Raw genomic sequence first — 112,630 nt, 5'->3', positions numbered from 1 at the left:
GTCATCCACCTGCTCGCCGAGCTGATCGAGAACGCCACCGCCTACTCCCCGCCGACGACGGAGGTCACCGTCAAGGTCGAGACCGTCGCCAACGGGCTCGCGGTGGAGGTCGTCGACCGCGGCATCGGGCTCGCGCCCGAGGAGCTGGACGCGCTCAACCGGCGCCTCGCGAACGCCGTCGAGTTCGACCTCGTCGACACCGAGCGGCTCGGGCTGTTCGTCGTCGCGCGGCTCGCGGCCCGGCACGACATCAGGGTCTCCCTGCAGCCCTCGGCCTACGGGGGCACCACCGCGATCGTGCTGGTCCCGCACGCCCTGGTCGTCATGGACGAGCAGTGGCAGGCGATCGGCGGCGGCGCCGCGGTGACGCAGCCCGCCGCGTCCGGGACGGGGGCGCCGCGGCTCGGCCGCCCGGTCCGGCCCGCGCTGCCCGGCCCGGCCGCGGGCCCGCAGCACGGCGGGCCGCCCGGCGCGCCGCCGCCGGTGGCGTTCAACCCGCCGGACTCCTACGACGCCCAGGTCTCCTACAACGCCGAGGTGGCCTACGACGCCGAGGTGGCCTACGACGCGCAGGTCTCCTACGACGCGCAGGTGTCCTACGACCCGCCGGGCATCGCGGAAGGGAGGGTCTCCTTCGATCCGCCGGTCTCCTACGACCCGCCGGGGCACACCAATGGCCGGACCCGGCCGCCGGCCGGTGATCCGGAACCCGCCAGGGCAGAGGACAGCGAGGTCACCGGCCGCCTTCCGCGCCGCGTGCGGCAGCGCAACCTCGCCCCTCAGCTGCGCAAACGCTCGCAGGCCACGGCCCCCGAGGCGGCCGAGCGGCCGGACGACGACTTCGAGGAGCCGAGTCCGGAGCTGAGCCGCGATCTGATGGCCTCGCTACAGTCTGGTTGGCTGCGCGGCAGGGTCGCCGACGACGAACCGGGCGATCTCGATCCACGCGACGAATGGGGGGAATCATGACGCGGCAGGGCCACGCCTCCGGCGAGCTCGACTGGCTGCTCGACGATCTGGTGCAACGGGTCGGCGAGGTCCGCCAGGCCGTCCTGCTGTCCCGCGACGGGCTGGTCATGGGCGCCTCGGGGGACGTCACCCGCAAGGACGCCGAGTTCCTCGCGGCGCTGTCGTCGGGCTTCCACAGCCTCGCCAACGGCGCCCGCGAGCACTTCCAGGCCAAGCAGGTCCGGCAGACCGTGGTGGAGCTGGACGACCAGCTGTTCTTCGTGATGCCGGCGGGCAACGGCAGCTGCCTGGCGGTGCTCAGCGACGCCGGCGGCAACGCCGGGCTGGTCGCCTACGAGACCACCATGCTGATCAAGCGGGTGCGGCGGGCGCTGTCGGCGTCGCCGCGCGCCGCCGAGTCCCAGGACACGTCGCTGCAGCCGGGTGCGTCGGGCTGAGCGACCGTGGAGACTCCGAGAGAGCGCTGGATCGGGCGGGACGCCGGCCCCGTCGTGCGGCCGTACGCGATGACCCGCGGCCGCACCCGCCCCCGCGGGCTCGTCGTCGACCTGGTGACGATCCTGGTCGCGACCGGCCGCACCCCGGGCGACCGGGTGTGGCTGTCCCGCGAGCAGCGGCGGCTGCTGGAGCTGTGCCGGCAGCCGTCGACCCCGGCCGACCTGGCCTCGGAGACCGACCTGCCGTTCCGGGTGGTGCAGATCCTCCTGGAGGACCTGCACCAGTACGGCCTGATCGAAGAGGTCCGGCAGGCGGCGGAGCCGTCCGAACGTCCCGACCCCCGCATCCTGATGAGAGTGCTCGATGAACTTCGCCGCCTCTAACCCGTCCGCGACGCCGTACGCGCCGGGCGACGACGTCCCCCTGCACACCCTGAAGGTGCTGGTGGCCGGCGGTTTCGGCGTGGGCAAGACGACCCTGGTCGGCGCGGTCAGCGAGATCCGGCCGCTGCGCACCGAGGAGACCCTCACCGACGCCTCGATCGGGGTGGACGACCTCGGCGGCGTGGAGGGCAAGTCCACCACGACCGTCGCGATGGACTTCGGCCGGCTGACGTTCTCCGGCGGCGTCCGGCTCTACCTGTTCGGGACGCCCGGCCAGGAGCGGTTCTGGTTCATGTGGGACCAGATCGCCTTCGGCGCGGTCGGTGCGATCGTGCTGGTCGACACGCGGCGCCTCAGCACGAGCTTCGCGTCCATCGACTTCTTCGAGCAGCGGCAGATCCCGTTCGTGGTCGCCGCGAACCAGTTCGACGGCGCCCGCCGCTACAGCGTCGACGAGATCCGCGACGCGCTCGACGTCGACCCGGACGTGCCCGTCCTGATGTGCGACGTGCGGAGCCGGGAAGTGGCGCGGGGCGTGCTGGTCGCGCTGGTCGAGCACGCGCTCCACACGGCGCAGAACTGACCGGGCGGGCTAGCCGGCCGCCATCCGGGCGACGATGAGGGACGCGAGGGCGGCGTAGGCGGCGGAGTCGTCCATCCCCGTCCGCGCCTTGATCTCGCCGCGGTGGATGGACTCCATCACCTGGCCCGCGACGGCGCCGACGAACGCCGCGTCCGCGTCCCCGGACGCCTCCCGGACCAGCCCCTGCACGCGCTCCACGGCGTACCCGGTGTTCTGCTTGTAGATCTCGCGGGCCGGGGCGAACGCGTCCAGGTCGGCGAAGAAGGCGGGCGAGGCGGGCGCCAGTTCCTCCGAGATCGCCCGCAGATAGACGCCGACCCGCTCCCCCGGCTCGGCGTCCGCGTCGAGCGCGGCCTCAACGCGCCCGGTCGCCCGGCGGAAGAACGCGCGCACCACCGCCGCGATGATCTGCTCGCGGCTCGCGGCGACCGAGTACAGCGTGCTCTTGGAGCAGCGCAGCAGGGCGGCGAGGTCGGCGACGCTCAGCTCGGCGAACCCGCGGTCGAGGAAGACGTCCATGAGCCGCCCGATCAGCGCCTCCCGCCGCCGCGCCGCCCGCGTGACGCGCTCGTCCACCCGGTCCATGCCGCGACAGTACCGCACACAGTTCGTGGGTACTCGTTTTGGTACCGTGAGGTGGCCGAAAGGAGCCGCCCATGCCCGCCACCCGCCATCTGCCGACCCCCGAGTCCGCGGACCTGCTCGCGCTCGCCCGCGACATCGCGAACAAGGAGCTGTCGCCCCGCGCCGCCGGCGACGAGCGCACCGGCACGTTCCCGCGCGAGGTGTTCGCGACCCTCGGCCGGGCGGGCCTGCTGACCCTCCCCTACCCGGAGGAGTTCGGCGGCGGCGACCAGTCGTACGAGATCTACCTGCAGGTCCTGGAGGAGATCGGCGCGGTGTGGGCGAGCGTCGGCGTGGGCGTCAGCGTGCACGCCCTCTCCTGCTTCCCGCTGTTCTCCTACGGCACCGGCGAGCAGCGCGCGAAGTGGCTCCCCGACATGCTCTCCGGCGAGAGGCTCGGCGCGTACTGCCTCTCCGAGGCGCACGCCGGCTCCGACCCCGCCGCGATGCGCGCCAAGGCCGTCCGGGACGGCGACTCCTACGTCCTCAACGGCGCCAAGGCGTGGACGACGCACGGCGGCAAGGCCGACTTCTACACCGTCATGGCCCGCACGTCCGACGACGGCGCCCGCGGCATCTCCTGCTTCCACGTCCCCGCCGGGACGCCCGGCCTGGAGTTCGACGAGCCCGAGGACAAGATGGGCCTGATGGGCTCGACCACGGCGACGGTCCGCCTGGAGAACGCCCGCGTCCCCGCCGGGAACCTGATCGGCGACGAGGGCCAGGGCCTGTCCATCGCCCTCGCGGGCCTGGACGCGGGCCGCCTCGGCATCGCCGCCGTCGCCACCGGCCTCGCCCAGGGCGCCCTCGACCACGCCGTCGCCTACGCCAAGCAGCGCGAGGCGTTCGGCAAGACGATCATCGATCACCAGGGTCTCGCGTTCGTCCTCGCCGACATGGCCGCCGCGGTCGAGTCGGCCCGCGCCACCTACCTGTCGGCGGCCCGCCTGAAGGACGCGGGCCGCCCCTACGGCCGCGAGGCGTCCATCGCCAAGCTGGTCGCCACCGACAACGCCATGAAGGTCACCACCGACGCCGTCCAGGTCCTCGGCGGCGCCGGCTACACCCGCGACTTCCCGGTGGAGCGCTACATGCGCGAGGCCAAGGTGATGCAGATCTTCGAGGGCACCAACCAGATTCAGCGCCTCGTCATCTCCCGCCACCTCGCCCGCTGACCCCGCGCGGATGGCACGCGAGTCCGTCCTGCCGCGGGACGAGCGGCGGCGGGTGCGGGTCGGGATGCGGCTGTGGGAGCTGGCTTCGCGGGCCGCGCCGACGCTCGGCCTCCGGGAGGCGGCGATGCCGTTCATGGAGGACCTGCACGCCGTCATCGGGCACCACACGCAACTCGGCGTGCTGACTGCGTGTGGCGGCGAAGGCGCCAGTCGACACGACCGTGCACGGGCTCGGCGCCGTCCTCTACGCGTTCGCGACGAATCCGGACCAGTGGCGGCGCCTGCGCGAGCAACCGCATCTGGCCTGGACGGCGTTCGACGAGGCCGTCCGGTGGCAGTCGCCCGTCCAGACGTTCTTCCGGACGGCGGTCGGCGACCGCGAGATCGCGGGGACCGTCATGTCGGGTTCGGCATGGGCATCCGCCGGTGCGCCGGGCAGCACGTCGCGCGCCTGGAGTCGGAGGCCCTTCTCACCGCTCTGGCCCGCCGCGTCGAACACATCGAACTCGCCGGGACCCCGGTGCGGCACCACAACAACACGCTGCGGGCCTGGAAGAGCCTCCCGCTGCGCCTCTCCTAGAGCCGGACGTACTCGTAGTCGAACGGCCGGCCGTTGATGCCGTTGCGGGGCGGGGCGATCCAGGCGGCGATCTTGCCGCGCTCGTGCACGGGCCGCATCAGCGACCGGATGTGGGTCTTGTCGACCTCGGTCGGCAGCCAGGCGCCCTTGCGCCGCTCCCACTCGCCGGCGGTGAGCATCTCGCCGTCCGGGGCGGTCTCGATGCCCTTGAACGCGCCGACCTTCCGGTTGAAGGCGACGCTCGGCAGGTAGAGGCGCTGCGGGAGGCCCGCGTCGGAGAGGATCCGGTTCCACCGGTTGACGCCGCTCTGGCAGTCGGAGATGTACTCGCGGCGCAGGTCGGTGTTGAGGCCGGTGAGCGCGGCCACCTCGGTCTGCCCGATGGCGCCGTCGACGAGGGCGTCCACCATGATGGCGTCGTCGGTGAGGCGGTGGCCGTCCTTGCGGCGGCCCTCCATCCAGCGGCCCTTGAGGCCGGCCGTGTAGTAGTTGGCGACGTTGCTGGACGTCTCGGAGCCGAACAGGTCGAGCGACACCGAGTAGTGGAAGTTCAGGTACTTCTGGATGACGTTCAGCGAGATCGCGCCGTGCGCGGTGACGTCGTCGGTGTCGTGCTCCTTCATGAGCTGGACGGTCCGCTCCACGACGCGGTCGATGCCGGTGGTGCCGACCATCATGTGGTGGGCCTCTTCCTTGAGCATGAACTCGCAGGTCCGCGACAGCGGGTCGAAGCCGGACTCCTTCAGCGTGCCGAGCTGGTACTTGCCGTCCCGGTCGGTGAAGTAGGTGAACATGAAGAACGACAGCCAGTCGGGAGTCTCCTCGTTGAACGCGCCGAGGATGCGCGGCGACTCCTCGCTGCCGGAGTTGCGGTGCAGGAGCTCCTCGGCCTCCTCCCGGCCCTCGCGTCCGAAGTAGGCGTGCAGGAGGTAGACCATCGCCCACAGGTGGCGGCCCTCTTCGACGTTCACCTGGAACAGGTTGCGCAGGTCGTAGAGGCTGGGCGCGGTCGCGCCGAGGTTGCGCTGCTGCTCGACGGACGCCGGCTCCGTGTCGCCCTGGATAACGATCAGGCGCTGCAGATCGGCGCGGTATTCGCCGGGGACCTTCTGCCAGGCGGGCTCGCCCTTGTGCGCGCCGAACCCGATGCGCCGGTCGCCGTCGCGTTCGGAGAGGAAGATGCCCCACCGGTAGTCCTTCATGGAGACATGCCCGAAGTGCGCCCAGCCTTCGCGGCCGACGTTCACCGCCGTGCGCAGGTAGACGTCCTGCGTCGGCAGGGTGGGGCCCATCGACTCCCACCAGTTCAGGAAGTTCGGCTGCCACGACTCCAGCGCCCGCTGGAGGCGCCGGTCCTCGTGCAGGTCGACGTTGTTCGGGATCTTCTCGCCGTAGTCGGCCGTGGTCGGCATGGGGTCAGACTCGCTTTCGGTCGAAGTCGGCGCGGCGTCCGGTGCCGTAGCGGCGCAGCGCGCCGTCCGGTCCGGACGCGTTCGGGCGGGTGAAGATCCAGTTCTGCCAGGCGGTGAGCCGTCCGAAGATCTTGGTCTCCAGGGTCTCCGGGCCGGCGAAGCGGTAGTTGGCCTCCAGGCCGGTCAGCGCGTCGGGGCTGAAGCTGCCGCGCTCCTCGATCGCGATGCGGACCTCCTCGTCCCAGTCGATGTCGTCGGGCGCGAAGGTGACCAGGCCGAGGCGCTCGGCGTCCGCCGCCTCCAGGGGCTTGCCGGACGCGTCGCGGACGGCGGTGAGCGCGTCGGCGTCACCGAGGAAGCGGGTCTCCAGGCGGGTGAGCCCGTTGCCCATCGGGAGCGGGCCGAGGTTCATCGCGTCCACGGTGACCGCGGCGGGGTCGGCGTCCGGGTCGACGTCCTCGAAGACGCCGTCGAGCTGGTAGGTGCGGTCGGCGGCGAGCGCGACCTCCAGGAGCGAGCCCGCGAAGCAACTGCCCGGCTCGATCAGGGCGATGAGGCTGCGGCTGGTGACGTCCAGGCGCTTCAGCGTCCGCTTCAGGTAGTGGACGATCTCGTTGGCGAGCCAGTCGCCGGCGTTGTCGAGCAGCAGCCGGTCATGGGCGAGGACGTGCTCGGCGCGCCCGGTCGTGCGGAACACCCAGGTGCCGAGCTCCAGCTCGTTGGTGCGCAGGTCGAGGATGAGGTCGTCCAGCTCGCGGGTCATGGCGAGCGTCCAGAAGGACTCGCGGTGGAAGTCCTCAGGAGGCGCGTCGGGCCCGGCGATCGTGATCTCGGCGGCGCCGGAGTCGCGGTCCAGCTTCGCCGTCACGTGCCGGTAGGCGATGGACGTGTCAGTGCGCTCCTTGGCGAGCGGGGTCAGTGCGACGCCCTCCGCGCCGGCCGGGCGGGACGAGCGGGCCGCCAGCTCCCCGGCGCGTTCCGCGACCGTCGCGTCCCAGGCCGTGCGGGGGACCGCCTCGTCCACCAGCCGCCACGCGACGGCCTTCTTGCCGCCGAGCCCCTCGGCCTTGGTGGAGAAGTAGTCGGCGCGGTCGCGGCGGACGTGCCGCTTGTCCGACACGCGGGTGAGGCCGCCGGTGCCCGGCAGGACGCCGAGCAGCGGCAGCTCCGGCAGCGACACCGCCGAGGACCGGTCGTCCACCAGCATGATGTGCTCGCAGGCGAGGGCCAGCTCGTAGCCGCCGCCGGACGCGGTGCCGTTGACCGCCGCCAGGTAGGTCTGGCCGGAGTTCGCGGTCGCGTCCTCGATGCCGTTGCGGGTCTCGTTGGTGAACTTGCAGAAGTTCACCTTCCACGAGTGCGGGGACGCGGCCAGCATCCGGATGTTGGCGCCCGCGCAGAAGATCTTCTCCCTGCCGCTGGTGACCACCACCGTGCGGACGCCCGGATGCTCGAACCGGAGCCGCTGGACGGCGTCGTAAAGCTCGATGTCCACGCCGAGGTCGTAGGAGTTGAGTTTCAGCTCATAGCCGGGGACCAGGCCGCCCTGCTCGTCCACTGCCATCGTGAGGGTGGCGACGGGTCCGTTGACGTCCAGCCTCCAGTGCCGGTACCGGGACGGGTCCACGCGGAACTCCACGTGCGGGGTGGTCATCGAATACCTCCGCGGAAACCCCCGCCTTCAGGCGGGGGAGGAATCGGACCCCTGCGGAGCAGGACGGGAATAGGCGATTCGCCGCCAGGCGAACCGCCGTCCACCACGCAAGAGCAGAACTTAACCGATCTCGCTGTAATATGTGAGCCATGGCGCTGGAGGAACGCACCCGCGCCTGGTACACCCAGCAGCGCCGCATGTCCTACGTCGACACCTCGGCCGCGCTGACACAGTGGAAGCGCACCGGGGAACTGGCGTTCCTGAACGAGGTGTCGTCGGTGCCGCTGCAGCAGGCGCTGCGGCACCTGCAGGCCGCGTTCGCGGCGTTCTTCGACAAACGTGCCCGCTACCCGCGTTTCAAGTCGCGTAGGAAGTCGCGTGCCTCGGCCGAGTACACCCGGTCGGCGTTCAATTTCCGCGACGGTGAGCTCACGCTGGCCAAGATGACGGGACCGCTGGACATCGTGTGGTCGCGTCCGCTGCCCGAGGGGGCCGAGCCGTCCACGGTGACGGTGTCCAAGGACGCGGCCGGGCGGTGGTTCTGCTCGATCCTGTGCCAGGACACCATCATGGGTCTGGACCCGTCCGAGCGGGCCGTCGGTGTGGACGCCGGGGTCACCTCGCTGGTGACCCTGTCGACGGGGGAGAAGGTCGCCCGGATCCACGCGCGGATCACCGACCGGCGCCGTGACTTCCTGCACAAGCTGTCGACTCGGCTCGTCCACGAGAACCAAGTGGTCGTGATCGAGGACCTGAACGTTCGCAACATGGTGCAGAACCACAACCTCGCCCGCGCGATCTCGGACGCGGCGTGGCGGCAACTGCGGACGATGCTGGAGTACAAGGCCGACTGGTACGGCCGCGACCTGGTGGTGATCGACCGGTGGTTCCCCTCCACCAGGACGTGCTCGCAGTGCGCGACCATCACCGGGAAGATGCCCCTCAACGTGAGGGAGTGGGAGTGCGGCGGCTGCGGTGCCCGGCATGACCGGGACGTCAACGCCGCGCGCAACATTGTGGCCGCCGGGCTGGCGGTGTCGGCCTGTGGAGCCGGTGTCAGACCTCAACGGGAGTCCTCCCGGACGGGGCAGTCGGCGACGAAACAGGAAGCCCACGGGGCGACCCGTGGAACCCCCCGCCTCTAGGCGGGGGAGGAGGTCAAGAGGTGTCCTTCCGCCCCCCATGCTCCACAGATTTCGTTTAAGACGTCAAGAGTTTGTAGCGTATTGGTGCGCGGGCCGTCCCGGGGGCGGGCCGGCCGGCGCCCGTTCAGGGCGTGTCGAGCAGGGTCGCCGCCAGCTCGCGGACGGCGAAGCGGCGCAGCTTGCCGGTGGGGGTCGTCGGGAGCTTGTCCACGATCAGCACCTCGCGGGGGCGCTTGAACGACGCGAGCCCCGCCCGGCAGAAGCCGATCAGCTCCGCCGGCTCGGCGGCCGCGCCCTCCTTGAGGACGACGGCGGCGACCGGCTTGTCCAGGCCGTCGGCGTCCGGCAGCCCGACGACCGCGGCCATCGCCACCGCCGGATGCTCCAGCAGCCGGGCCTCGACCTCGGACGGCGACACCCAGATCCCGCCCGCCTTCAGCATGTCGCCGGTGCGGCCGAGGCAGGTGTAGTAGCCGTCCTCGTCCCGCACGTAGGTGTCGCCGGTGCGCAGCCACTCCCCCTGGAACACCTTCCGGGTCGTGTCGGTGCGGCACCAGTAGCCCGTCGCGATCGACTCGCCCTTCACCAGCAGGGAGCCCGGCGTGCCCGGCTCGACGTCGGCGCCGTCCGCGTCCACGATCCGCAGCTCGTAGCCGGGGACCGCGGTACCGGTCGTTCCCGGGCGGACCTCACCCGGACGGTTCGACAGGAAGATGTGCAGGCACTCCGTCGAGCCGATCCCGTCGATGATCTCCACGCCGTACCTGGCGGTGAAGCGGCGGCACAGCTCGGCGGGCAGCGGCTCGCCCGCCGACACCGCCAGCCGGACGGACGCGAACGCCTCGACCGGCACGTCCGCGTTCAGGATCGCGGCGAAGAACGTGGGCACGGCGAAGAACAGCGTCGGCCGGTACTCGACCAGCCGTTCGGCCACCGAGGCGGGCGTCGGCCGGTCCGGGTCCAGGATCGCGGTCGCGCCCACCGACAGCGGGAAGAACAGCGAGTTGCCGATCCCGTAGGCGAAGAACAGCTTGGCGACCGAGTAGCAGCGGTCCTCCGGGGTGATCCCGAGGACCTGGCGGCCGTAGGTCTCCACGACGTGCCGGATGTTGGCGTGCCGGTGCATCGCGCCCTTCGGCTTGCCGGTCGTCCCCGACGTGTAGAGCCACAGCGCGCTGGAGTCGGCCGAGGTCGGGTAGGGCCCGGCCGGCTTCCCGCCGCGCTCGCGCCCGGCCCGGACGAGGTCGTCGAAGGGACTCACCCGCACTCCGGGCGGCGCCTGGAGCCCGGCGTCTCCCTCCACCGCGACGTGCCGGACGCCCGGCGCGTGCGCGAGCGCCGCCTCCGCCGCCACCGCGAAACGGCCGCTGACCAGCAGCACCCTGGCCCGCGCGTCGTTGAGCAGCGCGGCCAGCTCCGCTCCGGTCAGCATCGTCGACACCGGGACCGGGACGGCGCCGAGCCGCATCGCGCCGAGGATCGCGGCGGCCATCAGCGGGCCGTCGGCCATGAACAGGACCACGCGCTCCTCGGCCCGCGTCCCCCAGGACTCCAGCCCGGCGGCGATGTGCCCGGCGAGGTCGGCCAGCTCGGCGTAGGTGAGGTCGCCGCCGGGCCCGCTGAGCGCCGTCCGGCCGGCGGTATCCGGCCGGCGGGCCGCCCGCAGAAGGTGGTCGGAGGCGTTGAACGTGTCGGGCGCGGCCGGTGCGGTCGCCGTGTCAGCAGTCGCCGTTTCAGCGGTCATGGGGGTCTCCAGTCGCCGGGAACCGTGGCACCAATGCTCTACATAGACGAAACGCTAGTCAATAGATCTGTGGAATGATGGCCGGTCGGGAGGAACGCGTGCGGGGTACCGCGCGGTACGCCCGCGGTACCGCGCCGTACTCGCGCGATACTGGACAGCGTTCCACGAACGGCCGCGCCCCAGAAGGGCTCGGAAGGAGAAGCCCATGGCCCGATCCGGCGAGGACGCGGCGCACCCCCGGCCGGAGTTCCGGCGCCGTCGCGAACTCGGCGCGGCGAGCGCCCGGTCGCTGCTGCTGACCGTGCTCGGCGAGTTCGTGCTGCCCGGCCGCGAGCCGGTCTGGACGGCGGCGTTCCTGCGGGCGCTCGGGCTGCTCGGCGTCGAGGAGAAGGCCGTCCGGCAGGCGCTCGCGCGCAGCGCCGCCGAGGGCTGGCTCGCCGGGGAGCGGCACGGCCGCCGCACCGCCTGGCGGCTCACCCCGGCCGGGGAGCGGCTGCTCACCGACGGCACCGGCCGCATCTACGGCTTCGGCGGCCCGGTCGGCGACTGGGACGGGCGGTGGCTGCTGGTCCTCGCGACCGTCCCGGAGACCAACCGCAGGCTCCGCCACCTGCTGCGGACGCGGCTCGCCTGGAACGGGCTCGGCAACCTGTCCCCCGGCGTGTGGGTGAGCCCGCACCCCGGACGCGAGCCGCAGGTGCGGGGCGTCCTCGCCGAGATCGGCGTCGCCGGCACCTCCACCCTGTTCACCGGGCGGCTCGGCGACCTGGCCGAGGCGCGCCGGGTGGCCCGGCAGGCGTGGGACCTCGACGAGATCGAACTCTCCTACGAGGACTTCCTGGAGGCCGCCGGCGCGCTGCGCCCCGCCGACGATCCGGGCACGTTCGCCGCGCACACGCGGCTCGTCCAGGCATGGCGGCGGTTCCCGTTCCTCGACCCGGGGCTGCCGGCGGAGCTGCTGCCGGACGACTGGAGCGGCTCCCAGGCGTTCACGCTGTTCCACGAGCGCCACGACATCTGGCGTCCCGTCGCCGACCGCCAGTGGAAGGCGATGAGCGGCGACTAGCCGGGCGGGGTGAGCTTCAGCAGGTTGACGGTGCCCTCGGCGACCACGCGGTCCTTCTCGTCGGTGATCGTCGACTGCCAGGTCACGTGGTCGTCCACCCGGTCGACCGGGTGTGCGCGGGCGACCAGGCGCCCGCCGCGCACGGCGCGGATGAACCGGGTGTGGTTGCTGATCCCGACGACCTGGTTGCCGAGCCCGACGGTGAGGGCCGCGCCCATGCTGCACACCGTCTCGGTGATGGCGCAGTACACGCCGCCGTGGACGATCCCGTACGCCTGCATGAGCTTGTCGGTGACCTCCAGCTCGGCCACGACCTCCTGCTCGGACGCCTCGGTCACCACCAGCCCGAGCGTCTGGTCCAGCGGGCCCGCGTAACCGGCGAATTCAACCGTCATGCCCGGAAGCTATCCAGCCGCCGAATCCGCCGTCAACGGCGCGCCGCGCGTGCGGGAGGGCGCGGTGGCGGAGGCACGCGTGTAGAGAGCGCGCTGCCGGGAAGTCGGAGAAGGGTCGGTGCCGCGCGTTGGGAGGTCCTGGGATGGGCAGCTTGGTCGGACGGAACCTGCTCGCCGGAGCCGAACCGGACGTCGCCGCCGGCTCCGGCCATGCCGATCACCCGCCCCGGATGGGGTTCTTCACCGACACCTCGGTGTGCATCGGCTGCAAGGCGTGCGAGGTGGCCTGCAAGGAGTGGAACGCCATCCCGGAGGACGGCCTCGACTTCACCGGCATGTCCTACGACAACACCCAGGGCCTCGGCGCCGACACCTGGCGGCACGTCGCGTTCATCGAGCAGAACAAGCCCATGGGGAACGCCGAGCCCGGCGTCGACCACGGCGGCTCCCCCGGCGCGGCCTCCGGCGGAGGCGGCACCGACCTCCGCTGGCTGATGGCGTCGGACGTGTGCAAGCACTGCACGCACGCCGCCTGCCTGGACGTCTGCCCGACCGGCTCGCTGTTCCGCACCGAGTTCGGCACGGTCGTCGTCCAGCAGGACATCTGCAACGGCTGCGGCTACTGCGTCCCCGCCTGCCCGTACGGGGTCATCGACCAGCGCAAGGAGGACGGCCGGGTCTGGAAGTGCACGCTGTGCTACGACCGGCTCGGGGCGGGCCTGGAACCGGCCTGCGCCAAGGCGTGCCCCACCGACTCCATCCAGTACGGGCCGCTGGAGGAGCTGCGCGAGCGCGCCGCGATGCGGGTCGAGCAGCTCCACGACATCGGCGTCGAGGACGCCCGCCTCTACGGCCACGACCCGGACGACGGCGTCGGCGGCGACGGCGCGTTCTTCCTGCTCCTGGACGAACCGGAGGTCTACGGGCTGCCGCCGGACCCGGTCGTCACCACGCGCGACCTGCCGTCCATGTGGCGGAACGCCGGTCTCGCCGCCGCGGCGCTGATCGGCGGGCTCGCCACCGTCTTCGCCGCCCACGGCGGCATGCGCGGCGGCCGGGGAGGAGCGCGATGAGCGAGTCGGAGGTGCGCAGGGAGGGCATCGCCGGGGCGCGGCCCGACCGCGAGGCGCTGGTCGGCCGGGGCCTGCGGCCGGGGAAGGGCGGACGGCGCGGCGGGCGGCGCGGCGGGCGCGGCGAGAAGGCGATGGTGCCGGACGCCGAGTTCACCTCCTACTACGGCCTGCCCATCCTGAACCCGCCGGTGTGGAAGGCGGCCGACGTCGCCGCCTACCTGTTCCTCGGCGGCCTGGCCGGGGCGGGCTCGATGCTGGCCGCGGGCGCGCAGCTGACCGGGCGGCCCGCCGCCGCGCGGGCGCTGAAGATCTCCTCGCTGGCCGCCATCGCCGGGTCCACGGCCGCGCTGATCCACGACCTCGGCCGGCCGGCCCGGTTCTACAACATGCTGCGGGTCATGAAGCCGACCTCGCCGATGAGCATGGGCTCCTGGATCCTGGCCGCCTACGGGCCCGCCGCCGGCGGCGCCGCCGTCCTCGACGTGGCGGGACGCTTCCCGCATCTCGGCAGGGCCGCCACCGCCGCGGCCGCCGCGCTCGGCCCCGCCGTCACGGTCTACACCGCCGTGCTGATCGCCGACACGGCGGTGCCCGCCTGGCACGAGGGCAGGCGCGAGCTGCCGTTCGTCTTCGCCGGCTCGGCCACGACCGCCGCGGCCGGGATGGCGCTGCTCGCCGCTCCCGTCCGCGAGACCGGGCCGATGCGGACCGCCGCCGTGTCCGGCGCGGCCGTGGAGCTGGCGGCGGCCAAGCTGCTGGAGTGGCGGGCCGGGCTGGCCGCCGAGCCGTACACGAAGGGCAGGGCGGGCCGCTTCATGCGCGCGGGCGAGATCCTGTCGGGCGCGGGCACCGCCGGGAGCGTGCTGCTCGCCGGGCGGAGCCGCGCCGGCGCGGCGCTCAGCGGCGCGGCGCTCCTGGCCGGCTCGACCTGCACGCGTTTCGGCATCTTCTACGCCGGGATCCAGTCGGCCGAGGACCCCAAGTACACCGTCGCCCCCCAGCGGGAACGCGTGACCGAGCGCGGCACGAGGGCCACCAGCTGACTTCTGCCGGGTTTCTGCAAGTTCATTGAAATCTTGCGCAAGCTCTTGACGGGACTGCAAGAAGAGAGCATTCTCACGGTGCTCGCGGACGGCCGTCCCCCCACCCCTCCAGGCGCCCCGCTGTCAGGAGTTCGCCGCCATGCAACGCGCAAGAATCCCCCGCCGCCGGTCCCTGCTCGCCGCCGGTGCGCTCGTCCTCGGCGGGCTCGCGCCCGCCGCCGCCCTGCTCCCCGGCTCCCCCGCCCGCGCCGCCGTGCCGCTGAACGGCGGCGACGTCACCGCCAACCTCTGGGAATGGAACTGGCCGTCGGTCGCGGCGGCCTGCACCGACCACCTCGGGCCGGCCGGGTACGGGGCCGTCCAGGTCGCCCCGCCCGCCGAGTCGGTCAGCCTCGCCGCCACCAGCGACGGCGCGCACCCGTGGTGGGAGGTGTACCAGCCCGTCTCCTACGGCCTCACCAGCCGGCTCGGGACCCGCGCCCAGTTCGCCGCCATGGTCGCGGCCTGCCACAACGCGGGCGTCCGCGTGTACGTGGACGCGGTCGTCAACCACATGGCGGGCCACAACAACACGGTCAGCACCACCTACGGCGGGTCGGCGTTCGATCCCGCCGGGTTCGCCTACCCGGCCGTCCCGTACGGCTACGGCGACTTCCACCATCCGGGCGACGGGTACTGCGACGACGAGGACGGCGGCATCGACGACTGGAACAACACGTCCGAGGTGCAGAACTGCGAACTGGTGTCGCTGTCGGACCTCAAGACCCAGTCGGACTACGTCCGCGGAAAGATCACCGGATACCTGAACGACCTCATCGGCCTCGGCGTCGACGGGTTCCGGATCGACGCCGCCAAGCACATCGCGCAGAGCGACTTCGCCGCCATCAGGGGTGCGCTCCACACCACGACCGCCGAGGGCAGGGCGCCCTACATCGCGCAGGAGGTCGTCCCAGGAGCGAGCACCGCCGGACTGAAGCCGTCCGCGTTCACCGGGAACGGCGACGTGCTCGGCTTCTCCTACGCGCAGGGGCTGAAGACCCAGTTCCAGAACGGAACGCTGTCGAACCTGTCGGGCATCCCGTCGTGGTCACTGGACGCCGCCGGCGCCCAGACGTTCACCATGGTCACCAACCACGACACCGAGCGGAACGGGTCGACGCTCAGCTACAAGAACGGCTCCGACTACGTGCTGGCCAACTACTTCCTGCTGGCCTACCCCTACGGGAAGCCGTCGGTGTTCGACGGGTTCGCCTGGTCGTCCGCCGGGCAGTCGCCGCCGGCGGACTCCGGCGGGTTCGTCACGGGCACCGACTGCTCCAACGGCTGGCAGTGCCTCACGCAGTCGACCGGGATGAAGGGCATGGTCGGCTGGCACAACGCGACCGCGTCCGCCACGACGGTGTCCGGCTTCACCGCGACGGCGGGCGACGTCATCGGGTTCAGCCGCGGCTCGAAGGGCTGGATCGGGCTGAACGACTCGTCCAGCGCGTCCACCGCCACCTACCGGACCGGCCTCGCGGACGGCGTCTACTGCGACGTCATCACCGGCGGCCTCGGGGAGAACGGGTGCGCGGGCACCTCCGTCCCGGTCACCGGCGGCACCGCGACCGTGACCATCCCCGCGCACGACGCGGTCGCGATCCACGTGAACGCCAGGACGGGCGCGACACCCACCGCGACACCGACCGCGACACCCACCTCGTCGCCCACGACCGTCTCGGACGTGTTCAACGTCCACGCCACGACGACCTGGGGGACGAGCGTCTACATCGTCGGCGACATCCCGGCACTCGGCTCCTGGGACACGTCCAAGGCCGTCAAGCTCTCCCCCGACCACTACCCGACCTGGAACGGCACGGTGGCACTGCCCGTCGGCACAAGGATCGAGTACAAGTACATCAAGAAGACCGACGCGGGCGCCGTGACGTGGGAGAGCGGCGCGAACCGCGGCTACACCACCGGGACGTCCGCGCACACCGCGAGCGACACCTGGAGATGACCGCTCCCGGATGAAACCGGGGCCGGCCTCGTCGTGTGCGGAGGCCGGCCCCGCTCAGCCGTCGGCGGTCCGCTTCGCCGGGCGCCAGAAGACCGCCAGCAGGAGCGCGGCCCCGATGCCGCCGGCCAGTGCCGTGACGGCGAGGCCCGTCCATCCGGCCAGGTCGTCGGAGAGCCCGAGCGCGCGGTCGGCCGACACGGCGCCGCCGCCGAGGGCGCCCAGCGCGCACGCCACCATGATGATCATCAGGACGTACTCGTAGCCCTGGCCCGGCCGGAAGATGAAGAAGCCGTTGCGCAGGTGGGCGATGACGAACGCGACCGTCATCGTGCCGACCGCGCCGGCCGCGGCGAGCGGCGTGAGCAGGCCGAGCAGCAGCAGGACCCCGGCGCCCAGTTCGGTGCCGGTGGCCATCAGCGCGTGCAGGCGGCCGGGCCGCAGGCCCATCGACTCGAACCAGCCCGCCGTCCCCGGGATCCGGCCTCCGCCCCACGCGTGGTTCCAGCCGTGCGCGAGCAGCGTCCCGCCCACGGACAGCCGCAGCACCAGGGACGCGATATCGGCGCCCACCGCCTCAACAGCCATTCACGGCCCCTTCTCTCACCGGTGTTCCGCCAACGTACAAGGCGATCGCGCACCCCGGCGTCCGGCCGTCCCACCGCATAGATCGCCGGACGTGGGGCACGTCACAGAGGTCAGACTCCAGATCGCGTCACGGCCGGGGGTGTCCGGAGCGTCTACCTCTCGGGGGCTGTCAGCGCGGAGGTCGAGGAGGCGGCATGGATAGCGTGGCCAGAAAGTACAACCTGACGATGCTGTACGCCGCGTACGAGGCGTTCCGCCGCGACGCGGCCCGGCTGGAGGCCGCGACCGGTCCCGCCGATCCGGGCGTCGCGAGCACGTGGCCCCTGTTCACCCACTTCTGGCGGATCCAGGACAACGCGGAGAAGCGCGCCCTGTGGACGGTGATGTACGCCGAGGCCGCCGGTGAGCGGGAGCACGGCCGCGGGCGCGTCGGCGTCGTCCTCGAGTCCCTCGCCGTGCGGGCGCTGCGGGTCGTCCCGCTGATCGACGCCGTGGACGCCGCCCTGGAGCACCGCGACCGCCCCGCGTTCACCCGGCACGCGCGCGAGCTGCGCACGTCCCTGGACGTCGTCCTGGACTTCAAGGAGGCGAACGTCCTGCCGCTGATCCAGGAGACCCTGACGCCCTTCGAATGGGGGACGTTCGACGTCGAGTTCCGCCGCGAGCTGGGGCTGCGGGGGCTCGGGACGTTCCTGCCGTGGCTGCTCGACGACGCCTCCGAGTCCACCCGCGGCGCGGTGCTGCGGCTGCTGCCGCCGCCGGTCCGGCTGTTCTACAAGGCCGCCCGGCGCCCGCGCCACCGGCGCCGCGGCCACCCGGCCGTGCCCGCCTGCTGACCGTCCCGCCCGCCCGGCGCCCCCGGGCCGCCTGTGATCAGGCGCACATCGCCCGGGGTGTCACAAACGTCCGCACTCGTTCCGTCTTATGCGCAGAAGCGCGACGGAGGGATGTGCTGACGATGGCGGGGACGACACCCCAGGCGCGGGGCGGGGCGGCGGCCGCGAACGCCCCGCTGCTGAGCGGGGCGCGGGCACTGGACGAGCGGTTCGGCACCACCGGCTTCGCCCGCAGGGCGCTGCGCAAGGCGTTTCCGGACCACTGGAGCTTCCTGCTCGGCGAGATCGCGATGTACTCGTTCGTGATCATCCTGCTGACCGGGGTGTACCTGACGCTGTTCTTCAAGCCGAGCATGCACGAGGTCGTCTACGACGGCTCCTACACGCGGCTGCAGGGCGTCGAGATGAGCGAGGCGTACGCCTCCACGCTGCGGATCAGCTTCGATGTGCGGGGCGGGCTGCTCGTCCGGCAGCTGCACCACTGGTCGACGCTCGTCTTCATGGCGGCGATCCTCGTCCACATGCTGCGGAACTTCTTCACCGGAGCGTTCCGCAAGCCGCGCGAGCTGAACTGGCTGATCGGCGTCGCCATGCTCGTCCTCGTCATGTTCAACGGCCTGTTCGGGTACTCGCTGCCCGACGACCTGCTGTCCGGCACCGGCCTGCGCATCCTGGAGGGCGTCACCGCGGGGATCCCGCTGGTCGGCTCCTACGCGGTGATGTTCCTGTTCGGCGGAGAGTTCCCCGGGACCGACATCATCCCGCGGCTCTACATCGTCCACGTGCTGCTGGTCCCGGGCATCCTCGCGGCGCTGATCCCGCTGCACGCCATCGTGCTGACCTGGCGGCAGACCCACACCCAGTTCCCCGGCAAGGGCAGCACGAACACGACCGTCCGCGGCTACCCGTTCTTCCCGGTGTTCATCGGCAAGACCACGGCGTTCTTCCTGTGGGTCCTCGGCATCACCACGCTGCTGGCCGCGTTCGTCCAGATCAACCCGATCTGGCTGTACGGCCCGTACGACCCGGGCGCGATCAGCTCCGGCTCGCAGCCCGACTGGTACATGGGCTGGCTGGAGGGCGCCCTGCGGATCATGCCGGCCTGGGAGATCACCGCGTGGGGCCACACCGTCCCGCTGAACGTGCTCGTCCCGGCGCTGGGCGTGCCGGGGGTCCTGTTCACCGGCCTCGCCGCCTACCCGTTCCTGGAACGCTGGGTGACCGGCGACGACCGGATCCACCACCTGCTCGACCGGCCCCGCGACGTCCCCGCGCGCACCGGCATCGGCATCGGCGGCGTGGTCTTCTACGGGACGCTGTGGCTCGCGGGCGGCAACGACGTCCTCGCCGACAAGTTCCACATCCCGCTGTTCTGGACGACCTGGTTCTTCCGCTTCCTGATCATCCTCGGGCCGGTGCTCGGCTACATCATCGCCTACCGGATCTGCGTCGGCCTGCAGCGCCGCGACCTCGGGCTGGTCGCGCACGGGCTGGAGACCGGCATCATCCGGCAGTCCCCCGGCGGCGGGTACAGCGAGGTCGAGCGGCACCTGCCGGACGAGGCGATCGCCGCGATCACCGACCCGCGCCCCGCGCCCGCCGTCGACCTGGACGTCCCGCCGCCGGCCGGCGACGTCGTCAGCCCGCGGGGCCGGACCGCGGCCGGCCGCCTGCGCGCCGCGCTCAACCGCCGGTTCCGCGCCGACCTGGCCACCGTCCCGGAACGCCCGCCGCTCGACTCCGGCGGCGAACAACCCGCCGCCGGCGAGCGGGCCGGCGGCGAGCGGGCCGGCGGCGAGCGGGCCGTGGGCGGGAAGCCGTCCTCCTGAGACGCGGCGCGCGGCCGGTCAGTGCTCGAAGAGGTGCTCGATCACGGGGGCGGCGGCGGCCACGGGGTCGTCGCCCAGATCGGCCGGCAGCGCGCCGCTCAGCCACAGGTGCGCGAAGCCGTGCACGATCGACCAGGCGGCGAGGCGGCCCGTCCGGCCGCCGTCCGGGCCGTCCGGCGACGCCTGCCGGACGCCCGCGGCGAGGACGGCGCCCGCGCGGGCGCGGGCCGCGTCCAGGGCGGGGTCGCCGGCCCGGTAGAGGCCGGGGCTGAACATGACCTCGAAGTGCGCCCGGTGCTCCACGGCGAAGCGGACGTAGGCGAGGCCGACCGCGTGCAGGTCGTCGCCGGCGGCTTCGAGGGCGTCCGCGAACAGCGCGTACCCCTCGGCGGCGACGGCGGTCAGCAGGCCCGCCTTGTCGCCGAAGTGGTGGGCGGGCGCCGCGTGCGACACCCCGGCGCGCCGCGCCAGCTCGCGCAGGCTCCACCCGGCCGGCCCCGACTCGGCGATCGCCGCGACGGCCGCCCGCATGATCGTCCGCCGCAGGTCCCCGTGGTGGTAGCCGTCCCCGCCCGTCCCCGGAGTGCTCACCCCGGAATCCTACGGGCCGGGCCGCTCAGTCGTTCTCCTTGGCGAACTCGCGGAGGCGGGGCAGGTCCACGACGATGATCCTGCGCCAGCCGGTGCGGATCAGGCCCGCGCCGCGCAGGCCGTTGAGGGCGCGCGCGACGGTCTCCCGGGACGCGTCCATCCAGCTGCCGAGCTCCTCCTGGGACAGCGGCGGGCCGATCTCGATCGAGCCGTCCGGCGCCGGCGGGGCGTGCTGGGCCGACAGCTCCGCGAGCTGCGCCAGCAGCCCGGCGAGGCGCTGCGGGCCGCGGCTGGTGACGTGCGCGGTGAGCCGCCGGCCCGATTCGTCCATGCGCTCGACGAAGGTCCCGGTGACGAGCATCCACACGTCCGGGTGCCCCTCCAGGAACCCGGTGAAGCGGGCGGCGGGCACCACCAGCGCGCGGATCGGCGACAGCGCGGTGACGGTCGCGGCGCGCGGCCGCCCGCCGAGCGCCGCGCTCTCGGCGATCAGGTCGCCGGGGCCGCGGACGGCCAGCACCACGTCGTGGCCGTCCTCGGTGGACGAGGTGACCTTCGCCCAGCCGCGCTCGATGATGATCACGTGGTCGGACTCGTCGCCCTGGTAGACCAGCGGCGCCTTCACCGGGAACTGCCGGGGGCGCGCCGCGTCGCGCAGCGCGGACCGCTGCGCGGAGTCGAGCGCGGCCCAGAACCCCGGCCGCGGGGAGGACGCCGCGTACGCTGCCACCAGCCGTCTCCTTCGCCCGCCATTTCGCCCGCCATCGTGCTCGCCCACGGTTACTGCCCACGGTCATCCGAACTGTAAACCGGAGGGCGGCCCCTTGTGCACCGCGAGAACCCGGAGGTCACGTCGCATCCCGGCGCGCCGCCGGAGGCCGGCCGGGCCGAGATCGGCCTCCAGTGAAGGCGTCCGTCAGGCGCCGGGCGGCGGCTGCGACTCGATCGTCAGGGCCTCGTGGTCGAAGCTCAGATGGCCGGCGATCTTGGCGGCGTCCTCCAGCGGCTCCTCGTAGGACCAGGCGGCGTCCTCGGCGCCTTCGAGCGACCAGTACTCCGCCTCGCCCTTGTACGGGCAGACGGTGCGCTTCTGGCTCCGGGTCAGCAGTTCCCGGCGGACGTCCTCCGCCGGGATGTAGTACCGGTTCGGCAGGCCGGTCTCCGACAGCACGATCGGGTGCTCGGTCTCCGCGACGACCTCCCCGTCCCGCAGTACCCGCACGTGCCGGCGCGCGCGCCGCGCGTCGACGCGGTGGAACGGGTCGCGCAGGTGCCCGTGGACCTCCTCGTCCTCGTCGTACCAGGCGTCCATCGGCGCCCAGTAGAAGGCCATGTGGCCGCGCAGCCAGGCCGCCTCGGGCTTCGGCTCCGGGTACCCCCACACCGCGTTCTCCGCCGCGCGGTCGCCGACCCGGATCGTCCAGTACGCCGCGTCGCCCTTGAACGGGCAGTGCGTGGTGTGGTCGGTCCGCTCCAGCAGGTCGGTCCGCACGTCCTCCTCCGGGACGTACAGGGCGGGCAGCAGCCCCGTCTCGTGCAGGAACTGCCCGCGCTCGGTGTCCAGGACGATCTCCCCCGCGAACCAGGCGTGCACCCGGCGCGGGAACCGGTGCATGAACAGCCGGTGCTTCGGCCCGTCGATGGTGAAGTTGACCTGGTCACCGGGCGAGCCGGCGAGCGGTCCCGGCGGCATGGTCAAGGACATGGCGACTCCTCGCATTCGGGTCGACACAGGCGTGTCGTCACACCCCGGACGGCATCGTCTCCAGTTCACCACGGCGGGCCGCCTCCAGGTGCAGCGGCTCGAGCGCCGAGGTGGTCCGGAACCAGCACAGCGCGTCGTAGCGGTCGGCGAGCCTCGTCGGCACGTACTGGCGCCGGTCGCGGTCCGGGTCGTACACGACGCCGATCGCGCGGTGCCCGAGCGTCCGGGTGAGGAAGGGCGGCTTGTCCGGCTCGGGCGGCACGATGAACATCCCGCGGTGCAGCTCCGACTCCGCCAGCACCTCCTCCAGCGACCCGGCGGCCGGCGGCGGGACCTGCATGACCTCCATCGGACCGCCCCAGCGCGGCGCCGCGACGACCTCGCCGGGCCCGCCCGCGAACCCGATCGCCACGACCCGGTCGCGGCCCTGCCGCTCCCGCGCCAGCTGGCCGAGGTTGACCATGCCGGCGGCGGCCATGTCGGTCGCCCGCGCGTCGCCGACATGGGTGTTGTGCGCCCACACCACGGCCTTCCCGCCGCCGCGCTCGGCCCCGTGGAACTCCATGAGCCGGTCGAGGGTGTCGGCCATGTGGACGTCCCGGACGTTCCACGACTCCGGCCCGCCGCCGATCATGGCGCGGTAGTACCGCTCGGCGTTCGCCGCCACCTCGGCGTTCTGCCGGGCGTCGAACGCGTCCGCCGGATCCCGGGAGCCCGCGGGCGGCGCGACCCGGCGCAGCCTGGTGAGCAGCGCCAGGACCTCGTCGGCGCAGCCGTCCGGGACCAGCGCGGTGTTCCACCCGTAGGCCTGCGGGTCCTCGCCGTGCGGCTCGAAGCAGCGGTACGCCTCGAGCGCCGTCTCCAGGTACTCCGGACGGTGCTCCGCCAGATGGTCGACGACCGCGCGGAGCGACTCCCACAGGCTGTAGACGTCCAGGCCGTAGAAGCCGGCCCGCCCGCCGGGCGGCAGGCCCGCGTTGCGGTCGCGCAGCCACCGGCAGAACTTCACGGTCTCCTCGTTGGCCCACATCCACGTCGGCCAGCGCTCGTAGGCGTCCAGGACGTCCCGCGGGTCCGCGGGCGAGCCCGGGGCGAGGGTCACCGCGCGGCCGACCCGCCGGCAGTCCGGGTAGTCGCCCTCGACCGCGACGAACGCGAAGCCGCGCTCGGCGATCAGCCGCCGGGTCAGCGCGGCCCGCCACGCGTAGTACTCGTGCGTCCCGTGGCTGGCCTCGCCGATCAGCACGCAGCGGGCGTCCCCGATCCGGTCCAGGAGCGGGTCGAGGTCCTCCTCGTACTCCAGCGGCAGCGCCGCCCCCTGCACGTCGTCGGATTCGGGCCCCTCATGGCCCACCGCGGGGCTCACCGCGATCCCCTCCGCTCCCCCTTCGGCCCGGCGCCCCGCTCGGTGGCGCGGCGGGGGCGGTGGTCCTCGTCCAACTGCAGCATGGCGTTGGCGCGCTCGCCGGCCTCCTGGTCGCTGGCGGCGCCCTGGTCCTCCAGCTGCTTGCGGAGCCTGCGGCGCTCGGCGTCGTACTTGTGGCTTCCCGGTCGTGGCATGCCGACGTCCCCCTTCTCGTCGTCCTCCCCGCGTTCCCCCGATCCGGGGATCGATGCAGACAAATCCGGCATTTCCTGGCACGCCGTCCGGACTACGGCCGCTCGTCCCGGTGCAGGCCGGTGGCGCGGGCGCGGTAGGCGGTGGGGGTCTGGCCGTAGGCGGCGCGGAACGCCCGGCTGAAGGCGGCGGCGTCCGGGAGGCCCCAGCGGTTCGCGATCGCGCCGATCCGCTGCGTGCCGAGGAAAGGGTCGCCCAGCTCGCGGCGGCAGTGCTCCAGCCGGCGGGCGCGGACGTACCGGGCGACGGTCGTCCCGGCCGGCTGGAACACCCGGTACAGCTGCCGGACGGAGATGTGGTGCGCGGCGGCGATCGCGGCCGGGCACAGCGCCGGGTCGTGCAGCCGGTCCTCGATCCACTCCTGGATCGCGCGCAGCATCTCCGCGTGCTGCGGAGACGCGGCGGGCGGCGCGCCCAGCCACTCCCCGGCCGCGCCGGTCACCAGTTCGACGACCGCGCCGCCGAGGTGGCGGGCGTAGGGCTCGCCGGCCGCCTCGTCCGTCCCGTCCAGGTCCTGCGCGGTGCTCTCGGCGAGGGCGCCGAGGAAGGAGGAGACCACCCGGCCGGTGCGGGCGCTCGCGCCGAGCAGCGTGCCGCCGAACGCGGCCAGCCGCTCCGCCGGCAGCGGCACGGCGCCGTGCGGGATCACGACCGTGAAGATGTGGTGGGCGTCGAACCAGATGTCGACCGGTCGGGTGAGGTCGTAGAACACCACGTCCCCGACCCCGGCCTCGGCATGGCGGCCGTTCTGCCGGAGCACGCACGAGCCGGACAGGACGAGGCCGAGCTTGTAGCACTCGCGGGTGTCGCGGGCGATCTGCCGGGCGCTGCGCCGCACCGCGTGCGCGGGCGCGTGCACGTCGCCGGTCTCGACCGGGCCGAGCGTGCGGCCCGACAGCCGGGCGGGGAACCCGCCGGGCCGCCGCGGCCGGACGTGGAACGGCCCGAACGCCGAGCCGATCAGGTGCCGCCAGTAGTCGGCCTGGTCGCGGGCAGGGTGGTCCGAGGTGTCAACGAGCGTGGGCATGACGCTCCTCCGGTCGGCGGACGGGGTCTCGGACGCCACCCGCAAGGCTTCTACGCCCGGCCGGCGAGGTCAATGAGCGAGTCGGCACGACGCTCCCGGCGGGCTTCGGCACTCGCCGCCAAGGGCCCGGCAGGCAGCGCCAAGGGCCCGGCAGGCAGCGGCAAGACCGCCGGGCCCGGCGCGGCCTATACATGACGCGGACGCACTCACCCGCCGCGTCCGCACTCCCTGGGAGCCCCGCCAACCGGACGACCCCGGACGACCCCGGACGACCCCCGAGAGGAACCCCCATGCCGGACGACCACCAGCACCCCCGCGCCGAGCAGGAGCGGGACGGCATCAGCCGCAAGAACTTCATCGTGGCCGCGGGCCTCGGCGCGATCGCGCTGCCGGCGGCGGTGTCCGCCGCGGCGACGCCCGCGCAGGCGCGGACCGCGCCCGCCCGTCCCGCCTCCGCACCGCTCACCCCGACGCCCGCGTGCGACGACGGTGACGACGACCCGACCCCGCCGCAGATGGAGGGCCCCTACTTCAAGCCCGGCTCGCCGGAGCGCGCGTCCCTGGTGACGCCCGGAATGCCCGGCACCCCGCTCACCGTCACGGGCATCGTCTACTCCCTGTCGTGCCGTCCGGTGAGCCGCGCGCTCCTCGACTTCTGGCAAGCCGACTATTACGGCAATTACGACAACTATGGCTACACGCTACGCGGGCATCAATACACGGACACAATGGGACGATTCGCTCTGACGACGATCGTGCCCGGCCTCTACCCGGGCCGCACCCGGCACATCCACGTCAAGGTCCAGGCCCCCTACCGGCAGGTCCTGACGACGCAGCTCTACTTCCCGAACGAGCCCCGGAACTCCTCCGACATGCTGTTCGACCCCGAACTGCTGATGGACGTCCAGTCCGGGCCGAACGGGCGCGCGGCGACGTTCGACTTCGTCCTGCAGGTGCCATAGCCGGTCCCCGGCCCGGCCTCGAGCCGGGCCGGGCGACCGTATGTCGCGTTCGCCCGAAAGCCTGCGGGAATGCGACCGAGACGTAACGTGAAACGGCCACGAAACGCCAAAGAAAAGGATAGTCTCCCACCGATCACTCTTGGTCGAGTAATGAAATCTGGGAGCACACGCCGCATGAGCGCTGCCAACCGGGCACAGGTCATCACACGGTGGGGGGCCATCGCCTTCATGGCGGCCGCGGTCCTGACCGCCACCGCCGGCGGCTTCGCCCAATCCTATGCCGGTCTCTACCACTGGGCCCTGGAACACGGCCTGCGGGGCTGGAAGGCCGAATCGTTCCCCCTGCTGGTCGACCTGTTCATCATCGTCGGGGAGCTCGGGCTCTTCCTGCTGGCCATCGACGCCTTCGTGATAAAGCGCCGCGCCCTCATGAGCTGGCTCGACTTCTGCCTGCCGCTCACCATCGCCCTCGCCGGCTGGACGGCGAGCCTCATCTTCAACGTCGGCCACGTCGGCCACAAGACCTTCTCCTACCAGGCGACCGCCGCCGTCCCGCCGATCGTGTCGATGCTCGGCCTGTTCGTCCTGCTGCGGACCCTGCACCGCTACGTGTCGCAGAACGCGGAAGAGGAGGAGGCCCCGCCGGAGCCGCAGCCGCGCGCCATCGCCGGCCCCGTCACGCTGAACCAGATCACGCTGATGCCGTTCCGCAACACCGGGCCGTTCCCGCAGATCCAGGTCCCCGGCCACTCCGGCAAGGCGCTCGAGCCCGGGACGTCGGCGGCGCAGCCGGCGGGCGAGGCCGGCACCAAGACCGACACCGCGCCGAGGACCGCGCCCGCCCAGGCCGCCGCGCCCCCGGCACCGGCACCGGCCCCCGCACCGGCCGCCGAGCCCCCGGCGCCGGAGCCCGAGCCGCAGCCGGAGCTGGCCGTCGTCAGCGCCGCCGCCGCGGCCGGGAGCATGAACGGGCACGGCACCTACGGCGCGACGACCCGGGCGCCGGTGACCGGGCCGCCCCCCGAGAACCTGCGCAGCCTCGTCATCGACATCCTCGAACGGCGGCACGGCGACGTCGCCGGGACGCTCGCCGAGGCCAGGGCCGAGGGCCACGTCTGCGACGAGGCGGAGATCCAGCGGATCAGCGACAACCACTGGTTCCCGTACGCGGTGTACCGGCTGCTCGCCAAGCACCACGGCGACGGCGACCTGGTCGCCCAGGAGCTGACCTCGCAGGGGATCGCCTACGACCAGGCCACGCTGGACGCGCTCGTCCAGTCCTGGCGCGTCTGACCCCGATCGGTTTACGGAACGGCCGCCCGCACCGTTGCGGGCGGCCGTTCCGCGTCGTCCGCCACGGCCCCGATATCGTTCTGCGCCGTATCGGTGTGATCACGCTGCGTCCGTGCGACGCTGGGCACACCAGCGACGCCGGGAGTGCCGATGAAGACGAGGACGCATCTCGCCGCCGTGGCGGCGGCCGCCGCGCTCGGCGGAGCCGTCACCGGATACCTGGTCGCCCCGTCGCCGGGGGACGCCGCCGCCCGTCCCGCGGCCGCCCTCGCGGGCGGCACGCTGCATCTCGCGCTGAACATGCCGGCCGGCGACCGGGCCGAGGCGGCCGCGCTCGGCTACACCCTGTTCGACGTCGACCCGGACGAGGACGGCATCGCGTCGCTGCCCGCGGGCGGCCGGGCGCTGCTGTGGGTCGGCAACACCACCTGCGGCGGCTTCCAGCAGGAGAGCACGTCCGCGTTCGCCCGCACGGTGCGGCGGTTCGCGGGGAACGACCGGGTCTACGGGTGGTACCTGTCGGACGAGCCGAACCCGGACGAATGCCCCGGCATCGCCGGCAAGATCCGGCAGCGCGCCGACATCGTCCACCGGTACGCGCCCGGCCAGAAGGCGTTCGCGTCGCTGACCGACTGGCCGATGCGGCCGCTCAAGCCGTCCGAGACCCACCTCGACCTCATCGGCCTCGACCCGTACCCGTGCCGGACGGACGCGAAGACCTGCGATCTCGGCGCGATCGACACCATGGTCGGGCAGGCCGCCGATGCCGGGTTCCCCCGCCGCATGATCGTCCCGGTGCTCCAGACGTTCGGGCAGTCCTGCACCGACGGGGAGCGGAACTGGCGGCTGCCGGACGAGGAGCAGCTCCGCTCCATGCTGCGGCGGTGGGACCGGCTCGTCCCGCGGCCCGCGTTCGACATCAGCTACTCGTGGGGGCGGCAGGACGCGTGGGCGTGCCCGGCCCTGTCGGACGCCGACGGCGGCGGCGGCCTCCCGGACCTCCAGGCCGTCATGAAGGCGCACAACACGCGCCGCACCGGCCCCGGGCTGCCCGCGCGCGGCCCCGGGCACGCGCCGGCGCCGGCGGTGTCCGGGGAACCGCCGGCGTCGGCGGGGCCATGCCCGGCCCCGGCCCCGGGCTAGGGTTCGCGCTGCTGCTCCTGCGCCGGGTCGGTGCGCAGGCGGGCGTGCAGCCCGCCGTCCAGGTGCAGGACGTGCCCGTTGAGCTGCGCCGCCGCCGGGGACGCCAGGTACAGCGCCGCGTCCGCGACCTCCTCCGGCGCGGTGGTGCGTCCCGCCGGGATGTCGGTGGCGGGCCGGATCTCCCCGACGACGCTGGCGGGGGCGATGCAGTTCGCGCGGATGCCGAGGCCGCCGAGCTCCACGGCGATCGCCCGGCTGAGCGCCTCGATGCCCGCCTTGGTGACGTCGTAGGCGCTCTGGTCCTCGTGGGCGCGGGAGCCGCCCGGCGACGACAGGCTGACGATCGCGCCGCCCCGGCCGGCGGCCCGCCACAGGCGGGCGGCGCGCACCGACAGCAGGTACGCCGAGCGCAGGTTGGCGGCCATGACCGCGTCCCACAGGCCGGCGCTGATGTCGATGAGCGGGGTGCGGACCTCCGTCATCGCGGCGTTGTTGACGAGGACGTCGAGGCCGCCGTCCTTGGCGAGCCTGGCGAAGACGGCGTCGGCCACCTCCTCCAGGGCCAGGTCGCCGGCCATCGTCGCGACCCGCGGGACGGCGTCGAAGACCTTGAGCCCGTCGGTGTCGACGTCCACGGCGAGCACGTCGGCGCCCGCGTCCGCGAAGCGGTGCACGAGCGCGCGGCCGATCAGCCCCGCGGCGCCGGTCACCAGCACCCGCTCCCCCGTGCAGTCGAACGTGACTGCGCTCATTTGGCCGTGCTCACGAAAGACGTGCTGACGAAAGACGTGCTCACGAACACTCGATGTGCGATCACTGGTCTCATTCGGCGGGAGCCTCCCTCACCTGGGCGACGATCTGTGTCGGGTTGACGAACATCAGCGCGATGATCAGCAGCACCGCCGACAGTGCCATGTAGATCACGGCCATCGCGTCGATGGCCTGGGCCGCGCGGATGCCCGGGGTGAACGCGGCGCTGTACAGCGCGACGATCAGGGTCTGGCTGTCGGCGTCCGCCACCAGGAACGTCAGTTCGAACATGGCGACGGTGCGGACCAGCACCAGGATTCCGGCGGCGAGGATGCCGGGCAGCAGCAGCGGCACCAGCACCCGGGTGAACACCTGGCGGGTGCGGGCGCCGCACATCCGCGCCGCCGACTCCACGTTGGTGTCGATCTGCTCGACGAACGGCGTCATCACGAGGATGACGAACGGCAGCGCCGGGACGAGGTTCGCCGCGACGACACCCGTCATCGTCCCCGCCAGGTGCACCTTGTACAGGACGGTCGCGAGCGGGATCCCGTAGGTGATCGGCGGCAGCAGCACCGGGAGCAGCAGCAGGAACATCACGGCGCGCTTGCCGGGGAAGTCGCGCCGCGCCAGCGCGTACCCGGCGGGGACGCCGATCAGCAGCGCCATCGCGACCACGATGAGGGTGATCTCCAGCGTGACCGTGAGGACCTCGCCGAGCGCGAACTCCGACCAGGCGTCGGAGTACCACGAGCCGGTGAAGCCCTGCGGCAGCCAGCCCGCGAACCACTTGGTCCCGAACGAGTTGACGATCACGGACAGGATCAGCCCGAACAGGTTCACCAGGAAGAACGCGACGCAGGCCCAGACGAGCCAGGCGCTCAGCCGGCCCCTCGGCAGGCCGCGCTTCGGCAGCCCGGCGGGGCGCGAGACGGCGGTGGTCATGATCCCTTACCTCCCGTCGCGGGCCCGCTGTAGAGGCGGCCGCGCAGCAGCAGCGTCACCGAGATGACGAGCAGTTCGAACACGCCCATCAGCACGGCGATGGTCGAGGCCATCGAGTAGTCGTACTTCTCGAACGCCGCCTGGTACGCCGCGATCGCCATCACCCGCGTCTCCCCGGCGGGTTCGCCGACGAGGTTCGCGGACGGGAACACCGAGAAGGCCAGCACGAACGCCAGCACGAACGTGGTGGCGAGGCCGGGCGCCAGCAGCGGCAGGACGATCCGCCGCATCCGCTGCCAGGGCCCGGCGCCGAGCGTGGCCGCGGCCCGCTCCAGCGTCGGGTCGATCCCCGACATGTAGGACAGCACCAGCAGGAACGCGAACGGGAACCCGGTGATGAGCAGCGAGAACAGCACGCCCCAGTAGTTGTAGATCAGCCGGACGGGCTCGTCCACGAGGTGCAGGTCGAGCAGGATCCGGTTGAACCAGCCCTTCGGGCCGAGGTAGCGCAGCAGGCCGTCGGCGACCAGGACCGTGCCGAGCGTCACCGGCAGGACCAGCAGCGCCGTCAGCACCCGCCGCCCCCGGAACCGGCCGCGCAGCTTGTAGGCGATCGGCACCGAGGCGCCGACGTTGATCAGCGCGGCCGGCAGCGCGAGCTTCAGCGTCTTCCACACGGTGCTGCGCTGGTAGGAGTCCTGGAAGAAGTCGGCGTAGTTGCCGAACGGCCCGCCGCCGTTCTTCGGCTGCAGCGACAGCCCCACCCCGTACATCATCGGGTAGAGGAACAGCAGCCCGATGATGAGCACGGCGGGCAGCAGCAGGAGCAGGACCCGGTCGACGCCGCGTTCGGCGAGCCGGTGCCGCAGTCCGCCGCGCGCGGTCGCCGGGGCCGGCGGGCGCGGGGGAGCGTCAACCGCCATCCGGCGCCCCCGTCCCGCCCGCCGCCTCGGCGGCGGCGCGCACGCTCTCGCCGAACACGAGCACGCGCTCCGGCTGGACGGTCAGCGTCACCCGCTCCCCCGGCGCGATCCGCTCGGGGGACTTGAAGTGGACGACGCGGCCGTCGTCGGTGACGCCCTCGGCGGCGACCTCCCGCCCGTGGAACTCCGACACCTCGACGCGGACGGTCACGCGGTTGTCCGCGCCCGCGTCCGCGGCGATCCGGAAGTCCTCGGGCCGGACGGCGGCGACCGCCCGGCCCCCGCCGCCGCCGACCGGGTCCTGCCCGACGCCGGTGAGGGTGAGGCCGTCCTTCTCCCCGAGCGTCACGGTGCCGTCGCCGGCCGACAGGACGGGCAGCTCCAGCAGGTTCCGGTAGCCCATGAACCCGGCGATGTAGGTGCTGGCCGGGTAGGTGTAGACCTCCTCGGGCGTCCCGATCTGCTCGACCTGCCCGGACCGCAGCACCACGACCCGGTCGGCGAGCGCGAGCGCCTCCTCCTGGTCGTGCGTGACGTACACGGTCGTCAGGCCGAGGGTCTGGTGGATGCGGCGGATCTCCGTGCGCATCTGCACCCGCAGCTTGGCGTCCAGGTTCGACAGCGGCTCGTCCATCAGGACGAGCTTCGGCCGCAGCACGATCGCGCGGGCGATCGCGACGCGCTGCTGCTGGCCACCGGACAGCTGGCCGGGCAGCTTGTCGGCGTGCTCGGTCAGCTCGACCGTGCGCAGCGCCTCGTCCACCCGGGCGGCGATCTCGCTCTTGGCGGTGCGCCGGACCGACAGCCCGAACGCGACGTTCTTGCGGACCGACAGGTGCGGGAACAGGGCGTAGTTCTGGAACACCATCCCGAACCCGCGCTTCTCCGGCGGCAGCGTGTCGATGCGCTCGTCGTCCAGCCAGATCGCGCCGTCCGACAGCGGCAGCAGCCCGGCCAGGCAGTTCAGCGCGGTCGACTTGCCGCACCCGGACGGCCCGAGCAGCGCGATGAACTCGCCGCCGCGGATCCGCAGATCGAACCCGCTGAGCGCGGTCGCCTTCCCGAACCGCCGCGTCACACCGTCCAGCCGCAGCTCCGCGAACCCGGCCCGCGTCTCCTTCTCCACCGCGGTCTCCACCGTCACGACTTCTTGACCTTCTGGCCGCCGATCTCGCGGTCCCAGCGGTCGAACGCGGTGACGAGGGCCTTGGCGTCCAGCGGCGGGGCCTTGGGGTTGTCGGCGATGAGCTTGTCGTACTCGGGGCGTCCGTACTCCTTGATGGCCTGCCGGCTCTCGGCCGGCGCCATGTCCAGGGTCACGCCCTTCACGGCGGGTCCGGGGTAGAAGTAGCCCTTGTCGTAGGTGATCGCCTGCTGCTTCGGCTGGAGCGCGTACTTCATCATGTCGAGCAGGACGGCGAGCTTCTCCCCGGAGACGCCCTTGGGGACGACCATGTAGTGCGCGTCGGTGACCCAGGTGAAGCCGTCGAGCGCCTGGATCTTGACGTCCTTCGGCACCTGGCCGAGGACGCGGGGGTTGATGTCCCAGCCGGTGGTGCTGAGGACGATGTCGCGGGTGCCCTCGCCCAGCTCCTTCATCGTCTGCGTGGTGCCGGTCGGGTAGTACTCGACGTACTTGTCGAGTTCCTTGAGGTACTGCCAGGTCTTGGACCAGCCGTTCGTCGGGTCCTTGGGGTCGGAGTCCTTGAGGATGTAGGGCAGGCCCATGAGCCACGTGCGCCCGGGGCCGGAGTTGGACGGGCGCGCGTACTCGAGCTTGTTCGGGTGGGCCTTCGCCCAGGCGAGCAGCTCTTCGGCCGTCTTCGGCGGGTTCGAGACCTTCTTCGGGTTGTACTCCAGCAGCGGCCCGGACGGGTAGTACGTCACGACGACGCCCTTGCCCTCCGCGAGGTCCTGCATCTTGGACGCGGGCTCCAGGTACTGCGACTTCAGGTCGGGCAGCTTGGCCGCGTACTTCCCGACCAGGTCCACCCAGAGGTTCTGCTCCAGGCCGGCGGACAGGCCGTCGGTGCCGGTCAGCACGAGGTCGATGTCGAGCTGGCCGGCGTCCTGCTGGGCCTTGACCTTGCCGGCCAGCTCGGGCGAGGTCGCCTTGGTGTAGGTGATCTTGCTGACGAGCTTCGGGTGCTCCTTCTTGTAGTTCTCGAAGATCTGCTGGGTCAGCTGCAGGTTCCCGGCGACGTCGATGACGTTGAGGGTCACCGGCTTGGACGGCAGCTTGACGTCCGCGGCGGACGGCTCGGCCGCGCCGCCGCCGTCCGAGCCGGGCGCGCCGCAGGCGGTCAGCAGCAGTCCGGCGGTGGTCGCGAGGGTGAGGAGGGCTGATCGAGGAGTTCGCATGGGGTGGGTCCTCCCGGCGGGACGCGCGGTCCCGCGTGGTAAGGCCGGGCTCACACGGGCCCGGTGGTGCCTCGGATGAGGAGTCGGGTCGCCAGCTCGGCGGCCGGCGGCAGAGGGGGCGCCTTGGGCACCCCCGGGTCGAGCCTCGCGTGCATGGTGGCGGCGGCCGCCCGCGACAGCGCGTTCACGGGCATCGCCACCGTGGTCAGGGGCGGATTGGTCATCGACGCCATCGGGATGTCGTCGAACCCGACGATGCCGAGGTCGCCGGGCACTTTCACACCGCGCTCGGTGAGCCGCGACAGCACACCGAGCCCGACGAGGTCGTTGTAGGCGAACGCCGCGGTGACGCCCGCCGCGACCACCTCGTCGGCGGCGCGGTACCCGCCGGTGAACCTCGGCTCGTACGGGCCGAGGTCCACCAGGTCGATGCCGCGTTCCGCGCAGGCCGCGCCGAGGAACTTGCGGCGCTGCCGGTTCGACCACGAGTTGGCGGGGCCGGACAGGTACGCGCACCTGCGGTGGCCGAGTGCGTGGACGTGCGCGACCGCCTGGTCCAGGCCGGGCTGGAAGTCCAGCAGGACCGAGGGGGCCGCCCGGCTGGTCCGGTAGGCGAGGACCACGCTGGTCTTGGCGGCGACGGCGCTCAGCCGCGTCCCCGACATTCGGGGGGCGCACAGGATGAGCCCGTCCACCCGCTCGACCATGGCCTCGGCCAGCCTGACCTCCGTCGCCGTGTCCTCGTCGGTGTCGGCCAGGAACACCGCGAACTCGGTGTCCCGGAAGTAGGCCTCGACACCCTTGATGAACGGGGCGAAGAACGGGTTGGCGATGTCGGGGACGATCAGCCCGACATTGCGGGTCCGCCCGAGGACCAGCGACTGGGCCGCGCGGTTCGGCTGGTAGCCGAGCCGCTCGGCGCAGTCGAGCACGCGCTGCCGGGTTTCGGCGTTCACGAGCTCCGGGGAGTTCAGCGCGCGCGAGACCGTCGAGGGGGACACCCCCGCCAGGCTCGCCACCGCCCGGATCGAGGCCCGGGTTCCGTCTGCGCTCATGGCGACGATTATGAAAACGTTTGCGGAACAGTGTCAACAGCGGGCGCGAAAAAGCCCCCGACCGCAACGTCCCCGTGATCTGGGGCGTCGCGGCCGGGGGTCTCCCCTCCCGGGGGTCTAGGCGGCGTCCCGTCCGGCCCGCTGCAGCGCGGGCTCGTCGCGGGCGTCGTCGTCGTGCACGTACCGGCGTCCGCGCAGCAGCGACACCAGCGCCGCGACCAGCGACATCGCGATGGCCAGGCTGAACACGATGACCAGGCCGTGGTGGAACGGCTCGGAGATCAGGTGCGGGAAGTACGAGCGCCCGGTGAGGGTCCGCACGTCGTCCGGCGCGAGACCGCCCAGCACATGGAACGGCGCGAGCAGGTTCTGGATCGGGTTGTAGCCGAGGAACGCGGCGAACAGCGTGCCGACCGGCGGCAGCTCGCCGACCTGCGTCGCCGGCCCGGCCGGGACGCCGTGCTGCGTCAGCCCCTGCGTGAGCGTCTTCGGCAGCGTGTCGGACAGGCCCGCGATCATCAGCGAGAAGAACACGCCGATCGACAGCACCATGCCGGCGTTGGCGAACGTGGCGCGCATGCCGGACGCGACGCCGCGCTTGTCCGCCGGCACCGAGTTCATGATCGCGGTGGTGTTCGGCGCGGCGAACAGCCCGGACCCGACCCCGTTCAGGAAGATCAGCAGCGCGAACGTGGTGTACCCGAAGTCGGTCGGGATCACCAGCAGCCCGCCGAACGCCAGCGCCGACAGCACCAGCCCGCCCGAGGCGAACGCGCGGGCGCCGTGCCGGTCCGACAGGTGCCCCGACAGCGGCCCGGCGACCAGGAACCCGGCGGTGAGCGGCAGCAGGTAGATGCCCGCCCACAGCGGCGTGTCCGCGTAGTCGTAGCCGTGCAGCGGCAGCCAGATGCCCTGCAGCCAGATGATCAGCATGAACTGCATGCCGCCGCGGGAGATCGCGGCGAGCAGCCCGGCCGCGTTCCCGGCCGTGAACGCCCGGATGCGGAACAGCGAGAGGTGGAACATCGGCTGCTCCACCTTCGTCTCGATCCAGCAGAACAACGCGAGCACCGCGATGCCGCCGATGATCCCGCCGAGCACCCACGGGTTCGTCCAGCCCATGTCGTGCCCGCCGTAGGGCTGGATGCCGTAGGTGATCGCGGCGAGCAGCGCGGTCAGCCCGACCGCGAACGTCGCGTTGCCCAGCCAGTCGATCTTCGCGGCGACCGCCCGTTTCGCGGTCTCGACGAGGCTGCGGTAGGCCCAGATCGTCCCGACGACGCCGATCGGCGCGGACGCGAAGAACACCAGCCGCCAGTTGATCTCGCTGAGCAGCCCGCCCGCGACGAGGCCGATGAACGTCCCGGCGATGCCCGCGACCTGGTTGACGCCCATCGCCATGCCCCGCCGGTCCGCCGGGAAGGCATCGGTGAGGATCGCGGCGGAATTCGCCATCAGCATGGCGCCGCCGATCCCCTGGAACACCCGCCAGCCGATGAGCCAGAGCGCCCCGGCGCTCTCGTGCAGCGGATCGAGCGCCAGCAGGAGCGTCCCGACCGTGAACACGGCGAATCCGGCGTTGTACATCCGGACGCGTCCGAACATGTCCCCGAGCCGGCCGAGCGTGACCACCAGCACCGCGGAGACGAGCATGTAGCCCATCAGGATCCACAGCAGGTAACTGACATTGCCCGGTTCCAGCGGATTCAGGTGGATGCCCCGGAAGATCGCCGGCAGCGAAATGATCACGATCGAGGAGTTGACCGTGGCCAGCAGCATGCCGAGCGTCGTGTTGCTCAGCGCGACCCACGGATAATGCTTGGACGGCACGCCGACCCCACCCCCCGTCAGATAGTTTCCTGCGCTAACTAAGCATAAACCCGGCGTTCGGCGCCAGCCCGAAAAAGGGTCCGTATCGGTCACCTCCGGGCCCGTACGCCCTCCCCCTGCCGGCCTGGACGCCACCGCCCGCAGCCCGGAAACCGGCGGCCGTCTAGGATCCGACCGATGAACGGCAAACACCGGCTGGCCCTCGACGACGAACGCCTGATCGCGTTCTTCCGCGAACGCCATATCTGCACCCTGGTCACCGTCCGCCCGGACGGCACCCCGCACGCCGTCCCGGTGGGCGCCACCCTGGACTCGGGCACGGTCCGCGTGATCACCTCGTCCAGTTCGGCGAAGGCCCGCCACGTCCGCCACGCGGGCGAGGATGGCCTCCCGGTCGCCGTGACGCAGGTCGACGGCCGCCGCTGGGCCACCATCGAGGGCCGGGCCGTCCTGAAAACGGACGCGGCCTCCGTGGCCGATGCCGAGCACCGCTACACGGCCCGCTACAAGCCCCCGCGCCCCAACCCGACCCGAGTGGTCATCGAAATCACCGCCACCCGAGCCCTGGGCAACCTCTGACCCCAGGCGAGCGGCTCAGTCGCCGGGCGCCCGGCGCTGAAGTGCGACAACGTCCCGCCGCCGCTGCCGGAGGTACCAGCTTCCCGCGTCGTCCGGAACGATGGCCGCCCTCGCGACGGCGACCTCGTCACCCGCCAGTTCCGCGACGACCTCCCCGCGCGGCGAGACCACCATGCTCGGGCATTGCCGATGAGGGGCGGCGACGTTGGCGGCGATCACCCACCGCTGGTTCTCGGCGGCCCGGCTGATCAGGTGGCTCCGCCAGACTCCCGGAGGCTCCCCCGGGTTGGCGGCGTGCGTGAGATAGACGAACACCTGCGCCCCCACATCGGCAAGGCACTGCCACTGCTCCGGAAACCGGATCTCCCGGCAGATCTGGACGCCGACCGTGACCGGCACATCGCCCACACGCACCTCCAGTGTGGGGAGATCGTCCCCTGCCGCCAGCAGACCGCGCTCGTTCATCGCCAGGTTGATCTTCTTGTACGTCCATCGGCGGCCGGACGGCGCGAAGTAGAGGGCGGCGTTCCACCAGGCGCCGTCCTCGTGAATCAGCGAGCCGCAGAACACATGAACGGCACGCTCACGCGCGAGTTTCGCAACGTCCTCGAGCGCACAGGCGAGAAGGCTCGGATCAAGATTCTCCAGCGGCGCAAGGTCGGCGCCATAACCGGACAAGGCCCCCTCGGGAAACACGACGACCTCACCCGGCCGAGCGTCGTCCAGGACGCGCGCAATACTCGCCAGATTCTGCTCGACATCCCAGGTGACAGCGACCTGCGCAGCGGTGACCGAAATCTCCACGGCTCGCGCACTCCCCTTCGAATATCGCGGTTCCGGGGTCACCGCACGGGCTGATCTTGGATTCGCTAAAAGCTGTCCCGTAATGATGGAGGGTGCGGCCGAGCGTGCCGCCGGTGACGCGGTAGGTCCCGTCTGGGTGTGGGTGGCCACTGCCGGCGGCTGCGGGACGGCTGGTCCCGCCCTGGCCGGACACCGCGCGGCGCCAGCATCTCCGCACTTGAAGCTCTCCGCGCCGAGGTGGCCGAACTGGCCGCCGAGCACGCGCCACGCCTCTTCGCCCTCTGCTGGACCGACGCCGAGGCCGACGATGGCGGCATCCTCGGATGGGGGCTCGAAGTCCGCGAAGGGCACGTCATCGTCTGCGGCGACTCGGGAAGTCGCATCCTCGGGCGGTGCTCGTCCGCCGACCAGGCACGCCGGTCGTTCGGTCGCTCGCGGAGTGTGGAGGTCGTCTGGCTGGACGGACGGAAGAGGGGCGCACTCCCCTCCCGCGCGGTCAAGGCCAAGTGAGTTCACCCGTCTGCCCTCGTCGCCCACCGCCGGTCCGTACAGGCCGATTGCGAGGGGGCGTTCTATGCCTCGTCAAGGAGGCGGGACGCCAGGTCGCGCAGTTCGCGGTCATCGGTGAAAGCACGCCAGCCGGTGCCGTAGTGGTGGCGCCGGTCGGACGAGAGGATCGTCCGCGCGGCCCGCCGCACGTCCGAGGCGACCGGGCGGATCTCAGCGAGATACCGCATGGCCGCCCAGCGCACCGGGAGATATCTGCCTGCCGCCAATTCATGCACATGCGTCGCCAGTACGAGTTCGGCGGCCTCGGCGTTCCCGGTGACCCGCCGGTACGCGTTCGCCGCCTCCACCCTCGTCCAGTCGGCTCTCACGTCGAGGAGCATCCGCAGGCGGTCGGCGCGGGCGGCGGCGAGCGGCCCGAGGTCAGCGACGCAGCGCAGTTGAGCGAGGGGGCTCGGATCGACCCCCTCGCCCAGCACAGCGAGCAACCCGGCGGGGTCGCCGGTGACCTTCCACAGGGCCCACGGAAGGACGGTCCTCGCCTGCCGCGCGACCCACGGGTTCTCCGAGGCGAGCGGCGCGGCCAGGACCGGTGCCGCGTCGGCTGCGGCGGGGCCGAGGGCGGCGAGCGCGCGGGCGGCCTCGACCGTCGCGTCGGTCCCGAAGGACGAGTTCCGGGACGGCGGGCGCGGCCGCCGCGCCCCACTCCGCCAGCGCCTCCGCGAGGCCGCGCGCGATGTCCGGTTCGGCGAGGCGGGCGCGGATCGCGGGCAGCAGGGCCTCGGCGTGCTCGCTCAGCGGGGCCAGCAGGGTGCGCAGCGGCGGCGGCATGGTCGTGAAGGGGCCGGACGGCCCGAACCCGTCTCCCCCGAAGCGCGGGTTGCCGGCGAGGCGGTCGAGAAGGCGCGGAAGGCAGCGGGGGTCGTTCCGGCGGGCCAGGCCTCAGGCGGCGAGGTCGGCGATCTGGCCGTCACCGTGCCGGGACAGGCGCGCGTCGTCGTCCAGGCGGGCGGCGAGCAGGTCGGTGTCTCCCTCGTCGAGGGCGGCGAGCAGGTGGGTCGCGTGGGCGCGGACCGCAGGCGACTCATCGGTGGAGCACTGGACGAGGCCGGGCAGGAGCCGCATGACCGGTGAACGCGCCGCGCTCAGGACGTCCGCGGCGATTTTCACGGCTCCGATCCGCCGATCGCCGTCACCGTCGCCGAGGAACGCGGCGGCCAGTTCCGTGCAGGCGGCGGTGTCGTCCTGCAGGCGGTGGCCGAGCCAGCCGAGCAGGCGAGCGGCCCGGCCGCCGTAGAACTCCCGCAGGTCCGCGGGCATGTCCTCGACCCATGGCGTGTCCCGCCAAACGCTGATGTCACCGCGCACGGCCGCCACGAGCGCCCCGAGGTCGGGGCGCTGCGCGCGGACGGCCTTCGCGAGCGCCATCTCGGCGGCCATCCCGATCTGGGCGTCACCGTGGCGGCGGAGGTCGCGCAGCCAGAGAAGCGCCTCGGGCAGGACCCCGGCGGTGCAGCCTCCGGCGAGTTCACCGGTCGCGATGATGAGCCCGAGCCGCACCGCGCCGTCGTCCTCGACGTCCCATCGCGCCCGCAGCGCGGGGACGACGGTGTCGGCGTCGGCGCGTGCGTCGGACAGCGTGCTCGTCAGCTCCCGCCGCACCGAAACGTCCGGATCGTCCAGCAGTGCCAGGACGCGGGGCAGGGCCGCGGCCCAGGCGTCCGGCCAGCCGTCGTCCACCCAGGACGGGGACACGATGTTCGCCTCGTCGACGAGGCGGCCGATCAGCTCCAGCAGGCCGGGCCGCACCGGCACGGCGGGGTCGCCCGCCAGCGCGACCAGGTAGGGAAGTGCGGCGCGGGCGGCGGAGAAGACGATCCCGCCCTGGTGGTAGATCTTGCCGTCGAGGTCGTCGAGCGCGCCGGCCGGGTCGGGGCCCTCGACGATGCCGCGCAGCAGATCGGGCACGTCGCCGGCCTGGCCGTAGGCGTGCCGGAGTGCCGTCCAGTCGATCTCGTCCAGGCCATCGAGCAGCGTCACAGTTCGGAGATCATTCCATCTCTCCGGTGTAGGCGGCGATGGTGCGGTCCGCGGAGGCGCGGGCGGTGGCCTCGTCGGCGCCGGAGGCGACGTGGGCGGCGAACCACGCCTCGCCGCTCTGCCTGCTGAACTCCTTGCCCTCGCCGGTCGTGGACCAGTCGGGGCCGACCTCGTCCGGGGCGCTCTCGCCGGTCGCGAGGTGCAGGGCGAGGCCGAGCAGGCCCATGTCCCAGCCGATGCCGACGGCGCCGGGGCCGAACTGGTCCCACATGGCGTCGTCGACGTGGGCGATGTGCTCCAGTTCGAAGCGCGCCCGGCCGTCCGGCTCGGGGGTCAGCCGGACCTCGATCCAGGACGTCTGCCCGCCGTACTCCCAGGTCGCGGAGTAGCTCTTGGGCGGGTCGCAGGTCTCGATCGTCCCGCCGGCGTTGCCCTCGAGCTGGTAGCGGCCGCCGAGCCGGAGGTCGCCGGAGACCGGCAGGAACCAGCGCGGGATCCGCTCGGGGTTGGTGACGGCGTCCCACAGGTCCTCGACGCCGGTGTCGTAGACCTGGCTGATCGTCGACGTCCGCGCGGTGCCTGCCTCCAGCACCCGCTCGCCGACCTTGCGGCGTACCGCGTTGATCTGCCCCGTGGCTTCGATCATGTCTCGCTCCCTGGGTCGTGGCGGCGTGCGCGCCTGCCCCGGGCGATCTCGGTCGCCAGGGCGTCGAGATGCGGCGTCCAGAACCGGCGGAAGCGGTCGAGCCAGGCGTCGACCTCCTGCAGGGGCGCGGCGTCGACGGCGTAGAGCCGCCGGGTCCCCTCCGCCCGCACCACCGCGAACCCGCTGTCGCGGAGCACCTTCAGATGCTGCGACACCGCGGGCTGCGAGATCCCGAACTCCTCCCGGACGACCGCCGTCACCTCGCCGGACGACCGCTCGCCGTCGGCGAGCAGCTCCAGGATCCGGCGCCGCACCGGGTCGCCGAGGACATCGAACGCGTGCACGGACCCCAAGATACAGGCTCGGCTTATATAAGCCAAGCCTTAGGAGGCGTTCAGCGTCCGGCGAGGAGCTGCTCGAAGGGGACGGGGTCGTCGTACGGGTCGTCCTTCACCGGGGCGGGACGGGCCTCCATGAGCGCGGCGAGTTCGGCGCCGGCGCGGGCGATGCGGTCGGGGAGGGCGCTCTCGCCGCTCCCCCAGTCCTCGGACGCGGCGTAGACGGCGGTCGGGGCGACCGTCGTGCGCAGGTACGCGAACAGCGGCCGCATCGCGTAGTCGATCGCCAGCGAGTGGCGGGCGGTGCCGCCGGTCGCGCCCAGCAGGACGGGCTTGCCGTCGAGCGAGTCCCGGTCGAGGACGTCGAAGAACGTCTTGAACAGGCCGGTGTAGGACGCGTTGAAGACGGGCGTCACGGCGATGAGGCCGTCGGCGTTCGTCACGGTCTCGACGGCGGCGCGGAACGGCCCGGACGGGAAGCCGGTCAGCGTCGCGTCGACCATGGCGTGCGCGTGGTCGCGCAGCTCGATCGTCTCGACGGCGGCGTCCGCCCCAAGGGCCTCGGACGCGGCCGCGGCGAGCCGGTCGGCGAGCAGCCGGGTGGACGACGGCTGCCCGAGACCGGCCGAGACGACGGCGAGAGTGTTCATCGGACCTCCTCGACGAGGCCGGACGCGTGGGTCGGGGCGGTGGCGGGGACGTGCGCGGGGCGCAGCGCCTCGAACTCCTTGCGCAGCACCGGGACGACCTCCTCGCCGAGCATGTCGATCTGCTCCAGGACGGTCTTCAGCGGCAGCCCCGCGTGGTCCATCAGGAACAGCTGCCGCTGGTAGTCGCCGAAGTGGTCGCGGAACGAGAGGGTCTTCTCGATGACCTGCTGCGGGCTGCCGACCGTGAGCGGCGTCTCGGCGGTGAACTCCTCCAGCGACGGGCCGTGCCCGTAGACGGGGGCGCTGTCGAAGTACGGGCGGAACTCTCGGACGGCGTCCTGGGAGTTCTTCCGCACGAACACCTGCCCGCCGAGCCCGACGATCGCCTGGTCGGCGGAGCCGTGCCCGTAGTGCTCGAAGCGCTGCCGGTACAGGGCGATGAGGCGCTGGAAGTGCTCCTTGGGCCAGAAGATGTGGTTGGCGAAGAACCCGTCGCCGTAGTAGGCGGCCTGCTCGGCGATCTCCGGGCTGCGGATCGAGCCGTGCCACACGAACGGCGGGACGCCGTCCAGCGGGCGCGGCGTCGAGGTGAACGACTGCAGCGGGGTGCGGTACTTGCCCTCCCAGTCGACGGCGTCCTCGCGCCAGAGCCGGTGCAGGAGGTGGTAGTTCTCGATGGCGAGCGGGATGCCGTCGCGGATGTCCTTGCCGAACCACGGGTAGACGGGGCCGGTGTTGCCGCGCCCCATCATCAGGTCCACCCGGCCGTCGGCCAGGTGCTGCAGCATCGCGAAGTCCTCGGCGATCTTCACCGGGTCGTTGGTGGTGATCAGCGTGGTCGCGGTGGACAGGATGAGCCGCTCGGTCCGGGCCGCGATGTAGCCGAGCATCGTCGTCGGCGAGGACGGCACGAACGGCGGGTTGTGGTGCTCGCCGGTCGCGAAGACGTCCAGCCCGGCCTCCTCGGCCCTGAGCGCGATCGCCACCATCGCCTTGATCCGCTCGGCCTCGGTGGGGACGCGGCCGGTGGTGGGGTCGGGGGTGACGTCGCCGACCGAGAAGATCCCGAACTGCATGGCGGCCTCCGAAATAGTAGAACGTTCAATCATTCTACCGGAACCACGCGGCGCGAGATCGTATTCCGGACGCGTCAGGCGGCGTCCCCGACGGCCCGTTCGAGCGCGTCGACCAGCCAGGTGTTGAGCGTCCCGGCGGGCGCGGGCTCCCCGGTGACCTCCCCGGACAGCGTCCAGTAGCGGCGCAGGCGCGGGTCCTGCTCCATGGCGACGGCGGGCAGCAGGGCGCGCCGGAAGCGCGGGGTGTCGCGTTCGCCCCGGCCCTCCGCGTGCGCCGCGACGAAGCGGTCCAGGGCGGGCCCGGGGCCCGGCTCGCGGCCCGCGATCACCAGCGGCGCGGCCAGCGCCCCGGCCTCGCCGAGCCCGGCGATCAGCGCCGGCTCGTCCCGCACCCGCTCGGCGTTCACCCGGCCGAGGGCGCGCAGCTCGCGCAGGAGCGGCCGGTCGCCCGCCACCGCGACCATCCCGGCGTAGGCGACGACCTGCTCCGGCGCCGGATCGGCCGGCGGTTCGGGGACGCTCAGCTCCAGGAACGCCCGCATCGCCGCGTCCGGCAGCGGGACGAGGACGCGGCGGCGCCAGAACTCCAGCAGGACGTCCCGCGCGGCCGGGCCGTCCTGCACGGCGGCGAGCAGGTCGAGGCGGGCGGCGCGGTCGGCCGGTCCGGCGTCCTCGACCGCGCGCAGCGAGGCGCGGCGCCAGGTGAGGGCGGCCAGCTCGGCGTCGGCGGCGCGGCGTTCGGCGGCGACGGCCTCCGCCAGCGAGCGCTCCCCGGTGAGGACGGCCGCGGCGGCGGGCAGGCCGAGCCCGAGGGCGCGCAGCCGCCGGACGAGGCGGAGCCGGTCCACCGCCGAGCGGTCGAACCGCCGGTGGCCGCCCGCGCTGCGTCCCGGCTCGAGGACGCCCTCGTCGCAGTAGAAGCGGATCGTGCGCACCGGCACGCCGGTCAGCGCGGCCAGGTCGCCGATCCCGAGCGGGGCGCCGCCGGGGGGAGTGTCGTCCGTCACACCTGGTTGAACCTCCAGCCGACTGGAAGTCCTACCTTACGGGCACGACAGCGGATCCACAGGAGGGAGACGACCGTGCTGGACGCCGGACGGATGAAGGAGGGCCTGCGCGAGCACGCCCGCGGGCTCGCCGGGGCGGCCTCGGGAGCCGACCCGGCGGCGCGGGTCCCGGCCTGCCCGGACTGGACGCTGCGGGACCTGGTCGGACACGTCGGCCAGGCGTACCGGTGGGCGACCCATCTGGTGCGGACCGGCGGCACCGACGTGCTGAACGAGCTGCCCCGCACGCCGCCGGACTCCCCCGCCGACTGGCCCGGCTGGCTCGGCACCGGCGCGGAGGAGCTGATCGAAGCGTTCGACGCGGAACCGGACGGGTCGGTCGAGCACCCTCTTCTCGGGACGTGGCCGACCGTCATGTGGGTGCGCCGGATGGCGAACGAGAGCGTCGTCCACCACGCCGACGCGGCGCTCACCGCAGGGACGCCGTTCACGGTGGCGCCCGACCTCGCCGAGGACGCGATCACCGAGTTCCTCGGGCTGCTCACGGCCGTGACGGCGGCGGAGCACAAGCCCGAGCTGGCCGAACTGCGCGGGAACGGCGAGACGCTGTGCCTGCGTCCGGCCGAGCCGTCCCTGCCGGGCTGGCTGATCACCCGCACGCCCGAGGGGCCGGTCTGGGAGCACGGCGCCCGGGACGCGGACATGACCGCCGGCGGGCCCGTCCGGGACCTGCTGCTGGTGTTCGCCAGGCGCCTCGCCCCCGCCGGCGCCCGCGAGTTGACGGTGACGGGCGACGCGTCCCTGCTGGATCACTGGCTCGCCCGCACGGCGGTCTAGCCGGTACGCGGCCGCGCCCGGTCAGGCGGGGGCGTCGGCGGGGGCGAGGACGGCCTGGATCTCCAGCCCGATGGTGATCTCGTCGCCGAGCATGACCCGGTCGCCCTGCAGCGGGACGTTGAACTCGATGCCGAAGTCGCGGCGGCTGATCGCGGCGGTCGCGGTGAAGCCGGCCCGGGTCCCGCCCCACGGGTCCGGGCCGACGCCGTGGAACTCGGTGAGCAACCGGACCGGACGGGTCACGTCCTTGATCGTCAGGTCGCCGGCGAGGTGGTAGCGGGGGGTGCGGGCCCGGCGGCCGACGGTGGCGGGCTCGACGCCGGCGCCGGTGAAGACCATGACCGGATGCCGCTGCACGTCCAGGAAGTCGGCGGAGCGGACGTGCTCGTCCCGCTCGGCGCTGCGGGTGTCGATCGAGCCCATCCTGATCTCCGCCCGCGCGGTGGAGTCGAGCGGGTCCGCGCCGATCACGACCTCGCCGCCGAAGTCCGGGAACGACCCGCGCACCGTGGTCATCAGGTGCCGGATCGTGAACGTGATCTCGGAGTGGACCGGGTCGATGGTCCAGCGGCCGGCTCCGAGGTCGGACACCTCGACACCCATGACAATCCCCCCAAATAAGTGACAACCAGGAAAAACTACCCGAAATCCCAACTGGTCTGAGGGGCCACTGTGGGGGAATGCTCGGGGGCATGATCGGTGAACACGTCCTCGCCGGATACGTCCCGGACGCCGGCGGCCGGGAGGCGCTCGACCTCGCGCGCGCCATCGTCGCGCTGACCGGCGGCCGGCTGAGCGTGGCGACCGTCCACCCGCCGGACCTGCCGGCCGCCGCCGGCGAGGCCCGGACCGCGCTGGACCAGCTCGCCGACCTCCTGGACGAGCAGCCCGCCGACCTGCTCGCCCAGGAGGGGCGCAGCGTCGGGCGCGGGCTCACCGTGCTCGCCAGCCGGATCGGCGCCGACCTGATCGTCGTCGGCTCCCCCGAGGGCGGCGCGCGGGGCCGTATCGGCGTCGGCGCGGCCGCCGACCACCTGCTGCACTCGGCGACCGAGGCCGTGATGCTCACCCCGTCCGGGTACGGCCCGCCGGACGAGCTCGGCCGGATCACCGTCATGTACGTCCGGCGGCCCCAGTGCGACGAGGCCGTCATCCGCGCCGCGCAGGCCGCCGAGCGCCTGGAGGTCCCGCTGCGGCTGGTCACGCTGGCGGTCGGGGACGTGGCCGCCGACCCGCTCCGCGACGACCTCGCGCTCGCCATCCGGCTCGCCCTGGACTCCGCCGACCTGCTCCCCGAGGAGGTGTCCGCGGAACTCGCCGAGGGCGACGACGTCGCCGACGCCCTGGACGACGTGGACTGGCCCGAGGGCGAACTCCTCGTCTGCGCGTCCAGCGAGGACGCCGCCGCCCACCGCGTCTTCCTGGGCGAGGTCGCCCTCAAGGTGCTGCGGGCGGCGCCGTGCCCGGTCACCGTCCTCCCGCGTGGCTACTACTGAGTAGTCCGTTTTGACCGTTTACCCGGAACGGCTTGCCGCCCACCGTTTACCTGGACTACATTCCGTCGAGATCGGAACGTGACCATTGGAACGGAGCACGTTCGTCCCCCGGTCCGGCGCACCCTGCCCGGACGAGCGAGGCGCAGGGAGCGAGATGGACCCGATCGGCGGCAAGCTGCTCGACATCGCCAAGACCGAACTCGGCTACACCGAGAAGGGCGACGGCTACACCAAGTTCGGCGAGTGGTACCGCAAGAACGTCGACGGCGACCACGACGCGTACTTCTCCACCGCGCCCTGGTGCGACATGTTCCTCGCCTGGGCCGCCGACAAGGCCGACGTCACCGACCAGGCCGGGCAGTTCGCCTCCACCGTCGAGCACGCCAAGTGGTTCAAGAAGCACGACGCCTGGGGCCACGACCCCGAACCCGGAGCCATCGTCTTCTACGACTGGAACGGCTCCGGCGACATGGACCAGATCGACCACGTCGGCATCGTCGAGAAGGTCGACGGGCACACCCTCCACACCATCGAGGGCAACGCCGAGGGCTACAAGCTCATGCGCAAGACCCGCGACACCGGCACCGTCGTCGGCTACGGCTACCCGTCCAAGGTCAAGGCCGTGGCCAAGTACGCCCCCAAGCACGCCGCCCCCGCCACCACCGTCGACAAGGTCGGCGGCCCCGTCACGTCCACGCACACCCACGAGGCCGAGCACAACGGCGCCGCCGAGCAGCTGCCCGCGCAGGACGTCGTCCTCGGCGGCATCCTCGCCTTCATCCTCTGCGGCACCGTCGCCCTCGCCGCCGGCCGCGCCGCCGCCGCGAAGGCCCCCACCTCGCCGCCCATCCGCGTCCGCAAGCGCGGCAAGCACCACCGCCCGTCCACCCCCGCCGCCCTCCCCGCCGGCGTCACCCCCGCCGACCTCGACGCGGCCGACGCCGGCACCACCCTCATGCCCGCCATCTCCCTCGCCGCCGCCCACGCCGCCGAGGACCGCGAGTTCTGGGGCCGCATCGCCCACCTCGAAGAGGACAGGGAACTCGACTTCTGGAACACCCTCCACGCCGAGCTCACCGACTCCGAGCCCGCGCAGTACGCGAGCACTCCAGGATTCCGCTAGAGTTGTCCGTGCGAGCCCAGGGGGGCGACCCCCGGGCACGACACGCGGACGTGGCTCAGTTGGTAGAGCATCACCTTGCCAAGGTGAGGGTCGCGGGTTCGAATCCCGTCGTCCGCTCTGAGAGGCCCCATCAGGTCTCGCTCTGGTGGAGTGGCCGAGAGGCGAGGCAACGGCCTGCAAAGCCGTGTACACGGGTTCAAATCCCGTCTCCACCTCGCAGCACACGCACGGGCGATTAGCTCAGTGGGAGAGCGCTACCTTGACACGGTAGAGGCCACTGGTTCAATCCCAGTATCGCCCACGAGTCGGGCTCTGGTGCTCGCCGTCCTTCGGGCGGCTTCGCCGGGGCCCGCAGTGTTTTCCCGGGGGGCGACCCCCGGACCCCCGCTGTGGGGGCTCCGCCCCCACGCCCCCTTCCGGCCGAGCGTGGGGCATCTCTGGCTTCGCGGTGTTCCTCGGGTCGCGGGCAAGTCGCACTTCCGTGGTCTGGACATCGGGGCGCGAGCGCGATGCACTCGATGCGACGGGCGAGTCGGCGCTGAGCGGAATACTCATGAGCGAGCTCGGTGGGCTGGGCGGGATGCTTCCGGCAACCGCATGGGAACGGCTGCTCGACCACGGCGCGGCACGGCGCTTCCGCCGCGGCGAAGCACTGATCAGGCAGGACGCTCCCGGAGGCTTCGTCCTGCTGCTGCGGCGCGGGCAGGTCAAGGTGGAACGCACCGAACTCGGGGACAGGACGATGCTCCTCGCGTTGCGGGGGCCCGGCGAAGTGCTCGGCGAGGTGACCGCCTTCGACAAGGGGCCGCGCTCCGCCACGGTCACCGCGCTGCAACCGTGCGACACCACATTGCTGACGAACGGCACGTTCCTCCGCCTGTGCGATGATCTCGACATCACCGAGGTCGTGATCCGCCATCTGCTGGCCCGGATGCGCGACGGCGAGGCACGGCAGGCGGCGCTGGCGCATCTGCGGGCCGAGCGGCGCCTGGCGCGCGCCCTGCTGTGGCTGCTGCCCGGCACGAACGGCGCCGGCGGGCCGGCCGTCCTGCCGCTGACGCAGGAGGAGATCGCGGCCGCGGCGGGGCTGTCCCGGGCGGCGGTGGCCGCCGAGCTGGGCAGGCTCCGCGATCAGAAGGTGGTGGCGACGGCGCCGGGGCGGGTCGAGATCCTCGAACCGCACCGCCTCAGATCGATCGCCGACGGCCACCGGTGACCCTTGGGTGTGTGCCACATCACACCGATGCCGTCCATTTCTATACGGCGGCGCGGCCGCCCCGTCCTCACAATCCGGACATGCCACATTCGGTTCACAACGGGGCGGGCCTGCCGCCGTACTGCGCCGTCCTCGGAACGGACGCGAGGTTCTTCACCCAGGTACCGAGCAGGTTGCAGCCTGAACTCAGTGCCCGCATCCCGGAGGTCCTCCGGGAGTCCTTCCGCCGCGCGGGGTTGGCGCGCGCGTGGAACGCCATCCGGCTGCACCAGGACACCGGGGACGGTCACGTGGTCGTCCTCGACAGCGCTCACCTGCCCCGGCTGGTCCATCCGCTCGTCGACAAGGTGCAGGAAGTACTGGAGGAGCAGGACGAGGTCCTGCGGGCGGTCAGCCGGGATCTGCGGCTGCGGCTGCGGCTGAGCCTGAACGTCGGCCCGCTGCCCGCCGACGGGCGAGGGGCGCGCGCGGACGGCAAGGGAAGGACGATGAACGACGCGCATCGCCTTCTCGATTCCGGCCCCGTGCGCGACGCGCTCTCCGAAGCCGACCCGGACGTCACCCTGGTCGCGGCGCTTTTCTCGGAACGCGTATACCGCGATGTCGTCGAGGACGGCCACACCGCGCTAGCGCCCTCCAGGCTCCGCCGAGTAACGGCGACGGCCAAGACGTTCTCCGAGGATGCGTGGCTCTACGTCCCGAAGCCGTCATGGTCCTCCGCGGACGGCCCAAGCCCCGGACGGTCCAAGCCCTCCGGGGCAACGCCTCCTCCGCCTGCGGGCGGCACGGTGATCCGGGAGAACAGCGGCAACATCGCTCTCGGCAACGAGGTCGGCGGGAACCTGGAGCAGCGGTCTTCATGATCGATTCGCCGGGCGGCGCACCTGACCAGCTCCGGGTGTGGCGCAACCGCGGCAACATCGCGAGCGGTGCGAACGCCGACCGTGACCTCGTCCAGATCGCCATCGGTGAGCTCAGCATGGAACTCGCCCCGGTACCGCTCCCGCTCGATGCCAGAGCGGTCACCGGCTGGACCGCCGCTCAGCTCGGCGTGCACCCGGCGATCGGCCACGGCGGCATCAGGGGGCACCGGCCGCCGGACTTCATCCCCCGCCCCCATGACCGGGAACTCCGCCGGGTGCTGGAATCCCGCCACGAGACACCGTGCCTCGTCGTGCTCGTCGGAGCCTCCTGCACCGGCAAGTCGCGTTCCGCGGTCGAGGCCGTCCAGCGCTGCCTGCCCGACCGGCGGCTGGCGCCGTTCACCGTCGACCAGGTGGGCGCGCTGAGGACCGAGGGCATCGTGGGGCGCGGAACGGTCGTCTGGCTGCGCGAACTCGCCGCGTGCCTGTACGACCCGCGCGCCTGCGCGGTGCTGCTGGACGTGCTCGCGGCGGACGTCGAGGACGTCGTCCTCATCGGCGAAATCTCCGCGGAGACGTCCACGCTGATCGATACCGGACGGGAGGACGGCGCCGACGACCTCCTCGCACGGGCCCGGTGCCTGCTGGGCCAGGCCACGCGCATCGAGGTTCCGGAGGCGTTCACCGACGACGAGTTCAGGAGGGCGAAGGACGCCGGACGGGTCGACCCGCGGCTGAAGACCGCGACCGAGACCGCCGAGCCCGGTCACCAGGTCACCCAGGTGCTGGCAGGCGGGATTCCGCTCGCCCGCCGGATCAGCGACGCCGATCCCGTGGCACGGGCGGTGATCTGCGCCGCGATGGACGCCCGCCGGCTGGGCTTCACCGGCGACGTGTCCGCGGAGTTCCTGAAGGCCGCCGCCGCCGGCTACCTCCCGGCGCATGTGCGGCACGGCGGGGGCGGGAGGCCGGCGCGGCACGGGCAACTGCGGAAGGTCATCAAACTGTGGCGGCGGAGTTCCGCGGGCGGCCTGTCGCCGCTGCGGAAGACCGGGCACTCCTACGCCCTGCACGACTACGCGGCGGACCTGGGCGGCCGGACGCGGCGGGCCGAGCGTCCACCGCTGGAACTCTGGAAGGCGCTCGACGCCGAGGTCGCCGACGGCCGCGCCCGGACGCGGCTGGCGCGCGAAGCGGAGCGGCGCGGCCTGTTCGGCGTCGCCTGGACGTTCGGCCTCGCCGGCTCCGGGGCGGACGACCCCGCCGCGATCGCCGTCATCGCCCGGCAGTTCGAGCGCTCCGGACGGGGCGGCGCGGCGGAGGGGCTGTGGCGGCGCGCGTCCGAGCGGGGCGACGCGTACGCGCAGACCCGCCTCGCCGAACGGCTCGAGGAGCGGGGCGAGGCTCCCGCGGCGGAGCGACTGTGGCGGCGGGCCGCGGAGTCGGGGAGCGGCTACGCCGTCTTCCACTACGCCCACCGGCTGCGCGGCCGAGGCGGGAGGGGCCGCGAGGAGGCGTGGGCACTGGTCGAGAAGCAGGCCGAGAACGGCGACCCCCATGTCGTCCAGGTGCTGGTCGACTGGCTGCGCGAGGACCGGCGGGAGAAGGAGATCCCCGGTCTCCTGCGCAGGCTGCGGACCAGCGGGCGCGTCCAGGCCGCGCACTGGCTGGACCAGTTCGCCGCGCTGCCCGATCTCGCCGGGGCGGCCGAGGAGCTCGACGAGATCGAGAGGCGGCTGAGGCCCTCCGCCGCCGCGGGCTACCTGCCGGCGATGTGCCGGCTGGCCGACGTGCTCGAAGAGCAGGGACGCGCCGCCGCGGCGGAGGAGCTGTGGCGCCGGGCGGCCCACCTGAGGTCGCGTGTCGCGCTCCGGGCGCTCGCGCGGCGCGCCGGCGGGAAGGAGGCGTACGCGCTGCTGCAGACGGCGGCCTCCGACGGCGACACCTACGCGATGTCCCAGCTTGCGTTCCGGTGCGAGCGCAGCGGCGACACCGACGAGGCCGAGGACTGGTGGCGGCAGGCGTCCGGGCACGGCGACTACACGGCCACGTGCGAGCTCGTCCGCCTGCTGACCGCGGGCGGGCGGCTGCCGGAGGTCGAGCGGTGCTGGCGGGCCGCGCTGGAGAACCGCCAGAGCGAAGCACTCCCCCGGCTCGCCGCCGTGCTCGACCCCGAGGAGGCGGGACGGCTCGCCGGCTACGGCATCGAGCCGGGAGGCGCGACGGCCGAGCCGTGGGACCTCGGTGCCGGCCTGCGGCCGGCCTCACCCACGTTCCGGCCGGCCGGCCGTGGCTGAACGGGTCGGCGAATCCCCCACCGCATCACGACATCAGGCGAGGTCGACGAAATGGAACCAGGTTCTCTTGCCAGCGCGGCCGTCCTGATCACGGTCTGGTCGCTCGACGGTGCCGGGCGCATCGGCGCCCCCGCCGATGCCGGCGCGGCCCTGCACGGCCTGCATGCGATACGCGAGTTCACCGGGACGATGGCGGCCGCGGACCCGGCCGCCGCCCGTGCCCTGGAGGCGCTGGCAGGCGCCCCGGACAGCGACGAGGCCCAGGCCGACCTGCGGGAGCGGCTCGTGGTGCTGCTGCGGGAGGAGCCGTCCTTCCAGATCAGGCTGGCCGACCGGATCCTCTCGGTCGCCGAGCGGGTCGACGACGGCGGTGCCGTCCGCTTCGTGGTCCCGCATCCCGCCGACCCGCGGCGGGCGCTGTGCGTCATCGCGCCCGCGCCCGCCGACCGCGTCCTGGCCCAGCTCACTCCGCCGCCGCCCCGGCTCGTCGGGCGGCACGCCGAGGCGGAGCGGGCGCTGAGCCTGCTGCGCCCCGCCGGCGACCGGCCGGTCGCCGTCACCCTGACCGGCCACGACGGCGTCGGCCGGACCGCGCTGGCCCGCCTGCTGGCCGACCGGCTGCACGATCGCGGGACGACGGGCCTGCAACTCGAGGTCCGCTTCCCCGCGTCCGGGGAGAAACCGGTCACTCCGGACGTCAACGGCACGGATCCACTGCTCACCGTGCTCCGGGAACTGCTCACCGGACTCGGTGTGCCCGCGCGTTCACTGCCCGGCGACCTCGCCGGATGCGCCGCGCTGCTCGAGTCCGAACTCGCGGGCAGGCGGCCGCTGCTGCTGCTGGAACGCGCCCCCGGCACGGCGGAGCTCACCGCCCGCCTGCCGCCGGGATGCCTGGTCATCGTGACGAGCGAACCGGCCGTGCGCGACCTCGACAACGAGATCCCCGTTCCGCCGCTGAGCCGGGGCAAGTCGGCGGCCCTGCTCTTCGCCCGGCCGCCCGCGTCGCAGACCGAACTGCTCGCGGTGCGCCAGATCGCGGCGGTCTGCAGCGGGATTCCGCTGGCGCTGTCCATCCTCGGACGCCATCTCGCGGATCTGCCCGGCGCCGAGATAGCGGATCTGCGCAACCGGTTCGCGCGCGCCTTCACCCGCCGTCCGGAGACCGGCTCGAAACGCGTGGTCTTCGCGGCCCTGGAACTGTGCCGCCCGGCGCGCGAGACGCCGCAGCACCGGATCCTCACGGCGGCCGCGCTGCTCCAGGCACCCCGCCTGGACCTGCGGCTGCTCTCGGCCGCGTGCGCCGTGCCGGCCGATTCCCTCCGGCCGGCGATCCACGACCTCGTCCGCCGCGGGCTCGTCGAGCCGTACGGGCGCGGCGGCGACCGCTGGCGGCTCCACCCGCTGGTCGCCGCGTACTTCCGGGATCCGGTCACCCTGTCCGCGGCGGAACGCGCCGCGATCGTCGAGCGGGCGCTGCTCGTGTACCTCGCACGGATCCGTGCGCTGCGCGATCTGCTCGACACGGCCGCCGCGCGCCGGGACCCCACGATCGCGGCCTGGGCCGAGGCGCAGCTCGCGGACGACCTCCCGGGGATGCTCCGCCTTCTCACGATGTGGGCCCCGTCGCTCTCGCGCTCGGGGCGCGCCCTCGTACGCGGCCTGATCTCCCGGCTCGGCCGGCCTCACGACGCGGCCGCCTGGACGGAACCCGCCGGCGAGGCCGGCGAACCGGCGCTGCCGGACAAGGGCGAGGCCCGCCGGATTCCGCGCGACACGCCCTCCGACCGGCCCGAGAAGACCACCGGCGAACTGCCCGGCGAGGTCACCGGGGATTCGCCTCCGGCGGAGCACGGCGAAGACGCGGCGGAGATCCCGGAGGCCGCACCGCCCCCGCCGGTGCCGGACTCGCACGGGCCGGACGCACGCAAGCCGAACGCACCGTTCCCGGACCCCGCAGAACCACCAGCAGAGCCGCCTGCAGAGCCCGGCGAGCCGGCCGCAGAACCAGGTGAGCCGTCCGCGGAGGCACCAGGCAAGACAGCCGCAGAGCCAGGCGAACCACCCGCCGAGCCCGGCGAACCGCCCGTGGAACCAGGTGAGCCGTCCGCGGAGGCACCAGGCAAGGCAGCCGTAGAGCCAGGTGAGGCGTCGGCAGAGTCAGGCGAGGCGTCGGCGGAGCCGCCCGGTGACGGCGGTGGCGCAGGGTGGCCCGGGGAACCGCCGGGGGAAGGCGGCATGAGGCGGTCCGGGGGCGGGGCGGCGGGGCGAGAGGCACCGCGGAGCCCGGTGCACGCGGCGATCGCGCGCGTGCGGAGCGGCGACGACGCCCCGGGCCCCGGCGGTCCCACCCTCTTCGGGACGGCCGGGGCGGAGGCGGGACGTTGATCTGCTCGCCGGGGCAGCGGCAGGCGCTGCGGCAGTTGCAACTGATCGTCGAGGAGAGCGGCGGCGCGGTCGCCGTGACCGGTCCGCCCGAGCTCGATCCCGACGGCGGCTGGCTCTCGGTGTCCCTGAGCCTCGACTTCGGAGCCGCGGACGCGCCCGCGGACCTCGCGCCCGCCGCCGGACGGGTCGGGCTGCTGTCGCGCGAGCCCGTCACGGTGCATATTCCCAGCATCTTTCCGTTCGCCCACCCGAAGGCGGTCGTCCCGCACCTGCGGTTCGCCGACCAGACGCACGTGCAGTGGGGCTGCCTGCTGTGCCTCTACCAGGCTCCGAATGACTGGGACCCGGCCGCCGGCATGATCGGGTTCCTGGAGCGGCTGGCGGACTGGTACGTCCGTGCGGCGGAAGGGAGCCTGGTCGGCGCGGACCAACCCCTGCACCCGCCGATCGCCTACGTGAAGAGGGGCACCGGGCAGGTCGTCATCCGCGCCGACCTGCCGGTTCCCGCCGACGAGCTGTGGACCGGCGCGGCGGTGCTGGCCCAGCCGGAGGCGGCGCGTACGGAGGTCGTCGGCTGGACCGGCATCGAAGCCTTCACCGGCCTGGCGGGCGGGGAGGTACCCGCCGCACTGCGCGCCGCCGCTCGCGGCGGCGGCGCCGGGCCGTTCTGGCTCGGGCCGGCCCTGGTGCTGCCCACGCCGCTGACCTTCGAGTTCCCGAAGACCGTCGGCGAGCTGACCGACGCCCTCGCCGCCCGCGGCGTTCCGCCGGACCTCCTCACCGGGCTGCTGGACAGCGTCGTCCGGGTGAACTCGCTGGCGCGGGCGCACGCCCGGCCGGGCCACCATCCGGTGCCGCTCACCGTGCTGGTCGGCGCGCCGATGCGCGGAGCCGGCCGGAACGGCACCCGCCAGACCCACCTCAGCGCATGGCGCCTGCCGCCCTCGGCCCGCACCCTGGTCTCGCTGAGGGGGTGGACGGAGATGCCGCCCTCCTCCGGTGATCGCTCGGCGGCAACGCTGCGGAGCGCGTTCGACCTGGTCGGCCGCGCCGTCGCCGACGTGACGCCCGTCGCGTGGGCCCCGGTCCACGAGCAGCGTCCGCAGATCGTGACCCGCCGGGACACCGGGCGGCCCGCCTCCTGGGTGCGGGGCCGCCGCGTCGCGGTCCTCGGCTGCGGTGCGCTCGGCGCCCGCATCGCCGAGCACTGCCTGCGCGCCGGTGCCGCCGGTCTCCTGCTCGCCGACCACGGCGCCGTCACGCCCGGCATCCTCGTCCGCCAGCCGTTCGAGGACCGGGACATCGGCAGGGCGAAGGCGGTGGCGCTGCGCGAGCGGCTGGCGGACGTCCGGCCGGACGTCCGGGACGAGATCATCGCCGCGACCGCCGATGTCATCACCGGCGCCCTCAACGCCGACCTACAGGACTTGCTGCGGTACGACCTCATCGTCGACGCCACCGCCAACCGGTCCGTGGCGGCGCACGTCGAATGGGCCCGGTGGGTCTCGGGGCACCCGTGGCCTCCGATCCTGACCGTCGGCGTCGGGCACGATTGTCAGCGCGGTATCGGCGTGCTGGCGCTGCCCGAGGCCAGCGGAGCGGGCGCGGACGTCCTCCACCGCTTCGCCGTCCACGCTCTCGCCGACCGTGCCGCCATGGCCGATGTGGTCGACGACTTCTTCGGCCCGGAGCCGCCGGATCGCTTCCAGCCCGAGCCCGGGTGCTCCGCACCCACGTTCCGCGGCGCCGACTGCGACGCCGCGGCCATGGCGGCCGGCCTGTTCGCCTGGGCGGTGGCCGGCCTGGACGATCCGGTCGCGCCCCGGTCCCTGTTCGTGTCACGGCTCCCCCCGCAGACCACGGGCGTCCCGCTGGCGTGGGACAACGACCTGCTCGTCGCCGACTCCGACTCCGGCGACTACGAGATCAGGATCTGGCCGGAGGCCCTGGCGGGCATGCGCGCCGAAGCCCGCCGCGTTCCGAGCGGGGTCGAAACGGGAGGCGTCCTGCTCGGCGCCATCGACGACGCCTCCCGCGTCGTCTCCGTGAGCTGGGCCGCCCCTCCGCCGCCGGACAGCGAGCACAGCCGGCACTACTTCCGGTGCGGGGTGGAGGGCGTCGAGCAGACCGTGGCGCGGCACCGAGCCCGGAGCGGGGACCGCGTCCGCTTCCTCGGCCTCTGGCACACGCATCCGGGATCGCCCGCGACGATGAGCGCGACCGACATGGCGGCGGTGCGCACACTTCTCGTCCCCGTGCCGCATGCTCCCCGGCGGGCCGTATTCCTCATCGCCGGCGGCAGGGATCCGGTCTGGAGCGACTGGCTGGAGAACGACCGGCCCCCCGAACTCCACGCCCGCCTCTGCCACCGCGTCGCTCCGCGGCCCGACCAGGCACCGATCGCGCTCTGAGGCGCCGAACGGCCGGGCGGACGCCCTCTGCCGCGGCGGGCGGGTCAGGTCATGGCGCCAGGAGTTTGTCCATGAGGACGTGCAGGTGGTGGCGGAAGGCGGCAACGGCCTCGGTGTCGTCGGCTCTGCGCATGCCCCGGGTTCGGTCCAGGACGCCCGAGCCCAGGAAACCGTGGACGCACCAGATCATCGTGCCCAGGAGGTAGTAGGGGTCCACGTCCGGGGGCACCGCGTCGCGGATCTTGTGGGCGGCCAGTTTCAGGAGCGGGCGGACGTAGCGGTCTTCCAGTTCGGAGATGTCGGCCGCGTCGTCGACCCAGCGGTGGGCCCACAGGGAGCGGTTGGGCGGGTGTGCGAGATGGAAGTCCAGGTAGGCGTCGACGATCCGGTGGACGGCGGCCCGGCCCGGTTCGGCTTGCGACACGACCGCCTCCAGCATCGTGCGCTCGGAGTCGAAGGCCCGGTCCATCACCTCCAGGTAGAGCTCTCGCTTGTCCCCGGCGACCTCGATGATCGTCGCGGGGTCGGCCCCCGTAGCGTCCGCCAGGAGGCGCAGGGACGTTCCGTCGTAGCCGAGTTCGCTGAACAGCCTGGTCGCCACGTCGATGACCTGCTGTCGTGAGATGGCATTCGCCATGTCGTCACGTTATGCAGGGCCCGGCGATGCCCAATGCGCCCTGGCGTCATCAAAGGGTCAAGCCATGGCAATCGTTGCGTCGAAACGCTGGCGAAGGCCGCGGGAGGGGCGTCAAGCGGTCTTCGGCAGGTGCGGCAGGAGGCGTTCGGCAGTGATCGGCAGGGACCGATGGCCGGTGGCGTGGTGGGCGGCGCCGGCGATCGCGGCCGCGGAACCGACCTGGCCGATCCCGCCGACGCCCTTGACGCCGAGCGGGCCGGGGCCGGTCAGTCGTAGGAGGCCAGGGTGCGGGCGTGGAGGGCGAGGACGTGGGCCAGCAGGGCGGGGGCGTGCCCGCCGGCGGCGTCGGGGAGGACGTCGGGGGTGAGCGTCCAGTCGGCGCCGACCCAGTTGTCGGCGATGGTGTCCGCGCTGGACGGCAGGTTGTTGCAGGACTGCCGCAGCCGGATCGTGCGCACGGACTCGGCGGCGGGGGTGTCGGTCTCCACGAGCAGCACCGGGACGCCGGCCGCCGGCCCGTCCTCCACCAGGCGCAGGAGCCGGTGCGCGTCCTCCCCGTCGAGCGCGGCGCCCGCGTCGAGGATCACCACCAGCCGGACGGGCGGGCCGCCGCCGGGCAGGTCCTCGTCGCCGCCGCCGATCTGGCGCAGGTCGACCAGGTCGAGCAGGCGCCGGATCCGCTCGGCCGCGCCGGTGCCGATCGCCACGCCGCCGCCGAGCAGCCGGGCGGACGTGGCCGGGTCGAAGCCCTGCAGCCAGCCCGCGCCCGACAGGCCGGCCGCGTCGATCACCTCCAGGCCGACGAGCCCGGGCGGGGCGGCGGCGAGGAACCGGGTCGCCAGCGACCAGGCGTAGGCGGTCGAGTCGGCGGGCATCGTGCCCCGCGAGATCCACACGGCGCGCCGCCAGGGCATCCGGAGGACGAGCGGTATCCGCAGGTCGGGCAGCTCACCGGTGGACAGCCGGCCGAGCAGCACACCGCCCGCGAGATCGGTGCGGGGGCGCCAGGTCAGCCAGGACGGCGCGTCGAACGGAGCGACCTCGGCGTCGACGTGCGGCTCGACCCGGGCCAGCTCGTCGCGGAGCTGGGCGGCGTCGGCGCGCAGCCGCTGGTCGGCGGCGGCCATGAGCTCGTCGAACCGCCCCCGGGGCCGCCGCCCGGCGATCTCCTCGTTGCGGACGGTCAGCGCGTGCTCGGTCGCGGCGCGGAACGCGGCCACCGAGCGGCTCGCGTCCTCCCAGACGAGCCAGCAGCGTTCGAGGTAGTCGACCTCCGTGCTCGGCGGCGGCGCCCCCGCCCCGGGCACCGACCGCACGGGCCCCGGCCCCGCCCCCGGCGCCCCCGGGGCCGCGGGCTGCGCGGCCGCGGGTTGCGGGGGTGCGGGCTGCGGGGCCGCAGGTTGCATGGTCGCGGGTTGCGGAGGTGCGGGGTCGCCTGGGTCGTCGACCTCGATGCCGTGGGCCGCGACCAGTTCGGCGAGGCCGCCCGGGTAGCCCTGGCCGACGGCGCGCACCTTCCACGCGCCGGCCCGGCGGTAGATCTCCAGGGCGATGATCGCCCGCTCCGGGCCGAGGCCCGGCACGGTGAACTCGGCGACCGGGGCGCCGTCGGCGGTCGCCAGGCCCGCCCGCGGCGGCGGCACCGTCCCGAACGCGGCCGTTCCGGCGAGGCTGACCGCGATCAGCACCGCGGTGACATCGCCGGGGACCGCGTCCAGGTCCAGCTCGACGCGCTGGCCGCCGCCGCCGGACCAGCGGACGCCCGGTGCCCGCGGCGCGTTGAAGAACACCAGGTCCGCGTCGGAGCGGACGCGCAGGTCCGGGCCGACGAGCAGCGCGCTGACGTCCACGGGCGCGGCGCAGGCCGCGGTCGCGGTCACCCGCCGCGCGGACAGCGCCGCGTTGGCGCCCCGGGTGAGTTCGGTCATCGGCGGGTCAGGCGTGCGCGGCGATCGCCGGAAGCATGTCCTGGAAGGTGCGGCCGTGGCAGGGCTCCCCGATGGCGTTCATCTTCCAGCCGCTGCCGTGCCGGTAGAGCCGGGCCATGATCATGGCGGTGTGGACGCCGCCGCCGGTCAGCGTGTACCGGGCGAGCTCACCGCCGTCCATCTCGTTGACCAGGCGGCAGAAGGCGTTCTCCACCTCGTTGAAGGTCTGGCCGTTGAACGAGCTGACGGTGAACACCAGCGAGGTGACGTGCACCGGGAGGCGGTTCAGGTCGACGATGACCGACTCGTCGTCGCCGTCGCCCGCACCGGTGAGGTTGTCGCCGGTGTGGCGGACGGAGCCGTCGTCGCTCACGAGCTTGCCGAAGTAGACCACGTCCGCGAGGTTCGTGTCGGCGAAGAGGACGCAGGACGCGTCGAGGTCGATGTCCCGTTCGCGGGAGCCGAAGAAGCCCTTCTTCTTCACCGCGTCCCAGCCCAGGCCCATCCGGACCATGCTCAGCGCACCGCCGGGCTTCTCCAGCGAGATCCGCTGGCCCTTCACCATCGAGACGGTCACAACCGTCGCCCTCCCTGCTCTCCCCATGCCGCGCTGACCCCGAGAGCGCGCCGGCCCGAACGCACCCGGTCACCACGGAACGGTCAGGTGCGAGCAAAGCCTCGCAGGCCGTCCACCCCGTTGTCACCTCGTTCCGCCGTTCCGCCGGAGACGGGGCCGCATGTGAAACGGGTGGAAGGCTCCTTGTCGGCTGTGCGCGGGCCGCCGGATAGTGGCCTTCGCCGGGCGACTCGCGAACGGGAAGCGGTGGTTTTGTGAGGGCCTTGGGTGCGCTGGTGGCGGCGCTGGTCGCCGCGATGACCGTCCTGGTCGCGCCGCCCGCCTCGGCGGCGGCGCTGACGGAGGTCGCGGACTTCGGGACGAACCCGACCGGTCTGCGGATGCACCTGTACGTTCCGGACCGCGTGCAGGAGGAGCCGCCGGTACTGCTGGCGGTCCACTGGTGCACCGGGTCGGGGCCGGCGATGTACTCGGGGACGGAGTTCGCGCAGCTCGCCGACCAGTACGGGTTCATCGTGGTGTATCCCTCCGCGACGCGCAGCGGCAACTGCTTCGACGTGTCCTCGCCGCAGGCGCTGAGGCGCGACGGGGGCAGCGACCCGGTCGGGCTCATGTCGATGGTCCGGTACACGCTCCAGCGGTACGGCGGGGACGCGTCCAGGGTCTTCGTCACCGGCGTCTCGTCCGGCGCGATGATGACGAACGTGATGCTCGCGAACTATCCCGACGTGTTCGCGGCGGGCGCGGTGTTCGCCGGAGTGCCGGACGGGTGCTTCGCCACGGCCGACGGCTCGGGGTGGAACAGCGCGTGCGCCAACGGGACCGTCCTCAAGACGCCGCAGCAGTGGGGCGACATCGCCCGTTCCGCCGACCCCGGCTACTCCGGGCCCAGGCCGCGCGTGCAGTTGTGGCACGGCACGGCCGACGACACGCTGCGCTACCCCAACTTCGGCGAGGAGATCGACCAGTGGACGAACGTCCACGGCCTGTCGACCACGCCGGCCTCGACCGACCAGCCGCAGCAGGGCTGGACGCGCACCCGCTACGGCGACAAGGTCGAGGCGTACTCCCTGCAGGGCGTCGGGCACAACCTGATGGCGTCCGGCATGGCGCGGCGGACGATCGAGTTCTTCGGGCTCGACCAGGGCGCGCCGACGGATCCGCCCGGCAACGGTGACGGCGACGGCGACGGCTCAGCGGCGTGCGGCGTCGCCTACTCGGTGAACGCGTGGAACACGGGCCTGGTCGCGAGCATCACGATCACGAACACCGGGTCCACCGCGATCGACGGCTGGACGCTCGGCTTCACTCTGCCCGCCGGGCAGACGATCACGTCCGGGTGGGGCGCGGACTACCGGCCGAAGAGCGGCGCGGTGAGCGCGACGAACGTGTCCTACAACGCCGCGATCCCGGCCGGCGGCTCCGTCGGCATCGGGTTGCAGGCCGCGCACACCGGGAACAGCGGGTCGCCCGGCGGGTTCACCCTCAACGGCGCCGCCTGCGCCGCCGGGTGACCGCCGGTTCCCGTGCGGAGCGTCCGGCGCCGCTCCGCACGGGGACGGCCGCGCGGCTCACAGGCCGAGGCGCCCGGCGTGCCGGGTGAGGAAGGCGAGCACCTCGTCCTCGGACTTGTCGGGCAGCCCCCACATGATCTCGGTGACGCCGGCCTCCTCCCAGGCGGCGATGTCCTCGGGCGAGGGGCGCATGGACGCCAGGACGGAGATCTCCGGGCGGCCGGCGCGGCCCGCGTCCGACCAGGCCGCGTGCAGGGCGGCGACCTTGGCGAGGATGTCCCGCTCGGTGGGGGTGGTGATCCAGCCGTCGGCGTGGGCGGCGATCCAGGCGAGGGTCTTCGGGCCGCCGCCCGCGCCGATCAGCAGCGGGACGCGGGACTGGACGGGCTTCGGCCACGCCCACGACGGGCCGAACGAGACGAACTCCCCCGCGTAGGACGCCTGCTCCTCCGTCCACAGGGCCCGCATCGCCTCCACGTACTCGCGCAGCACGGTCCGCCGCTTGCCTGCGGGGACGTGGTGGTCGGCGAGTTCGTCGGTGTTCCAGCCGAACCCGGCGCCGAGCGTGACGCGGCCGCCGGACAGGTGGTCGAGCGTCGCGATCGTCTTGGCCAGGGTGATCGGGTCGGACTCGACCGGCAGGGCCACCGACGTCCCGAGCCGGATGGTGGACGTGACGGTGACGGCGGACGCGAGCGAGACCCAGGGGTCCAGCGTGCGCATGTAGCGGTCGTCGGGGAGGGTCTCGTCACCCGTGCCGGGGTGGGCGGCCGCACGCTTGACGGGGATGTGGGTGTGCTCGGGGACGTAGAAGGAGTGGAACCCGTTCTCCTCGGCGGCCTTCGCGGCGGTGGCGGGCGCGATGCCCCGGTCACTGGTGAAGAGCACGATGCCATGGCGCATGCGGACGATAGTAGAACGTGTTCTACCAACGTGGGGAGCTGCCGGGCGGGCGCAGGCGCGGGCGGCGGCGCGGCGCGAGCGGCACGCGACGGGCGATATTGACACCTTTGTCGGCAGACCGTACGGTTCGCTTGATTCACGGTTGCCCGAGGGAAATCCGGTGAGATGCCGGTGCGGACGCGCCACTGTATCCGGGACGACGATCCCGGGAGCCAGGTCGCTCGGGTGGCCGCGACCTCATGATCCGGGACGCGCAAGATTCCCCTTTGGAGGCTCCGTGAGCACGCTGTCCGCTCGCACCATCCCCCTTCCCCACCTGGTTCCCTGGCTGCTCGCGGTGCCCGCGCTGCTGCTGATCGGCTACCTCGTCCTGATGGACAACGGCGCCGTGTCGCAGACCGGCGGCTACCTCCACGAGCTGATGCACGACGGGCGGCACCTGCTCGGCGTGCCCTGCCACTAGGCCGCCGCATGGTACGCACCCTGCTGGTCAGGGGCCTTCTTCTGGGCCTGCTGGCCGGCCTCGTCGCGGGCGTCTTCGCCTTCGCGGCCGGTGAGCCGCGCATCGACGAGGCGATCGCACTGGAGAACGCCGCCGCCGCGCACGAGCACGGCGCCGGCGCACCCGCCCACGAGCACGCCTCCGGCGGGCACGCACACGAGCATGGTGAAGAGGTGAGCCGCGGCACGCAGAAGGCCGGGCTGTTCCTCGCGACCGGGCTCTACGGGCTGGCCGTCGGCGGCGTGTTCGCGCTCGTCTACGCGGGACTGCGGGGCCGGGTCGGCCCCCGGTCGGACGGCGGGCTCGCGCTCGCCGCCGCCGGGACCGGCTTCGCCGCCGTCATCATCGTCCCGTTCCTGAAGTATCCGGCGAACCCGCCCGCCGTCGGCGATCCCGAGACGATCAACAGCCGCACGCTGCTGTATCTGGCGATGATCGGTGTGGGACTGCTCGCGACGGCGATCGCGGTGACGACGGCGCGGAGCGTGCCCGGCGGGCCCTGGGCCCGCCGGCCCGCCGCCGTGCTGGCCTTCGTCGTCCCCGTCGCGGTCGCGTCGGTGCTGCTGCCGGGGGTGGACGAGGTGCCCGACGGGTTCCCCGCCACGCTGCTGTGGCAGTTCCGCATGACCTCGCTCGGGACGCAGCTGGTGTTCTGGGCGTCGTTCGGCACGCTGTTCGGCTGGTTCTGCGACCGGGCGGCGCGTTCCACCGCCGTACCGGCCTGAACGGCCTGCTGCTCGTCCGGCACGCGACGTCGGCGGGGATGCGGGAGGCCCGCTTCCCCGCCGCCGGCGCGGCCGCCGACGCGGGCGGCCTGGCCAGGGCGAAGGCCCTGGCCGGAACGTTCCGGGGCGGCGAGGCGTGGACGTCCCCGGCCCGCGCCGCCCGGGAGACCTGCGCCGCGCTCGGTCTCGGCGCGCGGCCGGTCGCGGCGCTCGCCGAGGCCGACCACGGCTCCTGGGCGGGGGTCCGTTACGCGGACGTGGAGCCGGGCGCGCTGGCCGTGTGGCTGTCGGATCCGGACGCCGCGCCCCATGGCGGCGAGTCCCGGAACCAGGCCGCGGCGCGGGTCGCGGAGTGGCTCGGCGGCCGGCCGTCCGGGATCGCGGTGTGCGACGCGGGCGTCATCCGGGCCGCGCTGTGCCACGCCCTCGGCCTGGACGTCCCGGCGGCCGGCCGCATCGACCTCGCTCCGCTGTCCGCCACGCGACTGGCCGCCGCGCGGGACGGCTGGCGGGTCGCCCACATCAACCGGAAGGTGGTTCCTTGAACGCCCTCTACCCGTTCAGCGCCGTCGTCGGCCTGGACGACCTGAAGCTGGCGCTGCTCCTCAACGCCGTCTCGCCGCGGGTCGGCGGGGTGCTGGTGCGGGGCGAGAAGGGCACCGCGAAGTCCACGATCGTGCGTGCGCTGGCCGCGCAGCTGCCGGCGGTTGACGTGGTGCCCGGCTGCCGGTTCGCCTGCGACCCGGCGGCACCCGGCCCGTCCTGCCCGGACGGGCCGCACGATCTGGGCGGCCCTGCCGAGCGGCGGCCGTCCGCGCTGGTGGAGCTGCCGGTCGGCGCGTCCGAGGACCGGCTCGCCGGGTCGCTCGACGTCGAGCGGGCACTGACCGAGGGCGTGAAGGCGTTCGAGCCGGGGCTGCTGGCGGCGGCGCACCGGGGCGTCCTCTACGTGGACGAGGTGAACCTGCTGCACGACCACCTGGTGGACCTGCTGCTGGACGCCGCCGCGCTCGGCATCTGCTACGTGGAGCGCGAGTCGCTGTCGATCCGGCACGCGGCCCGGTTCCTGCTCGTCGGGACGATGAACCCCGAGGAGGGCGAGCTGCGCCCGCAGCTTCTCGACCGGTTCGGGCTCACGGTCGAGGTGCGGGCGTCGCGGGATCCGCGGGAGCGGGCGGAGGTCGTCCGGCGGCGGCTCGCGTTCGAGGCGGACCCGGAGGCGTTCGCCGCGCGCTGGGCCGGCGCCGAGGCCGATCTCGCGGAGCGCATCTCGGCCGCGCGCGAGCGCCTCGGCGGCGTGCGGCTGCCGGACGAGCGGCTGGAGCAGATCGCCGCCGTCTGCGCGGGTTTCGAGGTGGACGGCCTGCGCGCCGACCTCGTCACGGCGAACGCCGCCCTCGCACACGCGGCCTGGCAGGGACGGGACGAGGTGACGCAGGCGGACGTGCGCGCCGCCGCCCGCCTGTCGCTCCCGCACCGCCGCCGCCGCGACCCGTTCGACGCCCCCGGCCTGGACGAGTCGCTCCTCGACGACCTTCTGGACAGCACCTCCGCCGACGACGACCCGCCCCCGGAAGGAGGCGGCGCCCCATCGGACGGCGACGCTCCAGGCGGGGATGGGGGGGCGGCGGATGGCAGCGGGGCGCCGGGCGACGACGGCCCGCCCCGCGATGACCCTTCGCGAGGTGATTCGAGGTCGCCGAGTCATGCCGGGCCGCCGGGTGATGCCGGGCCGCCGGGTGATGCCGGGCCGCCGGGTGCGGACGGTCCGGCCGGTGGCGGCACTCCGCAGGGTGATGGCGATCAGCCGGGTGAGGACGTCCAGCCGGGCGGCGGCGATCCGTCGGAACCGGGCGGGGGTGAACGGGTCGCGGCGGTGGCGGCGCCGCATGCGGTGCCGCGGTGGGAGGTGCCGGGCGTCGGGGACGGCGCGGCGGGGCGCCGGTCGCGGGCGCGGACGGCGCGGGGCCGGGTCACCGGGGCGCGCCGCCCGGCCGAGCGGGTGCGGGATCCGCACGTGGTGGCGACGCTGCTGGCCGCCGCGCCGCATCAGCGGGCCCGCGGGCGGTCCGGCCCGGGGCTGGTGCTGCGGGCGGGCGATGCGCGCGAGGCGGTCCGGGAGGGGCGCGAGGGCAACCTGGTGCTGTTCGTCGTGGACGCCAGCGGCTCGATGGCGGCACGCCGCCGGATGACAACGGTGAAGACGGCCGTGCTGAGCCTGCTGCTGGACGCCTACCAGCGCCGCGACAAGATCGGCCTGATCACCTTCCGGGGGCGGACCGCCGACCTGGTGCTGCCGCCGACGTCGTCGGTGGAGGCGGGCGCGGCGCGGCTGCGGGCGCTGCCGACCGGGGGGCGCACGCCGCTGTCCGCCGGGCTCGTCCGGGCCGCCGAGGTGCTGCGCACCGAGCGGCTGCGGGACCCGGCACGGCGCCCGCTGGTCGTGGTCGTCACCGACGGGCGCGCCACCGCCGGCGGCGACGTGGACCGGGCGGCCGGGCTGCTCGCGGGCACGGCCGGGATCGTCGTGGACTGCGAGGACGGCCCGGTCCGGCTCGGCCTCGCGGGACGGCTCGCGGCCCGGCTGGGCGCGCGGCTCGTCCCGCTCGGAGAACTCGATGGAATCGTGCGCGAGCACAGGAAGGCGGCCTGACATGCCCCAGGGAAAGCCCGTGTCCGTCCCCGACGACGGCCTCACCACCCGGCAGCGCCGCAACCGGCCGCTGCTGATCGTCCACACCGGGCCGGGGAAGGGCAAGTCGACGGCCGCGTTCGGGATGGCGCTGCGGGCCTGGAACCAGCGCTGGCCGGTCGGGGTGTTCCAGTTCGTGAAGTCGGCGAAGTGGCGGATCGGCGAGGAGCGGGCGCTGCGGGTGCTGGGCGACAGCGGCGAGGGCGGTCCGGTCGCCTGGCACAAGATGGGCGAGGGCTGGTCGTGGATCCAGCGGCCCGGCTCGGAGGCGGACCACGCGGCGGACGCGCGGGAGGGCTGGGCGCAGATCAAGCGGGACCTGGCCGCCGAGACGTACCGTTTCTATGTGCTCGACGAATTCACCTATCCGCTCAAGTGGGGCTGGCTCGATCTGGACGACGTCGTGGAGACGCTGACGTCCCGTCCGGGCGCGCAGCACGTCGTCGTCACCGGGCGGGACGCGCCGGAGCGGCTCCTCGGGGTCGCCGACCTGGTGACGGAGATGGGGAAGGTCCGGCATCCGATGGACGCCGGCCAGAAGGGGCAGCGGGGCATCGAGTGGTGATCCCGCGGCTCGTCGTCGCGGCCCCCGCGTCCGGGAGCGGCAAGACCACGGTCGCGACCGGGCTGATCGCGGCCCTGCGCGCGCGGGGGCTCGCGGTGTCGCCGCACAAGGTCGGCCCCGACTACATCGACCCCGGCTACCACGCGCTCGCGGCGGGACGCCCCGGCCGCAACCTCGACCCGTGGCTCGTGGGCGAGGAGCGGATCGCGCCGTTGTTCCTGCACGGCGCGGCAGGCTGCGACGCGGCCGTGGTCGAAGGGGTGATGGGGCTCTTCGACGGGCGGGGCGACACGGGTTTCGCCTCCACCGCGCATGTCGCGCGACTGCTCGCCGCCCCGGTCGTGCTGGTCGTGGACGCGGCGCGGCAGAGCCGGTCGGTGGCGGCGCTCGTGCACGGGTTCGCGACGTTCGAGCCGGGGGTGCGGATCGGCGGCGTCATCCTGAACCGGGTCGGCTCGGACCGGCATGAGGAGCTGTGCCGGAGCGCGCTGGAGTCGACCGGGATACCGGTGCTGGGCGCGATCCGGCGGTGCGATGCGGTCGTGAACCCGTCCCGGCACCTCGGGTTGATCCCGGCTGCGGAGCGCGGGACGGAGGCCGTGCGGGCGGTGCGGCGGCTCGGTGAGCTGATCGCCGGGTCGTGCGACGTGGCGGGGCTGCTGCGCCTGGCGGGCACCGCTCCCCCGCTGCCCGGCCCGGCGTGGGACGCGTCCGAGCATGTCGAGCCGGTCGGCGGGCGCCCGGTCGTCGCGGTGGCGGGCGGGTCGGCCTTCACCTTTTCTTATAGGGAGCACGTGGAGTTGCTGCGCGCGGCGGGCGCCGACGTGGCGGTGTTCGACCCGCTGCGGGACGAGGCCCTGCCCGGCGGGACGGCCGCGCTGGTCATCGGCGGCGGGTTCCCGGAGGTGCACGCCGCCGAGCTGGCCGCCAACGAGCCCATGCGCAAGGCCGTGGCCGCGTTCGGCGGGCCGATCGCCGCCGAATGCGCAGGACTCCTCTACCTGTGCGACGAACTCGACGGGCTGAAGATGTGCGGGCTCGTTCCGGGGCGGGCGCGCATGACGTCCCGGCTGACGCTCGGCTACCGGGAGGCCGTCGCCGTCGCCGAGTCGCCGCTGACCCGCGCGGGCGAGCGGTTCCGGGGCCACGAGTTCCACCGGACGGCCCTGAGCGGCGGCGCGGAGCCGCTGTTCCGCTGGCGGGACGGCGGCGACGGGTTCGGGAGCGACCGGATCACCGCGTCCTACCTGCACCTGCACTGGGCCGGGTATCCGGAACTGGCTCAGCGGCTGGTGTCGTCCTCCAGGTCGCCTTCCGTCTTGAGGTAGACCTCCTGCAGGCCCTGGAGGACCTCCGGGTCGGGGTGCTCCCACATGCCGCGCTCGGCGGCCTCCAGCAGCCGCTCGGCGATGCCGTGCAGCGCCCACGGGTTCGACTCCGCCATGAAGTCCCGGTTCTCGTCGTCCAGGACGTAGGCGGCGGTGAGCCGGTCGTACATCCAGTCGGCCATGACGCCGGTGGTGGCGTCGTAGCCGAACAGGTAGTCGACGGTCGCGGCCAGCTCGAACGCGCCCTTATAGCCGTGCCGGCGCATCGCGGCGAGCCACTGCGGGTTGACGACGCGGGCCCGGAAGATCCGCGCGGTCTCCTCGGAGAGCGTGCGGGTGCGGACGGCGTCCGGGCGGGTGCTGTCGCCGACGTAGGCGTCCGGGGCCTTGCCGGTCAGGGCCCGGACGGTGGCGATCATGCCGCCGTGGTACTGGAAGTAGTCGTCGGAGTCGGCGATGTCGTGCTCGCGGGTGTCGACGTTCTTCGCGGCGACCGCGATGCGGCGGTAGGCGTTCTCCATGTCGTCGCGGGCGGGGACGCCGTCGAGGTCGCGCCCGTAGGCGTGGCCGCCCCACACCGCGTACACCTCGGCGAGGTCGGCGTCGTCGCGCCAGGTGCGGCTGTCGATGAGCGGCAGCAGCCCGGCCCCGTAGGCGCCGGGCGCCGACCCGAAGATGCGGCGGGCGGCGCGCCGTTCGTCGCCGTGCGCCTCCCGGTCGGCCTGGACGTGGGCGCGGACGTAGTTGTCTGCGTCGGGCTCGTCCAGGGCCGCGACGAGGCGGACGGCGTCGTCCAGCATGGCGACGACGTGCGGGAACGCGTCCCGGAAGAAGCCGCTGATGCGGACGGTCACGTCGATGCGCGGCCGGCCGAGCTCCGCGAGCGGGATCGGCTCCAGATCCGTGACGCGGCGGGACGCCTCGTCCCATGCCGGGCGGACGCCGAGCAGGGCCAGCACCTCGGCGATGTCGTCGCCGGCCGTGCGCATCGCGCTCGTCCCCCACACCGACAGGCCCACCGAGCGCGGCCACTCGCCGCCGTGGTCGGCGCGGTAGCGGTCGAGGAGCGAGGCGGCCATCGCCTGCCCGGTCTCCCAGGCGAGGCGGCTCGGGACGGCGCGCGGGTCCACCGAGTAGAAGTTCCGGCCGGTCGGCAGGACGTTCACGAGGCCGCGCAGCGGCGACCCGCTCGGCCCGGCCGGAATGTAGCCGCCGTCCAGGGCGTGCAGGACGTGGTCGACTTCGTCGGACGTGCGGGCCAGCCGCGGGACGATCTCGGCGGCGGCGAACTCCAGGACCCGCCCCACGAGTTCGCGCCGCTCCTCGGAGATCGGCCGGGCGACTTCGGGGACCGCTTCCACGGCCCAGCCCGCGTCCTCCATGCCCTGGACGAGTGACCGGGCGGTGGCCTCGGCGGCGTCCACGTCGGCGAGGGCCTCGGAGCCGTCCTCGGCCAGGCCGAGCGCCTCGCGCAGGCCCGGCAGCGTCTCCCGCCCCGACCACATCTGCCGGGCGCGGAGCATGGCCAGCACCAGGTCGACGCGGGTCTCGCCCTCCGGCGCCCGGCCGAGCACGTGCAGGCCGTCGCGGATCTGCGCGTCCTTCACCTCGCACAGCCAGCCGTCCACGTGCAGGAGGAAGTCGTCGAACTCGGTGTCGTGCGGGCGGTCGTCCAGTCCGAGGTCGTGGTCGAGCTTCGCGGCCTGGATCAGCGTCCAGATCTGCGCCCGGATCGCGGGGAGCTTCGCGGGGTCCATCGCCGCGATGGCGGCGTGCTCGTCGAGGAGCTGTTCGAGGCGGGCGATGTCGCCGTAGGTCTCCGCGCGCGCCATCGGCGGCACCATGTGGTCGACGAGGACGGCGTGCGCGCGGCGCTTGGCCTGCGTCCCCTCCCCCGGGTCGTTGACGAGGAACGGGTAGATCAGCGGGACGTCGCCGAGCGCGGCGTCGGTGCCGCACGACGCCGACATGCCCGCCGCCTTGCCGGGCAGCCACTCCAGGTTGCCGTGCTTGCCGACGTGCACGATGGCGTGCGCGCCGAACTCGTCCGACAGCCACCGGTACGCGGCCAGGTAGTGGTGGCTGGGCGGCAGATCGGGGTCGTGGTAGATCGCGATGGGGTTCTGCCCGAAGCCGCGCGGCGGCTGCACCATCACGACGACGTTCCCGGCGCGGAGCGCGGCGAGGACGATGTCGCCGTCCTGGACGAACAGCTGCCCCGGCGGCGGGCCCCAGTGCAGCTCCATCTCCCCGCGCAGCTCCTCGGGGAGCGTGCGGTACCAGCGTTCGTAGGACGCGGCGGAGATCCGGACCGGGTTGCCGGCGAGCTGCTCCTCGGTGAGCCAGTCCTCGTCCTGGCCGCCGGCCGCGATCAGCGCGTGGACGAGCGCGTCGCCGTCCTGCTCGCGGACGCCGGGGAAGCCCTCGCCGAGGTCGTAGCCCTCCGCCGCGAGGCGGGCCAGCAGCCGGACGGTGCTCGCCGGGGTGTCGAGGCCGACGGCGTTGCCGACGCGGGAGTGCTTCGTCGGATACGCCGACAGCATCACCACGACGCGGCGCCCGGCGACCGGGGTGTGGCGCAGCCGGCCGTGCCGGACGGCGATCCCGGCGACCCGCGCGGCGCGCTCGGGGTCGGCCCGGTAGACGGTGAGGCCGTCCTCGTCGATCTCCTTGAACGAGAACGGGACGGTGATGACGCGGCCGTCGAACTCGGGGATCGCGACCTGCGACGCGGCGTCCAGCGGGGACAGCCCGTCGTCGCTCGCCGCCCAGGCGGCGCGGCTCGTGGTGAGGCACAGGCCCTGCAGGATCGGGACGTCCAGCGCGGCGAGGGCGCCCACGTCCCACGCCTCGTCGTCACCGCCCGCCCCGGCCGTCGCGGGCCGCGTCCCACCCGCCGCGAGCACGGTCACGACCAGCGCGTCCGCCCGGCGGAGCGTGTCGAGCAGTTCGGGTTCGGCGGCGCGCAGGGACGAGCAGAAGACGGGCACGGCCTGCCCGCCGGCGTCCTCGACGGCCGTGCACAGCGCCTCCACGAACGCGGTGTTCCCGGCCACGTGGTGGGCGCGGTAGTACAGCACGCCGATGACCGGGCCCTCGGCGGTACGGGGTTCGCGTTCGAGCCGTCCCCACGTCGGTGCGGCGGCCGGCGGCGCGAACCCGCGCCCGGTGAGCAGCACGGTGTCGGACAGGAACGCGTGCAGCTCGGCGAGGTTGCCGGGGCCGCCGTGCGCGAGGTAGGCGTGCGCTTCGGCGCACACGCCGCCGGCGACGCCGCCGCCGAGCCGGGACAGCTCCATCAGCTCGGCGTCGGGGGCCTGCTCGCCGCCGAGGACGACCACCGGGCGGGGCCCGGCGAGCAGCGCGTCGAGCCCGTCCTCCCAGGCCCGGCGCCCGCCGAGCAGCCGGACGACGACGAGGTCGGTGCCCTCGACGAGGTCCGGCAGGTCGTGCACGGTGAGCCGGGCCGGGTTGCCGAGCCGGTAGGCGGCGCCGGACGCACGGGCGCTCAGCAGATCGGTGTCGGACGTCGACAGCAGCAGGACGGTGCCAGCGGACACGGCCGTTCCTCCCCTGGGGTCCTCGCCCCGGTCGCGGGTGTCACGACGGCAGGAGTCTCCTGGCTCCCGGATCGATGCTCGCCCCGGCCTTCCCGTCCGTGCGGACAGTGGCCTCAAGCGGGGTTCGCTCCCCGGTCACAGTGGCGGGACCGCGCCGGATTCGCACCGGCTTCCTCCCATTGCCATCGCCTGGGGAGAACAGTACGGCAGCGCGGGCCGCCCGCAAAGTGTGGTTAACATCCTCCCCGTGCCGAATGCCAGACTCCGTGCCGACGCCTGCCCCGGCGCGCTGCGCACCCACGACGCCGCCGACGGGCCGCTGGCGCGCGTCCGCGTGCCGGGCGGCGCGGTCTCGTCCGCGCAACTCCGGGTGCTCGGCGCCGCCGCCCGGGAGCTGGGCCGGGACGTGATCGAGCTCACCTCCCGGGGCAATCTCCAGCTGCGCGGCGTCCGCGATCCGGCGGCGCTCGCGGAGCGGCTGGGAACGGCCGGGCTGCTGCCGTCGCCGTCCCACGAGCGGGTCCGCAACATCGTCGCGTCCCCGCTCGGCGGCCGCGGCGAGCACGGCGCTCTGGCGACGGATCCGCTGGTCACGGCCCTCGACCGGGCGCTGTGCGCGCGTCCCCGGCTGGCGGGGCTGCCGGGCCGCTTCCTGTTCGCCTTCGACGACGGCACCGGCGACATGCTCGCGATGGAGGCCGACCTGACCTGCACCCCGGCCGGACTCCACCTCGCCGGGACACGGCTGCCGCTCCGCGATGGCGCGGTGCCGCTGATGGTCGCGGCGGCGGAGGCGTTTCTCGACGTCCGGGAGGACGCGTGGCGGCTCGCGGAGGTTCCGGACGGGGCGCGGCTGGTCGCGGAACGGCTCGGGACCGATCGCGAAGAGGCCGGTGCCCGTCCCGGCCCCCGCCGCCCGTACGCCGGGGTCATCGAGCAGCGGGACGGGCTCGTCGCGCTGGAGGCCGTACCGCCCCTCGGACGGTTGTCCGGAGCGCAGGCGGAGGCGCTCGCCCACGTAGCGGACGAGGTGCGGGTGACGCCGTGGCGGAGTGCCGTGCTGCGCGACCTGAGCCCGGACGGGGCCGGACGGGTCGCGGCGCGGCTCGGCGCGGCGGGGTTCGCCGTCGATCCGGCGTCGCCATGGGTCGGGGTGTCGGCGTGCACGGGCAGCCCCGGGTGCGCGAAGTCGCGCGGAGATGTGCAGGGCGAGGCGCGGCGGTGGGCCGGCGGGCTGCGGCGCGCCCCGGAGGCAGCCGTCCACTGGGCGGGGTGCGAGCGGCGCTGCGGGATGCCCCGCGGCCCGGTCGAACTGAGGATGGCGGAGGAGCAGCGGTGATCGACTATGTCCGGGACGGCGCCGAGATCTACCGGCGGTCGTTCGCGACGATCCGTGCGGAGGCCGACCTGTCGGGCCTGCCGGACGACGTGGCGCGGGTCGCCGTCCGGATGATCCACGCGTGCGGGATGACCGACCTCCCCGGCGACCTGGGGTGGTCGCCGGGGGTCGTGGCGCGGGCGCGGACGGCGCTGCTGGACGGCGCGCCGGTCCTGTGCGACGCGCGGATGGTCGCGTCCGGGGTCACGCGGGCGCGGCTGCCCGCCGGCAACGAGGTCGTGTGCACGCTGGGCGATCCGGGCGTGCCCGGACTGGCGGCGCGGCTCGGCACCACGCGGAGCGCGGCGGCGCTGGAGCTGTGGCGCGACCGCCTCGGCGGCGCGGTCGTCGCGATCGGCAACGCGCCGACCGCGCTGTTCCGGCTGCTGGAGCTGGTCGCGGAGGGCGCGGGGCGCCCGGCGGCGGTGCTCGGGATCCCGGTCGGGTTCATCGGCGCGGCCGAGTCCAAGCAGGCCCTGGCCGCGAGCGGTCTCGACCACCTGGTGGTGCGCGGGCGGCGCGGCGGCAGCGCGATGACGGCGGCGGCGGTCAACGCCATCGCCGGTGAGGCGGAATGATGGCGGGACGGCTGTTCGGCGTGGGCGTCGGGCCCGGCGATCCGGAACTGGTCACGGTGAAGGCGGCGCGGCTGATCGGCGGCGCCGACGTGGTCGCCTACCACTCCGCGCGGCACGGGCGCAGCATCGCCCGGTCGGTCGCCGCGCCGTACCTGCGGGACGGCCAGGTCGAGGAGCAGCTCGTCTACCCGGTGACGACCGAGACGACCGGCCATCCGGGCGGCTACCAGGGGGCACTGGACGACTTCTACGCCGACTGCGCCGCCCGGCTCGCCGCGCATCTCGACGCGGGCCGGACCGTGGTGGTGCTGAGCGAGGGCGACCCGCTGTTCTACGGGTCCTACATGCATCTGCACAAGCGGCTCGCGCCGCACTACCCGACCGAGGTGGTGCCGGGTGTGACGTCGCTGAGCGCGGCGTCGGCGGCGGCCGGGCGCCCGCTGGTGGAGCGGGAGGAGACGCTGACCGTGCTGCCCGGCACGCTGCCCGGCGCCGAGCTGGCCGAGCGGCTGCGCGGCGCCGACGCGGCGGCCGTGCTGAAACTCGGCCGGACGTTCACCAAGGTCAGGCGGGCTTTCCAGGACGCGGGACGGCTGGGCGACGCCTGGTATGTGGAGCGGGCCGCCACCGACCGGCAGCGGGTCGCGCCGCTGGCGGAGGTGGATCCGGCCGACGTTCCGTACATGTCGCTCGCCCTGCTGACGAGCCCGGCGGGGCGGTCGTTCGAGGCGCCTCCCCCGTCGCGGCCGGCGGGTGCCGGCGGGGTGTCGGTGGTCGGGCTCGGGCCCGCCGGGCGGCCGTGGCTCACTCCCGAGGCGCAGGACGCGCTGGCGTCCGCGACCGACCTCGTCGGGTACGGCCCCTACCTCGACCGGGTACCGCCGAACCCGCGGCAGCGGCGGCACGCGTCCGGGAACCGGGTGGAGGCCGACCGGGCCCGGCACGCGCTGGCGCTCGCCCGGGACGGGGCGCGCGTCGCGGTCGTGTCGTCCGGCGACCCGGGCGTGTTCGCGATGGCGGCGGCCGTGCTGGAGGCCGCCGCCGAGGACGAGTTCGCGGACGTCCCGGTGCGGGTCGTGCCGGGTCTGACGGCGGCCCAGGCCGTCGCGTCGCGGGCCGGGGCGCCGCTCGGGCACGACTTCTGCGTCCTGTCGCTGTCGGACATCCTCAAGCCGTGGGACGTGATCGCGCGGCGGCTCGCGGCCGCCGCCGCGGCCGACCTGGTGCTGGCCCTCTACAACCCGTCGTCGAGCCGGCGGAGGCACCAGCTTCCGGCGGCGCGCGACCTGCTGCTGAAGCACCGCTCCCCCGAGACGCCGGTGGTCATCGGGCGCGACGTCGGCGGTCCCGAGGAGGAGGTGACGGTCACGACGCTCGGCAAGCTCGATCCGGAGCAGGTCGATATGCGCTGCCTCGTGATCGTGGGGTCGTCCACCACGCGGGTGACCGACAAGAACGCCGTCTACACGCCGCGCCGCTATCCCTGAGCCCAGGCGGCGGCGGCCGCCACGTCGTCCGTCGCCTGGACGCCGTCCGGATGCGGCGGGCGGTCCACCATGATGACCGGCAGGCCCGCGTCGCGGGCGGCGGTGAGCTTCGCGCGGGTCATCGCGCCGCCGCTGTCCTTGGTGACGAGCACGTCCAGGCAGTGCTCGCGGATCAGCGCGCGTTCCCCGTCCACGGTGTAGGGGCCGCGCGCGAGCAGCACCTCGACGTTGGGCGGGACGGGCGGCTCCGGCGGGTCGACCGACCGGGCGAGGAACCACGCGCCGGTCCGGACGGCGAACACCGGGATGCTGCGGCGGCCGGTGGTGAGGAACACGCGGGCGCCGTCCGGCAGTGCTCCGGCGGCCTCGGGCAGGGACCGGACGCGGCGCCAGTCGTCACCGTCCTCCGCGTCCCAGCCGGGGCGGCGCAGCGCGAGCAGGGGGACGCCGGTCAGCCGCGAGGCGTGCGCGGCCGACGCGCTCATCCGCTCGGCGAACGGGTGCGTGGCGTCCACGAGCCGGTCGATCCGGTTGCCGCGGAGCCAGGCCGCGAGGCCGCCGGCGCCGCCGAACCCGCCGATGTGCACCTCCCCGACCGGCAGGCGCGGGTCGGTGACGCGTCCGGCGAGGGACGAGACGACGTGCACGCCCGTGTGGCGGACCGTGAGGCGGGCGGCGAGCGCGCGGGCCTCCGCCGTCCCGCCGAGGATCAGGACGCGCCGCACGTCCGGTCCCGGCCGGCGCTGTAGAGGTGGCTGTCGGGGAACGCCGACGCCGTGAGGACGCGGCCGACGACGATCACGGCCGTGCGCTTGATCCCGGCCGCGCGGACGAGGTCCGCGATGTCGGACAGGGTGCCGCGCAGGATCACCTCATCGGGGCGGCTGGCGCGGGCGACGACCGCGACCGGGCAGTCCGCGCCGTAGTGCGGCACCAGTTCGGCCGCCACCTCGTCGATGCGCTGGACGGCTAGGTGCAGCACCATCGTGGCGCCGCTCGCGCCGAGGGTGGCGAGGTCCTCGCCGTCCGGCATCGGGGTGGCGCGCACGGCGGTGCGGGTCAGGATGACGGTCTGGCCGACGCCGGGGACGGTCAGCTCCCGTCCGAGCGAGGCCGCCGCCGCCGCGAACGCCGGGACGCCGGGGACGACCTCGTACGGCACGCCGGCCGCGTCGAGCCGCCGCATCTGCTCGGCGACCGCGCTGAACACCGACGGGTCGCCCGAGTGCAGCCGCGCGACGTCCAGGCCGTCGCGGTGCGCGGCGGTCAGGTCGGCGACGATCGCGTCCAGGGTCATGTCCGCGGTGTCGACGAGGCGGGAGCCGGGCGGGCACGCGTCCAGCAGCTCGCGCGGCACCAGCGACCCCGCGTACAGGCACACCGGCGCCGACTCCAGCACACGCAGACCGCGCACGGTGATGAGGTCGGCGGCGCCCGGGCCGGCGCCGACGAAGTACACGGTCACGATGTCTCCTTCCGTGCCGCCCAGACGGTGACGGGCATCGCGGGCCGCCAGCCGGTGAACCCGCCCAGCGGCGCGGCGCGCTCGACGTGGAGTCGGACCAGTTCGCCGCCGTGAGTGCGGCGGAACCCGGCCAGCGCGGCCTCCGATTCCAGGGTGACGGCGTTGGCGACGAGGCGCCCGCCGGGCTGGAGGGCGTCCCAGCAGCGTTCCAGCAGGCCGGGGGCGGTGAGGCCGCCGCCGACGAAGACGGCGTCGGGCTGCGGGAGGCCGTCCAGCGCCTGCGGAGCGCGGCCCGCCACGACGCGGACGCCGGGCACGCCGAGTGCCTTCGCGTTGCGGCCGATCCGCTCGGCCCGGTCGGAACGGCTCTCGACCGCGACCGCCGCGCAGGACGGATGCGCCCGCGCCCACTCGATCGCGATGCTGCCCGACCCGGCGCCGACGTCCCACAGCAGCTCGCCGGGCAGCGGGCCGAGGCGGGACAGCGTCACCGCCCGGACCTCGCTCTTGGTGATCTGCCCGTCGTGCTCGTAGCTGCCGTCGGGGAGCCCGGCGACGCGGGGCAGCGGCACCGCGTCCGGGCCGGGCACGCACTCGACGGCGACGACGGCGAGCGCCGACGCGGCCGGGTCCGTCCAGTGGGACGCGACGCCCGGCGCCGCCGTCTCGTTCTCCGCGCCCAGGTCGCACAGGACGGTCATCCGGCTGGGGCCGAAGCCGCGCCCGGTGAGCAGCGCCGCGACGACCGCCGGCGCCTCGCGTCCCGCGCCGAGGACCAGGACGCGGCGGCCCGGCGCGACGACCGCGTTCAGCGTCTCCGCCGGACGGCCGACCATGCTGACCACGTCGACCCGGTCGAGCGGCCAGCCGAGCCGGGCGCACGCCAGCGACACCGACGACGGATGCGGCAGCACCCGCAGCCGCCGCGCGCCGACCAGGTCCGCGAGGGTGGAGCCGATCCCGTAGAACATGGGGTCGCCGCTCGCGAGGACGGCGACGGCGCGTCCCGCGTACCGGCCGATCAGCCCGGGAAGCGCGGGCAGGAGCGGGGACGGCCAGGCGACCCGCTCGGCCCCGCCCGCCGGGACCAGGTCGAGCTGCCGGGCGCCGCCGAGCAGCACGTCCGCCTCCCGCAGCGCCGCGCGCGAGGGCTCGGGGAGCCCGTCCCAGCCGTCCGCGCCGATGCCCACGACGGTGATCGAACGTGCGTCCACCGGCCTCCTTCACGAAATGCGGCGCCAAGTCTATAACTGGCACACTTGGCCAGGTGAAGCGGCTTTTGATCATCGGTATCGGCGCGGGCGACCCCGACCACCTGACGTTCCAGGCGGCCAAGGCCATCGCCGCGGCAGACGTGTTCCTCCTCGTCGACAAGGGCGAGGCCAAGCACGACCTCGCCGGGCTGCGGCACGACCTCATCGCCGCGCACGGCCGCGAGCCGTACCGGGTCGTCGAGGCCCGCGACCCCGAACGCGACCGCACCGCCGACGGCCCCGCCTACACCGCCGCCGTCGAGGACTGGCGGTCCCGCCGTGCCCGCCTCTACGCGTCGTTCGTCACCGGCGAGTTGGCGGACGGCCAGACCGGCGCGCTCCTCGTCTGGGGCGACCCCGGGATCTACGACAGCACCCTCGCCGCGCTGGAGGAGGTGGACGCCGAGTTCGAGTACGAGGTGATCCCCGGCATCAGCAGCGTGTCCGCGCTGACGGCCCGGCACCGGATCGGGCTCACCCGGGTGGGGCGCCCCGTCCACCTCACGACGGGTCGCCGCCTCGCCGCCGAGGGCGCCACCGCCGACGATGTCCTCGTCATGCTGGACGCGCACTGCGCGTTCGCCGGCGCCGGCGACGACTTCCACATCTACTGGGGCGCCTACCTCGGCACGCCCGACGAGATCCTCGTGTCCGGCCCCGTCGCGGAGGTCGCCGACGAGATCCGCGCCGTCCGCGCCGAGGCCCGCGCCCGCAAGGGCTGGATCATGGACACCTACCTCCTGCGCCGCGACCCCCGCGGCTGACCCGCGTCCGGAAGCGGACGACGGAAGCCCGGATCCGTCCCGTTTACACGCCTTCTGCCCGCCAGTAGGCGAGGATGTCGACTCCGAGACGCGGCGCACCGGAGGGACCGTGACGGAGCAGGCGGAAGAACGCACCGGCGTCGCCGCCACCCAGGCGCAGCCCGTCGTCGCGCGCGGGTTGCCGTCCGTCCTGTGGCGCACCGTCCGCCTGCTGTGCGGGGGCGGGGTGGCGGGTGCCGCACTGCCGGTGCTCGCCTGCACCGCCGCCCTCCAGTTCGCGCTCGTGGTGGCCGGCGTCCTGGTCATCGGGGACGACGGCATCATCGTCAACGGCGAGATCCACCCCCGTGAACTGGCGCCGCGCAGCGTCGGCTACGCGTGCGCGGCCGTGCTCGCGCTGTCGGCGGCCCACGTCGCGGCGGTCGCCGCCGTCGTCCTCATCGCGGCGGGCCGGCTGCTGGACCGGCCCGTCACCGCGCGGTCCGCGGCCGGGGCAGTGGCGCGGCGGGCGCCCGCGCTGGCGGCGTCCGTGCCGCTGATCGGCGGCGCGCTGCTGGCCGTCCCGGCGGCCGGCGGCGGCACGCTGCTGCTCACCGGCGAGCCGTGGGTCGGGGTCTTCGCGTCCGCGGTGGCCGGGGTCGTCAGCTGCTGGTCGGTGCTGGCGGTACCCCTGGTCGTCCTGGAGGGCGCCGGGCCGGTGCGGGCGATGGACCGGGCCTGGACGCTGACCCGCCACCGCCGGGCCCGCTGGTCCTGGTTCGTGCTCGGGGGCGTGCTGCTGTTACCCGGCGCGGTCGCCGCCGGGGTATCGGCGCTCGCCCTGCCGCTGGACGACGAGGCCTTCGCGATCGCCGGCCGGGTGGCCGTCCTCACCGCGGGAGCGCTGGTCGTCCTGCTCCAGGGGACGGTCCTGGCGGTCGTGACCCTCGACCACTGGTACCCAGACGTGAACGTCTGGCGGAAGCGCCGCTGTCCGCTCGACCTCGACGCCGCCGCGCGGAGACTCCCCACGGTTGACCGCCGTACCCGGCCCCGCGTCGCGGCCGTGCTCGCGGTGCTGGCGATCGCGTCACCCGCCCTCCTTCACTGGACCCTGCTGCGCACCGACCCGTACGGCCTGACGGTCGTCTCCGACCGCGTCGTCGGGAACCAGAACGGCCGCAACGTCGTCCTGCTCCCGGACGGCTCCGCCCCGATGGTGCTCACCCCGCACCTCGCCGACGGATTCTCCCTACTGGCCTGCGGCGACCGGACCTGCCGCACCAGCCGCGAGGTCGGCCGCGTCCCGCGCTCCGGAAACCGGGTGGAGGCGGCGACACTGCCCGGTGGCGCGGTCGTCGTGGGGGCGTGGCAGTACGACACCGGCTCCCTGGGCGAGGCGCCCGAGAAGGTGCCCGACACCCTGCCCCTCCTGCTCCGGCTCGTCCGCTGCACACCGGGCGGATGCCCGTCCCTCTCGTCCGCCCCCGGCACGGTACGGGTCGCCAAGGCCGGCTCGTCCGAGATCAACGGCGCCGCTCTCGGCATCACCACCGCCGGCTCGCGGATCGTCGCGGCCGCCATCCCGCCCCTGGGGGACGGAGTGGACGACCGGGTCCTGCGCATCGTGCGCTGCGCCCGTCTCCCCTGCGGCCGCCCGGAAGTCCTCGCCACCCTCCGCCCGCCGTACATCTCCAGTGGGTTCGACAAGCCGGTCGCGATCGCGACCGGGCGGTCCGGGCGTCCGGTGATCGCGGTGCAGGACGGCCTCGACGGAGCACTGACCGTGGTGAGCTGCGACAACGCCGGCTGCGACCGGCCGCGGACCACGCGCTTCGGCGCGCGGAACCGCCCGAGCATCCAGGAGGAGCAGCGCTTCGAGGCAGCCGACCGGCTGACGAGGCGCCTGCACGTCCTGGACCCCGACGCCGTCGAGGTCGCCGTCCCCGCCGACGACCGGCCGATCATGACCTACCGGGACGTGCTCACCGGCGCGGCCACGCTGCTGCGCTGCCGCACCCCGGACTGCGCGTCCGCCGACACCACCGTCCTCGGCCCGCCCGGACTCGCCCAGCAGGCGCCCGCCTTGACGCTCGCCCCGGACGGACGCCCGCTCATCGCCGTCCACGACCTCACCAACACGTCCGTGACCGTCCTCGCCTGCCACGGCTCCGCCTGCACGCACCGCGACAAGACCCGCATCGCCGGCTACACCGGCGTGCCCGGCCCCCTGGACCTCGCCGTCGGACGCGACGGCCGCCCACGGGTGCTGTGGGCCGACGGCTCCGACGACGATTCCCCCGGCGAACTGCACCTGACCACTTGTAGGCGCGCCCGCTGCGCCGGAGGTGCCGGCCGGTGACGTCGCCCCCGGACCGCCCCGCACAGGAGAGCGCTCCGGCGACGCGGATCTGGTGGCTGCTGTCGGGCGCGACGGGCGGCCCCGGATCCTCTGGGTCGGCCGGACCGCGGGCCGGGCGGGCAACGGGCCGCATCTCACCACCTGCCGGCGGCCCCGCTGCGCGCCAGGAGGTACGGCATGACGGACCAATCGTTGATCGTTGCCACGGACCTGCCTAGATTGGCAGAAGCGTGTCGCTTCCGCCTAAGGAGCAAGTCATGTCCCTGCGCACCGAGCCGCCGTTCCGCGCCGACCATGTCGGCAGCCTGCTACGCCCGCCCGCGCTGCTGGCCGCCCGCGACGACCACGCGAAGGGCCGCATCGACGGCGCCGCGCTCGCCGCCGCCGAGGACGCCGCCATCCGCGACGCGGTCGCCGTGCAGCGCGAGGCGGGGCTGCGGTCGGCGACCGACGGGGAGTTCCGCCGCACGTCGTGGCACATGGACTTCATCTACCGGCTCGGCGGCATCAGCCCGGCCGACGACAAGATCAAGGTGCGGTTCCACAACCCGTCGGGCGACATCGAGTTCAGCACGGCGGCGCTGCGGGTGCACGACCGGGTCCGGCTGGACGAGACGATCTTCGCCGACGATTTCGCGTTCCTGCGGAACGCGGTCGGGGACGGGGTGACGCCGAAGCTGACGATCCCGTCGCCGAACATGGTCCACTACCGGGGCGGCCCGGCCTCGATCGACCCGGAGGTCTACCCCGACATCGAGGAGTTCTGGTCCGACCTCGCCGCCGCCTACGCCGAGCAGGTGCGGCGGCTCGGCGAGATGGGCTGCCGGTACCTGCAACTGGACGACACCAGCCTCGCCTACCTCAACGACCCGGCGCAGCGCGCCATGATCAGCGAGCGGGGCGACGACGCCGAGCACCTGCACCTGCGCTACATCAAGCAGATCAACGCCGCGGTGGCCGGGCGGCCGGAGGGCATGAACGTCACCACGCACATGTGCCGGGGCAACTTCCGCTCGTCCTGGACGGCCGAGGGCGGCTACGACTTCGTCGCCGAGGCGCTGTTCGGCGAGCTGGACGTGAACGGGTTCTTCCTGGAGTACGACGACGCCAGGTCCGGGGGCTTCGAGCCGCTGCGGTTCGTCCCGCCGGGCAAGATGGTCGTGCTCGGGCTGGTCACCACCAAGCGCGGCGAACTGGAGTCCAAGGACGATCTGAAGCGCCGCGTCGACGAGGCGTCGCGGTTCGTGCCGCTGGAGCAGATCTGCCTGTCGCCGCAGTGCGGGTTCTCCTCGACGGTCGAGGGCAACGTGCTGACCGCCGGGGAGCAGGCGGCGAAGCTGCGCCTCATCGCCGAGACCGCGCAGGAGATCTGGGGTTGAGGCGGCACCCGCGCATCGGCGACCTGGCCGCCATCGGCATCCCCGAGCAGCCCGCCCTGTCCCCCGCCGGCACGCGGGCCGTCTACGTGCTGCGCACCTGCGACACCGCCGCGGACCGGAACGCGCGGGCGCTCTGGCGGGTGGACGTCCCCGGCGGGCGGCCCCGGCGGCTGACCCGCGGCCCGGCCGACACGGCGCCCGCCTGGTCCCCGGACGGGACGCGGGTCGCGTTCCTGCGCGCCCAGGACGGCCCGCCCCAGGTGTGGCTGCTCCCGGCCGACGGCGGCGAGCCCGAACCGCTCACCGGTCTGCCGCGCGGCGCGGGCGCCCCGGTGTGGAGCCCGGACGGCTCGGCGATCGCGTTCACCGCCCCCGCGGGACCGGCCGATGAGGCCGAGGGCCCGCTCGTGGCCGAGCGGCTCGACTACCAGGCCGACGGCCTCGGGCTCGTCGGTTCCGTGCGGCGGCACCTGCACGTGGTCGATGTCGCGACCGGACGGTGCAGGCAGGTCACCTCCGGGGACTGGCACGCCGGCGACCCGTGCTGGTCGCCGGACGGGGCGAGGCTGGCGTTCACCGCCGCCACGGCCCCCGACGCCGACCTGACGCTCCGCGCCCCGGTACACGTCGTCGACGCCGCCCGGGAGGGCGCGTCCCCCGAGGTCGCGGGCCTTCCGGAGGGGGCCGGCGGCACGGTCGCCTGGGCGCCGGACGGACGGTCGCTGCTGGTCGCGGGCACGACCGGCGCGCCGGTGGGGCACACCGGGCTGCTGCGGGTGCCGCTCGGCGGCGGGACGGCCGCGAACCTGTCCGCCCCGCTGGACCGCAACGTCATGACCGGCCACACGGGCTACCCGGGCGCGGTGCCCCAGTTCGGCGGCGACGGCCGCACCGTGTTCTTCTGCGTCCGCGACCGCGGCTGCACGCACGTCTACTCGGTGCCCGCGGACGGCGGCGAGCCGCGTCCGGTGGTCGGCGGCGCGGGGCGTGTCGTGTCCGCCATGTCGGTCGCCGGGGGCACGGCCGTGATCGTCCTCGCCACGCCCGCGTCGTTCGGTGAGGTCATCGCCGTCGACCTCGCCACCGGGGCGGAGACCGTGCTCACCGAGCACGGCGCCGAACTGGCCGGTACCGTCCCGTTCGTCCGGCGGGAGCGCGAGTTCACGATCTCCGACGGCACGGTCGTGCACGGCTGGCTCGTCCGCGACCCGGACGCGTCCGGCCCGCAGCCCCTCCTGCTCGACGTGCACGGCGGGCCGCACAACGCGTGGAACGGCGCCGCCGACGACGTGCACCTCTACCACCAGGAGCTGGCCGCGGCCGGCTGGACGGTGCTGCTGGTCAACCCGCGCGGCAGCGACGGCTACGGCGAGCGGTTCTGGCGGGCGGTCGAGGGCGCGTGGGGCACGGCCGACGCCGCGGACCTGCTGGAGCCGATCGACGCCCTGGTCGCCGCCGGCCTCGCCGACCCGGACCGGCTCGCCGTCACCGGCTACAGCTACGGCGGGTTCATGACCTGCTACCTCACCGGCCGGGACGGCCGCTTCAAGGCGGCGATCGCGGGCGGCGTCGTCGCCGACCTCACGAGCTTCGGCGGCGCCGCGCACGCGGGCCACGACCTGAGCGAGTTCGAGCTGGGCGGCCCGTTCTGGACGCGCCCGGACCGGTACGCGGCGATGTCGCCGCTGACGCGCGTGGACCGGGTGACCGCGCCGACGCTGATCCTGCACGGCGCGGACGACCGCGCCTGCCCCGCCGGCCAGGCCCAGCAGTGGCACACCGCGCTGCGCGAGCGGAACGTCCCGGCCCGGCTGGTGCTCTACCCGGGCGCCTCGCACATGTTCCTCCTGGACGGCCGGCCGTCGCACCGGATCGACTACAACCGCCGCGTCGTGGAGTGGGCCGAGCGGTACGCCGGCCGCGGGCGCGGAGGGCCGCACCGCGCGCCCGTCGACGCCGGGCACTGGGGGCGCCGGCTCGCCGAGCTCGCCGCGCGGCACCGCGTGCCCGGCGCGTCCCTCGGCATCCTGCGGCTGCGGGACGGCCACGAGGACGAGGTCGCCGAGGCCGCCTGCGGCGTCCTGAACAAGGACACCGGCGTGGAGACCACGACCGACTCGGTGTTCCAGATCGGGTCGATCACCAAGGTATGGACGGCGACCGTCGTGATGCAGCTCGTGGAGGAGAGCCTCCTCGACCTCGACGCGCCGGTCATCGAGGTGCTGCCCGAGCTGCGGCTGGCCGACCGCGAGGCCGCCAAGAGCGTGACCATGCGGCATCTGCTGACCCACACCAGCGGCATCGACGGCGACGTGTTCACCGACACCGGGCGCGGCGACGACTGCCTGGAGAAGTACACGGCCGTCCTCGCGGACGTGCCGCAGAACCATCCGCTGGGCGCGACCTGGTCGTACTGCAACGCCGGGTTCTCGCTGGCCGGGCGGGTGATCGAGAGGCTGACCGGCACGAGCTGGGACGCGGCCATGCGGGAGCGGCTGTTCGAGCCGCTCGGCCTGCGGCGCACGATCACGCTGCCCGAGGAGGCGCTGCTGCACCGCGCCGCCGTCGGCCACGTGAGCCCCGACGGGTCCGCGCCGCTGCGCGCCCCGGTGTGGCAGCTGCCGAGGTCCATCGGCCCCGCCGGGCTGATCGGCGCGTCCGCCGCGGACGTGCTCGCCTTCGCGCGCCTGCACCTGACCGGCGGGCGCGCGCCCGGCGGGGCGCGGCTGCTGAGCGAGGAGGGCGCCGCCGCCATGGCCGCCCAGCACGCCGAACTGCCGGACACCCGCACGCTCGGCGACTCGTGGGGGCTCGGCTGGATCCGGGACGCCTGGGACGGGCGGCGGCTCATCGGGCACGGCGGCTCGACGATCGGGCAGAACGCCTACCTGCAGTTGCTGCCGGACGCGGGCCTCGCCGTCGTCCTGCTCACCAACGGCGGCGACACCGACGGGCTGTACGAGGACCTGTACCGGGAGGTCTTCGCCGACCTCGCCGGCGTCGCCATGCGGCCCCCGCCGCGGCCGCCCGCCGGGCCCGTCGCCGCGGACATCGAGCCGCACCTCGGCACCTACGAGCGGGCCGGCTCGCGGCTGGAGGTGCTGCGCGGCGAGGACGGGCCCGTCCTGCGGGTGACGCGGACCGGCCCGCTGGCCTCGCTGCTGCCCGACACGGTGACCGAGCACCCGATGGCGGCGATCCAGGAGGACGTGTTCGCCGTCCGGGACCCCGGCACGGACAACTGGATGCCCGTGACCTTCTACGCCCTCCCGACCGGCGAGCGCTACCTGCACTACGGCCTGCGCGCCACCCCGAAGACCGGCTGAACGGGCGTCGGCGCGCCCCGCGACCGGAGTCTGACCTTTCGGTTAATGATGGGTGAAGTATCTCCCTGAGCAGGGATCGCGCTCCGCGGCCGGCAGTAGGCTCGCGGCGGACCCCGCGCAGGGCGGCGACGGGGACGGGGCGGGAGGGGAACCGGGCCGGTGAGCGTGATCAATGTGGGGCAGGCCGTCGTCCTCGGGATCGTGGAGGGCCTGACCGAGTTCCTCCCGGTGTCCTCGACCGGCCATCTGAAGATCACCGAGGGCCTGATGGGCATCCCGGTGGACGACAGCGCCGTCGTCGGGTTCACCGCCGTCATCCAGGTCGGCGCGATCGCGGCCGTCCTCGTGTACTTCTTCCGGGACATCCTCCGGATCGTCACCGCGTGGGGGCGCGGGATCGCCGACCCGTCCGAGCGGTACCACCACGACTACAAGTTCGCCTGGTGGGTCATCTTCGCGACCGTCCCCGTCGTCATCGTCGGCGTCGCCGCCAAGGACCTCATCGAGGGCCCGCTCGCCTCGCTGTGGGTGGTCGCCGGGTCGCTGCTCGCCGGCAGCGTCGTGATGTGGCTCGCCGACCGGCTCGGCCGGCACAAGCGCGGCGAGGACGACACGTCCTTCGCCGACGCGATGCTGATCGGGTCGTCGCAGATCCTCGCGATGCTGTTCCCCGGCTTCTCCCGGTCCGGCGCGACGATGTCGGTCGGGCTGATGCTGGGCCTGGACCGGGTCGCCGCGACCCGGCTGTCGTTCTTCCTCGGCATCCCCGCGCTGACCGGCGCGGGCCTCTACGAACTGCCCACCGCGCTCGGCTCCGGGGTGGACGCGCTGCCGCTGGCCGTCGGCACCGCCGTGTCGTTCGCTGTCGCCTACGCGTCCATCGCCTGGCTGCTGCGGTTCGTGGCGCGGCACAGCTTCACCTCCTTCGTGGTCTACCGGGTCATCGTCGGCCTGCTGCTGTTCGGGCTGCTCGGCGCCGGGACGCTGAACGCCTGAAAGATCACCGGGGATGGGGAAGACTGTCACGGTCCACACCTGCGACGAGGAACGGAGCCCTGACGATCGATGAACGACGCGATGTGGGCCGGAACCGTCACCATCACCGGGCACGGGGACGCCGGGCTTGAGGCGTACCTCGCCAGGCCGCTCGGCGACGCCCCGCGCGGCGGCGTGGTGGTGATCCATCACCTGCCGGGATACGACTCCGGCACGCGGGAGTTCGCCCGCACGTTCGCCGCGCACGGGTACGCCGCGATCGTGCCGAACCTGTACTCGCGGGAGGGCGCGGGCGCCGCCCCCGACGACCAGGCCGCCGCCGTCCGCGCCAAGGGCGGCGTGCCGGACGAGCAGCTCGTCGGCGACGTCGCCGGAGCCGCCGCGCACCTGAACGCGCTGGAGCACGCCAACGGGAGGATCGGCGTGATCGGCCACTGCTCGGGCGGCCGGCACGCGTTCCTCGCCGCCTGCTCCCTCGACCTCGACGCCGCCGTCGACTGCTACGGCGCGTTCGTGGTGAACGCCCCGCCCGCCGACTCGCCGCTGAAGATGACGCCGCTGCTGTCCATGGCGCCGGACCTGTCGTGCCCGCTGCTGGGCCTGTTCGGCGAGGACGACAAGTTCCCCGCACCGGACGAGGTCGCCGCGCTCGACGCGGAGCTCACCGGGCTCGGCAAGGAGCACGAGTTCCACAGCTACCCCGGCGCCGGGCACGCGTTCTTCGCCGTCGAACGGCCCTCGTTCCGGCCCGCCGCCGCCAAGGACGGCTGGGCGAAGATCTTCGCGTTCTACGGCCGCCACCTGAGCGCCTGAGAGGAGACCGCTATGTGCACCTACCAGACCGTGAAGGTGGAGCTGGACGGCGCGGCGAAGGGCGCGGCCGGCTGGTTCACGGTGACCGGCGGCGCCGTCTACGTCGACCACCCCTACCACGCGTGCCAGGAGCACACGGTGAACATCGACTTCACCAACCCGGGCGACGGCCCGTCCGCGCGGGTCGCGGTCGAGCTGACCGAGGAGGCGGCGCTGGCGCTGGTCGGCGCCATCCAGCAGGCCCTCGCCGCCGCCCCACCCGGCCTCGCGTCCGGCCAGGGCGCCGCCTAGCCGGGCGGGCAGGGGAGCATGACCTCGGCCGGGGGCGGGTCGGTGTGCAGGAGTTCGACCAGGTGCGCGCGGCGGTCGAGGACGGCGCGCTGGTTCACGTAGCCCTTGTCGGTGATCTCGCCGTGGGCCAGTGACGCCGGGTCGTCCAGGACGAGCAGCCGGGCGACCCGGCGCGACGCGCCGGTCGCGGTGCCGTTCAGCCGGTGCAGCGCGGCCCCGAGCGCCGCGCGGACGTCCGCGCACGCCGCCGCCTTGGCCGGGTTCAGCCAGACCATCGCGCCGACGCCGCCGGTGTCGTGCCCGGTGAGGACGGCGTCCGACACGAGGCCGCCGCAGGCGCTCAGCAGCGCCGAACGCAGGGTGCCGGCGCTGACCCACGTGCCGCTCGACAGCTTGAAGTCCTCGCTGATGCGGCCGTCGAAGACGAGGCCCCTGCCGGGGTCGGCGCCGTCGACGAGCCGGACGGCGTCGCCGGTGCGGTAGTAGCCGTCCTCGTCGAACGCCGCCCCGGTCCGCTCGGGGTCGTCCAGGTAGCCGGGGGTGACCGACGGCCCCTTCACGCGGATCTCCAGCTTCGGCCCGACCGGCGCGAGCTTGATCGAGACGCCCGGGATCGGGACGCCGATGCAGTCGCTGCGCCCGGAGGCGAAGTACGCCGAGGTCGCGGCGGGGGCGGTCTCGGTGGCGCCCCACGACGTCGTCATCGGCGCGGCCGACCCGGTGGACGCGGCGACCTTGGCGATGCCGTCCCACACCTGCTGGGGCAGTGCGGCGGCGGCATAGAAGACGTAGCGCATCCGGGAGAAGAACGCGGCGGCGAACTCGGAGTCGGCCTCCAGGTGGGGCAGCAGCGAGGCGTATCCGGCGGGGACGTTGAAGTAGACGGTCGGGCGCACGTCCGCCAGGTTGCGGACAGTACGCTCCACCAGGTCGGGTCCTGGGCGTCCGTCGTCGACGTAGAGGCTTCCGCCGTTCGCGACGGCGAGGCCCATGTTGTGGTTGCCGCCGAAGGTGTGGCTCCACGGCAGCCAGTCGAGCAGCACCGGCGGCTCCACGCCGAGGAACGGCCAGATCTGGCGGAGCGCCCGCTGGTTCGCGCACAGCATCCGCTGCGTGTTGAGCACGCCCTTGGGGCGGCCCGTCGACCCCGAGGTGAAGAGGATCTTGGCGACGGTGCCGGGGCCGACGCGGGCGAAGTGCGCGTCCACCTCGCCGGTCGGGACGGTGCGCGCCCACGCGCGGAAGGCGTCCCGTCCCGCGAGGCACGTCCCGCCGGCCGCCGCCAGCGCGGACGCGTAGGTGCCCGCCTCGTCGGCGAACACCACGGCGGGCCGAGTCAGCGCGGCCATGTCGCGGAGCTTGGCGTGGTCCGCGTCCAGCAGCGAGTACGCGGTGCTGACCGGGACGGCCGGCGATCCGATCGTGTAGCAGGCGAGCGTGAGCAGCAGGTGCTCGACCGAGTTGCCGGAGAGGATCATCACCGGGCGGCCGGACGCGCCGTGGTCGAGCAGCGCCTGCGCGAGGCCGTCCACCCGGCGCCGCGCCTCGCCGTAGGCGACCCGCCGCCAGCCGCCGCCGTCACGGTCGGCGCCGTCCCGGTCGGCGACGAGGAGCCGGCCCGGATGGGCGGCGGCGGCCTCCCGGAACAGGTGGGCCATGCTCGCGGCGTGCGGTTCGGGCGGCAGCGCCGACTCCAGGACGATCGAGCCGTCCGCGCGCCGCTCGGCGAGCGTCCTCGGTGTGGCGAACAGGTCCATCACTCACCTCGGTCCGCGTCGGGAATGCCGTGCGCGGACGGCCCGGGGCCGCCTCCCCGTGAAGCTATACAGTTTTTTAAAACAGCGTCAAGAGAACGTCGAACCTTCGGGTCACCGGGTGCGCGTGGCGTCGCTGCGGAAGTCGGTGTAGGTGTAGGGGTTGTCGAGGATCTTCGTCTCGGGGACGTCGGGGTTCATCCCCGCCGCCCACGCCTCCTCTCCCATGGACGAGCGCAGGTACTCGACCGTCGCCTCGACCTCGCGGCGGGCTGCGGCCAGGTCGGTGTCGACGAGGCGGTGGTCGTGCTTGACCACGCGCCCGTCCACCACGACGGTGTGGACGTCGCCGCGCTGCGCCTGGAACGCGACGTGCCCGTAGGGGTTGAGGACGGGGAAGGACACCGGCGAGTGCTCGTTCTTGATCAGGACCACGTCGGCCTTCCGGCCGGGCGCGAGGCTGCCGAGGTCGTCGCGGCCGAGCGTGCGGGCGCCGCCGCGGGTGGCCCAGTCGACGACCTGGTCGGCGCGCAGGTTGCAGTGGGTGACGGTGTCGCCCTTGCCGTGCGCCTCCAGGTGCATCCGGCAGCGGTCGGCGCCGAGCGTGGTGCGCATGGCGGAGAACAGGTCGCCGCTCCACCAGACGCTCGTGTCCATCGACAGCGACACCGGGATGTCGTGGTTGCGGATCACCCAGGTGGGCGGGTAGCCCTGCCCGGCGCTCTGCTCGCTCTCGGTGGACACGGAGATCGACCCGCCGGTGGCGGCGATGCGGTGGTAGGAGTCCGCCGACAGGGACGCGGCGTGCACGTACACGGTCTCGGGCGTCATGAACCCGGCTTCGTACATCTGCCTGATGCCCTCGTCGCTGGTCGCGCCCCAGACACCGGCGTGCGTGGTGACGGGCACGCCGAGCTCGCGGGCGGCCTCGAAGGCGGCCTTCTCCGGGAAGGACGGGTCGCCGACCACGTCGAACGCGACCTGGAAGCCGAGCATGTCGCCCCCGGCGAGCTCGCCGGCGAGGGCGCGGAACTCCGGCGTCGCCGTCCATTCGGCGGGCGGGGCCTGGATGTTGCCGTAGGCGAGGACGAACCGCCCGGGCACCGAGCGCAGCGCGTCCACGGCGGCGGCGGCGTGGTCCGGGGTCTGCAGGCCGTGCGACCAGTCGACGACCGTGGTGACACCGGCGTCGATCGCCTCGATCGCGGCGAGCAGGTTCCCGGCGTGGACGTCCTCCGGGCGGAACCGCTTGCCGTGCTCCAGGTAGTACCAGACGAAGTACTGCGTGAGCGTCCAGTCGGCGCCGTAGCCGCGCATCGCGGTCTGCCACATGTGCCGGTGCGTGTCGATCATGCCGGGCATCACGATGCCGCCGGACGCGTCGATCTCGGCGGTGCCGTCCGGCACCGGCAGGTCCGGGCCGACCGCGCTGATCCGGTCGCCCTCGATGAGGACGTCGGCGCGGTCCAGGACCTCGTGCCCGTCGGTCATCGGCAGCACCATGCCGCCGCGCAGCACCAGGGGACGCCCCGGCTCGAACTCGCTCATCATCGTTCTCCTCGTCTCGGGACCCGACCGCCGGGAGCAGCCACGGACCGATGTCCGCTATACGGTCAAACCTGCATGGAGCCACTCTCGTCACCGCTAGTCAAAGTGTCAACCACTTGACCGTCGTGGATATGAACGTGCCAGAATCGCAGTGACGGACGAATGTCCGTTGAACGGACGAAGATGCGCGCAAGCGATGAGCAAGGGAGCCGGATGACTGACGACACCACACGCGGCGGGCCGCTCTCGGGGGTGCTGGTGGCGGACTTCTCCCGGATCCTCGCCGGACCCTACGCGACGATGCTGCTGGCCGACCTGGGCGCGGACGTGATCAAGGTGGAGGGGCCGAAGGGCGACGACACCCGCACGTGGACGCCGCCCGCCCGCGGCGACGTCGCGACCTACTACCTCGGCGTCAACCGGGGGAAGCGCTCGATCGCGCTGGACCTGCGGGACGAGAAGGACGCCGCGGCCGCCCGCGAGCTGGCGCGCCGCGCCGACGTCCTGATCGAGAACTTCAAGCCGGGCGGCCTCGCCCGCTTCGGCCTCGACTACGACGCGGTCCGCGCCGCCAACCCCGGCATCGTCTACAGCTCGATCACCGGGTTCGGGGCGGGCGCCGGGCGGAAGGTCCCCGGCTACGACCTGATGGTGCAGGCGATCTCCGGGCTGATGAGCCTGACCGGCGACCCGGACGGCCCGCCGTATCGCGCCGGCATCTCGGTGTTCGACGTGATGGCGGGCAACCACGCCGCGATCGGCATCCTCGCGGCGCTGCGGCACCGCGACGCGACCGGCCGGGGCCAGCTCGTCGAGGTGAACCTCCTGTCGTCGGCGCTGACCGGGCTCGTCAACCACAGCTCCGCCTACGTCGCCGGCGATACCGTCCCCTACCGGATGGGCAACGCGCACCCGAGCGTTTTCCCCTACGAGCCGCTGCCGACCGCCGACAACGACCTGATCGTCACCGCGGCCAACGACGGCCAGTTCCGCAAGCTGTGCGAGGTGCTCGGCATCCCGGACGTCCCCGACGACCCGCGGTTCGCGACCAACGCCGACCGCACCGCCAACCGCGCCGAGCTGCGCCCGATCCTGGTGGAGCGGCTGAAGCTGCACGGCGCGGTCGAGTGGTTCGAGCTGCTGGTGGACGCGGGCGTGCCGAGCGGCCCGATCAACACGATCGACGGCGGCTTCGCGATGGCCGAGCGCTTCGAGCTGGACCCGGTCGTGGTCGTCGGCGAGGACGCGGACGCGGTGCCGACGACCCGGCACCCGATCCGCTTCTCCGAGACGCCCGCGAGCTACCGGCTGCCGCCGCCCGGTCTGGACGAACACGGTGCCGAGCTGCGTCAATGGCTGTCGGAGCCGCAGGGGGACGAGGGGCCGCAGGAGGGCGACCGTGGCTGACACTCCGGAGTACCCGACCGCGCTGGGCGCGTCCAGCCGGGAGACGATCACGCTGCTGGGCCACGACCTCGCGCGGGACGTGATGGGCGAGGTCGGGTTCGGTGAGCTGGCGTTCTGGCTGGCGGCGCAGCGGCGGCCCACAGCCGGCGAGACGCGGGTCTTCGAGGCGGTCCTCGCCGCGCTCGCCGACCACGGCTTCACCCCGACCGCGATCGTCACGAGGCTGACGTACCTGTCGGCGCCCGACTCGGTGCAGGGCGCGCTCGCCGCCGGGCTGCTGGGCGGCGGGTCCCGGTTCCTCGGCGTCACCGAGGACACGGGCCGCTTCCTGCACGACGTCCTGACCTCGGTGGACGGCGACCTGCCGTCCGACGACGCGGGCTGGGACGCGCTGGCGCTGCGGACCGTCCAGCGGGAGCGGGAGGCGAAGCGGTTCGTCCCCGGCCTCGGCCACCACGTCCACAAGGACGGCGACCCGCGCACCCCGCGGCTGATGCGGATCGCCACCGAGGAGGGCCTGTACGGCCCGCACCTGTCGCTGTTCGCCGCGATCGGCCGCGTCCACCCCGAGGTGCTCGGCAAGACGCTGCCGCTGAACGGCGCCGGCGTGTGCGGCGCCGCGCTCGCCGACCTCGGCCTGCCGCTGGAGCTGCTGCGCGGGTTCGCGCTCCTCGCCCGCACCGCCGGGCTCATCGGGCAGCTCGCCGAGGAGCTGCGCAACCCCGTCGGCAACGAGATCTTCCTGTCGGTGGACCTCAACAACCGGTCCGTCGCCCCCGATCCCTACACCCCCGAGGACCGTCATGGCTGAACTGGTCGCTGTGATCGCTTCGACCCACCACCCCTTCTACTACCGCGCGAGCACCGCGACCGGAGAGGACCGCCCCGACTTCGCGGACGAGTGGGTCCGCAAGATCGAGGCGTTCCGCGAGACGCTGACGAAGGCCCGCCCGGACGTCCTGGTGATGGTCGGCTCCGACCACTTCCACCAGCTGTGGCTGGACAACATGCCGCAGTTCCTCATCGGCAAGGCGCCCTTCTACGACGCGAACTGGTACAACGAGGAACGCGAGTTCGGGCTGCCGCGCATGCTGTTCACCGGGCAGGAGGACCTGTCGGAGTACATGCTGCGCGAGGGCCTGGACGCGGGCTTCGACCTCGCGTTCTCCAACGAGCTGCGCATCGACCACTCGATCACGTGCCCGATCATCACGCTGCGCCCGCAGAACGACCTGCCGATCGTCCCCGTCTACACCAACATCTTCGCGCCGCCGCTACCGCGGCCGAAGCGGTTCGTGCAGCTCGGGCGGACGATCCGGGAGCTTGTGGAGTCGTGGCCGGGGAACCAGCGGGTCGCGGTCATCGGCACCGGGCACCTGTCCCTGGAACTGGGCGGCCCGCGCCAGTTCGGCCCGCACGGCCCCGACCCCGAGTTCGACGCGAAGGCCGTCGAGTGGATCTCCTCCGGCGACATCGAGGGCTGCCTGTCGGAGGTGACGCTCGACAGCCTCCACGCGCCCGGCAACGCCACCCACGGCTTCATGGACTTCATGCTGATGATGGGCGTCGCCGGCGAGGGCCGGAAGGCCGACTACGTCGACACCTACGACCTGTTCCACACGATGGAGGCCTACTTCACCTGGTACCCGAACGGAGCGGGCGAGTGAGCAAGTACCTGCTGAACAAGTTCCTCTACACCGTCGACCGCGACCCCGACCTCGTCGAGCGCTATCGGGACGAGCCGGAGGCGACCGTGGCGTGGTGGGAGGAGGAACAGGCCAACCGCATCATCAACTGCCATGGGGGCGAGTCGTCCACCTGGCTGAAGTTCGGCGACGAGGAGCGCGCCGCGCTCGCCGGCCACGACTACCCGAAGCTGTTCGAGCTGGGCGCGCACCCGTTCCTCACGCTGACGCTGTTCATCGCGATGTTCGAGCGCGACTACGACGAGCCGCTCGGATTCCAGCTGGAGTACGCGCGTCGGGTCTCGCACGTCACGCTCCCCTACCCCGACATCGCGACCTGAGCCGATGCGCGCCGCAGAGATCAGGGAATGCGGGCGCCCGCCCGTGGTGGCGGACCGGAACCCGCCCGCGCCGGGCGGCGGCGAGGTCCTGGTGGACGTCCTCGCCGCGCCGATCACGCCGCTCGACCTGCTGTGCGCGAGCGGGACGTCCTACTTCGGGACGCCCGCGACGCCGTACGTGCCGGGCGTCCAGGGCGTCGGGACCTCCGGCGGCCGGACGGTCTGGTTCCCGAGCCCGGCCGGGATGGCGCCGGGCGACGGGAGCATGGCCGAGGTCGCGGCCGTCCCGGAGGCCTCGCTCGTCGAGCTGCCGGACGGCGTCGACCCGGTGCGGCTGGCGGCCCTCGGCCTGTCGGCCGTCGCCGCGCACATGGCGCTGACCTGGCGCGGCGAGCTGGCCGCCGGGGAGCAGGTCGTCGTGCTGGGCGCGGGCGGGGTCGTCGGGCAGGCCGCCGTGCAGCTCGCCCGGACGGCGGGCGCACGGCGGGTCGTCGCCGGCGCCCGGTCACCGGACGCGCGGGCACGTGCTCGGCAGGCCGGGGCGGACGCGGTCGTCGCGCTCGACACGTCCGACGTGGCCGAGCTGGCCCGCCGCTTCGCCGAGGCCGCCGACGGGGCCGTGGACCTGGTGCTCGACCCGCTGTTCGGTGCGCCGGCGGCGGCAGCGGCCCGGACGCTGCGTGCCGGCGGGCGGCTGGTCAACCTCGGGAGTTCGGCGGACGAGACGTGCCCGATCGACTCCGCCACCCTCCGCGGGAAGTCGCTGCGGCTGCTCGGCTACACCAACAACGAGCTGTCGGCCGGGCAGCGGGCGTCCTCGATCGCGTTCGTCGCGGAGCAGGCCGCCGCCGGGCGGCTGGCCGTCGCCCACGAGACCGTGCCCCTGGAGGACGCGGCGGAGGCGTGGCGGCGCCAGGGCGAAGGGACGGCGGCGGGGCGGATCGTCCTCACCCCGCGGTGACCTGCGGCACGGTCTCCAGGCGGGCGAAGTCGGCGCTGATCTCCCCCGCCGTCTGCAGCAGCAGCGGGAGGTACTCCTCCAGGAGCTGCTCGACGGGCGTCTCGGCGGCGTGCGTGTTCACGTTGATGCCCGCGATGACCGTGCCGGAGCCGTCCCGCAGCGGCGCCGCGACCGACCGGATGCCGCGCGCGAGCTGCTCGTCGGTCAGCGCCCAGCCGCGCGCCCGCACCTCGCGCAGCTCCGCGTCCCGCTCCGCCCGGCCGAGCCGGACGCGGGGCTCCAGGCCCGAGCGGGTCGGCTCGGCGAGGACCCGGTCGACCTCGTCCGGGTCGAGCGCGGCGAGCTGCACCTTGCCGAGCGAGGTCTGCAGCGCCGGGAACCGGGTGCCGATCTGCACCGCCAGCGCGACGATCTTCGGGACGGCGACGCGCGCGACGTAGACGATGTCGGACCCGTCGAGCTGCGCGATGGAGCACGACTCGTTCGTCCGGGCGACGAGCCGCTCCATGTGCGGGCGGGCCACGTCCCACAGGCCCATGGACCGGACGTAGGCGACGCCGAGGCCGAGGACGCGCGGGGTCAGGGAGTAGCCGCCGTCGTCCGCGCGCACGTAGCCGAGTTCCCGCAGCGTCAGCAGGATGCGCCGGGCGGTCGGCCGGGCCAGCCCGGTCGCCTCCGCGACCTGGGCGAGGGACATGGCGGGCCGCCGCGCCTCGAAGGCGGTGATGACCTCCAGACCCCGGGCCAGCGCCTCGATGAAATCAGGTCCGGTGCCTTCCCGTGGCATCGATCATCCCCTCGCCGCCCGTCCGCTTCGTCAATCGTCCATCATACGGACAACTGACCGCCCACCCGGAACGCCCCCCGCGCATCGTTGATCTGCGGCGTGTTGTTGTTATGCGGGCCCGGATAACAACAACACGCCGCAGGTCAACGGAGGAAGCGGAAGAGGGCTTGGAGGACGCAGGCCGGCTTCTGGCCGTTCTCGATCTCTACGGTCAGGTCGGTGGTCACCTGGGCGCCGCCGGTGATGTCCGCGACGTCCGCGAGGGTGCCGGAGAGGCGGATGCGGGAGCCGGCGGGGACGGGGGCCGGGAAGCGCACCTTGTTCAGGCCGTAGTTGATCTTCGTGGTGACGCCGGTGACGTCCAGTAGCTCCGTCCAGAGGGGGATGACCAGCGAGAGCGTCAGGTAGCCGTGCGCGATCGGGACGCCGAACGGGCCGTCCTTCGCCCGCTCGGGGTCGACGTGGATCCACTGGTGGTCGTCGGTGGCGTCGGCGAACGTGTTGATGCGGGCCTGGTCGACCTCCAGCCAGCGACTGGTGCCGAGCGAGCCGCCGGCCAGGCTCCTCAGGTCCTCGAACGCGACGGTCGTGCTCATGCCTTCTCCTTGTCGCCGCCGAGGCGCAGGGCGCGGACGGCGTTGTCCTTGAGGATCTTGGGGCGGACGTGCGGCTTGATCTCCAGCGCGTCGAAGTCGCGCCGCCACCGGTCCGGGGTGATGACCGGGTAGTCGGAGCCGAACAGCACCTTGTCCTGCAGGAGGCCGTTGGCGTAGCGGACGAGCTGCGGCGGGAAGTACTTCGGCGACCAGCCGGACAGGTCGATGTAGACGTTCGGCTTGTGCGTGGCGACCGCGAGCGCCTCGTCCTGCCAGGGGAAGGACGGGTGCGCCATGATGATCGTCAGGTCGGGGAGGTCGACGGCGACGTCGTCCAGCAGCATCGGGTTCGACAGGCCGAGCCGGATGCCGCCGCCGCCCGGCATGCCCGCGCCGATCCCGGTCTGCCCGGTGTGGAACAGGGCCGGGACGCCGTGCTCGGCGGCGACCTCCAGCAGCGGGTACGCGCTGCGGTCGTTGGGCGCGAAGCCCTGCAGGGACGGGTGGAACTTGATGCCGCGCATCCCGTGTTCCTCGATCAGGCGGCGGAACGTCCGGGCCCCGGCGCGCCCCTTGGCGGGGTCGACGCTGGCGAACGGGATCAGCACGTCGGAGTGCCCGGCGGCCCGGTCGGCGATCTCCTCGTTGGAGATGGCGGGGTGCCCGGTGGCGTTCTCGATGTCGACGGTGAACACGACGGCGGCCAGGCGCCGCTCGCGGTAGTAGGACGCGATGTCGTCGATCGTGGGCGTGCGGTTCTGGTCCGCGCCGAAGTACTTCGCGGACGCCTCCATGAAGTCGTCCGGCAGGGAGAGGTGCCCGTGCAGGTCGGACTCGACGTGCACATGGACGTCGATCGCCTCCAGGGCGTCCAGGTCGAGGCCGCTCACCGGGGCTGCTCCTCGGGCAGGTTCTCCCCCACGCTCTGCTGGTGCTCGGCGAAGACCGCCGGCCAGGCGGCGGCGATGTCGGCGGCGGCCCAGCCGCCGTCCCGGTAGGCGGCGACGGCCTGGGTCGGGTGCGTCCACAGCGAGAGCCGGTCGCCGCCGACGCCGATCGCCTGCCCGGTGATGCCGGACGCGGCGTCCGAGGCGAGGAAGGCCACCAGCCCGGCGGCGTCCTCGGGCGTGCCGAACGCCAGCGCGCGGCGGGCGAACGGCGGCATCTGCTCGCCCCGCCGCATCGCCTCGACGTAGGGGGCGAGCGCGGGGATCGTCTCGGTCATCGCGGTCGCCGCGACCGGGACGATCGCGTTCACGGTGACGTTCGCGCGGGCCAGTTCCATCGCCCAGGTGCGGGCGAACCCGATGATCCCGGCCTTGGCCGCCGAGTAGTTGGTCTGCCCGAAGTTGCCGCGCTGCCCGGCCGGGGAGCCGACCAGGACGAGCCGGCCGCCGTCGCCCTGCTCGCGGAACCGGCGCGCCGCGGCGCGGGCGCAGGTGAACGTGCCCCGGAGATGGACCTGGACGACGGTGTCGAAGTCGTCGTCGGTCATCTTCCACAGCACCCTGTCGCGCAGGACGCCGGCGTTGGTCACCATCACGTCGAGCCGGCCGAACTCCGCCACCGCCCGCCCGACCAGCGCGTCGGCGGTCTCCGCGGAGCCGACCTCGGCGGGGTGCGCGACGGCCCGCCCGCCCGCATCGCGGATCTGCTTCGCCGCGGCCTCGGCGGTGGCCGCGTCCGCGTCGTTGACCACGACGGCCGCGCCCGCGCGGGCCAGTTCGCCGGCATAGGCGAGGCCGAGGCCGCGCCCGGCGCCGGTGACCACCGCCACCTTCCCGTTCAGCCCGTTCAGCTCCATTGCCACCTTCCCGAATCCGCTTCCGTTCCCTAGAAGCTAGATTCGTCTATGTCGTGCGTCAAGATTTCATCGAATAAGCTCGGTCACAGCGGGAGGGCGGCACGGCATGGTGTGATGTCCCCCGATGGCGACCACGGCGACGGGGGGACGGGGCATGACCGCGGAGCAGGAGGCGTCCACGAGCGCACGGCCGCGCCGGCGCGCTCCGCAGCAGCTGCTGTTCAGCTTCCTCGGCTCGCTCGTCCTCGACCACGGCCGCCCGCCGATCAGCTCGCGGGTCTTCCTGCACGTCCTCGACGACCTCGGGGTCGCCGAGGCGGCGGGCCGCGCCACGCTCGCCCGGATGACCCGCAAGGGGCTGCTCGCCCGCGTCCGGGAGGGGCGCACCGCCCGGTTCTCGCTCACCCCGTGGGCCGAGGAGCTGCTGCGCGAGGCGACGCCGCGGGTCCGCTCCGCGCACCCGTTCACCCATCCGGGCGGCGAGTGGACGCTGCTCAGCTACTCCATGCCGGAGAGCCGCCGCGACCTGCGCCACCAGATCCGCGCCCGGCTCATCTGGGCCGGGTTCGGCGGGCTGCGGGACGGGTTGTGGATCGCGCCCGGCCGGGTCGACATCGCCGCGGTCTTCGACGGGCCCGAGTTCGCCGAGCTGGGCGGGCTGGCCGACGCGTTCTACTCCGTCCCGGTCGAGGGCACCGACGTGCCGCGGCTGCTGCGCCGGGCGTGGGACGTCGAGGCGATCCGCGCCGAGCACGAGGCGTTCATCGCGACGTGGACGCCGGACCGCGCGCGGACCGGGCACCCGCTGACCCGGCTGACCCTGCTCGGCGCCGACTGGCTGCAACTGCTGCGCACCGACCCCGGCCTGCCCGCCGAGCACCTCCCGGCCGGCTGGCCCGCCGCCGCGTCCACCGCCCTGTACCGGGAGCGGTTCGCCGTCCTCGAACCGGACGCGGCCGAGCAGCTCGGCAAGCTCCTCGCCGACGACGCCGGGCGCCGCTGAACCCGGCCGCCCGCATACCGAGCCCACGCGGAGGATTTCCGAGCCGCCGTTTAAGGAATGGCCGAAAAGCGGAATCGGGGAGCGAGTCGCCGAGATGATCTAGCGGACGGGCGCGGCGCACCGTACCTTGACTGCATCGCCTTGCTCGTCATCACGAGCTCGTCATCAGCACCGCGCTCATCGGGGAGCCGCCCGCTGCATGGGCGCGCTCCCACGCGTCCGTGGAAAGGGCCGCAATGGAGAACCCGCTCGTCATCGACCCGACCGGCAGCGATGTCCAGGGGGAGGCCGCGAAACTGCGGGCCAAGGGCCCGGTGACGCCCGCGGAACTGCCCGGCGGCGTCACCGTGTGGGCGGTCACCGGCCAGGAGCAGCTCAAACGGCTGCTGGCCGACCCCCGCGTCTCGAAGGACCCGAATCTGCACTGGGCGAAATGGATCAGCGGCGAGGTCGGCGAGGAATGGCCGCTCAGCCTGTGGGTGTCGGTGAAGAACATGTTCACCGCCTACGGCGAGGAGCACCGCCGGCTGCGCGCCATCGTCTCCCGCGCGTTCACCCCGCGCCGCACCGAGGTCCTCCGGCCGGACGTCGAGCGGATCACCGCCGGCCTGCTGGACGGGCTCGCCGCGTCCCCCGGCGGGCGCGCCGACTTGCGCGAGGCGTTCGCCTACCCGCTGCCGATCGAGGTGATCTGCCGGCTGTTCGGCATTCCGGACGCGAGCCGGCCGGCGCTGCGGCGCTGCGTGGACGGCATCTTCAACACCGCGCTGACGCGGGAGGAGGCGGTCGCCAACCAGCTGGAGATGTACGGCATCCTGCAGGACTTCGTCGCGTTCCGGCGCCGCGAGCCCGCCGACGACCTGGCCGGCGTCCTCATCTCCTCCCGCGACGAGGACGGCTCGCGGCTGAGCGAGACCGAGCTGGTCGACACGCTGATCCTGATGATCTCGGCCGGGCACGAGACGACGGTGAACCTGCTCGACCAGGTGATCACCGCGCTGCTGACGCACCCGGAGCAGCGCGCGCTCGTCCGGTCCGGGCAGGTGCCGTGGACCGAGGTGATCGAGGAGGCGCTGCGCTGGCAGGCGCCCGTCGCGAACCTGCCGCTCCGCTACGCCGTCGAGGACATCGACGTGGACGGCGTCACGATCGGGAAGGGCGAGGCGATCCTCGCCGCCTACGCGGCGGCCGGGCGCGACCTTTCCCTGCACGGCGACGACGCCGACCTGTTCGACCTCGAGCGCGCGAACAAGGAGCACATCTCCTTCGGCCACGGCGCGCACTTCTGCGTGGGCTCGCATCTCGCGCGGATGGAGGCCGAGATCGCACTGCCCGCGCTTTTCGAGCGCTTCCCGGATATGGAGCTCGCGGTCGACCCGTCGGAACTGCGCCCGGTGGAGTCGTTCATCTCCAACGGCCACCGCTCGCTGCCGGTCGTCCTGAATTCCTAGATTTCCCGCCGCGCTCTCCCGGTCCGCCGGAATTGGTCAGCCGGCGTCGCGGCGCGCCTTCGCCCGGCGTTTTCCCTCGTGCATCGCCTGCACCCGGGCGATCGGGATCGTGTGCCCGTGCTCGACCAGGTCGGCGGGCAGGGCCTGGGGTTCCGGCATGAGGCCGGCCCACGGGTCCCGCTCGCCGAGGACGCCGAGCGCGGTCCTGATCGTGAAATCGGCCGGGGCGACGCCGTCGAGGTCGTCCCACGGGACGGGGAACGAGACCGGAGTGCCGGGCCGGATGCGCGGGCTGTAGGCGGCGGCCACGGTCGCGCCGCCCGCGCGGGTCGAGTCGAGGAACACCTTGCCGCCGCGGTCCTCGCGGATGAACGCCGTCGTCGCGAGACCGGGGTCGAGCCGCTCGGCGCGGACGCCGAGCGCGCGGGTGGCGGCGGCGTCCTCGGCGGACGCCCGGCCGTCCAGCGGCACGAACACGTGCACGCCCTTGGCGCCGCTGGTCTTCACCGCGCCCCGCAGGCCGGAGTCGTCCAGCGCCCGCCGGACGAGGTGCGCGGCGCGGACGGCCGCGGCGAACGCGTCCTCCCCCGGCGGGTCGATGTCGATGACCAGGTGGGTGGGACGGTCGGGCGCGGCCGCGCGGAACAGCGGCGGGTGGTACTCGACGGCGCGCTGGTTGGCGAACCACAGCAGGGTGGGCCGGTCGTCGCACAGCGCGTACGCCACCTCGCGCCGGGACGTCTCGGCCCACATCTTCACCGACCGCACCCACTCGGGTGCGTACTTCGGAAGATTCTTCTGCATGAACGGCTTCTGGCCGCGCAGCACGCGGATCACCGACAGCGGACGCCCGGCGAGCTGCGGGACGATGCGCCCGGCGACGGCGTCCAGGTAGTCGACCAGGTCGCGTTTCGTCGCGTCCGCCCCTGCGAACAGGGGCTGGTCCAGGTTGGTCAGCCGGACCCCGGCACGCTCCTCTTCGGCGCTCACCCCACCACCTTCGCACGCGCCTCCGACAACCGGTCGGGTAGCGTCGCGTCCATGTACGTTCCGGCGCATTTCTCCGCGGGCGACGCCGAGGTCCAGGACCTGCTGGCCGGGTGCGAAGCCGCCGACCTGGTGACGAGCACGCCGCAGGGGCTCATCGCCACGTTCCTGCCGGTGCTCTACGACCCGTCGGCGGGCGAGCACGGCGCGATCCTGGCGCATGTCGCCCGCAACAACGACCAGTGGCGCGAGCCCGCGGCCGGGGAGTCGCTGTTCATCCTGCACGGCCCGGACGCGTACGTGTCGCCGTCCTGGTACCCGTCCAAGCGTGAGCACGGGCGCGCGGTGCCGACGTGGAACTATCTGACCGCGCACGTCTACGGCCGTCTCGTCGTCCACGACGACCCCGCGTGGGTGGAGTCGATGGTGCGCGCCCTGACCGAGCGCCACGAGAGCGGCCGTGAACCGTCGTGGTCGGTGGACGACGCCCCGCCGAAGTTCATCGCGGGGCAGCTGCGCGCGATCGTCGGCCTGGAACTGGTCATCACCCGCATCGAGGCCAAGGCCAAGATGAGCCAGAACCGTTCCGAGGCCGACCGTGCCGGGGTCGTCGAGGGCTACCTGGCCGAGGGCGACACCGCGATGGCCGAGGCCGTCCGCGACGCCTAGTCCCGCCCGGCCCTCCTCGCCGGCGCGCTCCCCCTCAGCCGAGCGGATCGAGAGTCGTGGTGACGCGGGGGTCGTGGCCAGCGGCGCAGGTGTGGGACGCGAGGTCGGCGCCGACGCCCAGCGCGGTGGGGATGAGGCGGTTCGTGCGGAACGCGATGCCGGGGTCGCGGAGCATCGGGTTGGCGCCCGGGACCACCTCCGCGAGCAGCACGAACGTCGGGTCGATGACCTTGGTGACGCCGTCCTCGTCCTCGACCTCCACCCAGGCGTGCACGAGGTCGGGCAGGCCGACCAGCCAGCCGATCCGCGTCGTCGCGGGGATGCCCTCCTCGCGGCACAGGCGGGCGATGTAGCGGCTGGCGGACCCGCAGCTCGCGAACCCGCGCGGGATGAGGGACTCGTCGCTCCGCATCGCCTCGGGGAGCCGCAGCCAGCGCAGCTCCGCGCCCATGAACTCGCGCAGGATCGCGCGGAGGACGGGCGAGCGCAGCACCGGGCAGTCGCCGACCGTCCGCAGCACGGCGGACAGGGTGAGCGCGGGCCCGGCCGCGCGCGCGGTCGCCGACGTCCCGGCGGGGACGTTGCGCGCCGCGCCCGCCGGATGGGCACGGACCTGGCGGACCTTCCCGCCGTAGGCGCCGGTCCGCGGCCGGGCGAGGGCGTTGCGGGCGCCGGGGGCGCAGCCGTCCGGGGCGCCGCAGGCGACGCTCAGCTCGAACCGGGACATGCGCGGCGTGATGAGGTCCTCGCAGGACGAGCGGGTCCAGCCCAGGGCGGCCGCGACACCCCGCTCGATCCCGGTGCGCCCGGAGCCGGAGTACAGGGCCAGGTTGAAGACGTCCCGCGCGTCGAGCCGCTCCCGGCCGCGCTCGCCGGTGGCCGGGAGCCCGTGCCGGATCAGGTCGGCCACCGTGCGCTCGTCGCAGGCGAGCATCGAGGCGGCCTCGGCCCGGCCGGTGTCGGGACGGTGGTACTCCGGGGGGATGACGAGGATGCCGTCGAGCGTGCGCAGCAGGGGGTGGGCGGCGGCACGGCCCATGTCAGCGCTTCACGAAGCGGTAGTCGGACGGATCGAGGCGGCGGGTGCGGCGGCGGTAGTCGAGCATCGAGCCCGGCCAGTTGCTGGCGTTGCGGCCGCCGTCCCGCACGTACCAGCTGCTGCAGCCGCCGGCGTTCCAGACCGTCCCGCCGAGGCGGCGCTGGAGGCGCTCGTCGAAAGCGGAGAGCACACCCTCGCGGACGTCCATGTACAGCACCTCCGGGTCGCGCAGCGCACGAACGGCCTGCACGATGTAGGCGATCTGGCTCTCCAGCATGTGTACCACCGACCCGGAACCGACGTTGGTGTTGGGCCCGTACATCAGGAAGAAATTCGGGAAACCGGCGACGGCCAGGCCGAGGTAGGCGCGCGGCCCGTCCCGCCAGGCGTCCTCCAGCGCACGGCCGTCCAGCCCCGCGACGCGCATCGGCGCGACGAAGCCGTGCGACCGGAAGCCGGTGCCCATGATGATGGTGTCGGCCTGGTGCGACCTCCCGTCGGCGGTGACGACCGCGTCCGGCGTGACCTTGACGATCGGGCTGGTGACGACGTCCACCTGCGGCAGGTTGAGCGTCCGGTAGTAGTCGCTGGACACGAGGACGCGCTTGCAGCCCAGCTCGTACTCCGGCGTCAGGTTCTTGCGCATCTCCTTGTCGCGCACCGACCAGCGCGTGGTGCGGCACAGCGCACGGATGTGCGCCGACAGCACCCGGCGCCCGCGCGGCGCGATCAGCATCGGGTTGAGCAGCACCTCGAACCAGACGAAGACCCCGAGCCGGGACAGCCGCTGCAGGACGGGGAGCCGCCGGTTGAGCCAGGACCGGGCGCGGGGGTAGCGGCGGTCCCACTTCCAGCCCACCCACTGCGGCTCGCGCTGGAACACCGTCAGCTTCGCGGCCTGCGGCGCGATCCGCGGGACGAACTGGACGGCGCTCGCCCCGTTGCCGACGACGGCGATCTCCCGTCCGGCGAGGCCGTGGCCGTGGTCCCACTGCGCGGAGTGGAAGACGGTGCCGCCGAACGACTCCAGGCCCGGGATGTCGGGGACGGACGGCCGGCTGAGCTGCCCGCACGCCGAGACGAGCACGTCCGCGACGCGGGTCTCGCCGCCGGCGGTCCGCAGGTTCCACCGGCCGGACGCGGCGTCGAAGCCGGCGGCGGTGATCTCCGTGCCGAACGCCATGTGCTCCATGACGCCGTGCTTGCGGGCGCACTCGCGCAGGTAGTCGAGGATCTCGGGCTGCGGCGCGAACCTGCGCGACCAGTCGTGCTTCGGCTCGAAGGAGTAGGAGTACAGGTGCGAGGGCGCGTCGCAGGCGGCGCCCGGGTAGGTGTTCTCGCGCCACACCCCGCCGACGTCCCCGGCCCGCTCGAACACGGTGAACTCGGTGAGGCCCGCGCGTTTCAGGCCGATGGCGAGTCCCAGCCCGCTGAACCCGCTCCCCACGATCGCGACCGACGGTCCGCCCATGGCAACGTCCCTTCAAGCGCCCACGCCACCCTAACCGCTAATTGGCGGACCGCCAATAGTGGACCGAACGAGATTCCGGCCGCCTCCCCGGCGCCGCCCGCGGCGGCCGGGTCAGCGTGGCCGCCAGGGCGATTCCGGGGACGTGGGACGAGGGTCGGCGCTCACCCGGAGGGCGTAGGTGGGCGTCGGCGACGGCTCGACGGGACCGAGGTAGGCGTGCCCGGTCAGATGGCACCAGGCGGGGAGATCGATGGGCGCCGCCGGATCGGTGGCCATCAGGTGGACGACCGTGCCGGGCGCGAGCTCCGCGAGATGCCCGCGCAGCTCCAGCAGGAGGCGCACGCAGGAGCGGTCGCCGCCGTCGATCACCACTGGGTCCGCGCCCACTCCCACACCCCACTCACTCACACCCCGGTTCTAGCAGCCCGCAGGGTGAAATATAGGGCTTTGTCGCGACATGACAGGAGGAGGGACGACCCGAGCGCCCTCCGGGGGCCCGAAAGCGACAGGACAGGATGAAACGCCAGGGAACGCGTCCGTCCCCGATATGAGGGAGGGACGTCCTAGACTTGACCCTTCCTTTGAGGTTTCGTCCAGGATCAACGCTTACAGTCGCAGTGAAGTACCCCCCGTTGTCACTCAGGTGAGGAATCCGACTTTGGGGCGAACCATGGATCTCGGAGCAGCGCGGGTGGAGATCACGCAGACCTGCGGGACGCTGACGTTCCCCGACGAGGTCGACCTGAGCAACGGCGAGGAGATCCTCGCGCAGGCCATGCGGCTCCTCGACTCCGGGACACCGGCCCTGATCCTCGACCTCACCGACTGCGCGTTCTGCGACTCCAACGGGCTCAACGTGATCACCCGCTCGCAGATGCGGGCGAGCGAACTCGGCGTCTCCATGTGGGTGGTGCTGCCGCCGCGCGGCCTCGTCCGCCGGGTGTCGGACGTCGCCGGGCTGCAGCGCCGCGTCGCGATCGCGCCGGACGTGACGACCGCGCGCGAGGCGATCGCCGCGCACGGCTGACCGGCCGCCCCGGTCAGCGTTCCAGGACGCCGTCGATCCAGGCGCCGGAGGTCTCCAGCATCAACTGGCCCGCGCCGAGCACGCTGCCGTCGCGGCCCGCGCGGGACGTGGCGATCTCCAGATTGCGGGTGGCCAGGGGCAGGCAGCGCTCGTAGATGACGCCCCGGATGGTGGCGACGAGCGGTTCGGCGTTGGACAGGCTCCCGCCGATGACGAGCGCGTCGGGGTTGAAGAAGTTCACGAGGCCGGTGAGCACGTCCCCGATGAGGCGGCCCGCGGTGCGCACGGCGCTGGTGGCCTGCGGGACGCCGTCGGCGACCAGGTCGACGATCTCGGACGGATGCTGCACCGCGATGCCGTGCCCGGCGAGGGACGCGGCGAGCGCGGCGCCGCTGGCGTGGGCCTCCAGGCAGTCGGGGTGGCCGCAGGAGCAGTCGACGGTCGCCTCGGACAGGATCCGCACGTGGCTGATGTCGCCGGCGGCGCCGCGGCCCCGGTGCAGCCGGCCGTCCACGATGACGCCGCAGCCGATGCCGCTGCCGAGCTTGATGACCATCAGGTTGTCCAGGGACGGCCAGGACGCGCGGTGCTCCCCCACGGCCATGAGGTTGGCGTCGTTCTCGACCAGCACGGGGACGCCGGCGTGCCGGGTCACGAAGTCGCGGACGGGGAAGTCGTTCCAGCCCGGCATCCGGGACGGCGAGACGACCTGGCCGGTCGCGGGGTCGACCGGTCCGGGCAGCCCGATGCCGATGCCGCGGACGGGGACGTCCGCCAGCCCGTGCTCGCGGGCGAGCCCGCGCAGGCTCCGGGTGACCGCGGTCAGCGTCTCCTCGGGCCCGACGGCGATGTCGCAGGCGAGGTCGGACACCGCGAGCGGCGTCCCGGCGAGGTCGGCGGCGGCGAGCCGGGCGTGGTGCGCGCCGAGGTCGGCGACCAGGAGGACGCCCGCCTCCCGGGCGAGCCGGAGGCGGCGGGGCCGCCGGCCCCCGCGCGAGGCCCCGGCGCCCTCCTCGGCGAACAGCCCGGCCGCGATGAGCTGCTCGACCCGCAGCGAGACGCTGGAGGCGGCGAGCCCGGACAGCCGGGCGAGCTCGGCCCGCGACTCCGCCCGGCCGGTCGCCACCAGCCGCACGAGCGCGGCGGGTCCGTCGTCTCTGCTGTTACGCACCCCAGATAGATAGCATGCGCGAACTTGGTACGGCAACGCGTTGACTTACATCGATTTGACGAACTATCGTCCGTCTTGGCTTCGATTTCGAAGGAAGTTGGATCGTAGGTGACCGAATGATCGAGGTGCGCGGCCTCAGCAAGCGCTTCGGCGGCCACACCGCCCTGCACGGCGTCGACCTCGACGTCGCGGACGGCGAGGTCGTCGTGGTGATCGGCCCGTCCGGGTCGGGCAAGTCGACGCTCTGCCGGTGCCTCAATCGGCTGGAGACGCCGGACGAGGGCGTGATCCGCATCGACGGCGAGGAACTGCCCGCCGAGGGACGCGCCCTCGCCCGGCTGCGCGCCGACGTCGGCATGGTCTTCCAGTCGTTCAACCTGTTCCAGCACAAGACCGTCCTGCAGAACATGACGCTCGCGCCCACGCGGGTGCGCGGGCTGTCGCGCGCCGAGGCGGAGACGCGCGGGCGCGAGCTGCTCGACCGGGTCGGCATCGGCGAGCAGGCGGACAAGCTCCCGGCGCAGCTGTCCGGCGGGCAGCAGCAGCGCGCGGCGATCGCCCGCGCGCTCGCGATGCGGCCGAAGGCGATGCTGTTCGACGAGCCGACGTCCGCGCTCGACCCCGAGATGGTCGGCGAGGTCCTGGACGTGATGACCGGCCTCGCCCGCGACGGCATGACGATGGTGGTCGTCACCCACGAGATGGGCTTCGCCCGCAAGGTCGCCGACCGCGTCGTGTTCATGGCGGACGGCGAGGTCGTCGAGACCGGCACGCCGGCCGCCTTCTTCGACTCCCCCGCCACCGACCGGGCCCGGGACTTCCTGGCCAAGGTCCTCAGCCACTAGTGGCACCCCCGGCGCGCCGCCCATGGCACGCCACCCGAGAAAGGTTGATGATCATGGTGCGTACCCCTGCGGGGCTGCGGCGGGCGGCCGTGGCCGCGGTCGCCGCGCTGTCGCTGACGGGCCTCGCGGCCTGCTCCGGCGGCGACTCCGACTCGGCCGTGCCCGGCGCCGGCGGCGGCGCGACCGACGACCTGGCCGCCTCGGCGCCGGTCGCGGCCGACCTCCCGGCCGGCTCCACCATGGAGAAGATCAAGCAGCGCGGCGAGCTGATCGTGGGCGGCTCGCTGGACGCGCCGCTGCTGTCGCAGCAGAACCCGGCGACCAAGCAGGTCGAGGGCCTGGACGCCGACTTCGGCCGGCTGCTCGCCAAGTACATCATCGGCAAGCCCAACGTGAAGATCGTCAACTCGGCGTCCGAGACGCGCGAGGCGCTGCTGTCCAACGGCACCGTGGACGTGGTGTTCCAGACCTACAGCATCACTCCGGAGCGTGCCGAGCAGGTCGCGTTCGCCGGGCCGTACTACAGCTCCGGCCTGGTCATCGCCACCAAGAAGGACACGGCGGGCATCGCGGGCCCGGACGACCTCAAGGGCAAGACGATCATCGCGGGCGCCAACACCCCGGCGATCCCGGCGATCAAGAAGGTCGCCCCGGACGCGAAGATCGTCACGTTCGGCAGCGACCCGGAGTGCGTCCAGGCGCTCAAGCAGGGCCGCGGCGACGCCTACGTCCAGGACGAGGCGGTGCTGCTCGCGACCGCGAAGCAGGACCCGTCCATCCAGATCCAGGGCAAGCCGTTCACCAGCGACCCGTACGGGATCGGCCTCAAGCACGGCGACACCCAGATGAAGCAGTTCGTCAACGACTGGCTCACGAAGATCCAGCAGTCCGGGCTGTGGGCGAAGGTCTGGAAGAACTCGATCGGCACGGTCGTCCAGGGTGAGGCCCCGCAGCCGCCCGCGATCGGCTCCGTGCCCGGCTCGGAGTAAGTCCCCCTCCGATGGACGTCATCACCGACCACCTCGGGGAGTTCGGCGACGGGCTGCTGCTCACCGTCGAGCTGACGCTGCTGTCGCTCGCCGGCGCGCTCGCCGCCGGGATCCTCGTCGCCGCGATGCGGGTCAGCCCGGTGCGCGTGCTGCGCGCCGCCGGGATGGCCTACGTCGAGATCGTGCAGAACATCCCGCTGCTGGTCTGGCTCGTCATCGCCGTGTTCGGGCTCCCCGAGATCGGGGTGATCGCCGGGCTGTTCACCACCTCGGCCATCGTCATCGCCCTCTACCAGGGCGCCTACATGGCCGAGGCGATCCGGTCCGGGATCAACGCGGTGCCGGCCGGGCAGGGCGAGGCCGCCCGCGCGCTCGGGCTGACGTTCGTCCAGTCGCTGCGGCTGGTCGTCCTCCCGCAGGCGCTGCGGACGGTCGTCCAGCCGCTCGGCAACATCGCGATCATGACGCTGATGAACACCGCGCTCGCGGCCGCGGTCGGCGTGGTGGAGCTGACCGCCGCCGCGAACCGGGTCAACCTCGCCGAGGCCCAGCCGATCTGGATCTTCGTCACGGCGGGCCTGATGTACATGGCGCTGTCCGGGGTGTTCGGCGTCGTCACCGGCGGTCTCGAGCGGAAGCTGGCGATCCTGCGATGAGCGGCAAGGGGAGTTCCGCGCGGCTGCTGTTCGACGAGCCGGGCCCGCGCGCCCGGCGGCGCATCCGGATCACGACCGCGCTGACCGTGCTGGCGGGCGCCGTCCTCGTCGCGCTCGCGCTGCGGCAGTTCGCCGACAACGGCCAGCTCGCCGCCGACCGCTGGCGCCCGTACGGCACCTGGGTCATGTGGCGGTACCTGCTGGAGGGCCTGCGCTCCACGCTGTACGCCGCGGGCGTGTCGATCGCGCTGTCGATGGCGGCGGGCATCCTGCTGGCGCTCGGGCGGGTGTCGCCGTCGCGCTGGCTGCGCGTCCCGTCCGCCGCCTATGTGGAGATCGTCCGGACGATCCCGGCGCTGCTGCTCGTCTACATCGTGCTGTTCGCGCTGCCGAGGTACGGGATCGACCTGCCGCTGTTCTGGAAGCTCGTCGTGCCGCTGTCGGTGTCCAACGCCGCCGCGTTCGCGGAGATCTTCCGGGCCGGGATCCGGTCGGTGGAGCGCGGGCAGCTGGAGGCCGGCCTCGCGCTCGGCCTGACGCGGGGCCGGGCGATGCGGCTGATCGTGCTGCCGCAGGCGGCGCGGCGGGTGCTGCCGTCGCTGGTCAGCCAGTCCGCCGGGCTGCTCAAGGACACCTCGCTCGGGTACGTCGTCAGCTACGCCGAGCTGCTCTACAGCGGCAAGGTCCTCGCCAACTACAACCACCTGCTCATCCAGACCTACCTGGTGGTCGCGCTGATCTACCTGGTCATCAACGCGTCGCTGGCCAAGCTCGCGCGGACGCTGGAGGCGCGGCAGCGCACCCGTCCGGCGCGGGCCGTCCGCGAGGCCGTCCCCACCGCGAAACCCTGAGGGAAAGTGATGTACGAAGTTCTGGCCGAGGTCGTCCGGAACGGCTTCACCGAGAGCCGCCACTACGGCAGCGTCGCCGGGCTCGCCCCGGACGGCACCCTCGCCCACGCGCGCGGCAACCCGGCGGAGACGGTCCTGCCGCGCTCCACCACCAAGCCGTTCCAGGCCCTGGCGTGCCTGCGGGCGGGCGCGCCGCTGGCGGGCGAGCGGCTCGCGATCGCGGCGGGCAGCCACACCGGCGAGGACTTCCACGCCACGACGGTCGAGGCGATCCTCGCGGACGCCGGCCTCGGCGCGGACGCCCTGCGGTGCCCGCCGTCCTGGCCCGAGGACGAGCCGGCGAAGGCCGCGCTCATCCGGGCGGGCGAGGGCGAGTCGCGGGTCCGGATGAACTGCTCCGGCAAGCACGCCGCCATGCTCGCCGCCTGCGTCGCGAACGGCTGGCCGGTCGACACCTACCTCGACCCGTCGCACCCGCTCCAGCAGGCGGTGCGGCAGGCCATGGCGGACGCGGCCGGCGAGGAGCCGGCGCCCGTCGCGGTGGACGGCTGCGGCGCGCCGCTGTTCGGCCTCACCCTGACCGGCCTCGCGCGGGCCGCGCGCTCCCTCGTCCTGGACGCGGGGTCGCGCCCGGTCGCGGACGCCATGCGCGCCCACCCCGAGTACGTCGGCGGGACGGGGCACGCCAACACCGAGTTCATGCGGGCGCTGCCCGGCACCGTCGCCAAGGGCGGCGCGGAGGGCGTTTTCATCGCCGTGACCGCCGAGGGCCACGCCGTCGCGGTGAAGGTCATCGACGGCAGCCCCCGCGCCACCACCGCCATCGCGCTGCGCGCGCTCGCCGCGCTCGGCGTGGACACCGGCCCCGCCGGAGCGCTGGGCGCCGTCCCCGTCCTCGGCGGCGGACGCCCGGTCGGCGAGATCCGCACCACCGAGGAAGGACGTCAGTGAGCCTCACCTACGAGATCTGCATCGACAGCGTCGCGGGCGCCATCGCCGCCGAGAAGGCGGGCGCGCAGCGCGTCGAGCTGTGCGCGGCGCTGTTCGAGGGAGGGCTCACCCCGACCCTGGGCACGGTCCGCGCGGCGCTCGCCGCCGTGTCGTCGATCAAGGTGAACGTCATCGTCCGCCCGCGCGGCGGCGACTTCATCTTCGACGAGCACGAGGTCGCGGCGATGGAGCACGACGTCGCGCTCATCCGCGAGGCCGGCGCGCACGGCGTGGTGATCGGCGCGCTGACCCCGGCGGGGACGATCGACCGGCCCGTCGTCGAGCGGCTCCTCGCGGCGGCGGGCGGCCTGCCCGTCACCTTCCACCGCGCCTTCGACATGGCCGCCGACCCGTTCGCCGCGCTGGAGGAGCTCATCGAGCTGGGCGTCGGCCGCGTCCTCACCTCCGGGCAGGACGTGAGCGTGCTGGAGGGCGCGCCGCTGATCGCCGAGCTGGTGGAGCGCGCGGGCGACCGCATCATCGTCATGCCCGGCGGCGGCGTCACCGACCGGAACGTGGCCCGGATCGTCGCGGCGACCGGCGCCCGCGAGATCCACTTCGCCGCGCTGAGCGAGGAGCCGAGCCCGGCCGTGCACCGCAACCCGTACCCGTTCATGGGCGGCGAGCTGCGGCAGCCGGAGTACCGGCGGCTCGTCACGACCGCCGCCGGCGTCGACTCGGTCATCCGCGCGGCCGGCTAGCCCGGCCCGCGCGGGCCCCGGGGGGGGGACGAGATCCCGGCAGGTGCGCCCTGCCGGGATCTCGCGCGTTCGGGGGCATCGTCCCCCCGGCACGGCAGTTCTTTACATGATCTTGTCGTGGCGGGGATGGCCGCGGGTTGCGGACGGGGCATGGATGTCTGGGACCGAAGCCGGGGGACGGCGCCGACGAGCGGGAGCGGGCACATGCAGGTGAAGCTGGAGGCCGAGCTCGGTCGCATTCCGATCCTGGACGTGGCGCCGGTGGTGGGGTGCGGCCGGTGGCCGGCGAAGGCCGTGGTGGGTGAGACGGTCGAGGTGTCGGCGACGGTGTTCCGTGAGGGGCACGAGATGCTGGGCGCGGCGGTGGTGCTGCGCACGCCCGAGGGCGAGGAGCTGCCGGGGCGGCGGATGGCCGAGGTCGGTATCGGGCTGGACCGGTGGTCGGCGCTGGTGACGCCGACGGAGCCGGGGTCGTGGTCGTTCCGGGTGGAGGCGTGGGGCGATCCGATCGCGCACTGGTGGCATGACGCGCAGATCAAGGTGCCGCGCGGCCAGGACGTCGAACTCATGCTCGCGGACGGCGTGGCGCTGTTCACGCGGGCCGCGCGCGAGGTGCCCGCGAAGGACCGGCGCGTCCTGACCCGGCTCACGCGGCTCATGGCGGACGAGGACGCGGACGCGCTCGAACGGCTCGCCGCGGCCGGCGCCCCCACCGTGCTGGACGTGCTGGAGCGTCATCCGCTGCGGGACCTGCTGACCGTCTCCGACTGGTACCCCCTGGTCGTGCACCGCCAACGCGCCCTGTACGGCGCCTGGTACGAGTTCTTCCCCCGCTCCGAGGGCGCGATGTTCGACCCGATCGGACGGCGGGGACCGACCTC

At 73.5% G+C, this 112,630-nt stretch carries 106 protein-coding genes, 3 tRNA genes and 1 riboswitch (1 of these 110 cut by a window edge); of the genes, 62 read left to right on the top strand and 47 right to left on the bottom strand.

Features of this window, described 5'->3' with window-relative positions:
• The 4 genes in view from ABZ806_RS14605 to ABZ806_RS14590 are tightly spaced (at most 6 nt apart) and all read left to right on the top strand, a layout consistent with a single transcriptional unit that may run on beyond the window.
• Positions 1-969 carry the 3' portion of a sensor histidine kinase gene (locus ABZ806_RS14605; protein WP_500217741.1) on the top strand. Its footprint begins 1,581 nt before the window's first position, so 969 of the gene's 2,550 nt are visible here — the last part of the coding sequence; its start codon lies off the left edge, out of view; it ends in the stop codon at positions 967-969.
• Positions 966-1,406 (top strand): roadblock/LC7 domain-containing protein, encoded by a 441-nt coding sequence (locus ABZ806_RS14600; protein ID WP_500217739.1) that lies wholly within the window; start codon positions 966-968, stop codon positions 1,404-1,406. Before ABZ806_RS14605 ends, ABZ806_RS14600 begins: the two co-directional genes overlap by 4 nt.
• 6 nt (positions 1,407-1,412) lie before the next feature.
• Positions 1,413-1,790: a DUF742 domain-containing protein gene (locus tag ABZ806_RS14595; protein WP_500217737.1), complete on the top strand. Its 378-nt coding sequence runs from the start codon at positions 1,413-1,415 to the stop codon at positions 1,788-1,790.
• Complete coding sequence (locus ABZ806_RS14590; RefSeq protein WP_500217735.1) at positions 1,771-2,373, top strand: GTP-binding protein; 603 nt, start codon at positions 1,771-1,773, stop codon at positions 2,371-2,373. The genes ABZ806_RS14595 and ABZ806_RS14590 overlap by 20 nt, the downstream gene beginning before the upstream one ends.
• A gap of 9 nt (positions 2,374-2,382) precedes the next feature.
• On the opposite strand, the gene ABZ806_RS14585 is transcribed toward ABZ806_RS14590, so the two are convergent.
• Positions 2,383-2,958, bottom strand: coding sequence for a TetR/AcrR family transcriptional regulator (locus ABZ806_RS14585; RefSeq protein WP_500217733.1), 576 nt, complete (start codon positions 2,956-2,958; stop codon positions 2,383-2,385).
• A 71-nt stretch (positions 2,959-3,029) separates the two neighbouring features.
• Between ABZ806_RS14585 and ABZ806_RS14580 the strand changes: the two genes are divergently transcribed.
• Together ABZ806_RS14580 and ABZ806_RS14575 are read left to right on the top strand one after the other, a co-directional pair.
• Positions 3,030-4,172, top strand: coding sequence for an acyl-CoA dehydrogenase family protein (locus ABZ806_RS14580; RefSeq protein WP_500217731.1), 1,143 nt, complete (start codon positions 3,030-3,032; stop codon positions 4,170-4,172).
• 412 nt (positions 4,173-4,584) lie between these two features.
• Positions 4,585-4,752 carry a hypothetical protein gene (locus tag ABZ806_RS14575; protein ID WP_500217729.1) on the top strand — a complete coding sequence of 56 codons (168 nt, stop codon included), beginning with the start codon at positions 4,585-4,587 and terminating at the stop codon, positions 4,750-4,752.
• Here the strand turns inward: ABZ806_RS14575 and boxB are convergent.
• Positions 4,749-6,164 carry a benzoyl-CoA 2,3-epoxidase subunit BoxB gene (gene boxB, locus ABZ806_RS14570; RefSeq protein ID WP_500217727.1) on the bottom strand — a complete coding sequence of 472 codons (1,416 nt, stop codon included), beginning with the start codon at positions 6,162-6,164 and terminating at the stop codon, positions 4,749-4,751. The genes ABZ806_RS14575 and boxB overlap by 4 nt on opposite strands.
• Positions 6,165-6,168: 4 nt before the next feature.
• Positions 6,169-7,818, bottom strand: coding sequence for a 2,3-epoxybenzoyl-CoA dihydrolase (gene boxC / locus ABZ806_RS14565; RefSeq protein ID WP_500217725.1), 1,650 nt, complete (start codon positions 7,816-7,818; stop codon positions 6,169-6,171).
• Positions 7,819-7,967: 149 nt separating this feature from the next.
• Between boxC and ABZ806_RS14560 the strand changes: the two genes are divergently transcribed.
• Positions 7,968-8,963 (top strand): RNA-guided endonuclease InsQ/TnpB family protein, encoded by a 996-nt coding sequence (locus ABZ806_RS14560; RefSeq protein WP_500217723.1) that lies wholly within the window; start codon positions 7,968-7,970, stop codon positions 8,961-8,963.
• A gap of 124 nt (positions 8,964-9,087) precedes the next feature.
• Here the strand turns inward: ABZ806_RS14560 and ABZ806_RS14555 are convergent, their stop codons facing one another.
• Positions 9,088-10,707 (bottom strand): benzoate-CoA ligase family protein, encoded by a 1,620-nt coding sequence (locus tag ABZ806_RS14555; RefSeq protein WP_500217721.1) that lies wholly within the window; start codon positions 10,705-10,707, stop codon positions 9,088-9,090.
• A gap of 205 nt (positions 10,708-10,912) precedes the next feature.
• Between ABZ806_RS14555 and ABZ806_RS14550 the strand changes: the two genes are divergently transcribed.
• The gene (locus ABZ806_RS14550; RefSeq protein WP_500217719.1) at positions 10,913-11,773 is read left to right on the top strand and encodes a PaaX family transcriptional regulator; all 861 of its coding nucleotides are present in this window, start codon (positions 10,913-10,915) and stop codon (positions 11,771-11,773) included.
• On the opposite strand, the gene ABZ806_RS14545 is transcribed toward ABZ806_RS14550, so the two are convergent.
• The gene (locus ABZ806_RS14545) at positions 11,770-12,168 is read right to left on the bottom strand and encodes a PaaI family thioesterase (RefSeq protein ID WP_500217718.1); all 399 of its coding nucleotides are present in this window, start codon (positions 12,166-12,168) and stop codon (positions 11,770-11,772) included. The two genes, ABZ806_RS14550 and ABZ806_RS14545, sit on opposite strands and share 4 nt — an antisense overlap.
• Positions 12,169-12,311: 143 nt before the next feature.
• Here ABZ806_RS14545 and ABZ806_RS14540 point away from each other — a divergent pair, with 143 nt between their 5' ends.
• From ABZ806_RS14540 to ABZ806_RS14530, 3 genes are all read left to right on the top strand, one after another.
• Positions 12,312-13,241: a 4Fe-4S dicluster domain-containing protein gene (locus ABZ806_RS14540; protein ID WP_500217716.1), complete on the top strand. Its 930-nt coding sequence runs from the start codon at positions 12,312-12,314 to the stop codon at positions 13,239-13,241.
• Entirely contained in the window at positions 13,238-14,284 is a 1,047-nt protein-coding gene (gene nrfD / locus ABZ806_RS14535) for an NrfD/PsrC family molybdoenzyme membrane anchor subunit (protein ID WP_500217714.1), read from the top strand. The genes ABZ806_RS14540 and nrfD overlap by 4 nt, the downstream gene beginning before the upstream one ends.
• A gap of 139 nt (positions 14,285-14,423) precedes the next feature.
• On the top strand, positions 14,424-16,283 hold the full coding sequence (locus tag ABZ806_RS14530; RefSeq protein WP_500217712.1) for a carbohydrate-binding module family 20 domain-containing protein: 1,860 nt from the start codon (positions 14,424-14,426) through the stop codon (positions 16,281-16,283).
• A 54-nt stretch (positions 16,284-16,337) separates the two neighbouring features.
• Here ABZ806_RS14530 and ABZ806_RS14525 read toward each other — a convergent pair whose 3' ends face one another.
• Positions 16,338-16,868 (bottom strand): DoxX family protein, encoded by a 531-nt coding sequence (locus ABZ806_RS14525; RefSeq protein WP_500217711.1) that lies wholly within the window; start codon positions 16,866-16,868, stop codon positions 16,338-16,340.
• 194 nt (positions 16,869-17,062) lie between these two features.
• Between ABZ806_RS14525 and ABZ806_RS14520 the strand changes: the two genes are divergently transcribed.
• Both ABZ806_RS14520 and qcrB read left to right on the top strand, forming a co-directional pair.
• Positions 17,063-17,704, top strand: coding sequence for a hypothetical protein (locus ABZ806_RS14520; RefSeq protein ID WP_500217709.1), 642 nt, complete (start codon positions 17,063-17,065; stop codon positions 17,702-17,704).
• A gap of 122 nt (positions 17,705-17,826) precedes the next feature.
• Positions 17,827-19,533 carry a cytochrome bc1 complex cytochrome b subunit gene (qcrB, locus tag ABZ806_RS14515; protein WP_500217758.1) on the top strand — a complete coding sequence of 569 codons (1,707 nt, stop codon included), beginning with the start codon at positions 17,827-17,829 and terminating at the stop codon, positions 19,531-19,533.
• Between the two features lie 18 nt (positions 19,534-19,551).
• On the opposite strand, the gene ABZ806_RS14510 is transcribed toward qcrB, so the two are convergent.
• From ABZ806_RS14510 to ABZ806_RS14485, 6 genes are all read right to left on the bottom strand, one after another.
• The gene (locus ABZ806_RS14510) at positions 19,552-20,124 is read right to left on the bottom strand and encodes a TetR/AcrR family transcriptional regulator (RefSeq protein WP_500217707.1); all 573 of its coding nucleotides are present in this window, start codon (positions 20,122-20,124) and stop codon (positions 19,552-19,554) included.
• A 25-nt stretch (positions 20,125-20,149) separates the two neighbouring features.
• Positions 20,150-20,854: a Crp/Fnr family transcriptional regulator gene (locus tag ABZ806_RS14505; RefSeq protein WP_500217705.1), complete on the bottom strand. Its 705-nt coding sequence runs from the start codon at positions 20,852-20,854 to the stop codon at positions 20,150-20,152.
• Between the two features lie 186 nt (positions 20,855-21,040).
• Positions 21,041-21,829, bottom strand: a complete 789-nt coding sequence (locus ABZ806_RS14500) for a DUF427 domain-containing protein (protein ID WP_500217703.1) — start codon at positions 21,827-21,829, stop codon at positions 21,041-21,043.
• Positions 21,830-21,866: 37 nt separating this feature from the next.
• A complete protein-coding gene (locus ABZ806_RS14495) occupies positions 21,867-23,195 on the bottom strand; it encodes an erythromycin esterase family protein (protein WP_500217701.1) in 1,329 nt (442 codons plus the stop codon).
• A complete protein-coding gene (locus ABZ806_RS14490) occupies positions 23,192-23,389 on the bottom strand; it encodes a hypothetical protein (RefSeq protein WP_500217699.1) in 198 nt (65 codons plus the stop codon). Before ABZ806_RS14490 ends, ABZ806_RS14495 begins: the two co-directional genes overlap by 4 nt.
• Positions 23,390-23,481: 92 nt before the next feature.
• Positions 23,482-24,474, bottom strand: coding sequence for an AraC-like ligand-binding domain-containing protein (locus ABZ806_RS14485; RefSeq protein WP_500217697.1), 993 nt, complete (start codon positions 24,472-24,474; stop codon positions 23,482-23,484).
• A gap of 290 nt (positions 24,475-24,764) precedes the next feature.
• Between ABZ806_RS14485 and ABZ806_RS14480 the strand changes: the two genes are divergently transcribed.
• From ABZ806_RS14480 to ABZ806_RS14470, 3 genes are all read left to right on the top strand, one after another.
• Positions 24,765-25,436: a dioxygenase family protein gene (locus ABZ806_RS14480; protein WP_500217696.1), complete on the top strand. Its 672-nt coding sequence runs from the start codon at positions 24,765-24,767 to the stop codon at positions 25,434-25,436.
• Positions 25,437-25,610: 174 nt separating this feature from the next.
• A complete protein-coding gene (locus tag ABZ806_RS14475; RefSeq protein WP_500217694.1) occupies positions 25,611-26,729 on the top strand; it encodes a DUF2637 domain-containing protein in 1,119 nt (372 codons plus the stop codon).
• A gap of 150 nt (positions 26,730-26,879) precedes the next feature.
• Positions 26,880-27,872, top strand: coding sequence for a hypothetical protein (locus ABZ806_RS14470; protein WP_500217692.1), 993 nt, complete (start codon positions 26,880-26,882; stop codon positions 27,870-27,872).
• Here ABZ806_RS14470 and ABZ806_RS14465 read toward each other — a convergent pair.
• The 7 genes from ABZ806_RS14465 to ABZ806_RS14435 all read right to left on the bottom strand — a co-directional run bounded on the left by ABZ806_RS14465 (position 27,869) and on the right by ABZ806_RS14435 (position 35,736).
• Positions 27,869-28,624: an SDR family NAD(P)-dependent oxidoreductase gene (locus ABZ806_RS14465; protein WP_500217690.1), complete on the bottom strand. Its 756-nt coding sequence runs from the start codon at positions 28,622-28,624 to the stop codon at positions 27,869-27,871. The two genes, ABZ806_RS14470 and ABZ806_RS14465, sit on opposite strands and share 4 nt — an antisense overlap.
• 70 nt (positions 28,625-28,694) lie before the next feature.
• Positions 28,695-29,567, bottom strand: coding sequence for an ABC transporter permease (locus tag ABZ806_RS14460; protein WP_500217688.1), 873 nt, complete (start codon positions 29,565-29,567; stop codon positions 28,695-28,697).
• Positions 29,564-30,490: an ABC transporter permease gene (locus ABZ806_RS14455; RefSeq protein WP_500217686.1), complete on the bottom strand. Its 927-nt coding sequence runs from the start codon at positions 30,488-30,490 to the stop codon at positions 29,564-29,566. Before ABZ806_RS14455 ends, ABZ806_RS14460 begins: the two co-directional genes overlap by 4 nt.
• Complete coding sequence (locus tag ABZ806_RS14450; RefSeq protein ID WP_500217684.1) at positions 30,480-31,634, bottom strand: ABC transporter ATP-binding protein; 1,155 nt, start codon at positions 31,632-31,634, stop codon at positions 30,480-30,482. Before ABZ806_RS14450 ends, ABZ806_RS14455 begins: the two co-directional genes overlap by 11 nt.
• Positions 31,631-32,851, bottom strand: coding sequence for an extracellular solute-binding protein (locus ABZ806_RS14445; protein ID WP_500217682.1), 1,221 nt, complete (start codon positions 32,849-32,851; stop codon positions 31,631-31,633). Before ABZ806_RS14445 ends, ABZ806_RS14450 begins: the two co-directional genes overlap by 4 nt.
• Positions 32,852-32,901: 50 nt before the next feature.
• Complete coding sequence (locus ABZ806_RS14440; protein WP_500217680.1) at positions 32,902-33,906, bottom strand: LacI family DNA-binding transcriptional regulator; 1,005 nt, start codon at positions 33,904-33,906, stop codon at positions 32,902-32,904.
• A 117-nt stretch (positions 33,907-34,023) separates the two neighbouring features.
• A complete protein-coding gene (locus ABZ806_RS14435; RefSeq protein ID WP_500217678.1) occupies positions 34,024-35,736 on the bottom strand; it encodes an MFS transporter in 1,713 nt (570 codons plus the stop codon).
• Positions 35,737-35,913: 177 nt separating this feature from the next.
• On the opposite strand from ABZ806_RS14435, the gene ABZ806_RS14430 reads away from it, so the two are divergent.
• Positions 35,914-36,315, top strand: coding sequence for a PPOX class F420-dependent oxidoreductase (locus tag ABZ806_RS14430; RefSeq protein ID WP_500217676.1), 402 nt, complete (start codon positions 35,914-35,916; stop codon positions 36,313-36,315).
• Positions 36,316-36,330: 15 nt separating this feature from the next.
• Here ABZ806_RS14430 and ABZ806_RS14425 read toward each other — a convergent pair whose 3' ends face one another.
• Positions 36,331-37,119: a carbon-nitrogen hydrolase family protein gene (locus tag ABZ806_RS14425; RefSeq protein WP_500217674.1), complete on the bottom strand. Its 789-nt coding sequence runs from the start codon at positions 37,117-37,119 to the stop codon at positions 36,331-36,333.
• Positions 37,120-37,257: 138 nt separating this feature from the next.
• Here ABZ806_RS14425 and ABZ806_RS14420 point away from each other — a divergent pair, with 138 nt between their 5' ends.
• Positions 37,258-37,629, top strand: coding sequence for a hypothetical protein (locus tag ABZ806_RS14420; RefSeq protein ID WP_500217672.1), 372 nt, complete (start codon positions 37,258-37,260; stop codon positions 37,627-37,629).
• Between the two features lie 62 nt (positions 37,630-37,691).
• Here ABZ806_RS14420 and ABZ806_RS14415 read toward each other — a convergent pair whose 3' ends face one another.
• The 7 genes from ABZ806_RS14415 to ABZ806_RS14385 form a co-directional block, all read right to left on the bottom strand.
• Positions 37,692-38,114, bottom strand: coding sequence for a hypothetical protein (locus ABZ806_RS14415; RefSeq protein ID WP_500217671.1), 423 nt, complete (start codon positions 38,112-38,114; stop codon positions 37,692-37,694).
• Between the two features lie 454 nt (positions 38,115-38,568).
• Entirely contained in the window at positions 38,569-39,666 is a 1,098-nt protein-coding gene (locus tag ABZ806_RS14410; RefSeq protein WP_500217669.1) for a hypothetical protein, read from the bottom strand.
• Between the two features lie 10 nt (positions 39,667-39,676).
• Positions 39,677-40,312, bottom strand: coding sequence for an SRPBCC family protein (locus ABZ806_RS14405; protein WP_500217667.1), 636 nt, complete (start codon positions 40,310-40,312; stop codon positions 39,677-39,679).
• Positions 40,309-40,656, bottom strand: a complete 348-nt coding sequence (locus tag ABZ806_RS14400) for an ArsR/SmtB family transcription factor (protein WP_500217665.1) — start codon at positions 40,654-40,656, stop codon at positions 40,309-40,311. The genes ABZ806_RS14405 and ABZ806_RS14400 overlap by 4 nt, the downstream gene beginning before the upstream one ends.
• A 50-nt stretch (positions 40,657-40,706) precedes the next feature.
• Positions 40,707-41,300: an FMN reductase gene (locus ABZ806_RS14395; protein WP_500217663.1), complete on the bottom strand. Its 594-nt coding sequence runs from the start codon at positions 41,298-41,300 to the stop codon at positions 40,707-40,709.
• Positions 41,297-42,376 (bottom strand): LLM class flavin-dependent oxidoreductase, encoded by a 1,080-nt coding sequence (locus tag ABZ806_RS14390; RefSeq protein WP_500217661.1) that lies wholly within the window; start codon positions 42,374-42,376, stop codon positions 41,297-41,299. The genes ABZ806_RS14395 and ABZ806_RS14390 overlap by 4 nt, the downstream gene beginning before the upstream one ends.
• 74 nt (positions 42,377-42,450) lie before the next feature.
• The gene (locus ABZ806_RS14385) at positions 42,451-43,383 is read right to left on the bottom strand and encodes a MerR family transcriptional regulator (RefSeq protein WP_500217659.1); all 933 of its coding nucleotides are present in this window, start codon (positions 43,381-43,383) and stop codon (positions 42,451-42,453) included.
• Positions 43,384-43,458: 75 nt separating this feature from the next.
• On the opposite strand from ABZ806_RS14385, the gene ABZ806_RS14380 reads away from it, so the two are divergent.
• Positions 43,459-44,220 (top strand): maleylpyruvate isomerase family mycothiol-dependent enzyme, encoded by a 762-nt coding sequence (locus ABZ806_RS14380; protein WP_500217657.1) that lies wholly within the window; start codon positions 43,459-43,461, stop codon positions 44,218-44,220.
• A 21-nt stretch (positions 44,221-44,241) separates the two neighbouring features.
• On the opposite strand, the gene ABZ806_RS14375 is transcribed toward ABZ806_RS14380, so the two are convergent.
• A complete protein-coding gene (locus ABZ806_RS14375) occupies positions 44,242-44,823 on the bottom strand; it encodes a YceI family protein (protein ID WP_500217655.1) in 582 nt (193 codons plus the stop codon).
• An 89-nt stretch (positions 44,824-44,912) separates the two neighbouring features.
• On the opposite strand from ABZ806_RS14375, the gene ABZ806_RS14370 reads away from it, so the two are divergent.
• The 10 genes from ABZ806_RS14370 to cap2-3 all read left to right on the top strand — a co-directional run bounded on the left by ABZ806_RS14370 (position 44,913) and on the right by cap2-3 (position 56,014).
• Complete coding sequence (locus ABZ806_RS14370; RefSeq protein WP_500217653.1) at positions 44,913-45,716, top strand: universal stress protein; 804 nt, start codon at positions 44,913-44,915, stop codon at positions 45,714-45,716.
• A 154-nt stretch (positions 45,717-45,870) separates the two neighbouring features.
• Complete coding sequence (locus tag ABZ806_RS14365; protein ID WP_500217651.1) at positions 45,871-46,839, top strand: CHAP domain-containing protein; 969 nt, start codon at positions 45,871-45,873, stop codon at positions 46,837-46,839.
• A 44-nt stretch (positions 46,840-46,883) separates the two neighbouring features.
• Positions 46,884-46,956, top strand: a tRNA-Gly gene (locus ABZ806_RS14360).
• Positions 46,957-46,983: 27 nt separating this feature from the next.
• A tRNA-Cys gene (locus tag ABZ806_RS14355) sits at positions 46,984-47,054 on the top strand.
• Between the two features lie 14 nt (positions 47,055-47,068).
• Positions 47,069-47,140, top strand: a tRNA-Val gene (locus tag ABZ806_RS14350).
• A 252-nt stretch (positions 47,141-47,392) separates the two neighbouring features.
• The gene (locus tag ABZ806_RS14345; protein WP_500217649.1) at positions 47,393-48,055 is read left to right on the top strand and encodes a Crp/Fnr family transcriptional regulator; all 663 of its coding nucleotides are present in this window, start codon (positions 47,393-47,395) and stop codon (positions 48,053-48,055) included.
• Positions 48,056-48,135: 80 nt separating this feature from the next.
• Complete coding sequence (locus ABZ806_RS14340) at positions 48,136-48,918, top strand: hypothetical protein (protein WP_500217647.1); 783 nt, start codon at positions 48,136-48,138, stop codon at positions 48,916-48,918.
• Entirely contained in the window at positions 48,915-51,215 is a 2,301-nt protein-coding gene (locus ABZ806_RS14335) for a tetratricopeptide repeat protein (protein ID WP_500217645.1), read from the top strand. Before ABZ806_RS14340 ends, ABZ806_RS14335 begins: the two co-directional genes overlap by 4 nt.
• 51 nt (positions 51,216-51,266) lie before the next feature.
• On the top strand, positions 51,267-53,603 hold the full coding sequence (locus ABZ806_RS14330; RefSeq protein ID WP_500217644.1) for a hypothetical protein: 2,337 nt from the start codon (positions 51,267-51,269) through the stop codon (positions 53,601-53,603).
• Positions 53,600-56,014: an anti-phage 6A-MBL system cap2_3 protein gene (gene cap2-3 / locus ABZ806_RS14325; protein WP_500217642.1), complete on the top strand. Its 2,415-nt coding sequence runs from the start codon at positions 53,600-53,602 to the stop codon at positions 56,012-56,014. Before ABZ806_RS14330 ends, cap2-3 begins: the two co-directional genes overlap by 4 nt.
• Positions 56,015-56,063: 49 nt before the next feature.
• Here cap2-3 and ABZ806_RS14320 read toward each other — a convergent pair whose 3' ends face one another.
• The 3 genes from ABZ806_RS14320 to ABZ806_RS14310 all read right to left on the bottom strand — a co-directional run bounded on the left by ABZ806_RS14320 (position 56,064) and on the right by ABZ806_RS14310 (position 59,156).
• On the bottom strand, positions 56,064-56,651 hold the full coding sequence (locus tag ABZ806_RS14320) for a TetR/AcrR family transcriptional regulator (protein ID WP_500217640.1): 588 nt from the start codon (positions 56,649-56,651) through the stop codon (positions 56,064-56,066).
• Between the two features lie 266 nt (positions 56,652-56,917).
• Positions 56,918-58,579, bottom strand: coding sequence for a TerD family protein (locus ABZ806_RS14315; protein ID WP_500217638.1), 1,662 nt, complete (start codon positions 58,577-58,579; stop codon positions 56,918-56,920).
• A gap of 7 nt (positions 58,580-58,586) precedes the next feature.
• On the bottom strand, positions 58,587-59,156 hold the full coding sequence (locus ABZ806_RS14310) for a TerD family protein (RefSeq protein ID WP_500217636.1): 570 nt from the start codon (positions 59,154-59,156) through the stop codon (positions 58,587-58,589).
• A 254-nt stretch (positions 59,157-59,410) separates the two neighbouring features.
• Here ABZ806_RS14310 and ABZ806_RS14305 point away from each other — a divergent pair, with 254 nt between their 5' ends.
• Entirely contained in the window at positions 59,411-60,670 is a 1,260-nt protein-coding gene (locus tag ABZ806_RS14305; RefSeq protein WP_500217634.1) for an extracellular catalytic domain type 1 short-chain-length polyhydroxyalkanoate depolymerase, read from the top strand.
• 57 nt (positions 60,671-60,727) lie between these two features.
• Here ABZ806_RS14305 and ABZ806_RS14300 read toward each other — a convergent pair whose 3' ends face one another.
• Complete coding sequence (locus tag ABZ806_RS14300) at positions 60,728-61,573, bottom strand: LLM class F420-dependent oxidoreductase (RefSeq protein WP_500217633.1); 846 nt, start codon at positions 61,571-61,573, stop codon at positions 60,728-60,730.
• A 277-nt stretch (positions 61,574-61,850) separates the two neighbouring features.
• Between ABZ806_RS14300 and ABZ806_RS14295 the strand changes: the two genes are divergently transcribed.
• Genes ABZ806_RS14295 through ABZ806_RS14270 form a run of 6 tightly spaced genes read left to right on the top strand, consistent with a single transcriptional unit; the run spans position 61,851 to position 67,385 of the window.
• Positions 61,851-62,036 carry a CbtB domain-containing protein gene (locus ABZ806_RS14295; protein WP_500217631.1) on the top strand — a complete coding sequence of 62 codons (186 nt, stop codon included), beginning with the start codon at positions 61,851-61,853 and terminating at the stop codon, positions 62,034-62,036.
• Between the two features lie 8 nt (positions 62,037-62,044).
• Entirely contained in the window at positions 62,045-62,800 is a 756-nt protein-coding gene (locus ABZ806_RS14290) for a CbtA family protein (protein ID WP_500217629.1), read from the top strand.
• Entirely contained in the window at positions 62,686-63,345 is a 660-nt protein-coding gene (locus tag ABZ806_RS14285; protein WP_500217627.1) for a histidine phosphatase family protein, read from the top strand. The genes ABZ806_RS14290 and ABZ806_RS14285 overlap by 115 nt, the downstream gene beginning before the upstream one ends.
• Positions 63,342-65,453 carry a VWA domain-containing protein gene (locus ABZ806_RS14280; protein ID WP_500217625.1) on the top strand — a complete coding sequence of 704 codons (2,112 nt, stop codon included), beginning with the start codon at positions 63,342-63,344 and terminating at the stop codon, positions 65,451-65,453. The genes ABZ806_RS14285 and ABZ806_RS14280 overlap by 4 nt, the downstream gene beginning before the upstream one ends.
• Position 65,454: 1 nt before the next feature.
• Positions 65,455-66,057, top strand: a complete 603-nt coding sequence (gene cobO / locus ABZ806_RS14275) for a cob(I)yrinic acid a,c-diamide adenosyltransferase (RefSeq protein WP_500217623.1) — start codon at positions 65,455-65,457, stop codon at positions 66,055-66,057.
• Positions 66,054-67,385: a cobyrinic acid a,c-diamide synthase CobB gene (locus ABZ806_RS14270; RefSeq protein WP_500217757.1), complete on the top strand. Its 1,332-nt coding sequence runs from the start codon at positions 66,054-66,056 to the stop codon at positions 67,383-67,385. The genes cobO and ABZ806_RS14270 overlap by 4 nt, the downstream gene beginning before the upstream one ends.
• Here ABZ806_RS14270 and cobN read toward each other — a convergent pair.
• Complete coding sequence (cobN, locus tag ABZ806_RS14265; RefSeq protein WP_500217621.1) at positions 67,340-70,945, bottom strand: cobaltochelatase subunit CobN; 3,606 nt, start codon at positions 70,943-70,945, stop codon at positions 67,340-67,342. The two genes, ABZ806_RS14270 and cobN, sit on opposite strands and share 46 nt — an antisense overlap.
• A gap of 52 nt (positions 70,946-70,997) precedes the next feature.
• A riboswitch (cobalamin riboswitch) is annotated at positions 70,998-71,121 on the bottom strand.
• Between the two features lie 71 nt (positions 71,122-71,192).
• Here cobN and ABZ806_RS14260 point away from each other — a divergent pair.
• The 3 genes from ABZ806_RS14260 to ABZ806_RS14250 are packed head-to-tail and all read left to right on the top strand — an operon-like array spanning position 71,193 to position 74,388.
• The gene (locus ABZ806_RS14260; RefSeq protein WP_500217619.1) at positions 71,193-72,284 is read left to right on the top strand and encodes a ferredoxin-like domain-containing protein; all 1,092 of its coding nucleotides are present in this window, start codon (positions 71,193-71,195) and stop codon (positions 72,282-72,284) included.
• Positions 72,281-72,901, top strand: a complete 621-nt coding sequence (locus ABZ806_RS14255; protein WP_500217617.1) for a precorrin-8X methylmutase — start codon at positions 72,281-72,283, stop codon at positions 72,899-72,901. Before ABZ806_RS14260 ends, ABZ806_RS14255 begins: the two co-directional genes overlap by 4 nt.
• On the top strand, positions 72,901-74,388 hold the full coding sequence (locus ABZ806_RS14250) for a precorrin-2 C(20)-methyltransferase (protein ID WP_500217615.1): 1,488 nt from the start codon (positions 72,901-72,903) through the stop codon (positions 74,386-74,388). The genes ABZ806_RS14255 and ABZ806_RS14250 overlap by 1 nt, the downstream gene beginning before the upstream one ends.
• Here the strand turns inward: ABZ806_RS14250 and ABZ806_RS14245 are convergent.
• The 3 genes from ABZ806_RS14245 to cbiE are packed head-to-tail and all read right to left on the bottom strand — an operon-like array spanning position 74,379 to position 77,067.
• Positions 74,379-75,113, bottom strand: coding sequence for a cobalt-precorrin-6A reductase (locus ABZ806_RS14245; RefSeq protein WP_500217613.1), 735 nt, complete (start codon positions 75,111-75,113; stop codon positions 74,379-74,381). The two genes, ABZ806_RS14250 and ABZ806_RS14245, sit on opposite strands and share 10 nt — an antisense overlap.
• On the bottom strand, positions 75,098-75,853 hold the full coding sequence (gene cobM / locus ABZ806_RS14240) for a precorrin-4 C(11)-methyltransferase (protein ID WP_500217611.1): 756 nt from the start codon (positions 75,851-75,853) through the stop codon (positions 75,098-75,100). The genes ABZ806_RS14245 and cobM overlap by 16 nt, the downstream gene beginning before the upstream one ends.
• Positions 75,850-77,067: a precorrin-6y C5,15-methyltransferase (decarboxylating) subunit CbiE gene (gene cbiE / locus ABZ806_RS14235; protein ID WP_500217609.1), complete on the bottom strand. Its 1,218-nt coding sequence runs from the start codon at positions 77,065-77,067 to the stop codon at positions 75,850-75,852. Before cbiE ends, cobM begins: the two co-directional genes overlap by 4 nt.
• 53 nt (positions 77,068-77,120) lie before the next feature.
• Here cbiE and cobF point away from each other — a divergent pair, with 53 nt between their 5' ends.
• The 7 genes from cobF to ABZ806_RS14200 all read left to right on the top strand — a co-directional run bounded on the left by cobF (position 77,121) and on the right by ABZ806_RS14200 (position 87,016).
• Positions 77,121-77,870 carry a precorrin-6A synthase (deacetylating) gene (gene cobF, locus ABZ806_RS14230; RefSeq protein WP_500217607.1) on the top strand — a complete coding sequence of 250 codons (750 nt, stop codon included), beginning with the start codon at positions 77,121-77,123 and terminating at the stop codon, positions 77,868-77,870.
• Between the two features lie 109 nt (positions 77,871-77,979).
• Positions 77,980-80,211, top strand: a complete 2,232-nt coding sequence (locus ABZ806_RS14225; protein ID WP_500217605.1) for a hypothetical protein — start codon at positions 77,980-77,982, stop codon at positions 80,209-80,211.
• Positions 80,212-80,468: 257 nt separating this feature from the next.
• Positions 80,469-81,590 carry a 5-methyltetrahydropteroyltriglutamate--homocysteine S-methyltransferase gene (locus ABZ806_RS14220; RefSeq protein ID WP_500217603.1) on the top strand — a complete coding sequence of 374 codons (1,122 nt, stop codon included), beginning with the start codon at positions 80,469-80,471 and terminating at the stop codon, positions 81,588-81,590.
• Positions 81,587-84,916 carry a serine hydrolase gene (locus tag ABZ806_RS14215; protein WP_500217601.1) on the top strand — a complete coding sequence of 1,110 codons (3,330 nt, stop codon included), beginning with the start codon at positions 81,587-81,589 and terminating at the stop codon, positions 84,914-84,916. Before ABZ806_RS14220 ends, ABZ806_RS14215 begins: the two co-directional genes overlap by 4 nt.
• A gap of 159 nt (positions 84,917-85,075) precedes the next feature.
• Positions 85,076-85,912 carry an undecaprenyl-diphosphate phosphatase gene (locus ABZ806_RS14210; RefSeq protein ID WP_500217599.1) on the top strand — a complete coding sequence of 279 codons (837 nt, stop codon included), beginning with the start codon at positions 85,076-85,078 and terminating at the stop codon, positions 85,910-85,912.
• 69 nt (positions 85,913-85,981) lie between these two features.
• Positions 85,982-86,725 (top strand): dienelactone hydrolase family protein, encoded by a 744-nt coding sequence (locus ABZ806_RS14205; RefSeq protein WP_500217597.1) that lies wholly within the window; start codon positions 85,982-85,984, stop codon positions 86,723-86,725.
• 12 nt (positions 86,726-86,737) lie between these two features.
• The gene (locus ABZ806_RS14200) at positions 86,738-87,016 is read left to right on the top strand and encodes a DUF6295 family protein (protein ID WP_500217595.1); all 279 of its coding nucleotides are present in this window, start codon (positions 86,738-86,740) and stop codon (positions 87,014-87,016) included.
• Here ABZ806_RS14200 and ABZ806_RS14195 read toward each other — a convergent pair.
• Both ABZ806_RS14195 and ABZ806_RS14190 read right to left on the bottom strand, forming a co-directional pair.
• Positions 87,013-88,773 (bottom strand): feruloyl-CoA synthase, encoded by a 1,761-nt coding sequence (locus tag ABZ806_RS14195; protein WP_500217593.1) that lies wholly within the window; start codon positions 88,771-88,773, stop codon positions 87,013-87,015. The genes ABZ806_RS14200 and ABZ806_RS14195 overlap by 4 nt on opposite strands.
• Positions 88,774-88,884: 111 nt before the next feature.
• On the bottom strand, positions 88,885-90,318 hold the full coding sequence (locus ABZ806_RS14190) for an amidohydrolase family protein (protein WP_500217591.1): 1,434 nt from the start codon (positions 90,316-90,318) through the stop codon (positions 88,885-88,887).
• A 213-nt stretch (positions 90,319-90,531) separates the two neighbouring features.
• Here ABZ806_RS14190 and ABZ806_RS14185 point away from each other — a divergent pair, with 213 nt between their 5' ends.
• The 5 genes from ABZ806_RS14185 to ABZ806_RS14165 are packed head-to-tail and all read left to right on the top strand — an operon-like array spanning position 90,532 to position 94,712.
• The gene (locus ABZ806_RS14185) at positions 90,532-91,725 is read left to right on the top strand and encodes a CaiB/BaiF CoA transferase family protein (RefSeq protein ID WP_500217589.1); all 1,194 of its coding nucleotides are present in this window, start codon (positions 90,532-90,534) and stop codon (positions 91,723-91,725) included.
• Positions 91,718-92,536, top strand: coding sequence for a citryl-CoA lyase (locus ABZ806_RS14180; RefSeq protein WP_500217587.1), 819 nt, complete (start codon positions 91,718-91,720; stop codon positions 92,534-92,536). The genes ABZ806_RS14185 and ABZ806_RS14180 overlap by 8 nt, the downstream gene beginning before the upstream one ends.
• Positions 92,529-93,392, top strand: a complete 864-nt coding sequence (locus ABZ806_RS14175; protein ID WP_163063554.1) for a DODA-type extradiol aromatic ring-opening family dioxygenase — start codon at positions 92,529-92,531, stop codon at positions 93,390-93,392. Before ABZ806_RS14180 ends, ABZ806_RS14175 begins: the two co-directional genes overlap by 8 nt.
• Positions 93,389-93,751 carry a hypothetical protein gene (locus tag ABZ806_RS14170; protein WP_500217585.1) on the top strand — a complete coding sequence of 121 codons (363 nt, stop codon included), beginning with the start codon at positions 93,389-93,391 and terminating at the stop codon, positions 93,749-93,751. The genes ABZ806_RS14175 and ABZ806_RS14170 overlap by 4 nt, the downstream gene beginning before the upstream one ends.
• 4 nt (positions 93,752-93,755) lie before the next feature.
• A complete protein-coding gene (locus tag ABZ806_RS14165) occupies positions 93,756-94,712 on the top strand; it encodes a quinone oxidoreductase family protein (protein WP_500217583.1) in 957 nt (318 codons plus the stop codon).
• On the opposite strand, the gene ABZ806_RS14160 is transcribed toward ABZ806_RS14165, so the two are convergent.
• The 4 genes from ABZ806_RS14160 to ABZ806_RS14145 form a co-directional block, all read right to left on the bottom strand.
• On the bottom strand, positions 94,699-95,499 hold the full coding sequence (locus ABZ806_RS14160) for an IclR family transcriptional regulator domain-containing protein (RefSeq protein ID WP_500217581.1): 801 nt from the start codon (positions 95,497-95,499) through the stop codon (positions 94,699-94,701). The genes ABZ806_RS14165 and ABZ806_RS14160 overlap by 14 nt on opposite strands.
• A gap of 143 nt (positions 95,500-95,642) precedes the next feature.
• The gene (locus ABZ806_RS14155) at positions 95,643-96,095 is read right to left on the bottom strand and encodes a MaoC family dehydratase (protein WP_500217579.1); all 453 of its coding nucleotides are present in this window, start codon (positions 96,093-96,095) and stop codon (positions 95,643-95,645) included.
• Entirely contained in the window at positions 96,092-96,985 is an 894-nt protein-coding gene (locus ABZ806_RS14150) for an amidohydrolase family protein (protein ID WP_500217578.1), read from the bottom strand. The genes ABZ806_RS14155 and ABZ806_RS14150 overlap by 4 nt, the downstream gene beginning before the upstream one ends.
• Positions 96,982-97,899, bottom strand: a complete 918-nt coding sequence (locus tag ABZ806_RS14145) for an SDR family NAD(P)-dependent oxidoreductase (RefSeq protein ID WP_500217576.1) — start codon at positions 97,897-97,899, stop codon at positions 96,982-96,984. The genes ABZ806_RS14150 and ABZ806_RS14145 overlap by 4 nt, the downstream gene beginning before the upstream one ends.
• 154 nt (positions 97,900-98,053) lie before the next feature.
• Between ABZ806_RS14145 and ABZ806_RS14140 the strand changes: the two genes are divergently transcribed.
• Both ABZ806_RS14140 and ABZ806_RS14135 read left to right on the top strand, forming a co-directional pair.
• On the top strand, positions 98,054-98,902 hold the full coding sequence (locus ABZ806_RS14140) for a PaaX family transcriptional regulator (protein ID WP_500217575.1): 849 nt from the start codon (positions 98,054-98,056) through the stop codon (positions 98,900-98,902).
• Between the two features lie 236 nt (positions 98,903-99,138).
• Positions 99,139-100,353, top strand: coding sequence for a cytochrome P450 family protein (locus ABZ806_RS14135; protein ID WP_500217573.1), 1,215 nt, complete (start codon positions 99,139-99,141; stop codon positions 100,351-100,353).
• Positions 100,354-100,389: 36 nt separating this feature from the next.
• Here ABZ806_RS14135 and ABZ806_RS14130 read toward each other — a convergent pair whose 3' ends face one another.
• Positions 100,390-101,343 carry a DNA polymerase domain-containing protein gene (locus tag ABZ806_RS14130; RefSeq protein ID WP_500217571.1) on the bottom strand — a complete coding sequence of 318 codons (954 nt, stop codon included), beginning with the start codon at positions 101,341-101,343 and terminating at the stop codon, positions 100,390-100,392.
• Positions 101,344-101,394: 51 nt separating this feature from the next.
• Here ABZ806_RS14130 and ABZ806_RS14125 point away from each other — a divergent pair, with 51 nt between their 5' ends.
• On the top strand, positions 101,395-102,009 hold the full coding sequence (locus tag ABZ806_RS14125) for an FMN-binding negative transcriptional regulator (protein ID WP_500217570.1): 615 nt from the start codon (positions 101,395-101,397) through the stop codon (positions 102,007-102,009).
• Between the two features lie 34 nt (positions 102,010-102,043).
• Here ABZ806_RS14125 and ABZ806_RS14120 read toward each other — a convergent pair whose 3' ends face one another.
• The 3 genes from ABZ806_RS14120 to ABZ806_RS14110 all read right to left on the bottom strand — a co-directional run bounded on the left by ABZ806_RS14120 (position 102,044) and on the right by ABZ806_RS14110 (position 104,906).
• The gene (locus tag ABZ806_RS14120) at positions 102,044-103,048 is read right to left on the bottom strand and encodes a transglutaminase-like domain-containing protein (protein WP_500217568.1); all 1,005 of its coding nucleotides are present in this window, start codon (positions 103,046-103,048) and stop codon (positions 102,044-102,046) included.
• A 1-nt stretch (position 103,049) separates the two neighbouring features.
• Positions 103,050-104,519 (bottom strand): flavin-containing monooxygenase, encoded by a 1,470-nt coding sequence (locus ABZ806_RS14115; RefSeq protein ID WP_500217567.1) that lies wholly within the window; start codon positions 104,517-104,519, stop codon positions 103,050-103,052.
• Positions 104,520-104,630: 111 nt separating this feature from the next.
• Positions 104,631-104,906, bottom strand: a complete 276-nt coding sequence (locus tag ABZ806_RS14110; RefSeq protein WP_500217565.1) for a sulfurtransferase TusA family protein — start codon at positions 104,904-104,906, stop codon at positions 104,631-104,633.
• Positions 104,907-105,189: 283 nt separating this feature from the next.
• Between ABZ806_RS14110 and ABZ806_RS14105 the strand changes: the two genes are divergently transcribed.
• Complete coding sequence (locus ABZ806_RS14105; RefSeq protein ID WP_500217563.1) at positions 105,190-105,546, top strand: STAS domain-containing protein; 357 nt, start codon at positions 105,190-105,192, stop codon at positions 105,544-105,546.
• 13 nt (positions 105,547-105,559) lie between these two features.
• Here the strand turns inward: ABZ806_RS14105 and ABZ806_RS14100 are convergent, their stop codons facing one another.
• Positions 105,560-106,717: an ROK family protein gene (locus ABZ806_RS14100; protein ID WP_500217561.1), complete on the bottom strand. Its 1,158-nt coding sequence runs from the start codon at positions 106,715-106,717 to the stop codon at positions 105,560-105,562.
• 116 nt (positions 106,718-106,833) lie between these two features.
• Between ABZ806_RS14100 and ABZ806_RS14095 the strand changes: the two genes are divergently transcribed.
• The 7 genes from ABZ806_RS14095 to ABZ806_RS14065 form a co-directional block, all read left to right on the top strand.
• Positions 106,834-107,562 carry an amino acid ABC transporter ATP-binding protein gene (locus ABZ806_RS14095; protein WP_500217559.1) on the top strand — a complete coding sequence of 243 codons (729 nt, stop codon included), beginning with the start codon at positions 106,834-106,836 and terminating at the stop codon, positions 107,560-107,562.
• A gap of 53 nt (positions 107,563-107,615) precedes the next feature.
• Positions 107,616-108,551 (top strand): glutamate ABC transporter substrate-binding protein, encoded by a 936-nt coding sequence (locus ABZ806_RS14090; protein WP_500217557.1) that lies wholly within the window; start codon positions 107,616-107,618, stop codon positions 108,549-108,551.
• Positions 108,552-108,562: 11 nt separating this feature from the next.
• Positions 108,563-109,207, top strand: coding sequence for an amino acid ABC transporter permease (locus ABZ806_RS14085; RefSeq protein ID WP_500217555.1), 645 nt, complete (start codon positions 108,563-108,565; stop codon positions 109,205-109,207).
• Positions 109,204-110,058 (top strand): amino acid ABC transporter permease, encoded by an 855-nt coding sequence (locus tag ABZ806_RS14080; protein ID WP_500217553.1) that lies wholly within the window; start codon positions 109,204-109,206, stop codon positions 110,056-110,058. The genes ABZ806_RS14085 and ABZ806_RS14080 overlap by 4 nt, the downstream gene beginning before the upstream one ends.
• 9 nt (positions 110,059-110,067) lie before the next feature.
• Positions 110,068-111,009: an asparaginase gene (locus tag ABZ806_RS14075; protein ID WP_500217551.1), complete on the top strand. Its 942-nt coding sequence runs from the start codon at positions 110,068-110,070 to the stop codon at positions 111,007-111,009.
• Positions 111,006-111,749: a copper homeostasis protein CutC gene (locus tag ABZ806_RS14070; RefSeq protein ID WP_500217549.1), complete on the top strand. Its 744-nt coding sequence runs from the start codon at positions 111,006-111,008 to the stop codon at positions 111,747-111,749. The genes ABZ806_RS14075 and ABZ806_RS14070 overlap by 4 nt, the downstream gene beginning before the upstream one ends.
• A 204-nt stretch (positions 111,750-111,953) precedes the next feature.
• Positions 111,954-112,630: maltotransferase domain-containing protein (locus ABZ806_RS14065; protein WP_500217547.1), on the top strand; the 677-nt coding region annotated here is incomplete at its 3' end.

This window comes from Spirillospora sp. NPDC047418, from assembly GCF_040643275.1.
GTDB lineage: Bacteria > Actinomycetota > Actinomycetes > Streptosporangiales > Streptosporangiaceae > Spirillospora.
Note: the sequence above shows the minus strand (reverse complement) of the source record. Positions and strands in the feature narration are given on the sequence as shown.

Coding starts and splice junctions, on each gene's coding strand:
- ABZ806_RS14600 (WP_500217739.1), top strand. CDS start 966: ATGACGCGGCAGGGCCACGCCTCCGGCGAGCTCGACTGGCTGCTCGAC.
- ABZ806_RS14590 (WP_500217735.1), top strand. CDS start 1,771: ATGAACTTCGCCGCCTCTAACCCGTCCGCGACGCCGTACGCGCCGGGC.
- ABZ806_RS14585 (WP_500217733.1), bottom strand. CDS start 2,958: ATGGACCGGGTGGACGAGCGCGTCACGCGGGCGGCGCGGCGGCGGGAG.
- ABZ806_RS14580 (WP_500217731.1), top strand. CDS start 3,030: ATGCCCGCCACCCGCCATCTGCCGACCCCCGAGTCCGCGGACCTGCTC.
- ABZ806_RS14575 (WP_500217729.1), top strand. CDS start 4,585: ATGGGCATCCGCCGGTGCGCCGGGCAGCACGTCGCGCGCCTGGAGTCG.
- boxB (WP_500217727.1), bottom strand. CDS start 6,164: ATGCCGACCACGGCCGACTACGGCGAGAAGATCCCGAACAACGTCGAC.
- boxC (WP_500217725.1), bottom strand. CDS start 7,818: ATGACCACCCCGCACGTGGAGTTCCGCGTGGACCCGTCCCGGTACCGG.
- ABZ806_RS14560 (WP_500217723.1), top strand. CDS start 7,968: ATGGCGCTGGAGGAACGCACCCGCGCCTGGTACACCCAGCAGCGCCGC.
- ABZ806_RS14555 (WP_500217721.1), bottom strand. CDS start 10,707: ATGACCGCTGAAACGGCGACTGCTGACACGGCGACCGCACCGGCCGCG.
- ABZ806_RS14550 (WP_500217719.1), top strand. CDS start 10,913: ATGGCCCGATCCGGCGAGGACGCGGCGCACCCCCGGCCGGAGTTCCGG.
- ABZ806_RS14545 (WP_500217718.1), bottom strand. CDS start 12,168: ATGACGGTTGAATTCGCCGGTTACGCGGGCCCGCTGGACCAGACGCTC.
- ABZ806_RS14540 (WP_500217716.1), top strand. CDS start 12,312: ATGGGCAGCTTGGTCGGACGGAACCTGCTCGCCGGAGCCGAACCGGAC.
- nrfD (WP_500217714.1), top strand. CDS start 13,238: ATGAGCGAGTCGGAGGTGCGCAGGGAGGGCATCGCCGGGGCGCGGCCC.
- ABZ806_RS14530 (WP_500217712.1), top strand. CDS start 14,424: ATGCAACGCGCAAGAATCCCCCGCCGCCGGTCCCTGCTCGCCGCCGGT.
- ABZ806_RS14525 (WP_500217711.1), bottom strand. CDS start 16,868: ATGGCTGTTGAGGCGGTGGGCGCCGATATCGCGTCCCTGGTGCTGCGG.
- ABZ806_RS14520 (WP_500217709.1), top strand. CDS start 17,063: ATGGATAGCGTGGCCAGAAAGTACAACCTGACGATGCTGTACGCCGCG.
- qcrB (WP_500217758.1), top strand. CDS start 17,827: ATGGCGGGGACGACACCCCAGGCGCGGGGCGGGGCGGCGGCCGCGAAC.
- ABZ806_RS14500 (WP_500217703.1), bottom strand. CDS start 21,829: ATGTCCTTGACCATGCCGCCGGGACCGCTCGCCGGCTCGCCCGGTGAC.
- ABZ806_RS14490 (WP_500217699.1), bottom strand. CDS start 23,389: ATGCCACGACCGGGAAGCCACAAGTACGACGCCGAGCGCCGCAGGCTC.
- ABZ806_RS14485 (WP_500217697.1), bottom strand. CDS start 24,474: ATGCCCACGCTCGTTGACACCTCGGACCACCCTGCCCGCGACCAGGCC.
- ABZ806_RS14480 (WP_500217696.1), top strand. CDS start 24,765: ATGCCGGACGACCACCAGCACCCCCGCGCCGAGCAGGAGCGGGACGGC.
- ABZ806_RS14475 (WP_500217694.1), top strand. CDS start 25,611: ATGAGCGCTGCCAACCGGGCACAGGTCATCACACGGTGGGGGGCCATC.
- ABZ806_RS14470 (WP_500217692.1), top strand. CDS start 26,880: ATGAAGACGAGGACGCATCTCGCCGCCGTGGCGGCGGCCGCCGCGCTC.
- ABZ806_RS14465 (WP_500217690.1), bottom strand. CDS start 28,624: ATGAGCGCAGTCACGTTCGACTGCACGGGGGAGCGGGTGCTGGTGACC.
- ABZ806_RS14460 (WP_500217688.1), bottom strand. CDS start 29,567: ATGACCACCGCCGTCTCGCGCCCCGCCGGGCTGCCGAAGCGCGGCCTG.
- ABZ806_RS14455 (WP_500217686.1), bottom strand. CDS start 30,490: ATGGCGGTTGACGCTCCCCCGCGCCCGCCGGCCCCGGCGACCGCGCGC.
- ABZ806_RS14445 (WP_500217682.1), bottom strand. CDS start 32,851: ATGCGAACTCCTCGATCAGCCCTCCTCACCCTCGCGACCACCGCCGGA.
- ABZ806_RS14440 (WP_500217680.1), bottom strand. CDS start 33,906: ATGAGCGCAGACGGAACCCGGGCCTCGATCCGGGCGGTGGCGAGCCTG.
- ABZ806_RS14430 (WP_500217676.1), top strand. CDS start 35,914: ATGAACGGCAAACACCGGCTGGCCCTCGACGACGAACGCCTGATCGCG.
- ABZ806_RS14405 (WP_500217667.1), bottom strand. CDS start 40,312: ATGATCGAAGCCACGGGGCAGATCAACGCGGTACGCCGCAAGGTCGGC.
- ABZ806_RS14395 (WP_500217663.1), bottom strand. CDS start 41,300: ATGAACACTCTCGCCGTCGTCTCGGCCGGTCTCGGGCAGCCGTCGTCC.
- ABZ806_RS14390 (WP_500217661.1), bottom strand. CDS start 42,376: ATGCAGTTCGGGATCTTCTCGGTCGGCGACGTCACCCCCGACCCCACC.
- ABZ806_RS14375 (WP_500217655.1), bottom strand. CDS start 44,823: ATGGGTGTCGAGGTGTCCGACCTCGGAGCCGGCCGCTGGACCATCGAC.
- ABZ806_RS14370 (WP_500217653.1), top strand. CDS start 44,913: ATGATCGGTGAACACGTCCTCGCCGGATACGTCCCGGACGCCGGCGGC.
- ABZ806_RS14365 (WP_500217651.1), top strand. CDS start 45,871: ATGGACCCGATCGGCGGCAAGCTGCTCGACATCGCCAAGACCGAACTC.
- ABZ806_RS14345 (WP_500217649.1), top strand. CDS start 47,393: ATGAGCGAGCTCGGTGGGCTGGGCGGGATGCTTCCGGCAACCGCATGG.
- ABZ806_RS14340 (WP_500217647.1), top strand. CDS start 48,136: ATGCCACATTCGGTTCACAACGGGGCGGGCCTGCCGCCGTACTGCGCC.
- ABZ806_RS14335 (WP_500217645.1), top strand. CDS start 48,915: ATGATCGATTCGCCGGGCGGCGCACCTGACCAGCTCCGGGTGTGGCGC.
- ABZ806_RS14330 (WP_500217644.1), top strand. CDS start 51,267: ATGGAACCAGGTTCTCTTGCCAGCGCGGCCGTCCTGATCACGGTCTGG.
- ABZ806_RS14320 (WP_500217640.1), bottom strand. CDS start 56,651: ATGGCGAATGCCATCTCACGACAGCAGGTCATCGACGTGGCGACCAGG.
- ABZ806_RS14315 (WP_500217638.1), bottom strand. CDS start 58,579: ATGACCGAACTCACCCGGGGCGCCAACGCGGCGCTGTCCGCGCGGCGG.
- ABZ806_RS14300 (WP_500217633.1), bottom strand. CDS start 61,573: ATGCGCCATGGCATCGTGCTCTTCACCAGTGACCGGGGCATCGCGCCC.
- ABZ806_RS14290 (WP_500217629.1), top strand. CDS start 62,045: ATGGTACGCACCCTGCTGGTCAGGGGCCTTCTTCTGGGCCTGCTGGCC.
- cobO (WP_500217623.1), top strand. CDS start 65,455: ATGCCCCAGGGAAAGCCCGTGTCCGTCCCCGACGACGGCCTCACCACC.
- ABZ806_RS14250 (WP_500217615.1), top strand. CDS start 72,901: ATGGCGGGACGGCTGTTCGGCGTGGGCGTCGGGCCCGGCGATCCGGAA.
- ABZ806_RS14220 (WP_500217603.1), top strand. CDS start 80,469: ATGTCCCTGCGCACCGAGCCGCCGTTCCGCGCCGACCATGTCGGCAGC.
- ABZ806_RS14205 (WP_500217597.1), top strand. CDS start 85,982: ATGAACGACGCGATGTGGGCCGGAACCGTCACCATCACCGGGCACGGG.
- ABZ806_RS14200 (WP_500217595.1), top strand. CDS start 86,738: ATGTGCACCTACCAGACCGTGAAGGTGGAGCTGGACGGCGCGGCGAAG.
- ABZ806_RS14195 (WP_500217593.1), bottom strand. CDS start 88,773: ATGGACCTGTTCGCCACACCGAGGACGCTCGCCGAGCGGCGCGCGGAC.
- ABZ806_RS14190 (WP_500217591.1), bottom strand. CDS start 90,318: ATGAGCGAGTTCGAGCCGGGGCGTCCCCTGGTGCTGCGCGGCGGCATG.
- ABZ806_RS14185 (WP_500217589.1), top strand. CDS start 90,532: ATGACTGACGACACCACACGCGGCGGGCCGCTCTCGGGGGTGCTGGTG.
- ABZ806_RS14175 (WP_163063554.1), top strand. CDS start 92,529: ATGGCTGAACTGGTCGCTGTGATCGCTTCGACCCACCACCCCTTCTAC.
- ABZ806_RS14165 (WP_500217583.1), top strand. CDS start 93,756: ATGCGCGCCGCAGAGATCAGGGAATGCGGGCGCCCGCCCGTGGTGGCG.
- ABZ806_RS14160 (WP_500217581.1), bottom strand. CDS start 95,499: ATGCCACGGGAAGGCACCGGACCTGATTTCATCGAGGCGCTGGCCCGG.
- ABZ806_RS14155 (WP_500217579.1), bottom strand. CDS start 96,095: ATGAGCACGACCGTCGCGTTCGAGGACCTGAGGAGCCTGGCCGGCGGC.
- ABZ806_RS14145 (WP_500217576.1), bottom strand. CDS start 97,899: ATGGAGCTGAACGGGCTGAACGGGAAGGTGGCGGTGGTCACCGGCGCC.
- ABZ806_RS14140 (WP_500217575.1), top strand. CDS start 98,054: ATGACCGCGGAGCAGGAGGCGTCCACGAGCGCACGGCCGCGCCGGCGC.
- ABZ806_RS14135 (WP_500217573.1), top strand. CDS start 99,139: ATGGAGAACCCGCTCGTCATCGACCCGACCGGCAGCGATGTCCAGGGG.
- ABZ806_RS14125 (WP_500217570.1), top strand. CDS start 101,395: ATGTACGTTCCGGCGCATTTCTCCGCGGGCGACGCCGAGGTCCAGGAC.
- ABZ806_RS14120 (WP_500217568.1), bottom strand. CDS start 103,048: ATGGGCCGTGCCGCCGCCCACCCCCTGCTGCGCACGCTCGACGGCATC.
- ABZ806_RS14115 (WP_500217567.1), bottom strand. CDS start 104,519: ATGGGCGGACCGTCGGTCGCGATCGTGGGGAGCGGGTTCAGCGGGCTG.
- ABZ806_RS14105 (WP_500217563.1), top strand. CDS start 105,190: ATGGATCTCGGAGCAGCGCGGGTGGAGATCACGCAGACCTGCGGGACG.
- ABZ806_RS14095 (WP_500217559.1), top strand. CDS start 106,834: ATGATCGAGGTGCGCGGCCTCAGCAAGCGCTTCGGCGGCCACACCGCC.
- ABZ806_RS14090 (WP_500217557.1), top strand. CDS start 107,616: ATGGTGCGTACCCCTGCGGGGCTGCGGCGGGCGGCCGTGGCCGCGGTC.
- ABZ806_RS14085 (WP_500217555.1), top strand. CDS start 108,563: ATGGACGTCATCACCGACCACCTCGGGGAGTTCGGCGACGGGCTGCTG.
- ABZ806_RS14080 (WP_500217553.1), top strand. CDS start 109,204: ATGAGCGGCAAGGGGAGTTCCGCGCGGCTGCTGTTCGACGAGCCGGGC.
- ABZ806_RS14075 (WP_500217551.1), top strand. CDS start 110,068: ATGTACGAAGTTCTGGCCGAGGTCGTCCGGAACGGCTTCACCGAGAGC.